Annotated in this window: 95 protein-coding genes and 6 pseudogenes (2 of these 101 cut by a window edge); 49 read left to right on the forward strand and 52 right to left on the reverse strand. The window is 70.8% G+C overall.

Going from position 1 to position 115,343, the window contains the following annotated elements; genetic code table 11:
- The 4 genes in view from ABZ624_RS11775 to ABZ624_RS11790 are tightly spaced (at most 27 nt apart) and all read right to left on the reverse strand, a layout consistent with a single transcriptional unit that may run on beyond the window.
- On the reverse strand, positions 1-724 hold the 5' portion of the coding sequence (locus ABZ624_RS11775) for a glycosyltransferase (RefSeq protein ID WP_360085645.1). The gene continues 32 nt to the left of window position 1, outside the view; the window shows 724 of its 756 coding nt (coding positions 1-724); it begins with the start codon at positions 722-724; its stop codon lies beyond the left edge, outside the window.
- Positions 725-750: 26 nt separating this feature from the next.
- Positions 751-1,557, reverse strand: coding sequence for a glycosyltransferase (locus ABZ624_RS11780; protein ID WP_360085648.1), 807 nt, complete (start codon positions 1,555-1,557; stop codon positions 751-753).
- Positions 1,558-1,584: 27 nt separating this feature from the next.
- Complete coding sequence (locus ABZ624_RS11785; RefSeq protein ID WP_360085651.1) at positions 1,585-2,364, reverse strand: hypothetical protein; 780 nt, start codon at positions 2,362-2,364, stop codon at positions 1,585-1,587.
- A 16-nt stretch (positions 2,365-2,380) separates the two neighbouring features.
- Positions 2,381-3,571, reverse strand: coding sequence for a hypothetical protein (locus ABZ624_RS11790; RefSeq protein ID WP_360085654.1), 1,191 nt, complete (start codon positions 3,569-3,571; stop codon positions 2,381-2,383).
- A gap of 492 nt (positions 3,572-4,063) precedes the next feature.
- Between ABZ624_RS11790 and ABZ624_RS11795 the strand changes: the two genes are divergently transcribed.
- Both ABZ624_RS11795 and ABZ624_RS11800 read left to right on the forward strand, forming a co-directional pair.
- Entirely contained in the window at positions 4,064-4,471 is a 408-nt protein-coding gene (locus ABZ624_RS11795) for a DUF6153 family protein (RefSeq protein WP_360085657.1), read from the forward strand.
- A 97-nt stretch (positions 4,472-4,568) separates the two neighbouring features.
- Positions 4,569-5,201, forward strand: coding sequence for a DUF305 domain-containing protein (locus ABZ624_RS11800; RefSeq protein WP_360085660.1), 633 nt, complete (start codon positions 4,569-4,571; stop codon positions 5,199-5,201).
- A 78-nt stretch (positions 5,202-5,279) separates the two neighbouring features.
- On the opposite strand, the gene ABZ624_RS11805 is transcribed toward ABZ624_RS11800, so the two are convergent.
- The 10 genes from ABZ624_RS11805 to ABZ624_RS11850 all read right to left on the reverse strand — a co-directional run bounded on the left by ABZ624_RS11805 (position 5,280) and on the right by ABZ624_RS11850 (position 16,387).
- On the reverse strand, positions 5,280-6,509 hold the full coding sequence (locus tag ABZ624_RS11805; RefSeq protein WP_360085663.1) for a SpoIIE family protein phosphatase: 1,230 nt from the start codon (positions 6,507-6,509) through the stop codon (positions 5,280-5,282).
- Positions 6,510-6,578: 69 nt separating this feature from the next.
- Positions 6,579-9,029 carry a SpoIIE family protein phosphatase gene (locus ABZ624_RS11810; RefSeq protein WP_360085666.1) on the reverse strand — a complete coding sequence of 817 codons (2,451 nt, stop codon included), beginning with the start codon at positions 9,027-9,029 and terminating at the stop codon, positions 6,579-6,581.
- A gap of 115 nt (positions 9,030-9,144) precedes the next feature.
- Complete coding sequence (gene rocD, locus ABZ624_RS11815) at positions 9,145-10,365, reverse strand: ornithine--oxo-acid transaminase (protein ID WP_360085669.1); 1,221 nt, start codon at positions 10,363-10,365, stop codon at positions 9,145-9,147.
- Positions 10,365-11,174 (reverse strand): dimethylargininase, encoded by an 810-nt coding sequence (gene ddaH, locus ABZ624_RS11820; protein WP_360085672.1) that lies wholly within the window; start codon positions 11,172-11,174, stop codon positions 10,365-10,367. The genes rocD and ddaH overlap by 1 nt, the downstream gene beginning before the upstream one ends.
- Before the next feature lie 153 nt (positions 11,175-11,327).
- Complete coding sequence (locus ABZ624_RS11825; RefSeq protein WP_360085675.1) at positions 11,328-11,813, reverse strand: Lrp/AsnC family transcriptional regulator; 486 nt, start codon at positions 11,811-11,813, stop codon at positions 11,328-11,330.
- Between the two features lie 37 nt (positions 11,814-11,850).
- A complete protein-coding gene (locus ABZ624_RS11830) occupies positions 11,851-12,018 on the reverse strand; it encodes a hypothetical protein (protein WP_107093214.1) in 168 nt (55 codons plus the stop codon).
- Between the two features lie 70 nt (positions 12,019-12,088).
- Complete coding sequence (locus ABZ624_RS11835; protein ID WP_360085678.1) at positions 12,089-13,039, reverse strand: cytochrome c oxidase assembly protein; 951 nt, start codon at positions 13,037-13,039, stop codon at positions 12,089-12,091.
- Between the two features lie 102 nt (positions 13,040-13,141).
- Positions 13,142-14,167, reverse strand: a complete 1,026-nt coding sequence (locus tag ABZ624_RS11840) for a 6-phosphofructokinase (RefSeq protein ID WP_360085681.1) — start codon at positions 14,165-14,167, stop codon at positions 13,142-13,144.
- A 231-nt stretch (positions 14,168-14,398) separates the two neighbouring features.
- On the reverse strand, positions 14,399-15,127 hold the full coding sequence (locus ABZ624_RS11845) for a glutamine amidotransferase (protein ID WP_360085684.1): 729 nt from the start codon (positions 15,125-15,127) through the stop codon (positions 14,399-14,401).
- A 21-nt stretch (positions 15,128-15,148) separates the two neighbouring features.
- Positions 15,149-16,387, reverse strand: a complete 1,239-nt coding sequence (locus tag ABZ624_RS11850; protein ID WP_360085687.1) for a MurT ligase domain-containing protein — start codon at positions 16,385-16,387, stop codon at positions 15,149-15,151.
- Between the two features lie 152 nt (positions 16,388-16,539).
- Here ABZ624_RS11850 and def point away from each other — a divergent pair, with 152 nt between their 5' ends.
- Positions 16,540-17,094 carry a peptide deformylase gene (gene def / locus ABZ624_RS11855; protein WP_360085690.1) on the forward strand — a complete coding sequence of 185 codons (555 nt, stop codon included), beginning with the start codon at positions 16,540-16,542 and terminating at the stop codon, positions 17,092-17,094.
- Between the two features lie 82 nt (positions 17,095-17,176).
- On the opposite strand, the gene ABZ624_RS11860 is transcribed toward def, so the two are convergent.
- The gene (locus tag ABZ624_RS11860; protein WP_360085693.1) at positions 17,177-17,821 is read right to left on the reverse strand and encodes a TetR family transcriptional regulator; all 645 of its coding nucleotides are present in this window, start codon (positions 17,819-17,821) and stop codon (positions 17,177-17,179) included.
- 170 nt (positions 17,822-17,991) lie between these two features.
- On the opposite strand from ABZ624_RS11860, the gene ABZ624_RS11865 reads away from it, so the two are divergent.
- Positions 17,992-19,221 (forward strand): acyl-CoA dehydrogenase family protein, encoded by a 1,230-nt coding sequence (locus ABZ624_RS11865; RefSeq protein WP_360085696.1) that lies wholly within the window; start codon positions 17,992-17,994, stop codon positions 19,219-19,221.
- Here ABZ624_RS11865 and ABZ624_RS11870 read toward each other — a convergent pair.
- From ABZ624_RS11870 to ABZ624_RS11900, 7 genes are all read right to left on the reverse strand, one after another.
- Positions 19,218-19,739 (reverse strand): cupin domain-containing protein, encoded by a 522-nt coding sequence (locus tag ABZ624_RS11870; RefSeq protein ID WP_360085699.1) that lies wholly within the window; start codon positions 19,737-19,739, stop codon positions 19,218-19,220. The two genes, ABZ624_RS11865 and ABZ624_RS11870, sit on opposite strands and share 4 nt — an antisense overlap.
- 7 nt (positions 19,740-19,746) lie before the next feature.
- Positions 19,747-20,964, reverse strand: coding sequence for a cytochrome P450 (locus tag ABZ624_RS11875; RefSeq protein ID WP_360085702.1), 1,218 nt, complete (start codon positions 20,962-20,964; stop codon positions 19,747-19,749).
- Entirely contained in the window at positions 20,961-22,025 is a 1,065-nt protein-coding gene (locus ABZ624_RS11880) for a type III polyketide synthase (protein WP_360085705.1), read from the reverse strand. The genes ABZ624_RS11875 and ABZ624_RS11880 overlap by 4 nt, the downstream gene beginning before the upstream one ends.
- A 231-nt stretch (positions 22,026-22,256) precedes the next feature.
- Entirely contained in the window at positions 22,257-22,490 is a 234-nt protein-coding gene (locus ABZ624_RS11885) for a DUF6213 family protein (RefSeq protein ID WP_351243279.1), read from the reverse strand.
- 25 nt (positions 22,491-22,515) lie between these two features.
- On the reverse strand, positions 22,516-23,901 hold the full coding sequence (locus tag ABZ624_RS11890) for an NADP-dependent succinic semialdehyde dehydrogenase (protein ID WP_360085708.1): 1,386 nt from the start codon (positions 23,899-23,901) through the stop codon (positions 22,516-22,518).
- Positions 23,902-23,977: 76 nt separating this feature from the next.
- Entirely contained in the window at positions 23,978-24,451 is a 474-nt protein-coding gene (locus ABZ624_RS11895; protein WP_360085711.1) for an NUDIX domain-containing protein, read from the reverse strand.
- Positions 24,448-25,986 (reverse strand): ATP-dependent DNA ligase, encoded by a 1,539-nt coding sequence (locus tag ABZ624_RS11900; protein ID WP_360085714.1) that lies wholly within the window; start codon positions 25,984-25,986, stop codon positions 24,448-24,450. Before ABZ624_RS11900 ends, ABZ624_RS11895 begins: the two co-directional genes overlap by 4 nt.
- A gap of 455 nt (positions 25,987-26,441) precedes the next feature.
- Between ABZ624_RS11900 and ABZ624_RS11905 the strand changes: the two genes are divergently transcribed.
- From ABZ624_RS11905 to ABZ624_RS11925, 5 genes are all read left to right on the forward strand, one after another.
- Positions 26,442-27,017, forward strand: a complete 576-nt coding sequence (locus ABZ624_RS11905; RefSeq protein WP_360085717.1) for an XRE family transcriptional regulator — start codon at positions 26,442-26,444, stop codon at positions 27,015-27,017.
- Between the two features lie 107 nt (positions 27,018-27,124).
- Positions 27,125-28,090: an NADPH:quinone oxidoreductase family protein gene (locus tag ABZ624_RS11910; RefSeq protein WP_360085720.1), complete on the forward strand. Its 966-nt coding sequence runs from the start codon at positions 27,125-27,127 to the stop codon at positions 28,088-28,090.
- Positions 28,087-29,268, forward strand: a complete 1,182-nt coding sequence (locus tag ABZ624_RS11915) for an acyl-CoA dehydrogenase family protein (protein WP_360085723.1) — start codon at positions 28,087-28,089, stop codon at positions 29,266-29,268. Before ABZ624_RS11910 ends, ABZ624_RS11915 begins: the two co-directional genes overlap by 4 nt.
- Positions 29,265-30,338, forward strand: coding sequence for an acyl-CoA dehydrogenase family protein (locus ABZ624_RS11920; protein ID WP_360085726.1), 1,074 nt, complete (start codon positions 29,265-29,267; stop codon positions 30,336-30,338). Before ABZ624_RS11915 ends, ABZ624_RS11920 begins: the two co-directional genes overlap by 4 nt.
- Before the next feature lie 140 nt (positions 30,339-30,478).
- A complete protein-coding gene (locus tag ABZ624_RS11925; protein ID WP_360085729.1) occupies positions 30,479-30,673 on the forward strand; it encodes a hypothetical protein in 195 nt (64 codons plus the stop codon).
- 45 nt (positions 30,674-30,718) lie between these two features.
- On the opposite strand, the gene ABZ624_RS11930 is transcribed toward ABZ624_RS11925, so the two are convergent.
- The 4 genes from ABZ624_RS11930 to ABZ624_RS11945 all read right to left on the reverse strand — a co-directional run bounded on the left by ABZ624_RS11930 (position 30,719) and on the right by ABZ624_RS11945 (position 33,954).
- A complete protein-coding gene (locus ABZ624_RS11930) occupies positions 30,719-31,921 on the reverse strand; it encodes a phosphodiester glycosidase family protein (protein WP_360085732.1) in 1,203 nt (400 codons plus the stop codon).
- Between the two features lie 145 nt (positions 31,922-32,066).
- Entirely contained in the window at positions 32,067-32,441 is a 375-nt protein-coding gene (locus ABZ624_RS11935) for a DUF779 domain-containing protein (protein WP_360085735.1), read from the reverse strand.
- Between the two features lie 546 nt (positions 32,442-32,987).
- Positions 32,988-33,614 carry a DedA family protein gene (locus ABZ624_RS11940; RefSeq protein ID WP_360085738.1) on the reverse strand — a complete coding sequence of 209 codons (627 nt, stop codon included), beginning with the start codon at positions 33,612-33,614 and terminating at the stop codon, positions 32,988-32,990.
- A 109-nt stretch (positions 33,615-33,723) separates the two neighbouring features.
- Positions 33,724-33,954: a hypothetical protein gene (locus ABZ624_RS11945; RefSeq protein ID WP_360085741.1), complete on the reverse strand. Its 231-nt coding sequence runs from the start codon at positions 33,952-33,954 to the stop codon at positions 33,724-33,726.
- A gap of 74 nt (positions 33,955-34,028) precedes the next feature.
- Here ABZ624_RS11945 and ABZ624_RS11950 point away from each other — a divergent pair, with 74 nt between their 5' ends.
- Complete coding sequence (locus ABZ624_RS11950; RefSeq protein WP_360085744.1) at positions 34,029-34,802, forward strand: alpha/beta fold hydrolase; 774 nt, start codon at positions 34,029-34,031, stop codon at positions 34,800-34,802.
- A 96-nt stretch (positions 34,803-34,898) separates the two neighbouring features.
- Here the strand turns inward: ABZ624_RS11950 and ABZ624_RS11955 are convergent, their stop codons facing one another.
- On the reverse strand, positions 34,899-35,234 hold the full coding sequence (locus ABZ624_RS11955) for a hypothetical protein (protein WP_360085747.1): 336 nt from the start codon (positions 35,232-35,234) through the stop codon (positions 34,899-34,901).
- 561 nt (positions 35,235-35,795) lie between these two features.
- On the opposite strand from ABZ624_RS11955, the gene ABZ624_RS11960 reads away from it, so the two are divergent.
- The 25 genes and pseudogenes from ABZ624_RS11960 to ABZ624_RS12080 all read left to right on the forward strand — a co-directional run bounded on the left by ABZ624_RS11960 (position 35,796) and on the right by ABZ624_RS12080 (position 69,858).
- On the forward strand, positions 35,796-36,782 hold the full coding sequence (locus tag ABZ624_RS11960) for a L,D-transpeptidase (RefSeq protein WP_360085750.1): 987 nt from the start codon (positions 35,796-35,798) through the stop codon (positions 36,780-36,782).
- 836 nt (positions 36,783-37,618) lie between these two features.
- Positions 37,619-43,456, forward strand: a complete 5,838-nt coding sequence (locus ABZ624_RS11965; protein ID WP_360085753.1) for an amino acid adenylation domain-containing protein — start codon at positions 37,619-37,621, stop codon at positions 43,454-43,456.
- Entirely contained in the window at positions 43,453-43,686 is a 234-nt protein-coding gene (locus tag ABZ624_RS11970; RefSeq protein WP_360085756.1) for an MbtH family protein, read from the forward strand. Before ABZ624_RS11965 ends, ABZ624_RS11970 begins: the two co-directional genes overlap by 4 nt.
- On the forward strand, positions 43,683-44,945 hold the full coding sequence (locus tag ABZ624_RS11975) for an MFS transporter (protein ID WP_360085759.1): 1,263 nt from the start codon (positions 43,683-43,685) through the stop codon (positions 44,943-44,945). Before ABZ624_RS11970 ends, ABZ624_RS11975 begins: the two co-directional genes overlap by 4 nt.
- On the forward strand, positions 44,942-45,742 hold the full coding sequence (locus ABZ624_RS11980) for a thioesterase domain-containing protein (protein ID WP_360085762.1): 801 nt from the start codon (positions 44,942-44,944) through the stop codon (positions 45,740-45,742). Before ABZ624_RS11975 ends, ABZ624_RS11980 begins: the two co-directional genes overlap by 4 nt.
- Positions 45,739-47,523 carry a non-ribosomal peptide synthetase gene (locus ABZ624_RS11985; RefSeq protein WP_360085765.1) on the forward strand — a complete coding sequence of 595 codons (1,785 nt, stop codon included), beginning with the start codon at positions 45,739-45,741 and terminating at the stop codon, positions 47,521-47,523. Before ABZ624_RS11980 ends, ABZ624_RS11985 begins: the two co-directional genes overlap by 4 nt.
- Positions 47,520-48,803: a cytochrome P450 gene (locus ABZ624_RS11990; RefSeq protein ID WP_360085768.1), complete on the forward strand. Its 1,284-nt coding sequence runs from the start codon at positions 47,520-47,522 to the stop codon at positions 48,801-48,803. The genes ABZ624_RS11985 and ABZ624_RS11990 overlap by 4 nt, the downstream gene beginning before the upstream one ends.
- Before the next feature lie 17 nt (positions 48,804-48,820).
- Positions 48,821-50,446: a condensation domain-containing protein gene (locus ABZ624_RS11995; protein ID WP_360085771.1), complete on the forward strand. Its 1,626-nt coding sequence runs from the start codon at positions 48,821-48,823 to the stop codon at positions 50,444-50,446.
- Positions 50,447-50,472: 26 nt separating this feature from the next.
- On the forward strand, positions 50,473-51,741 hold the full coding sequence (locus tag ABZ624_RS12000) for an ATP-grasp domain-containing protein (protein ID WP_360085774.1): 1,269 nt from the start codon (positions 50,473-50,475) through the stop codon (positions 51,739-51,741).
- Between the two features lie 70 nt (positions 51,742-51,811).
- Positions 51,812-52,068, forward strand: a pseudogene (locus tag ABZ624_RS12005) (ISL3 family transposase); the annotation flags it as partial.
- 184 nt (positions 52,069-52,252) lie between these two features.
- Positions 52,253-53,674 carry a DEAD/DEAH box helicase gene (locus tag ABZ624_RS12010; protein WP_360085777.1) on the forward strand — a complete coding sequence of 474 codons (1,422 nt, stop codon included), beginning with the start codon at positions 52,253-52,255 and terminating at the stop codon, positions 53,672-53,674.
- Positions 53,675-53,807: 133 nt separating this feature from the next.
- Positions 53,808-55,199 (forward strand): RodZ domain-containing protein, encoded by a 1,392-nt coding sequence (locus ABZ624_RS12015; protein WP_360085780.1) that lies wholly within the window; start codon positions 53,808-53,810, stop codon positions 55,197-55,199.
- A gap of 339 nt (positions 55,200-55,538) precedes the next feature.
- Positions 55,539-55,800 (forward strand): annotated as a pseudogene (locus tag ABZ624_RS12020) (hypothetical protein); the annotation flags it as partial.
- 16 nt (positions 55,801-55,816) lie between these two features.
- Positions 55,817-56,830, forward strand: coding sequence for a hypothetical protein (locus tag ABZ624_RS12025; RefSeq protein WP_360086080.1), 1,014 nt, complete (start codon positions 55,817-55,819; stop codon positions 56,828-56,830).
- 363 nt (positions 56,831-57,193) lie between these two features.
- Positions 57,194-57,559: an IclR family transcriptional regulator C-terminal domain-containing protein gene (locus tag ABZ624_RS12030; protein ID WP_360085783.1), complete on the forward strand. Its 366-nt coding sequence runs from the start codon at positions 57,194-57,196 to the stop codon at positions 57,557-57,559.
- Positions 57,560-57,658: 99 nt separating this feature from the next.
- Positions 57,659-58,564, forward strand: a complete 906-nt coding sequence (locus ABZ624_RS12035; protein WP_360086055.1) for a LysR family transcriptional regulator — start codon at positions 57,659-57,661, stop codon at positions 58,562-58,564.
- A gap of 155 nt (positions 58,565-58,719) precedes the next feature.
- The gene (locus ABZ624_RS12040; protein WP_360085786.1) at positions 58,720-59,889 is read left to right on the forward strand and encodes a CoA transferase; all 1,170 of its coding nucleotides are present in this window, start codon (positions 58,720-58,722) and stop codon (positions 59,887-59,889) included.
- A 26-nt stretch (positions 59,890-59,915) separates the two neighbouring features.
- Positions 59,916-60,689, forward strand: a complete 774-nt coding sequence (locus tag ABZ624_RS12045; RefSeq protein ID WP_360085789.1) for a crotonase/enoyl-CoA hydratase family protein — start codon at positions 59,916-59,918, stop codon at positions 60,687-60,689.
- Positions 60,690-60,709: 20 nt separating this feature from the next.
- Positions 60,710-61,465 (forward strand): acetoacetate decarboxylase, encoded by a 756-nt coding sequence (locus ABZ624_RS12050; RefSeq protein ID WP_360085792.1) that lies wholly within the window; start codon positions 60,710-60,712, stop codon positions 61,463-61,465.
- Positions 61,462-62,454 (forward strand): 3-hydroxyacyl-CoA dehydrogenase NAD-binding domain-containing protein, encoded by a 993-nt coding sequence (locus ABZ624_RS12055; protein WP_360085795.1) that lies wholly within the window; start codon positions 61,462-61,464, stop codon positions 62,452-62,454. The genes ABZ624_RS12050 and ABZ624_RS12055 overlap by 4 nt, the downstream gene beginning before the upstream one ends.
- Complete coding sequence (locus tag ABZ624_RS12060) at positions 62,451-63,674, forward strand: acyl-CoA dehydrogenase family protein (protein WP_360085798.1); 1,224 nt, start codon at positions 62,451-62,453, stop codon at positions 63,672-63,674. Before ABZ624_RS12055 ends, ABZ624_RS12060 begins: the two co-directional genes overlap by 4 nt.
- Positions 63,675-63,915: 241 nt before the next feature.
- The gene (locus ABZ624_RS12065; protein ID WP_360085801.1) at positions 63,916-65,379 is read left to right on the forward strand and encodes an AMP-binding protein; all 1,464 of its coding nucleotides are present in this window, start codon (positions 63,916-63,918) and stop codon (positions 65,377-65,379) included.
- Positions 65,380-65,400: 21 nt separating this feature from the next.
- On the forward strand, positions 65,401-67,152 hold the full coding sequence (locus ABZ624_RS12070) for a DUF3556 domain-containing protein (protein ID WP_360085804.1): 1,752 nt from the start codon (positions 65,401-65,403) through the stop codon (positions 67,150-67,152).
- Complete coding sequence (locus ABZ624_RS12075) at positions 67,145-68,560, forward strand: NAD(P)/FAD-dependent oxidoreductase (protein ID WP_360085807.1); 1,416 nt, start codon at positions 67,145-67,147, stop codon at positions 68,558-68,560. Before ABZ624_RS12070 ends, ABZ624_RS12075 begins: the two co-directional genes overlap by 8 nt.
- Positions 68,557-69,858: a helix-turn-helix domain-containing protein gene (locus tag ABZ624_RS12080; RefSeq protein WP_360085810.1), complete on the forward strand. Its 1,302-nt coding sequence runs from the start codon at positions 68,557-68,559 to the stop codon at positions 69,856-69,858. The genes ABZ624_RS12075 and ABZ624_RS12080 overlap by 4 nt, the downstream gene beginning before the upstream one ends.
- Before the next feature lie 21 nt (positions 69,859-69,879).
- Here ABZ624_RS12080 and adh read toward each other — a convergent pair whose 3' ends face one another.
- The 7 genes from adh to xylB all read right to left on the reverse strand — a co-directional run bounded on the left by adh (position 69,880) and on the right by xylB (position 79,157).
- Positions 69,880-71,403 carry an aldehyde dehydrogenase gene (gene adh, locus ABZ624_RS12085; protein ID WP_360085813.1) on the reverse strand — a complete coding sequence of 508 codons (1,524 nt, stop codon included), beginning with the start codon at positions 71,401-71,403 and terminating at the stop codon, positions 69,880-69,882.
- Positions 71,404-71,459: 56 nt separating this feature from the next.
- Positions 71,460-72,767, reverse strand: coding sequence for a GAF domain-containing protein (locus ABZ624_RS12090; protein WP_360085816.1), 1,308 nt, complete (start codon positions 72,765-72,767; stop codon positions 71,460-71,462).
- A 69-nt stretch (positions 72,768-72,836) separates the two neighbouring features.
- Entirely contained in the window at positions 72,837-73,481 is a 645-nt protein-coding gene (locus ABZ624_RS12095) for an N-acetylmuramoyl-L-alanine amidase (protein WP_360086058.1), read from the reverse strand.
- A 97-nt stretch (positions 73,482-73,578) separates the two neighbouring features.
- Positions 73,579-74,592, reverse strand: a complete 1,014-nt coding sequence (locus ABZ624_RS12100) for an acetamidase/formamidase family protein (RefSeq protein WP_360085818.1) — start codon at positions 74,590-74,592, stop codon at positions 73,579-73,581.
- A gap of 90 nt (positions 74,593-74,682) precedes the next feature.
- Positions 74,683-76,167, reverse strand: coding sequence for an APC family permease (locus ABZ624_RS12105; RefSeq protein ID WP_360085821.1), 1,485 nt, complete (start codon positions 76,165-76,167; stop codon positions 74,683-74,685).
- Between the two features lie 292 nt (positions 76,168-76,459).
- Positions 76,460-77,668, reverse strand: coding sequence for an ROK family transcriptional regulator (locus ABZ624_RS12110; RefSeq protein ID WP_360085824.1), 1,209 nt, complete (start codon positions 77,666-77,668; stop codon positions 76,460-76,462).
- A 34-nt stretch (positions 77,669-77,702) separates the two neighbouring features.
- Positions 77,703-79,157, reverse strand: a complete 1,455-nt coding sequence (xylB, locus tag ABZ624_RS12115) for a xylulokinase (RefSeq protein WP_360085827.1) — start codon at positions 79,155-79,157, stop codon at positions 77,703-77,705.
- A gap of 154 nt (positions 79,158-79,311) precedes the next feature.
- Between xylB and xylA the strand changes: the two genes are divergently transcribed.
- Entirely contained in the window at positions 79,312-80,478 is a 1,167-nt protein-coding gene (xylA, locus tag ABZ624_RS12120) for a xylose isomerase (protein WP_360085830.1), read from the forward strand.
- An 83-nt stretch (positions 80,479-80,561) separates the two neighbouring features.
- On the opposite strand, the pseudogene ABZ624_RS12125 reads toward xylA, so the two are convergent.
- Positions 80,562-80,768 (reverse strand): annotated as a pseudogene (locus ABZ624_RS12125) (esterase-like activity of phytase family protein); the annotation flags it as partial.
- A 583-nt stretch (positions 80,769-81,351) separates the two neighbouring features.
- On the opposite strand from ABZ624_RS12125, the gene ABZ624_RS12130 reads away from it, so the two are divergent.
- Complete coding sequence (locus tag ABZ624_RS12130) at positions 81,352-81,645, forward strand: DUF1330 domain-containing protein (RefSeq protein ID WP_360085833.1); 294 nt, start codon at positions 81,352-81,354, stop codon at positions 81,643-81,645.
- Between the two features lie 281 nt (positions 81,646-81,926).
- Here the strand turns inward: ABZ624_RS12130 and ABZ624_RS12135 are convergent, their stop codons facing one another.
- Positions 81,927-83,954 (reverse strand): ATP-dependent DNA helicase, encoded by a 2,028-nt coding sequence (locus ABZ624_RS12135; protein ID WP_360085836.1) that lies wholly within the window; start codon positions 83,952-83,954, stop codon positions 81,927-81,929.
- 383 nt (positions 83,955-84,337) lie between these two features.
- A complete protein-coding gene (locus ABZ624_RS12140) occupies positions 84,338-85,942 on the reverse strand; it encodes an SNF2 helicase-associated domain-containing protein (RefSeq protein WP_360085839.1) in 1,605 nt (534 codons plus the stop codon).
- A 249-nt stretch (positions 85,943-86,191) separates the two neighbouring features.
- On the opposite strand from ABZ624_RS12140, the gene ABZ624_RS12145 reads away from it, so the two are divergent.
- Positions 86,192-86,374: a hypothetical protein gene (locus ABZ624_RS12145; protein WP_351243327.1), complete on the forward strand. Its 183-nt coding sequence runs from the start codon at positions 86,192-86,194 to the stop codon at positions 86,372-86,374.
- A 461-nt stretch (positions 86,375-86,835) separates the two neighbouring features.
- Here the strand turns inward: ABZ624_RS12145 and ABZ624_RS12150 are convergent, their stop codons facing one another.
- Together ABZ624_RS12150 and ABZ624_RS12155 are read right to left on the reverse strand one after the other, a co-directional pair.
- Positions 86,836-87,714 carry a hypothetical protein gene (locus tag ABZ624_RS12150; RefSeq protein ID WP_360086061.1) on the reverse strand — a complete coding sequence of 293 codons (879 nt, stop codon included), beginning with the start codon at positions 87,712-87,714 and terminating at the stop codon, positions 86,836-86,838.
- A gap of 136 nt (positions 87,715-87,850) precedes the next feature.
- Positions 87,851-88,147 (reverse strand): hypothetical protein, encoded by a 297-nt coding sequence (locus ABZ624_RS12155; RefSeq protein WP_360085842.1) that lies wholly within the window; start codon positions 88,145-88,147, stop codon positions 87,851-87,853.
- A 211-nt stretch (positions 88,148-88,358) separates the two neighbouring features.
- Between ABZ624_RS12155 and ABZ624_RS12160 the strand changes: the two are divergent.
- Positions 88,359-88,737, forward strand: a pseudogene (locus ABZ624_RS12160) (DUF2236 domain-containing protein); the annotation flags it as partial.
- Here ABZ624_RS12160 and ABZ624_RS12165 read toward each other — a convergent pair.
- Positions 88,714-89,247, reverse strand: coding sequence for a PadR family transcriptional regulator (locus ABZ624_RS12165; protein WP_360086064.1), 534 nt, complete (start codon positions 89,245-89,247; stop codon positions 88,714-88,716). The pseudogene ABZ624_RS12160 and the gene ABZ624_RS12165 overlap by 24 nt on opposite strands.
- 111 nt (positions 89,248-89,358) lie before the next feature.
- Between ABZ624_RS12165 and ABZ624_RS12170 the strand changes: the two genes are divergently transcribed.
- Entirely contained in the window at positions 89,359-90,114 is a 756-nt protein-coding gene (locus ABZ624_RS12170; protein WP_360085845.1) for an alpha/beta hydrolase, read from the forward strand.
- 29 nt (positions 90,115-90,143) lie between these two features.
- Here ABZ624_RS12170 and ABZ624_RS12175 read toward each other — a convergent pair whose 3' ends face one another.
- Entirely contained in the window at positions 90,144-90,743 is a 600-nt protein-coding gene (locus ABZ624_RS12175; protein WP_360085848.1) for a methyltransferase domain-containing protein, read from the reverse strand.
- A 150-nt stretch (positions 90,744-90,893) separates the two neighbouring features.
- Between ABZ624_RS12175 and ABZ624_RS12180 the strand changes: the two genes are divergently transcribed.
- The 5 genes from ABZ624_RS12180 to ABZ624_RS12200 all read left to right on the forward strand — a co-directional run bounded on the left by ABZ624_RS12180 (position 90,894) and on the right by ABZ624_RS12200 (position 96,008).
- On the forward strand, positions 90,894-91,667 hold the full coding sequence (locus ABZ624_RS12180; RefSeq protein WP_360085851.1) for an MHYT domain-containing protein: 774 nt from the start codon (positions 90,894-90,896) through the stop codon (positions 91,665-91,667).
- A gap of 116 nt (positions 91,668-91,783) precedes the next feature.
- Positions 91,784-94,321, forward strand: a complete 2,538-nt coding sequence (locus ABZ624_RS12185) for a nitrate- and nitrite sensing domain-containing protein (RefSeq protein ID WP_360085854.1) — start codon at positions 91,784-91,786, stop codon at positions 94,319-94,321.
- Positions 94,318-94,755 (forward strand): roadblock/LC7 domain-containing protein, encoded by a 438-nt coding sequence (locus ABZ624_RS12190; protein ID WP_360085857.1) that lies wholly within the window; start codon positions 94,318-94,320, stop codon positions 94,753-94,755. The genes ABZ624_RS12185 and ABZ624_RS12190 overlap by 4 nt, the downstream gene beginning before the upstream one ends.
- Before the next feature lie 19 nt (positions 94,756-94,774).
- Complete coding sequence (locus ABZ624_RS12195) at positions 94,775-95,188, forward strand: DUF742 domain-containing protein (protein WP_360085859.1); 414 nt, start codon at positions 94,775-94,777, stop codon at positions 95,186-95,188.
- Positions 95,189-95,405: 217 nt separating this feature from the next.
- Complete coding sequence (locus tag ABZ624_RS12200; RefSeq protein ID WP_360085862.1) at positions 95,406-96,008, forward strand: ATP/GTP-binding protein; 603 nt, start codon at positions 95,406-95,408, stop codon at positions 96,006-96,008.
- A gap of 15 nt (positions 96,009-96,023) precedes the next feature.
- Here ABZ624_RS12200 and ABZ624_RS12205 read toward each other — a convergent pair whose 3' ends face one another.
- The gene (locus ABZ624_RS12205) at positions 96,024-96,452 is read right to left on the reverse strand and encodes a PPOX class F420-dependent oxidoreductase (protein ID WP_360085865.1); all 429 of its coding nucleotides are present in this window, start codon (positions 96,450-96,452) and stop codon (positions 96,024-96,026) included.
- Positions 96,453-96,543: 91 nt separating this feature from the next.
- Between ABZ624_RS12205 and ABZ624_RS12210 the strand changes: the two genes are divergently transcribed.
- Positions 96,544-96,957: a roadblock/LC7 domain-containing protein gene (locus ABZ624_RS12210; RefSeq protein ID WP_360085868.1), complete on the forward strand. Its 414-nt coding sequence runs from the start codon at positions 96,544-96,546 to the stop codon at positions 96,955-96,957.
- Positions 96,958-97,083: 126 nt separating this feature from the next.
- Positions 97,084-97,866, forward strand: a pseudogene (locus tag ABZ624_RS12215) (DUF6397 family protein); the annotation flags it as partial.
- A 417-nt stretch (positions 97,867-98,283) separates the two neighbouring features.
- Here the strand turns inward: ABZ624_RS12215 and ABZ624_RS12220 are convergent.
- The 4 genes and pseudogenes from ABZ624_RS12220 to ABZ624_RS12235 form a co-directional block, all read right to left on the reverse strand.
- Positions 98,284-98,406: pseudogene (locus tag ABZ624_RS12220) on the reverse strand (acyl-CoA thioesterase II); the annotation flags it as partial.
- A gap of 294 nt (positions 98,407-98,700) precedes the next feature.
- The gene (gene uppS / locus ABZ624_RS12225) at positions 98,701-100,611 is read right to left on the reverse strand and encodes a polyprenyl diphosphate synthase (protein ID WP_360085871.1); all 1,911 of its coding nucleotides are present in this window, start codon (positions 100,609-100,611) and stop codon (positions 98,701-98,703) included.
- Positions 100,611-101,012, reverse strand: coding sequence for a DUF6114 domain-containing protein (locus ABZ624_RS12230; RefSeq protein ID WP_360085874.1), 402 nt, complete (start codon positions 101,010-101,012; stop codon positions 100,611-100,613). Before ABZ624_RS12230 ends, uppS begins: the two co-directional genes overlap by 1 nt.
- Positions 101,009-101,572, reverse strand: a complete 564-nt coding sequence (locus ABZ624_RS12235) for a DUF6230 family protein (RefSeq protein ID WP_360085877.1) — start codon at positions 101,570-101,572, stop codon at positions 101,009-101,011. The genes ABZ624_RS12230 and ABZ624_RS12235 overlap by 4 nt, the downstream gene beginning before the upstream one ends.
- Before the next feature lie 219 nt (positions 101,573-101,791).
- On the opposite strand from ABZ624_RS12235, the gene ABZ624_RS12240 reads away from it, so the two are divergent.
- Positions 101,792-102,625: an oxygenase MpaB family protein gene (locus ABZ624_RS12240; protein WP_360085880.1), complete on the forward strand. Its 834-nt coding sequence runs from the start codon at positions 101,792-101,794 to the stop codon at positions 102,623-102,625.
- A gap of 44 nt (positions 102,626-102,669) precedes the next feature.
- Positions 102,670-102,849 (forward strand): hypothetical protein, encoded by a 180-nt coding sequence (locus ABZ624_RS12245; protein ID WP_360085883.1) that lies wholly within the window; start codon positions 102,670-102,672, stop codon positions 102,847-102,849.
- Positions 102,850-102,965: 116 nt separating this feature from the next.
- Here ABZ624_RS12245 and ABZ624_RS12250 read toward each other — a convergent pair whose 3' ends face one another.
- The 6 genes from ABZ624_RS12250 to ABZ624_RS12275 form a co-directional block, all read right to left on the reverse strand.
- Positions 102,966-104,606: a PfaD family polyunsaturated fatty acid/polyketide biosynthesis protein gene (locus tag ABZ624_RS12250; protein WP_360085886.1), complete on the reverse strand. Its 1,641-nt coding sequence runs from the start codon at positions 104,604-104,606 to the stop codon at positions 102,966-102,968.
- A complete protein-coding gene (locus tag ABZ624_RS12255) occupies positions 104,603-106,900 on the reverse strand; it encodes a 3-hydroxyacyl-ACP dehydratase (protein WP_360085889.1) in 2,298 nt (765 codons plus the stop codon). The genes ABZ624_RS12250 and ABZ624_RS12255 overlap by 4 nt, the downstream gene beginning before the upstream one ends.
- Positions 106,901-106,914: 14 nt before the next feature.
- Positions 106,915-113,142 (reverse strand): beta-ketoacyl synthase N-terminal-like domain-containing protein, encoded by a 6,228-nt coding sequence (locus tag ABZ624_RS12260; protein WP_360085892.1) that lies wholly within the window; start codon positions 113,140-113,142, stop codon positions 106,915-106,917.
- 321 nt (positions 113,143-113,463) lie between these two features.
- A complete protein-coding gene (locus ABZ624_RS12265; RefSeq protein WP_360085895.1) occupies positions 113,464-113,631 on the reverse strand; it encodes a hypothetical protein in 168 nt (55 codons plus the stop codon).
- Between the two features lie 215 nt (positions 113,632-113,846).
- Complete coding sequence (locus ABZ624_RS12270; RefSeq protein WP_360085898.1) at positions 113,847-114,716, reverse strand: acyl-CoA thioesterase II; 870 nt, start codon at positions 114,714-114,716, stop codon at positions 113,847-113,849.
- Between the two features lie 40 nt (positions 114,717-114,756).
- Positions 114,757-115,343, reverse strand: partial view of a DUF3516 domain-containing protein gene (locus ABZ624_RS12275; RefSeq protein ID WP_360085901.1) — the final stretch only. 1,927 nt of this gene lie beyond the right edge of the window; the window shows 587 of its 2,514 coding nt (coding positions 1,928-2,514); the start codon falls outside the window, past its right edge; the stop codon is at positions 114,757-114,759.

The raw sequence follows: 115,343 nt of genomic DNA on the forward strand, positions 1-115,343 counted from the left end.
TCCAGCGGTAGCCCACCAGGCTTCTGCGCGAGCCGATCAGCCGCAGGAATCCCCACAGAACGGTCTTCGCGACGAAGAGCGGAGCGGGCTCGACGAGGAATCTCCGTGCGGACACCTCCACTCGCGCCCGGTGGGAATAGCAAACGCCTCCGGCCCGGCGCCCGACCTCCCGGATGAAATACGCGTCCTCCCCGGCGAGGATCGTCTCGTCGAAGCCCCCGACCCGTCGGAAGACGCTGCTGCGTACCGCGATCAGTGTCCCCACTCCCTGGCACGTCCTCAGACGGTCGCATGCCGTGAAGTAGTGGTCCATGACCCGGTAGCACAGATGGATGAAGCGCCTCGACGTAAGGGGGAAGAGCGGGAAGTGGACGAGGTTCACGTGTGCGTCGGCGAAGTGGTCTGTCAGTGCGGACAGCACCTGGACGGTGACGACGGCATCGGCGTCCACGAAGAGCAGCAGTTCCTCGCGAGCCACGGCGGCTCCGGCGTTCCGTCCGGCCGCCGGGCGACCGCCCGGCACGACGCGGCAGCCCGCGGCCAGGGCGATCTCGGGTGTGCCGTCCTCGGAGGCGTGGTCGGCCACGATGATCTCCGATACCCACGGGCTCCCGTGCAGCCGGCTGATGAGTGCCGGCAGCGCCCGGGCCTCGTTCCAGGTGGGGATGATGACGGAGAAGCGCCGCTGGGACGCGGCAGCGGAGTGTGGCTGTGTCTCGCGCATGTGGGCGCCGTCCTCCGGGAGCGCTGCTAATGGGTGCGCCACTGGCGGACCTCCGCCGGATGGCGTCTGCTTGAGCGCCTGCGGTGCTCACCGAAGCCGTAGTCGATCTGGCCGTGGAGATAGCGCCTTCCCCGGGTTCGGCGGGCCAGGTCGATCAGCAGGTACTGCCACAGCAGACGCGCTGCGGCGACGAGAGAGGTGTCGAAGCGGCGGACCGAGAACAGTACCCACGGATCCGGGTGCAGCGTGATGGCGTGTCCCGCGTGTGCCAGCTCGTCGGAGAAGACGAAGTCCTCCGAGATTCCCAGATCGGGTCGGTACCCGCCGACCTCCTCGAACACCTTCCGACGTACCAGGGTGGCGAACCCGGGAAGCGCCGGTCTGCCGAGGCGGAAGGCGAGTCGTAGGTACCAGTAGCACAGGCGGGTCCCAGCCCGCAGTGGCCAGCGGTGCGAGTCGGCGTAGTAGCCGAATGTCATGGCAGCCGCCGGGGCGCCGGCGGTGATGCCCCGCACGGAGGAGACGAACGTGTCGGGTATCAGGACGTCGGAGTCGAGGAAGAGGATCCACGGGCTTGTGCCCGCGGCGGCCCCGGCGTTGCGGGCGTTTGCGACGCCCATGTCGGCCCGCACCACCGATACGTCCGGGATCGAGGTGTGTCCGCCGGCCCAGGGCAGGGGGATGTGCTGCTCGGTCGGGGGGCAGGAGCAGGAAATGATGATCCGTACCCCGGTCAGGTCCTGCCGCTGCAGGCAGTCGAGGAGATCCGGCAGCCACTCCTCCTCCCGGTAGGCCGGAATGACGACGTCGAGGAACGTCTCGCTGTCGGACATCGATGAATCCCTTCGCACGGGCCGAGGTCAGGAACGGCTGTTTGCCGAGGTGTGGGGGAACATCTCGACGACAGCACGGTCGAGGAAGAACTCCCAGTGGAACGTGGCGTAGCTGCTGAGGATGTTGAGCGGCTGCCTCCGCGAGGTGAGCCGCGGGCTGAGGGCGGAGAGTGACTCCGCCATGGGCGCCATGGTCTTCCTGACCGTCTGGACCTCGTAGTTGGTCATCCGGGCGGTGACCTCGTGTTCTGGCGATCCCGCCGCCAGGGCCCGCCAGATGGCCCGCCACCGGACTTCTTTGAAGAGGATCTCGCCGAGCGGAGGCAGGGTCGCACGCGGCAGGAACGGTCGCAGTGTCACGTCCACATGGGGCCGCCGCTCGGCAGCGGCGCTGATCGCTGTTGCGATGTCCGAGTAGGTGGACTCCTTGGAGCAGAAGGCCCTTACTCTGAAAGTCTGGTAGGCCATGACGATGTGCAGGGTGCGGTTCGGGTCACCGCTCGTCCAGACCACCATGGCCGTTTCGGGCGACCGGGTGACCTCGCGCAGCGTGCTGAGGCCGCTGATGTTGAACGGACGGAGTTGCGAGAGGGAGGAACGGGCGCGTTCCCGTTGCTGGTTGTACGATTCCGACAGTTTCCGGTACAGCACGTCCACCACGACGACGTCGTACCGATGGGCATGGAGATGTCCGTGGGCGGCCGTTGGATCGGTGGCCACGGTGACGTCGAAGCCGAATTTGCTCTCCAGCTTCTCCTGGATCAAGTCCGCGTACTGCCGGTGGTCCTCGACCAAGAGCACTTTCAACGGACGGTCCCCTCTCTCATTTCGGTTGGCGTATGGGAAGAGCCAGCCGGAGGCAGGCCGGCTGCGGGCCGGGGACCTTGCGCAGGTCGCCTCCTGCGGCAACAGCGCGGCGCCGCAGGGCATTCAGACTGGTGAGCGGGTTGTCCAGCGTCGATGCGTCGAAGCCGGGGCCGTCATCACAGACCTGCAGGTGCGCGATGTCCTGGTCGTCCACCCAGAACTCGATCTCCACTCGGTGTCCACCGTGGACCAGGCAGTTCTTCAGCAGATCGCCCAAAGCCTGGCTGAGGAGCCTGCCCTTTTCCTGAGGCAGGCTGATGACGTCCACCGACGGCACGGACACGAAGTCCAGCCGGCCCCGCATCCTCCGTACATGCAGTCGGATGACATCCGCCACGGAGATCACGTCCTGGGCGAGGGTCAGCGCCAGTCTCTCGTCGAGAACGGTGTTCTTGAGGTCGTTGAGGGCGCCCAGAACCCGCCGTGGCTCGTCGTCCCGGTAATGCAACTCCACGAGTCTCAGGCTGGTTTCGATGTCGCTGTGCAGATAACCGAACTGGCGGTCGTATTCCCGCCGCAGCGTCTCGGCCTGCGCTGCCGCCGCTCTCCGGCAGATACGACCGATGGCTTCCCCTGCTGCCCAGATGCCGACCACGATGAACGTCTGTGCGATCAGCCCCTGGACGTTGTCCTTGGTGATCCTCCCGTTGAAGAGGAGTTCGATCACCAGTGGCTCGATCGAGGTCAGCGAAATGAGTGCCGCTTTGGGTCCCGCATTGAGATAGTTGAAGTTCTTTCCCACCCATGGGTAGAAGGCCACGATCGCCACCGGAGGCGCCGAGTAGCCGCAAAGCTGCGGACAGGCCGGACTGACGCCGTAATTGCCGGACGGCACCAGGAAGGCCATCAGCAGCGGCGCGGCGAGGATGGCTGCCAGCCATAGGAACGGCCATGAGCCGCCGTGGAAAAACGGGCCGCCGACACGTGCGGTCACACCGGCTGCGCCGATATGCAGCGCGGTAAGGCAGTACATGAGGGTCCGACCCGCACCGCTGAGCTGATCGACGTTGATGGTGCTCAGTATCGCGAAACCCTGTACCACCATGGCCACCGCTTCGACCCTGCCGACCAGGTTCCTGATGGTGACCCGTGTCATTTCCTCGTTGAGTGGCAGCGGGGCACGCGCCGACGAAGTGCTCTGCGCCATCAGGAGCCAAACCCCTCACCCTAGCGAGGATTTGAGGAACAAGTGTTCTCGATACTTCTCCGGCTGCTCGCCAATGATGGACGGCAACAGGGGGCTCTCAGTGGTGAGGGCCTCATACGGGAGAGGGTCGGGCTGTCATGCGCAGATTGGTACGTACCACCTTTCGCGTCGATCGGACGCCGGTGAGGCCGTGGGCCGGTGAGCGGGACGCGAGCACGGCCGGGAAAGGTTCGGGGAGCCGGGTCAGTCTGTCCGTGATCAATGCCGTGCTGCTGGCCACGGGCACGCTCCTCAGCGGGTTGGCAGCCTTTATCTCTGCGCTCAAGTAGGCGCCGCCGAGCAGGCGCACGAGTCGTAATTTAGCGAAGTATCACAACCGGTGTGGTCCGATCCGAAAGGTCGGACCACACCGGTTGCGGGCGCGCCTCCGAACGGCTCCGCCCACACCGAGCTCCGCGTGGGGACTCGGATCGGCACCGTACGATGGTGCCGATGCCCAGGACCGCACCGCGCGCCCCGCACCCGCCGCAGTGGCGGTGGCGTGCGCTGCTCGTGCTCGCGGTGCTCGCGGGGCTGCTGGGGATGCACGCCCTGGCACCCGGCGGAGGCATGGGCCGGTCGGAGCACGCCCCGTCCGCTCGTCTCACCGGTGTCGTCGCGGTCTCCGCGCAGGACGACTGTCCGGGCGATGACGGCCACTGCGGCGGCGGCCATCTGCACCATGCGGACCCCACCTGCGCCTCGGGCGCGGTGAACGGCGGCCCCCAGCTGCCCGCACTCGCCCCCGACCCGGTGACGGCTCCCGCGCCGGCCCCCGGTCCGCGTTCCCGTGCGGCCTCGGCACCGGATGGCGCCCGCGCCCCACCCTCTCTTGCCGAACTCCAACTCCTGCGGATCTAGAGGGCCCTGCCGGCCGCAGCCGCCCGCCTGCCGGCGGAGCGCTCGCCGTCGTGCTCACGCGTGCCCCACATTCCTTGAGAACAACAGGAGTTCCAGCATGACCAGCCGTACTTCGACGAGCCGTGCCGCCCTGGTGGCGGTGGCCGCGGCCGCCGCCCTCGTCCTCACCGCCTGCGGTGGCAGCGGTGGCGGCGACGGCCACGCCGCCCACGGGCCGTCGGCCTCCACGAGCACATCGCCCGGAACCGCTCACAACGCCCAGGACGTCGCCTTCGCGCAGGGCATGATCCCGCACCACCGGCAGGCCCTGGAGATGGCGCAGCTCGCCGCCGGCCGGGCCGCCTCGCCGCGGGTGAAGGACCTCGCCACCCGCATCGAGAAGGCACAGGACCCCGAGATCCGCACCATGACCGGCTGGCTCAGGTCCTGGGGCGAGCAGGTGCCCATGGCCGGCATGGACCACTCGGGGCACTCCGGCATGTCCGGCATGTCCGGCATGTCCGGCATGATGAGCGACGGTGACATGGCCGAGCTGAAGAAGGCCAGGGGCGCGGACTTCGACACGAAGTTCCTCTCCATGATGGTCGAGCACCACCAGGGGGCCGTCGAGATGGCCGGGACGGAGAAGAACAAGGGCGCCTACGGGCCTGCCAAGACCATGGCGGAGGCCATCGTCACCGCGCAGAACGCCGAGATCAAGGAGATGGACAAGCTCCTCGGCACGAGCTGACGTACGGCAAGAGCTGACGTACGGCAGGAGCCGACGGACGACGGGCGGGGGCCCGTGCCCCCGCCCCACCACGTCCGGTCACAGCCGCACGATCACCAGTGCCGTGTCGTCGGTGGCACCCCCGGGAGGCAGCAGTTCCAGCAGGACGGCGTCCGCGAGGCTCTCGGGGTCCTTCTCACGATGGCGGACGAGGGAGCCGGCGAGGCGGGCCAGACCGGTGTCGATGTCCTCGCCGCGGCGCTCGACCAGACCGTCGGTGTAGAGGACGAGGGTCGCCCCCTCGCCGTAGGACGTGCAGGCCTGGGGCCTCGGAATCGGGTCGGGGCGGGCGTCGAGCGGCGGATCGGTGGCCTGGTCGAGGAACTCCACACGGCCCTCGGGGTGGAGGAGGACGGGCGGCAGGTGCCCCGCGCTGCTGTAGCTGATCGTGTGCCGGTCGAAGTCGATGAACGTCGTGACGGCGGTGGCCGATTCGGCGCCGTCGACGACGTGCGCGTACCGCCCGAGGATGTTCAGGGCCTCGGCCGGCCCCGCCGCGACCCGGGAGGCGGCGCTCAGCGCGCTGCGCAGCTGGCCCATGACCCCGGCCGCCTCGAGGCCGTGGCCGACCACGTCGCCCACCGCCACGGCGATGCGATTGCCGCCCACCAGGTCGACGAGGTCGTACCAGTCTCCGCACACGTTCAGCGCGCCGACCGCGGGCCGGTAGCGCACCGCGGCGTTGGGATGGCCGACCTGCCGGCGGGCGGGGAGCATCGCCTCCTGCAGGGCGAGGGCGACCTCGCGCTCGCGGGCGTGGGCCTGGCGCAGCCGTTCGTTCAGCTCCTGCAGCTCACGGGCGCGGGTGTACAGCTCGGCCTCCAGGACGCGGCCCCGGCTGCCGGTGGGCCCGCCACGCGCCCGGATCAGCTCGGTGACCTCCTCGACCCGGTGCACCAGCAGCACCACCTTCCCGTCCGGGCCGGACACCGGCGCGTTGACCGGGCTCCAGTAGCGCTCCTCCCACTCCCCGGGCCGCTCGGCATCCTCCACGTCGTACCGCTGCAGGGCCATGGCGTCACGCTCGCCGGTGGTCAGGACCCGCTGCAGTGAGGCGGCCAGGTTATGCATGCCCGATGCGCCGGATTCATTCGGGTTGGCCGGGAAGACATCGAAGAAATAGCGCCCTACGACCTGCTCGCGGGCGCGTCCGGCCACCCGCAGGAAATCCTTGTTGGCGTCCGCGAAGACCAGGGCGGGCGTCAAGAGCGCGACCGCGCCCGGCAGCGCCTGGAACACCTCCGCGTAGTCGATGGCCGCATCGTTCATGGCTCCCGCCCGTCCGCCGGAATGTCGCCGGTTTCCTACGTCATACGCCGTCTGCGCGCGCCGTGCACGTCAGGCCGGCGGATCCGTCAGGGACTGCTCGGCCCAGATGACCTTCCCCCCGGGCACGAAGCGGGTTCCCCACCCCTGGGTGAACTGGGAGACCAGCAGCAGTCCGCGGCCGCCCTCGTCGGTGGTGCGCGGATGCCGCAGATGGGGCGCGGTGGCGCCGCTGTCGGAGACCTCGCAGATCAGGGCCCGGTCCCTGATCAACCGGAGCCGGATGGGGCCCTCGGCGTGCCGGATGGCGTTGGTGACCAGCTCGCTCACGACCAGCTCGGTGGTGAACGCCAGTTCCTCCAGACCCCACTCGGCCAGCTGCCGGTCGGCCTCCTTGCGGGCGTCGGCGACCACGGCCGGGTCGGCGGGCAGGTCCCAGTCGGCGACCCGGTCGGCGCCCAGCAGCCTGGTGCGGGCCATCAGCAGGGCCACGTCGTCGTACGGCCGGTCCGGGATCAAGGCGTCGACCACGGCCCGGCAGCGCAGGTCGAGCGAGGAGGCGGGCCGTTCCAGGGCACGGCGCAGCCGGTCGCGGTCCGCGCCGACGGCCCCGGCGCCGCCCGCGCGGGCCAGCAGCCCGTCGGTGTGCAGGACCAGCGTGCTGCCCTCGGCCAGCGTCAGCTCGACCGCCTCGAAGGGCGGACCGTCCACCCCGAGCGGCGATCCCTGCGGGACGTCGACGAAGCCGACGGTGCCGTCGGGCAGGACGACGGCGGGTGCGGGATGGCCCGCGGAGGCCATCGTGCACCGCCCGTCGACGGGGTCGTAGACGGCGTAGACGCACCCGGGACCCGCCGTCCGGGTGCCGGCACCCGCCGAGGGCGGCCCGCCTTCCTCCCGGGCCGTCCGCGCCACCAGGTCGTCGAGGTGCGCGAGGACCTCCTCGGGCGGCAGGTCGAGCGCCGCGAGGGTGCGTACGGCGGTCCGCAGGCCGCCCATGGCCGCGGCGGCGTCGATCCCGTGCCCCGGCACCTCGCCCACGACCAGGGCCACGCGCGCCCCGGACAGCAGGATGAGGTCGTACCAGTCGCCGCCCAGGCCGGTCAGCTCGTCGGCCGGCCGGTAGCAGGCCGCCACCTCCACCGCGTCCTGCTCGGGCAGCAGGTGCGGCAGCAGGCTGCGCTGCAGGACCAGGGCCGCGTCCCGCTCGCGGGTGTAGCGGCGGGCGTTGTCCACGCAGACCGCCGCCCGGGACACCAGGTCCTCGGCGAGACTCAGATCGTCCTCGTCGAACGGCTCCTGACGGCGGCGCCGGAAGAAGGTGGTGACGCCCATCGTCACGCCCCGCGCGCGGATCGGCACGATCATCACGCTGTGCAGGCCCAGCTCCAGGAACGTCGCCTCCCGGCCGCCCAGCAGGTCGGTGGCCCACTCCCTGGCCAGCGGGTCGAGCCGCTCCTCGCGCCAGGACCGGCCCGTGGTCAGACAGCGGATGGGGGGCGATCCGGCGAGGTAGGTGGCCACCTCGCCGATCCGGGCGATCGCCTCCGGGACCCCCGGGTTCACCGACTGCTGCCCGGCCCGCCGCAGCGGCACCTGATCCGTGTCACCGAGCGGCTCCGGCTCCGCGCCCCGCAGCACGGACTCCAGCAGGTCCACGCTGACGAAGTCGGCGAAGTCCTGCACGGCCACGTCGGCCAGTTCCTGCGCGGTCCGCACGATGTCCAGGCTGCGGCCGATCTGCTCGCCGGCCCGGTCGAGCAGGGCCAGGCGCTGCCGGGCGCGGTACCGCTCGGTGATGTCGACGACGGTGTAGTACACACCCATCGGACGGCCCCGGTCGTCGTCGAGGCGGGTGAACGACATCACGTGCGCCGTCTCCCGGTACGGCGCGGACCGCACCTGCCCGACATGCTCGTACCCGACCACCGGCCGCCCGGTCTCCAGCACGCGCCGCATCTGCGCCTCGATGCCCGTGGAGTCGATGCCCGGCTGGATCTCCGCCAGCCGGCGCCCCAGCCGCTCCCGCGCCGAGCCGCCGCCGTACCGCTCCAGGGCCGCGTTCGACCACACGCACCGCAGATCGGCGTCCACGATCGCGATGCCGACGGGGGAGTCGGTCACCATCTGCTCCAGCACCGCACGGCTCATGTCCCAGCCACGAGCCCCGGACATGTCGGAGAGCAGAACCAGCCAGTGCGGGGGGCCGCCGGGTTCCACCGCCGGAGTGACCCGCACCATCACCCGGACCGGCTGCCCGTCCTTGCGCCGTGCGGTCAGCAGCCCCGCCCAGCCGCCGTCCCTGCGGCACCGCTCGGCCAGCTCGGGCACCCGCGCGGCGTCCTCGGCGGACAGCAGACCGGTCACCCCGGTGCCCACCACCTCGGCGGCCGGGTACGCCAGCAGCCGCTGGGCGTCCGGCGTCCAGCTGGTCACCACGCCCCGGGCGTCGAGCAGCACGGGCGCGGCGTCGGCCACGTCGAACCGGTGCCGGGCGACGTCCCGCTCCTCGTGAGTGCCCACGGCCGACCTCTCTGTCGCTGAGAGTGGTCTACCACCTCTTGTCCCCATCCTCACCCTTCGGCCATCGGGTGGGGGAGGGGAACGGGGGGCGGCGTACGGCCACCCCCCGCCGAGCTCAGGAACCCAGCACCTTCTCCAGCGCCGCCAGCGCGGAGCGCAGTTCCTCGGCCGTGATCGTCAGCGGGGGCGCCAGCCGGATCGTGGAGCCGTGGGTGTCCTTCACCAGGATCCCTTCCCGCATCAGCCGCTCGCTGACCTCCCGGCCGGTGCCGATCGCCGGGTCGACGTCGACGCCCGCCCACAGACCGCGCGCCCGGAAGCCGAGGACGCCCTTGCCGACCAGCTCGGTCAGCCCGTCCCGCAGGATGACGCCCAGCTCGGCGGCCCGCCGCTGGAACTCGCCGGTCTCCAGCAGCTCCACCACCGCGGTGCCGACCGCGGCGGCGAGCGGGTTGCCGCCGAAGGTCGAGCCGTGCTCGCCCGGGTGCAGCACCCCGAGCACCTCGCGCCGGGCCACCACCGCCGACACCGGCACGATCCCGCCGCCGAGCGCCTTGCCGAGCAGCAGTACGTCCGGGACGACGTCCTCGTGCTCGACGGCGAGGGTACGGCCCGTACGCCCCAGGCCGGACTGGATCTCGTCCGCGATGAACAGGCAGCCCTTGCGGCGGGTCAGCTCGCGGACGCCCGCCAGATAGCCGTCGTCGGGGATGAGCACGCCCGCCTCGCCCTGGATGGGCTCGATCAGCACCGCCGCCGTCGTCTCGTCGACGGCCTCCTCCAGCGCGGCCAGGTCGTTGTACGGCACGATCCGGAAGCCGGGTGTGAACGGGCCGAAGCCCGTGCGGGCCGTCTCGTCGGTGGAGAAGCTGACGATCGTCGTCGTACGGCCGTGGAAGTTGTCGGCCGCGACCACGATCGTCGCCCGGTCGGCCGGGACGCCCTTGACGTCGTACGCCCACTTGCGGGCCACCTTGATGCCGCTCTCCACCGCCTCGGCGCCGGTGTTCATCGGCAGCACCATGTCCAGGCCGGTCAGTTCCGTGAGCCGCTCGGCGAACTCCGCGAGCCGGTCGTTGTGGAAGGCGCGGGAGGTCAGCGTCAGCTGGTCGAGCTGGCGGTGCGCGGCCTCGATCAGCGCCGGGTGCCGGTGGCCGAAGTTGAGCGCCGAGTAGCCGGCGAGCATGTCGAGATAGCGGGTGCCCTCGACGTCCTCCACCCAGGTGCCCTCGGCCCGGGCCACCACCACGGGCAGCGGGTGGTAGTTGTGCGCGAGGACGGGCTCCTCCGCGCGGATCAGGTCGGCGGACGTGCGGGTGCGCGCGGGTGCGGTCATCAGCGGATCTCCTGGGTGCAGCACTTGATGCCGCCGCCTGCCTTGTGGAACTCCGACAGGTCGACGGGGACGGGGACGTAACCGTGGCCGGCCAGACGGTCGGCGAGGGCCTCGGCGCGGGGCGCGATGAAGACGTTGCGGCCGTCGGACACGGAGTTCAGACCGAACGTCATCGCGTCCTCGCGGGTGGCGAGCACCGCCTCCGGGTACAGCCGGCGCAGCACCTCGCGGCTGCCCGCCGAGAACGCCTCCGGGTAGTAACAGATGTTGTCGTCGTCGAGGACGAACAGCGCCGTGTCCAGGTGGTAGAAGTACGGGTCCACCAGGGTCAGGCCGATCACCGGGTGGCCGAGGAACTCCTGCGCCTCCCGGTGTGCCTCGCGCGTGGTGCGGAAACCGGTGCCGGCGAGCACGTACCGGCCCGTCCACACGAGGTCGCCCTCGCCCTCGGTCACCGACTCGGGGCGGTACACGTCGTAGCCCGCCGCCTTGAACCAGGTGTCGTAGTGCACCGACTCCGGACGCCGCTCCGGCGCGTGGAACAGCGAGCCGAAGACCCGGCCGCCGACCACGCACGCCGCGTTGGCCGCGAAGACCATGTCGGGCAGTCCGGGGACCGGCTCGACCGAGTCGACGGTGTGCCCGTGGGCGCGGTAGGCGCGGATCAGCGTCTGCCACTGCTCCTGGGCGAGGTCCACGTCGACGGGCCTGTCGGGCTGCATCCACGGATTGATCGCGTACTGCACGGCGAAATGTCTGGGTTCACAGACGAGAAAGCGCCGAGGGCGCTGTACACGGCTTTCGGACACAGAGGGTTTCCTCCGCTTTGCAGTGTGTCACTTGGGATGTGATCCACGGTAGAAAGGGAGGCAGACGGCCGACAAGGAAAAATACCTGCGCAGATGCGCAGCATCGCTGCGTTGTTCAGCCGGTTCGCGCACTACTCCTGCGCATGGTTCCGGTCATTCCGGCGCCGCATGGGTCGCGCCCGCTTCCGGGCTTTCCGGGAGGAGGTGGGACAGCACCATCACGCTGATCGTCTTCCGGATGAACGGCTCGACGCGGATCCGCTCGAGCACCTCCTCGAAGTGCTCCACATCCCGCGCCCGCACATGCAGCAGCGCGTCGGCGCCGCCGGTGACCGTCATCGCCGCCGCGATCTCCGGATGGTTGCGCACGACCTCCGCCAGCCGCCTCGGCGGGGCCGCGCCCTCGCAGTAGACCTCGACGTACGCCTCGGTGCGCCAGCCGAGCGCCGAGGGCTTCACCGTCGCCGTGAACCCGGTGATCACGCCGGTCTCGCGCAGCCGGTCCACGCGCCGCTTGACCGCGGTCGCGGACAGCCCGATGTCCGCGCCGATCTCGGCGAAGCTGGTGCGGGCGTTCGCCATCAGCGCGGTGGTGATCTTGCGGTCGAGGTCGTCGAACGAGGGCGTCCTGCTGTTCATGCGGGCACTGTAGGCCAGACCCGCACGGCGGCAGGCCTCACGACTGGGTGACGACCATGGCGAGCGTCAGCAGACCCAGCACCACCCAGCCGAACCACAGCCAGCCGTTGCTGCCGAGGGCGACGGTATAGGCGGTCACGACGACGAGCCCGCCGACCGTGAGAGCCCCCATCGCCTTGGTGGAACCGTTCGTGGAACCGGGCATCGCGACACCCTCCTCGTGGTCCGTCCCCGACCATGGTGCCCCCGATCCCGCCCGGAGGGGACGGCTCCGTCTAACCCTCGCGGGCGTTCAGGGAGGCCAGATAGGCGTTGTACGCCTCCAGCTCCTTGTCGCCGTCCCGGTCGGCGGCCCGGTCCTTGCGCTTGGCCTGCCGTTGCTCGGAGCTGTACCACTGGAACAGCAGCGCGATCAGCACCAGCACGGACGGGATCTCGCTGAACGCCCAGGCGATACCGCCGGCCGCGTTCTGGTCGGACAGCGCGTCGATGCCGAGCGAGGCCGACGGGTGCCGGAAGGTGTCCACCATCGGCGTCGACGCCATCATCAGCGCGATGCCGAAGAACGCGTGGAACGGCATGCCGGCGAACAGCTCCAGCATCCGCAGCAGATACCCCGGCCGGTGCGGGCCGGGGTCCACACCGATGATCGGCCAGAAGAAGACGACCCCGACCGCGAGGAAGTGCACCATCATCGCGAGGTGCCCGGCCCTGGACCCCATCAGGAAGTCGAAGATCGGGGTGAAGTACAGCGCGTACAGACTCGCGATGAACAGCGGGATCGTGAACGCCGGGTGGGTGATGATCCGCATGTAGCGGCTGTGCAGCAGCGCCAGCAGCAGCTCGCGCGGGCCCTTGCGGCCCCGGCCGGCGGCCGGCAGCGCACGCAGCGCCAGCGTGACCGGCGCGCCGAGCAGGATCAGGATCGGCGACAGCATGCTGATGATCATGTGCTGCACCATGTGCACGCTAAACATGACCATGCCGTAGTCGTTCAGCTTGGTGCACATCACCAGGCCGACGGTGAGCACACCGACGACGTACGCCACCGTACGGCCGACGGGCCACGCGTCCCCGCGCCGCCGCAGCCGTACGACACCCCAGCCGTACAGACCCAGCCCGAGCAGACAGGCCACGAGGAAGAAGGGGTCCGCCGACCACTGGAGCCCCCGCCCCAGCGTGAACGGCGGCAGATCCATCATCATGCCGTGCCCGCTGTGATCCATCCGGCGGCTCCTGATTCGTGGGGGTTGTGCGAGTTGTCCGCCCCAAGAGTAGAACCGCCCCCGGTCACAGCTGTGACCGGGGGCGGGTTGTTCTCGGGTGAACTACAGCACGCATTCCGCCTCGTCGTACCGCTCCACGGGAACCGTCTTCAGGGTCTCCACGGCCTCCGCCAGCGGCACCATGACGATGTCCGTCCCGCGCAGAGCCGTCATCATCCCGAACTCACCGCGGTGCACGGCCTCCACCGCGTGCCAGCCGAAACGGGTCGCCAGTACCCGGTCATAGGCCGTCGGTGTACCACCCCGCTGCACATGCCCGAGGATCACCGGCCGCGCCTCCTTGCCGAGCCGGTGCTCCAGCTCGACCGACAGCTGCCGGGCGATCCCGGCGAAGCGCTCGTGGCCGTAGATGTCCTTGCCGCCCTCGTCGAAGTCCATCGTGCCGGCCTTCGGCTTGGCCCCCTCCGCCGCGACCACGATCGCGAACCGCTTGCCCGCGTCGAACCGCTCGCCGACCTTGGCCGCCAACTCCTCGATGTCGAAAGGCCGTTCCGGAACGACGATGGCGTGGGCGCCGGCCGCCATGCCGGAGTGCAGTGCGATCCAGCCGGTGTGCCGGCCCATGACCTCCACGACCAGCACGCGCTGGTGGGACTCGGCGGTGGTCTTCAGCCGGTCCAGCGCCTCCGTCGCCACCCCCACGGCCGTGTCGAAGCCGAAGGTGACGTCCGTGACGGCGATGTCGTTGTCGATGGTCTTCGGCACGCCGACGATCGGCAGTCCGCTGTCGTACATCAGCCGGGCCGCCTTCAGCGTGCCCTCGCCGCCGATCGGAATGATCGCGTCCAGGCCGAGCTCCTCGACATGGCCCTTCGCCCGTTCGACACCGTCCCGCAGATGCGAGGGCTGGACCCGGGAGGAGCCGAGGATGGTGCCGCCGCGGGCCAGGATGCCGCCCACGGCGTCGAGGTCGAGCTTGAGGTAGTCGCACTCCAGGAGGCCCTTCCAGCCGTCCCGGAAACCGATGACCTCGTCGCCGTGGTCGGCGACGGCACGGTGCACGACGGACCGGATGACGGCGTTCAGGCCGGGGCAGTCGCCGCCGGACGTGAGGACACCAATGCGCATAGCCCGAAATACCTTCTCAACGTGGGCCGGGTAACCGGACCACGTTGTCCGGCGGATTCCCGGCCACCCTACCGGCGTGAGGGGGTGGCTCCGTAGCGGGCGTCCGCCTGCTGGACGCGCCCGCACATGTGAGCGGACGGCCTGTCAGGCGGGCCCCACCACGAGCCTGCCGGGACCCGCTGAAATCCCGCTGGAGCGGCGCTCACGCGGGCTGCTGCCGGGCCGCTGTGTTCACGCAGGCTGCTGCGCAGCCGCGATGCGCTCGTTGCGGAGCGCCTCGTACCAGCGGTCGTCGACCGGCGGCAGCGCGTTGACATCGAGCGCCAGCTTCAGCAGCAGGTCGGCGATCTGCGGGTTGCGGGCGAGGACCGGGCCGTGCATGTACGTACCGAAGACGGTCCCGTTGTACGCGCCCTCCGTGCCGTCCCCGGTGCCGTTGCCGTTGCCGACCTTCACCTGGGCGAAGGGCCGGGCGGACGGGCCGACGTGGGTCACACCCTGGTGGTTCTCGAAGCCGGTCAGCTGCGGCAGCCCGAGCTGCGGATCGACGTCGGCGAGCACGTCACCGACGCACCGCTCGCCCTCGCCGCGCACCGAGACCACGTCGAGCAGGCCGAGGCCCGGCTCGCGCTGGCCGAGGTCGTTGACGAACTCGTGGCCGAGGATCTGGTAGCCGGCACAGACGGAGAAGACGATCGCGCCGTTCTGCACCGCCCGCTGCAGATGCCCGTCACGGCGCAGCCGCTCGGCCGCGAGCCGCTGCGGACGGTCCTCACCGCCGCCGATCAGATAGATGTCGCCGGAGGTCGGGATCGGCTGGTCGCTGCGCACGTCGAGCCGGGCCACGTCCAGGCCGCGCTGCCGCGCCCGGCGCTCCACGACGAGGGCATTGCCCTGGTCGCCGTAGGTGCTCAGCAGGTCCGGGTAGATCCACACCAGCCGCAGTTGGTTGTCGCTCATGAGGTGATCGCCCTTCGAAGATCAGTTGCCGACGCGGCGGCGCAGGTCCTGGAACGCGGTGTAGTTCGCGATGACCTCGATACGGCCCGGCGGACACATCTGCACGGCCTGGTCGAGGTCCTCGCAGACCTGGAAGTGCTGGTTCGCGACCTCCAGGCGGACGGCGAGGTCCAGCTTCCGGTCACCGATGACGAAGATCGGGTGGCCGGTCAGCCGGGTGTAGTCGACGTCCCACAGCCAGGAGGTGTCGGTGCCGTCGGCTCCGCGCGCGTTCACGGACAGGATCACCGGGGCGGGCGGCGGGTCGATCAGCGAGAACGTCTCCAGCCAGCCGGCCGGGTTCTTGGCCAGCAGCAGCCGCAGATCACGGTTCTGGAACTGCACGACGTCATAGCGTCCGGCCACGGCCTGCACCTGGTACATCCGCTCCAGGGCGACTTGCGGCGGCACCCCGAAGACGGCCGCGACGGCGGCGGAGCTGGCCGCGTTCGCCTTGTTGGCACGGCCCGGCAGCTGCAGATGGATCGGCCAGGCGGACCCGTGCGGATCCAGCACATGGTCACCGGACAGCGCCCAGGTCGGCGTGGGCCGCCGGAACCCGCACTCCCCGCAGAACCAGTCGTCCCCGGGGCGCTGCATCACGCCACCGCAGGACGGGCAGGACCAGGCGTCGTCCTTCCACATCTGCCCGGCCGCGACCCAGACCACGTTCGGGGAGGAGGAAGCGGCCCAGACCACCAGCGGGTCGTCGCAGTTGGCGACGACGACGGCCTTGGAGCCGGCGAGGCCCTCGCGCCAGTTCTCGGCGAGCATCCGGGTCTCGGCGGCGCGGTCCAGCTGGTCGCGGGAGAGGTTGAGCAGGGCGATGCACTTGGGGCCGGTGTCCCTGGCCACACCGGCCAGGTACTTCTCGTCGACCTCGATGACACCGAACTTCGCGTCCGAGCCGCCCGCGAGCGCGGAGGTGATACCGGCCGGCATGTTGGCGCCGAGCGCGTTCGACACGACCGGGCCCGCGGCGCGCAGCGCCTCGGCGATCAGCCGGGTCGTCGTCGTCTTGCCGTTGGTGGCGGACACCAGGACGACGTCCAGGTTCTGGGCGAGCCGTCCGAGCAGATCGGGGTCGAGTTTCAGCGCGACCCGGCCACCGATCACCGACCCGCTGCCGCGCCCTGCGGCACGTGATGCCGCAGCGACCGCCTTGCCCGCGGTCACGGCCAGCTTGGCCCGCGGCGAGAGCGGGTCCGAGTTGCCTGCCATCAGTTCTCGATCCTCCTTGCGTACGCGCCGCGCCTGGGGCCATCCGGCAACGTGGTGTGGACCTGAAGCCTATCGAGATCCGTTCGCACACCCGAATCCCGCCCCACGCCTGTGCGGCGGGCATGAGCTGAAGGAACCGTACCCTTGCCGCTATGCGACACGGCACGATCCCGGGCGCCCACGGGCGAGTCCGGCCTCTTTCCCTGCTCGGAGACGCACCGCTGCGCGAGCAATGCCGGGAAGTCACCGGCTTCGGTCCCGATCTGGCGGCGCTCGTGGAGGACTTGTTCGCCACGATGTACGCGGCGCAGGGGGTGGGTCTGGCGGCGAATCAGGTGGGTGTTCCTTTGCGGGTGTTCGTCTACGACTGCCCGGATGATGACGATGTGCGCCATCTCGGGCATGTGGTGAACCCACGGCTGGTGGAGACGGACGGCGTGGTGATCCGCGGCCCGGAGGGCTGCCTGTCCCTGCCGGGCCTGGAAGCGGGGACCGAGCGCTACGACCATGCGGTGGTCGAGGGCTTCACCGTGAAGGGCGAGCCGATCACCGTGCACGGCACGGGTTTCTTCGCCAGGTGCCTGCAGCACGAGTGGGACCACCTGGAGGGCCGGGTGTACGCGGATCACCTCACGGGGTGGCGGAAGCGGAGGCTGGGCAGGCAGCTGAAGCGGGCTTCATGGCGCCGGGCGAGTGGTCCTGCCTGAAGGGGTGCGGGGCTGTATCGGTATGCGGCTCCGCCGCGTGGGCGCGGCAAGCCCCCACGCACCCGCACGTGAAGGCCGGCCGTCAGAACCCCGGGCCCCCCATTCTGTCCCCCGCAGCCGCAAGACGTCCCCACAGCAAATCCGCAAGAGACCGCACCAACTCGGCGCGGGAGCAAGGCCGTTCCCCCAGCCACCAGTCCCCGGCCGCATGCATCATCCCGACGATCCCGTGCCCCCACACCCGCGCCAGCTGCTGACTCTCCGGTCCCAGATCCACCCGCTCCTCGATGACCTGGGCCAGCTCCTCGCCCATCCGCCGGAGCAGCGGAGCCGAATGCTTGCCGACATCGAAGCCGTGGTCGCTCCCGGCAGTGCCCTCCGCGGGATGCATCAGGAACCGATACACCTGAGGCCGTGCCTCGATCGCGGCGAGATACGTGTCCAGCGTGGACTCCACCCGCTCGCGCCTCTCGGCGGGAGCGTCCAGCGCCGCCCGCAGCGAATCGAGCAGCGCATCCGTGTGCCGCTTGGCCAAAGCCGCGTAGAGGCCGCCCTTGTCGCCGAAGTGGCGATAAAGGATCGGCTTGGTGATTCCCGCTTCCGCCGCGATCGCGTTCATCGACGCCTGTGGGCCGTCGCGCAGCACCACCCGGTCGGCGGCCTCCAGCAGCTCGCGCCGTCGGCGGTCGGCGGACCGCTGCTGATCGGTCCGCTGTGTGGTGTCCATGTGCTCTCCCCACCCGTGCTGATTCGGTGACGCCTGCGCAAACTAACACTGACTGGGCCCCTGACATCGAACGGGATGGCGGGGCGTCATCGGCGGTTGACTTTTCCTACCCGCCGGTAACAGACTCGGGTTACCGCTAGTAACATCGCACTGCCGCCGCTGGAGGGGACATGGCCGAGTTCACCATGGAGCTGAACGACGAACAGAAGGAAGTCCGGGACTGGCTCCATGGCTTCGCCGCCGACGTGATCCGCCCCGCGGCCGCCGAGTGGGACGAGCGCGAGGAGACTCCCTGGCCGGTCATCCAGGAGGCGGCGAAGGTCGGCATCTACTCCCTCGACTTCTACGCCCAGCAGTACTTCGACCCCACCGGCCTCGGTATCCCGATGGCCATGGAGGAGCTGTTCTGGGGCGATGCGGGCATCGCCCTCTCCATTGTGGGCACCGGCCTCGCCGCCGTGGGCGTTCTCGCCAACGGAACCGAGGAACAGATCGGCACCTGGATCCCGCAGATGTACGGCGACCAGAACGACGTCAAGGTCGCCGCGTTCTGCTCCTCCGAGCCCGACGCCGGCTCCGACGTCGCCTCCATGCGTACGCGTGCCGTGTACGACGAGGCCAAGGACGAGTGGGTGATCAACGGCACGAAGACCTGGGCGACCAACGGCGGCATCGCCAACGTCCACGTCGTCGTCGCCTGCGTCGACCCGGAGCTGGGCTCCAAGGGGCACGCCTCCTTCATCGTCCCGCCGGGCACGCCGGGCCTTGCCCAGGGCCAGAAGTTCAAGAAGCACGGCATCCGCGCCTCGCACACCGCGGAGGTCATCCTCGACAACGTCCGGGTCCCCGGTTCCTGCCTGCTCGGCGGAAAGGAGAAGCTGGACGAGCGGCTCGCGCGGGCCCGCGAGAAGGCGAAGGCGGCCGGAGGCGAGCGGGTGAAGAACGCGGCGATGGCCACGTTCGAGGCGTCCCGCCCGGCCGTCGGCGCGATGGCGGTCGGCACGGCGCGGGCCGCGTACGAGGTCGCCCTCGACTACGCCAGGACCCGGGAGCAGTTCGGTCGGCCGATCATCGACAACCAGGGGGTGGCCTTCCAGCTCGCGGACATGCGGACGCAGATCGACGCCGCCCGGCTGCTGGTGTGGCGTGCCTCGTGGATGGCGGTCAACGGGAGGCCGTTCACCGCGGCCGAGGGCTCGATGTCCAAGCTGTTCGCCAGCGAGACGGCCAAGAAGGTCACGGCCCAGGCCATCCAGATCCTCGGCGGCAACGGCTACACCAGGGAGTACCCCGTCGAGCGGATGCACCGGGACTCGGCCATCTACACGATCTTCGAAGGCACGAGTGAGATCCAGCGGCTGGTGATCGCCCGCACCCTCGCGGGCATGCCCATCCGCTAACGATGCCTGAGCGGCGTCAGCTGCTCGATGTCGTACTTGGCCCTCAGCGCCTCGATCGCCTCCTGGTCGGGTGGGCCCCCGCTGCCGAGGATCTCCAGCAGCTCCTCGAAGTAGCGCTCGTGATCCGGCGGCGGGCTCGCCTGGAAGAACATCTTCGCGGAGGTGTCCGTCGGGTTCGCGAACGCGTGCGGGCACCCCGGGGGTACGACGATGACCGTGCCCGGGGTCGCCCGGACCACCCGGCTGCCCGAACTGGACTCCCACTTCTGCCAGTTGTCCGGTGTGCGGATGCGCGGCTCGAAGGCGAGCACGTCCAGTTCGCCTTCGAGGACATAGAACAGCTCCTCGCTGCGCGTGTGCACATGGGCGCCCACGTCGAACCCCGGCGGGACCTCCACCTCGAAGGCGGAAGCCATCCGCGAGTGGGTGCCGGTGACCTTGAACGTCACACGCTGTGCCGGTGTCGCGACGACACGGCCGTGGCCCGGCGGCACGAGCAGTCCCTCGGTCTGCGTCATCGGTGGCTCACCATGTCACCGGCAGGGCCTCGGGCCCCCGGATCAGCGCGCCCTTCTTGAAGGGCACCTGCTCCGGCGGCACGGCCAGCTTCAGGCCCGGAACCCGGTCCAGCAGGGCGTTCACCAGCAGCTCCGACTCCAGCCGGGCGAGCTGGCCGCCGGGGCAGTAGTGCGGGCCGAAACCGAACGACACATGCGGGTTCGGACTGCGCGAGAAGTCGATGGTCTCCGGGTCGGGGAAGACGTCCGGGTCGCGGTTGGCGGCCAGGTAGGAGACATAGACCGGGTCGCCCGCGCGGATGCGGTGGCCCTTGATCTCGACGTCCTCCATGGCGATCCGGGACAGCCCGACCGCGTTGCGGTGCGGGATGTAGCGCAGGAGCTCGTCGATGGCCTGTGGCCGGATCCGCGGCTCGCCGCGCAGCCGTTCGATCAGGTCGGGGCGGGTCAGCAGCAGGTAGAACATCTGCCCGCTGTTGTTGGTGACCGCCTCGCCGCCGATCTGGAGGAGGACGGCGAGACCGACGGCCTCCTCCAGGGTGACCTCCTCCCGGCCCACCGCGGCGCCGAGCAGTGAGGTGACGTCCTCGGCCGCGCTGTTCTCGCGCAACCCGATGAGGTCGGAGAAGTAGGTGCTCATCTCCCGCTTGGCCTTCTCGCTGACCTCCTTGCCGTGCGAGGAGGACAGGATGACCTGGGTCCAGGCGTGCACGGTGTGCCGGTCACCGGGCGGGACGCCCATCAGCTCGCAGATCACCGCGATCGGGAACGGGCTGAGCACCGCACTGGTGAGATCGGCGGGCGGCCCGTCCTGCAGGAGCTCGTCGACCAGCTCGTCGACCATGGCCCGTGCCTTCTCCCGTACCCGCTCCACACCCTTCGCGGTGAACGCGGCGGCCACCGCGCGGCGCAGCCGGGTGTGGTCGGGCGGGTCGAGGAAGCCGACCGCGCCGCGGTCCGGGACGAAGTGCGGGGCGAGCCGCGTGACCGGCTGCTCCATGACCGCCTCACGGCTGAAGCGCGGGTCGTTGGTGACCATGCGCACATCGTCGTGCCGCGTCACCAGCCACGCCCAGCCCTCGCCGTTGGACAGCTGGATGCGGGTGACCGGTCCCTCGCCCATCAGCTCGGTCAGCACCGGGTCGAAGTCCGTCCCGGTCAGGTCGAGCGCCGGCCACTGCCGGATCGGGGGCAGGGTCTCGGTGAGCGTCGTCTCCGCGGTCATCGCGGGCCACCGTCCGCGCTGACCCAGCGGCCGACCGTCATCTCGGCCGTGATGCCGGGACCGAACCCGGCGAGCAGACCGCGCGCCCTGTCCTCGGCGCCGCCCTCGTCGAACAGCCGGCGCAGCGCGTCCAGGACGACGGCGCTGGCTATGTTGCCGTACTCGGTGAGCGTGGCCCGGCTGAACCGGAACGCGTGCGGCTCGACCTCCAGGAACTTGCTGAGGTCGTCGAGTATGCGGGGGCCGCCCGCGTGGATGATGTAGAAGTCCAGGTCGGACGCGTCCCAGCCGTGCATGCCGGCGAGGTCCTTCAGCGCCGGGGCGAGCGGCTCCATGGTGGCGGGCACCCGCTTGTCCAGCAGGAAGTGGAAGCCGGTGGCCCGGACGTCGTACGCGATCCAGTCCTCCGTCTTCGGGATCAGGTAGGAGCCGTTGCGCTCCAGACGGACGCCCGTACCGCCGTTTCCGCGGACCACGGCGGCGGCGATGCCGTCGCCGAACAGGCCGTTGGAGAGCAGCGAGCCGACGCCGAGGTCGGTGGGCTGGTAGCACAGCGAGCAGAACTCGCAGGCCACGATGAGCGCGTTGGCGTTCGGGTAGGCCGAGCAGAAGTCGTGCGCCCGGTTGATGGCCGCCCCGCCGGCCGCGCAGCCCAGCTGGGCTATGGGTAGCTGACGGGTGGTGGAGTCGAAGTCCATCTCGTTGATCAGCCACGCCGTCAGCGAGGGCATCATGAAGCCCGTGCACGACACGTAGATGATCACGTCGATGTCGCCGGTGAGCAGCTCCGCGTCGTCCAGCGCCCGCTGGATCACGGCGGGGACCCGGGCCTTGGCCTCGGCCTCGTAGAGCTTGTTGCGGTCCTCGAAGCCCGGGTGCTTCAGGGTCTCCTCGATGGGCTGCACGATGTGCCGGGTCTTGACGCCCGTGTTCTCGATGAGGCGCAGTGCGAGTGCCAGTTGAGGGTGGTCCGCGTGGCGGGAGCGCGCCAGCTCCAGCGTCTCCTCCATCGTGATCACGTGCTCCGGGACCGACACCGAGGGTCTGCACAAAGTCGCCATGAACCGTCCCTGCTTTCCGCTTTCGGCGGGCCTTCGCCCACCGGCCAGAAGGTGGTTCACCTCTGTGGGTGCTACACCCACCGTCACCCAGGAGGACGACTATCTCGCGTTGGGTTACTCCGAATCGGGGACCCGGGGCCGCGCTCGAAAGGCGAATTCCACCGCCGGACGAGGGGAAATCCGATGACGACTGTTACGGCGGGGAAGCGGTGGGGCAGCCCGCACAGCGGTCTACGGCGCCCCACTGCTGTGCGCGATGCAGGCCACGTCGATGCGATCCGCCAGCTTGGCCAGCTCGATGGTCAGAGCGGCCACCGTATCCTCGTCCAGGCCCGGTTCCCCGCCCTCGACCAGATGCAGCCACCGAGCGCCCACGGTCCGCAGCAACTTACTCACGTCGGCCGCAGCCACCTGCAGGGCCCCACGGTCGTCCACGATCAGAGGCAGAGTCACTTCGCCGTTCACAAACCGGATGCTAGCCGCGCAGCGCTCACGCACCCTGCCAAACCGTGGTGATGTTGCAGAACTCGCGGATTCCGTGCCCGGACAGCTCACGCCCGAACCCGGACCGCTTGACCCCGCCGAACGGGAACGCCGGATGGGAGGCGGTCATCCCGTTGACGAACACGGACCCGGCCTCCAGGTCGCGGGTGAACCGCTCCACCTCGCTCTCGTCCCGCGTCCACACATTGGAACTCAGCCCGAACAGCGAGTCGTTGGCGATGAGCAGTGCCTCGTCCACGTCGCCGGCCCGGTACAGCGTGGCCACCGGTCCGAACGCCTCCTCCCGGTGGATGCGCATCTCCCGGGTGATCCCGGCCAGCACGGTCGGCGGGTAGTACCAGCCCGGCCCGTCCGGGCGCTCGCCGCCGCACAGCACCTCGGCGCCGCTGCGCTTCGCGTCCTCGACCAGTTCCTCCAGGTCGCCGCGCCCCTGCTCGCTGGAGAGCGGCCCGACCTCGGTGTCCTCCTCCAGCGGGTCGCCGACCTTGAGCGCCTTCATGGCGGCGACGAACTTCTCGGCGAAGGTGTCGTAGACGTCGGTGTGCACGATGAACCGCTTGGCGGCGATGCAGGACTGCCCGTTGTTCTGCACGCGCGCGGTCACCGCCACCGCGGCCGCCCGGTCCAGGTCGGCGGAGGGCATGACGACATACGGGTCGCTGCCGCCCAGCTCCAGCACCGTCTTCTTGATCATCTCGCCGGCGGTGGAGGCGACCGCGCGGCCCGCGGGCTCGCTGCCCGTCAGCGTCGCCGCCTTCACGCGTTCGTCGCGCAGGATGTCGTCCACCGCCGCGGACCCGACCAGCAGCGTCTGGAAACAGCCCTCCGTGAAGCCCGCCCGGTGGAACAGGTCCTCCAGGTACAGGGCCGTCTGCGGGACGTTGGAGGCGTGCTTGAGCAGACCCACGTTGCCCGCCATCAGCGCGGGCGCGGCGAACCGGACCACCTGCCACAGCGGGAAGTTCCACGGCATCACCGCGAGGACCGGGCCCAGCGGGCGGTAGCACACCCGCACCCGGGAGGCGCCCGCATCGCGCACGTCCGGCTCGGCGGGCTCCTCGTCGGCAAGCAGCCCCTCGGCGCGCTCGGCGTACCAGCGCATCGCCTTGGCGCACTTCGCGGCCTCCGCCCGTGCCTGCTTGATCGGTTTGCCCATCTCGGTGGTCATGACCCGGGCGATCTCCTGCTGGTCCTCCTCCAGCAGGCCGGCGGCCCTGTTCATCAGCCGGGCGCGGTCGGCGAACGTGGTCGTCCGGTAGGTGCGGAACGTGGCCTCGGCGAGCTGGAGCCGGCGTTCCAGCTCCTCTTCGCCCATCGGCTCGTACGTCTTGAGCGTCTCGCCGTTCGCCGGGTTCACCGTCGCGATGGCCATGGCTGACCTCCCTGGGAGCGGGCTTGCTTCGACCTTCGCGCGCGCCCGGGCGAGCCGCAACGCGAAAGCCCCCTGTTCAGCCCGAGTGCTCCGCCAGCCGGTCGAGAAACGCGGTCTGCGCCGAGATGATCAGCTCACGGGCCCGGTCCAGGCCGAGCCACTCCACCCGGTCCAGCTCCGGGAACTCCCGCACCCGGCCGGACCTCGGCGGCCACTCCATGGCGAAGGTGCCGGGACTGAAGCCCGTCAGGTCCGGGTCCGCCTCGACGGCCCACGCGGTGACGATCTTGCCGTTCCTCTGCACGACCTCGCCCAGCGCTACGGCCTCCCCGTCGGGCGGCGCCAGCCCCAGTTCCTCCTGGAACTCCCGCCGGGCGGCCTCCCAGGCGGGCTCGTCGGGTTCGTACTCGCCCTTGGGCACGGTCCAGGCGCCCGCGTCCTTCTTCGCCCAGAACGGGCCTCCCATATGGCCCAGCAACACCTCGACTCCCTCACCGGTGTGCCGGAACAACAGCAGTCCCGCGCTATGCCTCGTCGCACGCACCGTCACGGCTCGACCTCCGGGTGGGCCGTCAGCAGGGCCTCCACCGTATCGGCCTCCTCGGGGCGCTTGTCCTCGCGGTAACGGACCACGCGGGCGAAGCGGAGGGTGACGCCGGCCGGGTAGCGGGAGGAGCGCTGCAGGCCGTCGTAGGCGATCTCCACGACGAGTTCGGGGCGGACCCGGACCACCCAGCCGGTGTCCTCGACCGCCAGTTCCTGCAGCCGCTCGGTCTGCCAGGCGAGCATCGCGTCGGTCATGCCCTTGAAGGTCTTGCCGAGCATGGTGAAGCCGCCGTCGGGGCTGCGGGCGCCCAGGTGGAGGTTGGAGAGCTTGCCCGTGCGGCGGCCGTGTCCCCACTCGGCGGCCAGCACCACCAGGTCGAGGGTGTGGACGGGCTTGACCTTCAGCCAGGAGGCGCCGCGCCGGCCCGCGCTGTAGGGGGCGTCCAGCGCCTTGACCACCACACCCTCGTGACCGCGGGCCAGCGTCTCGGCGAGGAACCGTTCCGCCTCCGCGATGTCCTCCGGCCCCGAGGCGACCGTCCGGCGCACCCGCATCGGCTCCGGCACCAGCCGGGCCAGCTCCGCGTGCCGCTCGGCGAAGGGCAGGTCCAGCAGATCGGTGCCGTCGACCGACAGGACGTCGAAGAAGACGGGGGAGACCGGGACCTCCTCGGCCGCCTTCGCCACGTCCGTGCGGGAGCCGACCCGGCCCGCCGTCTCCTGGAAGGACCGGGGCCGTCCGGACGCGTCGAAGGAGATCACCTCGCCGTCCAGGATGAACCGATCGCTCCGCAACTCCCGCGCCGCAGCCGTCACTTCGGGCAGCCGGTCGGTGATGTCGTCCAGGGTGCGGGTGTGCACACGGACCGTGTCGCCGTCCCGGTGGATCTGCACCCGAATGCCGTCCAGCTTCTCCTCCACCGCGCAGGCGCCCAGCTTCTCCACCGCCTCGGCGACCGAGGAGGCGCTGTGCGCCAGCATCGGCAGCACGGGCCGGCCGACCGTGAGCCGGAAGCGGTCCAGCGCGCCGGGCCCCTCGGCCAGCAGGGCCTGGGCGACCGTCTGCAGCGACCCGGCGAGCATCACCGCCCGCCGTACGGCGGCCGGGTCGGCGTCGGTCGCCCGGGCGAGGCCCTCCACCGCGACGGCGTCCAGCGCGCCCTGCCGTACCTCGCCGGTGAGCAGACCGAGCAGGAAACGCTGCTCCTCCTCGGTGGCGGCGCCCATCAGCTCGCCGACGAGCCGCGTCCGCTCCGCCTGTGAACCCGGACCGGACACCTTGCCCAGCTCGCCGAGCAGGGCGTCGACCTCCCGGACCGTGAGGGTGGGCTCGGCGGCCGGGGGCACCGGGCGGCCGAGCACCTTCCAGCCGACGCCGAGCCGGCCCTGCGGCAGCCGTCCGGCCAGGTAGGGGATGACGATCGGCACGTCGTCCGCCTCCGCGTCCCGGAACAGCTCGGCGAGCAGGGCCGTCTTGCGGGACCGCGCCGCCGTCGCGGCGACCTCCTGGGACACCTGGGCGAGCCGGGTCAGCAGCATGCGGCCATAGTCCTACGGGGGGCGCCGGAACACACCCGGTTGCGCTCCGCCGGGGTGGGCCGCGGCTCGTCGTCGTTCGTCTGCGGCGCCGTCGTGGCTGGTCGCGCAGTTCCCCGCGCCCCTCCGGGCGCTGCTGTCCACGCTTGTCAGCCCACGTCCCCGCAGCGAGCCGGACCCCGGTGAGCCGGTCGTCGGCGACGACGAGTTCCGCGCCCTCGCCGGGCACGACGGTGAAGCCCGCCTCGTCCCTGCCGGCGTGCACGACCCGGTCGCGGACCAGCCGCACGCCGTACCGGGCGATCTCCTCCCGCCCGACCGCCAGGAACTCGGCCGGCGACATGCCGTCGCGGGACGGACAGCCGTGCATGTGCGCGGACGGCGCGTTGCAGCCCGGCTGCTCCGCGCTCCGGCGCTGCGGTATTGACAAGCCTGTTTGCCGAACCTGCAATACCGGCATGAGTACCGACGACGTTCTCTCCGGGGTGGGCCCGCGGCTGCGGCGCATGCGCAAGGAGCGGGAGGTGACGCTGGCCGCGCTGTCCGAGGTCACCGGCATCTCCGTGAGCACCCTCTCCCGGCTGGAGTCCGGCCTGCGCAAGCCCAGCCTCGAACTGCTGCTGCCGATCGCCCAGGCCCACAAGGTGCCGCTGGACGAACTGGTCGGTGCGCCGCCGGTGGGGGATCCGCGGGTGCGGTCCAAGCCGATCGTGCGGGGCGGGCGCACCCACTGGCCGCTCACCCGCCGGCCCGGCGGCCTCCAGGCCTTCAAGGTGCTGGAACCGCAGCGCGATCAGGAGCCGGATCCACGCACCCATGAGGGGTACGAGTGGCTGTATGTGCTGTCGGGGCGGTTGCGGCTGGTCCTCGGCGAGCAGGAGGTGGTGCTCTCGGCGGGGGAGGCCGCCGAGTTCGACACGCGCGTGCCGCACTGGTTCGGGTCGACGGGCGAGGGACCGGTGGAGTTCCTCAGTCTGTTCGGGCCGCAGGGCGAGCGGATGCACGTACGGGCGCGGCCGGCGTCCAAAAAGTGACCCACGCGACGCGCGCCGGGATCCGGCGAACGGTTCCCTGATCGGCAAGCGACCGCTTAGTATGCGGTCGGACCCGGTCAGACGAAGCAGTCCCGTGGAGGCCCCGCATGCAGGCATGGCAAGTGCACGAGAACGGCGAGCCGAGCGAGGTGATGCGCCTGGGCGAGGTGGAGCCCCCCGCACCCGGTGACGGCCAGGTGTTGCTGCGCGTGCGCGCCGCCAACATCAACTTCCCGGACGCGCTGCTGTGCCGCGGCCAGTACCAGGTGCGCCCGCCGCTGCCCTTCACGCCCGGCGTGGAGATCTGCGGCGAGACCGAGGACGGCCGCCGCGTGATCGCCAACCCCGCGCTGCCGTACGGCGGTTTCGCCGAGTACGCCCTCGCCGACGCCCGTGCCCTGCTGCCCGCGCCCGAGTCGCTGGACGACGCCGAGGCCGCCGCGCTGCACATCGGCTACCAGACGGGCTGGTTCGCCCTGCACCGCCGGGCGCACCTGGAGGCGGGGGAGACCCTGCTCGTGCACGCCGCCGCCGGCGGTGTCGGCAGCGCCGCCGTCCAGCTCGGCAAGGCGGCCGGCGCCACCGTGATCGGTGTCGTGGGTGGTGCGGACAAGGCCGCCGTGGCCCGTGAGCTGGGCTGTGACGTGGTCGTCGACCGCCGCACCGAGGACGTGGTCGCGGCCGTGAAGGAGGCCACCGGCGGCCGGGGCGCCGACGTGATCTACGACCCCGTCGGCGGCGAGGCCTACGCCCAGTCCGCCAAGCTCGTCGCCTTCGAGGGCCGGATCGTCGTCGTCGGCTTCGCCAGCGGCACCATCCCGAGCCCCGCCCTCAACCACGCCCTCGTGAAGAACTACTCGATCCTGGGCCTCCACTGGGGCCTGTACAACACCAAGAACCCGAAGCTGATCCTGCAGTGCCACGAGCAGCTCACCGACCTGGCCGCCCGGGGCGCGATCAAGCCGCTGGTGAGCGAGCGGGTGCCGCTGAGCGAGGCCGCCGTGGCCGTGCAGAAGGTGGCGGACGGCCGCTCCACCGGCCGGATCGCCGTGGTGATGGAGGAGACAGCATGACCGACGCCGAAGAACTGCGCCGCCGCACACGGGAGTTGCTGGCCACACATCCCCCGGCGGACACCGACCCCGTGGACTTCCTGCGCGCCCGCTTCGACGCGGGTCTCGCCTGGGTCCACTACCCGCAGGGCCTCGGCGGTCTGGGCGCCGCGCGCGCCCTGCAGGCTGTCGTGGACGCCGAACTGGAGGCCGCGGGCGCCCCCGACAACGACCCCCGGCGCATCGGCATCGGCCTCGGCATGGCCGCACCGACGATCCTCAAGTACGGCACGGACGAGCAGAAGCAGCGCTTCCTGCGGCCCCTGTGGACCGGGGAGGAGGTCTGGTGCCAGCTGTTCAGCGAGCCCGGCGCCGGCTCCGACCTCGCCGCGCTCCGCACCCGGGCCGTACGCGAAGGGGACACCTGGGTCGTCAACGGTCAGAAGGTGTGGACCTCCAGCGCCCACATCGCCCGCTGGGCCATCCTCATCGCGCGCACCGACCCGGACGTGCCCAAGCACGCCGGCATCACCTACTTCGTCTGCGACATGACCGACCCGGGCGTCGAGGTCCGGCCGCTGCGCCAGATCACCGGCGAGGCCGAGTTCAACGAGGTCTTCCTCACCGACGTCCGCATCCCCGACGCCCGCCGGCTCGGCGCGGTCGGCGACGGCTGGCGGGTCGCCCAGACCACGCTGATGAACGAGCGCGTCTCCATCGGCGGCATGGCCCTGCCCCGTGAGGGCGGCATGATCGGCCCGGTCGCCAAGACCTGGCGCGAACGCCCCGAACTGCGCACCCACGAGCTGCACCAGCGGCTGCTGAAGCTGTGGGTCGAGGCCGAGGTCTCCCGGCTCACCGCCGAACGCCTGCGCCAGCAGCTCGTCGCCGGCCAGCCCGGCTACGAGGGCTCCGGCATGAAGCTCGCCTTCGCCCGCCTCAACCAGGAGATCAGCGGCCTGGAGGTGGAACTGCGCGGTGAAGAGGGCCTGTTGTACGACGACTGGACCATGCGCCGCCCCGAGCTGGTCGACTTCACCGGCCGTGACGCCGGCTACCGCTATCTGCGCTCCAAGGGCAACAGCATCGAGGGCGGGACCAGCGAGGTCCTGCTGAACATCGTTGCCGAACGGGTCCTCGGCCTGCCCGCCGAGCCGCGCACCGACAAGGACGTCGCATGGAAGGACCTGGCCCGATGACCGATCTGCTGTACTCGGAGGAGGAAGAGGCGCTGCGGGCCGCCGTCCGCGACCTGCTCACGGACCACTGTGCACCGGCGGACGTCATCGCCCGCGCCGAGTCGGGCACCCCGCACGACCTCGCTCTGTGGAAGTCCCTCGCCGAGGGCATGGGCCTGGCCGGGCTCCTGGTGCCCGAGGAACAGGGCGGTCAGGGCGCCTCGCCCCGCGAAGTCGCCGTCGTCCTGGAGGAGTTGGGCCGCGCGGTCGCCCCCGTGCCCTATCTCACCAGCGCGGTCGTCGCCACCGAGGCCCTGCTGGCCTGCGGCGACGAGGTACTGCTGGGGCAGCTGGCCTCCGGCCGGACCATCGGCGCCCTCGCGGTCGGGCTGCACACGCCCCCGGGTGCCGTGGTGAAGACCGTACGCCTGGAGAACGCCGTCCTGCACGGCGAGTTGACCGGCGTCGCCGACGCGGCCGTGGCCGACGTCCTGCTCGTCCCGGCCGACGACGGCGGCCTGTACGCCGTCCAGGCCGACGCCGTGACGATCACTTCGCAGACCTCCCTGGACCTGACCCGGCCGCTGGCGACGGTACGCCTGGAGGGCACTCCGGGCCGCCGTGTCGGCGACGCGGAACCCGCCGTACGACGGGCTCTGCGCGCCGCCGCCGGACTGCTCGCCTCCGAGCAGCTGGGCGTGGCCGACTGGGCGTTGACCGAGACGGTCCGCTATCTGAAGGAGCGAAAGCAGTTCAACCGGCCGGTCGGCGGGTTCCAGGCGCTCAAGCACCGGCTCGCCCAGCTGTGGCTGGAGGTCGTCAACCTGCGGGCCGCCGCGCGGGCCTCGGCCGCCGCGTTGGCCTCCGGCGAAGAGGTGGAGGTGTCGGTTGCCGTTGCTCAGGCGTATGCCGCCCCCGTGGCCGTGCATGCCGTGGAGGAGGCGCTGCAGTTGCACGGCGGGATCGGCATGACCTGGGAGCACCCGATCCACCTGTACCTCAAGCGGGCCAAGGCCGACTCGATCGCCTACGGCACAGCGGGGGCCCACCGGGAGGCGCTGGCCGAGTTGGTGGACCTTCAGGGGCCCTGATCGGCCTGGCCGAGCGGGAGCCGTCGACTCGGGAGTGACACCACCCGTTTGGGGGACACGTCAGCCGACCGCACGAACCCTCCGCTACGCCACACTTGCGGCCGAACGCCGCTCAAGGGGCGTGGCGGAGGAGGTTCCCGATGGCCATTTCCATCTCTGTGGTGCTGCTGCTTCTGATCATTGCCGTGATCTTCATGCGCAACGGCGCCCTGAAGGTCTCCCACGCCCTGGTCTGCATGCTGCTCGGGTTCTTCCTGGCCGGTACGAGCATGGCGCCCACCATCAGCAGCGGTCTCACCACGACCGCCGAGCTGGTGAGCAGCCTGCGGCCCTGAATTCCCCTGACCAGGCACTGGATCAGGCATTGATCAGGCCCTGCATCAGTGGGTCGAGAAGATGCCGATCCCATTGGCGACGGGGCGTTCGGCGCCCGTGCTCGGATGGTTGCGGACCGTCACGGCGCGCGCTCCGTCGTCGCGGCTCACCAGCTCCGTCGAACCGCCGCCGTCGAGGTTGAACGCGTCCGACGCGCCCAGCAAACGCATGGTGTCCGCCTCTTCCGCGACCGTCATACCGGTCCGGTAGGCGGCGGCCCCGTCCAGCGCCAGGATCAACAGCTGGTGTCCGCCGCCCCGGAAGCCCACGACCGTGCGCACCGTCGAGGTGACGTCGTCCAGGCCGGACAGCGCCTCGCCGTGCCGCAGGACGGGGAACCCGCCGATCGCGAACGCGTACGGCACCCCGGACGAGGCCGCCACCAGGGTGTGCGTCACGGTCACCGTGTCACCGAGGGACAGCTTGCGCAGCCGCTGCGCGCCCGCCTCGCGGCCCACGAGGACCGTGGTGTCCGCCGGGACCGTCCCGCTGCCCGGTGCCTCGGAGGCGGCGACCACCCGGCCGCCCCGGACGCTGACCTCGTAGGTGTCGGTGCTGCACGGCGCCGACCGCTCGCTGTCGCTGCCGCACACGGCGCGCATCCGGGAGGCGCTGCCCCAGCGCGAGGTGAAGGCACCGACGGAGTTCTCCGCGAGCGCGTACTGGTTGAGTCCCCTCAGCGGGAACGTGCCCTCCGGCGTGGCGACGCGGCCGACGAGGGAGAGGCGGTCCAGCCTGGCCCGCCGGTCGGTGCCGACGCCGAAGACGTCCCGTGTGCCCGTCCCCGGCGGCAGCGTGGGCCCGAACCGCTGTCCGTCCGGCACCGCCGCCTTCAGCACCCGCCCGTCCGCGATCGCCGGTCCGACGCTCGCGCCGGTGGCCGCCACGCCGGGGTGCTGGGTCTCGGTGATGTGGAAGAAGTCACCGTTGACCCCCGCGACCGCCCCGGCCGAGTCCGCCATCGCGGAGACGGTGGCCCGGGCCGCCACCGCGCCCGGCTGCAGCAGGTCCACGCGGACGTGCGGATCTGCCAGGTCGACCGTGAGCAGATGGGCGTGTGCCGTGCCCGCGGCCGCGCGGACGTCGAACTGCCGGTAGGTGACCCCTGGAGCGATCCGCTCGCCGGCCGGAACGGCACCGGCCGGTGCCGCCCCCGCCAGGGCCGCACCGGCCAGCACACCGAACGCCGTGACCACCGTGAGAACCACTCTGCCCGCTGCCGAACACCTGCGACGTCTGATCACCGTGCCCCCTGATGTCTCGTCAACTGCCCTTGCCGTACGGGTTTTGCCGTACGCGTTCCGTACGGGTCCTACGGGGCAGTGGAGCAGAGCGCGGCGACCACCGGGCCGACTAGGCGTCGACTACGCGAGAACGGGTGAGAAAACGCACCCCCTCGGGTGCCTCCAGGGAGAAACCGCTGCCCCGTCCCGGGACGACGTCCACGATCAGCCGGGTATGGCTCCACGCCCGGTACTGACTCCGGGAGATCCAGAAGGTGACGGGCTCGGTCACCCCGTCCACCGCCAGTTCCGCGAGCAGCACGTCCGAGTCGCCGGTACGGAACTCGCCGTCCGGGTAGCACATGGGCGCGCTGCCGTCGCAGCAGCCGCCGGACTGGTGGAACATCAGCGGGCCGTGCTGCGCGTGCAGCCGCCGCACCAGATCCGCGGCCCGGGGGGTGAGTTCGACGCGGGGGACTTCGACGCGGGGGACTGCCTCATCCATGGGTCACCGTCCTGAAGAGCTGGGGCGCGGGGCGTCGGGCCCCGTCCAGTCTCACGGTTCGTCATCTGCCCGTCCAGCACGCGTCGTCGGTCCCGTCGCTCGCGCGCATGCCCTCGTGGACGGCCGGAGCAGTGCGCGCTGTGCGTTTGCGATGATGTGCTCATGTGCCACAGGGTCCGCTGCGCATGATCGCCTATCCCGCGTCCGAGTACCTGGACGAGCACGTTCATGTGGCTCTCTCCACCGGCGAAGCGCATGGCGGTCCCTGATCCCGGCGGAGTCCGCCGCCGAGGCCCTGATGGCCGTCGCCGACGCCGCCCAGGGGACCGTGACGCCGTGCCTGTGGCAGGCGTGGCCCTTGTGCACCGTCCATGACCTCGGCATGCACCCGCGCGAGGTCGACGGACGTGCGTCCTGGTCGTGCGCGGGCGGTTCCCGCCGGGGCGACCCGGCCCACGTCCGCGCGGCGATCGGCGAACTGGACACGCTCGAGAACGCTCAGCGAGCGCCGATACGGTGCCGGACCTCTCCCTTGGGTGGGCACTCTCAGCGGCGCGCGCGGCGGGCTCGGCGTGCCTCGAACAGGAGGGGCAGCATGGACAGGACGACGACCACGGCGACCAGCGGCAGCAGATAGTCGTCGACCTGCGGGACCGAGGCACCGAGGGTGTAACCGGCGAGGACGAGCAGCTGCGACCACAGCACCCCGCCCACGGTCTGCCAGATCGTGAAGGGCCGCACGGGCACGTCGAGCACCCCGGCCACGGGATGCAGCACCGTCCGCAGCAACGGCACGAACCGGCCGATGACCAGCGCCTTCCCGAATCCGTACCGGGCCAGCAGCCGCTCGGCCCGCACCGCCGCCGCCTGTACCCGCCGGCTGGAGGTACGGGCCAGCAGGGCCCGTCCGCCGTGCCGCCCGATCAGATACCCGACCTGCCCGCCGGCCACCGCCCCGACGGCCGCACACAGCAGCACCTGCCACAGCGCCAGCCGAGGCGCCTGCTGCGCGGTGCCGGCGCACAGCACCCCGGCCGGAAACAGCAGGGTGTCACCGGGCAGGAAGAAGCCGACGACCAGCAGACCGGACTCCGCGAAGATCACCACGAGGACGCCGAGCGCGCCGAAGGCAGCCAGCACCGAGGCGCTGTTCAGCGGGTTGACGGCTATCACGTGGCCGAGCCTCCTGCCTTTCTCGCAGGGCTGTCCGCTCACCAGCATCACCCGGCCACCCCGAAAACGCCCGCTCCGCACCGAGGTGGCCGGCGTGCCGTACGACGGGTCACGCCGCCGGCGCCGTACGAGGGGTCACCCCGCCGGCGGCCAGCTCGTCGGTCTCGATGCCGGTGACCTGCGCGGTGCGGCCGATGCCGGTGAACGCCAGGTCGTCGATGGGCGCGACCACCGTGCTGGGCCGGCTGGCGAGCACCCGTCCCCACCGCTGCCGCCCGAGATCCGGGAGGGCGCCCGCCTCCGCTCCGGCCGCAAGGTCGTCACCGGCTATGTCGCCCACGAGGTGGGGCCGGACGCGGCCACGGGCGCCGCGATGTAGCGTCCACGGGGACACCTGAGAAAGGGATCATGGGCATGTCGTACGCCAAGGCCGCGGACGGGACACGCATCGCTTACCAGCTCCGGGGGACCGGTTCCCCGCTGATCCTGCTCGCCGGTCAGGCCAACAACCACCACTGGTGGGACGGCGTCCGCGACGACTTCCACGGCACCCGCAGCACCCTCACCGTCGACTACCGCGGCACCGGCGACAGCGACAAGCCGGACGTGCCGTACAGCACCAGGCTGCTCGCCGACGACGTGGGCGCGGTCCTCGACGAGCTCGGGGTCGAGCGGGCCGACGTGTACGGCACGTCGATGGGGGGCCGCGTCGCGCAGTGGCTGGCCCTCGACCAGCCGCACCGCGTGCGGAGGCTTGTCCTCGGGTGCACCTCTCCCGGAGGGGCGCACGCGGTCGAGCGCGACGACACCGTACGCAGGGCGCTGGCCGCCCCGGCCCCGGCCGCCCGGCGCGAGGCGCTGCTCGACCTGATGTACACCCCCGCCTGGCGTGCCGCCCACCCCGGCCCGTACCGCACCCTCGGCGACCCCGCGATGCCGGCCTTCGCACGCAGGCGGCACCTGGTGGCCAGCGACGGTCACGACACCTGGGACGCCCTGCCCCGGATCTCCTGTCCCACCCTCGTCGTGCACGGCAGCGACGACCTGCTCAACCCCACCGCGAACGCGGCGCTGCTGGCGCGGCGCATCCCCGGGGCGCGGCTCGAACTGCTGGAGGGGGCACGGCACGCGTACTTCGAGGAGTTCCGGGCGGTCGCCGGGCCCCTCGTATCGGACTTCATCGACTGAAGGACTTCACCAAGGAGAACGCCCCTGCCCCTCGCCCGACGGGCTGGTGGACGACATCCTGGCCGGACTCGGTCCCGTGCCGCGCGGCTTGAACCGCTACCGGACCGCGCCCCCGGGACGGGCCCGGCGACGGGTCTCGGCGGCCGGCATCAGGAAGTACAGCGGTCCCGGCACCAGCATGGACACCCACATGATCAGCGCCGAACCGAGCACGTTCGACAGCCGGTCGGCGAACGCGCCCGCCAGCAGGCCGCCGACCGCGGCGCAGGAGAACACCAGGCCGATCACCGTGGACGAGGCGTGCAGCTCCCGCGCCATGAAGGTGACCTGGACGGAAGAGGCCGCGACGGAGAAGAAGTTGGCCACGCTGGTGCACATCAGCAGCCGCTGCAGCACCGCCTCACGCCGTACGAACGCCAGCCCCTCGGCCATCGCCGTACGGAACGGCCCGCGCTGCGCCGGAGCGGCCGGCCCGTCAGCCGCCTGCAGCCTTGCCGAGGAGCCCGACGGGTACGACGAGCCCGACGAGCCCGACGAGCCCGATGGATACGACGAGCCGGATGAGCGTGACGCCGGTGCGGCTGACGCGTCCCGGCCGCGCGGGGAGGCCGCCGAGCCCCACGCCTGTACGCCCCGTCAGCGCCCGCTGCGGCGGCCCCTGTCGTACCGGCTGGGTTCACCCAGGATGTGCGCCCGCCGCTGCGCCGAACGACGAGGCGTGGATTACCAGTTCGTCGTGATCCACGCGAGCACCATACGTGCGCCCAGCGCTGTCGGCAGAGCGCGATCAACCCGCCCGGAGCCGGGCGGCTGACGGCCCGGACACCGCCGACATCCGCCGCCGCGCCGCCGGTCCTGAAAAAGGCCGACCCCGCGGGGTGCCGAGTTTTGAGACATGTTTTACGCGACGCATGCAACTGTGGCCCATGCTCACGCGGTCTGACAGGTGAGTCGGGCCCGTCAGGGCCGAAGAGCGAGAGAGCGGGGCAGGTCGTGGGACGGCGCAAGGGCGGCATAGGGATCGCACTCGTCACCGGTGCGGTGCTGGTGGGCGCGAGTGCCTGTGGCGGGGGTGGCAGCGGCAAGGCTGGCGGGGACGACGCAAAGGCGTCGGGCAAGCCGAGTGCGAGCGCCTCCCCGTCACCGACGAAGCCCGCGGGTCCGCCGATGCTGCTGGACACGATCACCCCGCAGACGGGAACCACGGTCGGCGTGGCCATGCCGATCTCGGTGGTCTTCACGAACCCGGTGGCGGCAAAGGCACGGGCCACGGTGGAGAAGCACCTGAAGGTGAGCGCCTCACAGCCGGTGGTCGGTGCCTGGCACTGGTTCGGCGACAAGCGCGCCGACTGGCGGCCGAAGACGTACTGGCCTTCCGGCACGAAGGTGAAGATCGACGCTGACATGAACGGCGTCAGCAACGGCAACGGACGCTACGGCGTGCGCAACTACACGCACACCTTCACGATCGGCGACGACGTGCGCGCGGATGTCTCGGTGACCGGCCACACCATGAAGGTGTCCCGGAACGGCAAGGTGGTGCGCACCCTGTCGATCAACGCGGGCAGCGCCCAGTATCCGACGTGGAACGGCACGATGGCCGTCATCGACAAGCAGGAGAAGGTCCACATGACCTCCTGCAGCGTCGGCATCAGCTGCGACAAGGGCAGCCCGAACTACTACGACCTGACGCTGCCCTGGGACGTCCACCTGACCCAGTCCGGCACGTACGTGCACTACTCGACCGGCGACCCGAACCCGGGCAGCGGCAGCGCCCGCGGCTCGCACGGCTGCGTTCACCTGTCCATGTCGGACGCCAAGTGGTTCTACGGCCAGATCAAGCAGGGCGACCCCGTCACCATCACCGGTTCGCCCCGTGCCAAGGCCTCGGCCGACAACGGCTACGCCGCCTTCAATCTGGGATGGGACCAGTGGCTGGCGGGCAGCGCGTCCGGGGAGGGGACGACCGCGACGCTGTGAGGGCAGCCCGGGGCCTCCGGCGGCGACGAGACCGAATTCCGCGGAGGTGGACACCACGGTCTGGCCCTGCCCCCCACACCGGGGCCGTGCGCTAGAAACGGGCGAGGCCCGGAGCGAAACCACCGCTCCGGGCCTCGCCGTGTTGTGCTGACCGGTCATCCGCCGGCCTCCCGGTGGCCTTCGAGGGACGCCATCAGGGACGCCATCAGGGACGCCATCAGGGACGAAAGAGGCGGCGGTCGCCCCGGCGGTGTCGGCGGGCCCGCTGTCCGGTCGTCAGCAGACCCAGCGCGAACACCGCGACGCCGCACCCGGTGATGATCCACCATCCCGGACGGCTCGCCTCGGCGAGCCCGGTGCGCACAGCCCCGCTTCGAGCGCGGACATACCGCGCACATTCTCCGGCGCAGGAGCCCTGCCGCTGGCTGGAAAAGAACGCACCGAGCCGGGACGGCCTGAAAATTCCGACGCATCTTCTTCATGGTCGGTTCATCTGCCACCTTTCACGACTCGGCGGTAACCATCGCCGCAGCGTACGCGGGCACGGAATGGGGTGGTATGTCATCCCAATTCGCCCACCAGAAGCACCTGCGGGCCTATATAGCATGGCCACCCGTAAGGCAATCGGAATGACGTCCATGACAGTCGTCGACATCATGAATCAAGCCATTCAAACGTGTGGTGATCTAGATCACATCACCTTGTTCGGGCGAGCTTGCGCTGACTAGTTTGATCCCCGCTCAGGAGGGTGCGCTTACGTCGAACTACCCGACGCGGGGGATCGTTCGAACCGCGACGGCATCATTCAGGGTTCAGCTACGGGGGAAAAATAAATAATGTCGGACAATTCTGTCGTCAACTCTGCATTCGCTACGCTTCTCGAAGCATTTGCATCGTCTGTCAAGCTTTTTCCGCAACGTGTCGCCATAAAATTCGGAGAACAGGTCCTTACCTATGAGGATCTCGACCTCCGATCCGATGAGCTGGCGGCGGACATTCAAGAACGGACCTGCCCCGCGGGCCGGCCGGTCGCCATCCTGCTTGAACGGTCCCCGGAGATGGTGATCGCAGCGATCGCGGTCCTCAAAACCGGTTCCTGCTACGTTCCGCTGGACCCGGAGTCCCCCGGCGCGAGGCTCGAGGTGATACTCGAGGACGCGGCGCCCGCGCTCGTCCTGACCTCGGACGCCCTGCTGGGTGCAGTGCCGGCCGGGCATGCCGTCCTGTCCGTGGACAAAGGCCGGAACGACGACCGGAGCCGCACCGGCAAGCCTTTCCTGCCGCCCGTGGTGGCTCCGTCCGACCGTGCGTACATCATCTTCACTTCCGGAACCACGGGCCGCCCCAAGGGTGTTCAGGTCACGCACGGCAACGTTGTGCGGCTCTTCGCCGTCGCCGACCCGTTGTTCGGTTTCGGGCCGGACGACGTCTGGTCCATGTTCCACTCCTTCGCATTCGACTTTTCTGTGTGGGAAATGTGGGGAGCGCTGCTCCACGGTGGAACTGTGGTGATCGTTCCGAGTGACGTGGCAAAGGATCCGCAGAGATTCCGCACGTTGCTCCGTGACGAGCGGGTGACGATGCTCAGCCAGACGCCCACGGCCTTCGCTCAGTTGATGTCCGAGGAATCCCGGAACGAGGACAAACTTCCTCTCCGTTACGTTGTTTTCGGCGGAGAGGCACTCAAATTCTCCGACCTGGCACCCTGGTTCGGGAAGTACGGAGATTCCACCCCGGAACTCGTCAACATGTACGGCATCACCGAAATCACGGTGCACGCCACTCACCGGCGGGTCACGCAGGCGGATCTCGGCCGGGAAGGCAGCCTCATCGGCGTTCCGCTTCCCGATCTCGACATCCTTCTCCTGGGCGAAGACCTCGCGCCCGTACCTGAGGGGGCGACCGGGGAGATCGTGGTCACCGGCCCCGGCGTGGCTTTGGGATACCTCGCCCGGCCAGAGCTGACCGCGGAGCGCTTCGTCGATGTCAGCGGCCCGGACGGCCGCACGGTGCGCGGCTACCGCTCGGGTGACGTGGCCCGGCGTCTGCCCGACGGCGAACTGGAGTACTGCGGACGGCGCGACGAGCAGGTCAAGCTCCGGGGCTTCCGGATCGAACTCGGTGACATCGAGACCGCCCTGACGTCGCTGCCGGCTGTCGGACAGGCGACGGTGGCCGTCAAGGAGGTGGACGGCGAACGCGAACTCGTGGGGTACGTGGTCCCGGCCCACGGAGAGGCACCGGACGAGCCCACGCTGCGCGGCCGGCTGTCCGGACTGCTGCCCGCCTACATGGTGCCCGTGGCGTTCGTGACGATGAACGCGCTGCCGATGACAGTCAACGGCAAGCTGGACCGGGCGGCGCTGCCGGAACCGGACCAGGCGCTGCCCGAGCACCGGAACCTCCCTGGAAGCGGGCCGGCTGACGGGGTGTCCCCGCGATCGCTGCGCGAAGAGCTGCTCTGCGAGCTGTTCGCACAGGTGCTCAACCGCCCCTCGGTCAACCCCGACGACGACTTCTTCACCTTGGGCGGCCACTCACTGATGGCGATCCGCCTGGTGAACCGCATCCGCGCGGCGGTCGGCCTCGAGGTCGCGGTCAAGGATCTCTTCGAAGCGCGTACCCCAGCGGCGCTCGCGGCCGCGGGCGCCACGGACTCCAGTCGCCCGGTGCTGCGACCACGCCCGCGCCCTCGCGACGGACGGATCCCTCTGTCGTACGCCCAGCAGCGGCTCTGGTTCCTGCAGCAGGTCCACGCCGGCTCGTCCGCGTACCACATTCCGCACGCCCTGCACCTGACGGGCCGTGTGGACAGGGACGCCCTCGGTGCGGCCCTGCGCGATGTCGTCCTGCGGCACGAAGTGCTGCGGACCGTCTACCCGGAGCAGGACGGCACGCCGTACCAGCACATCCTTGCGCCCGGCGCGGTCGGCTCACCGCTGGCCGTCTCGCACACCACCACGGACCGCCTCGACGCCCAGGTGACGGCCACGGCACGAGCGGCGTTCGACCTGGCCACCGATCTTCCGCTGCGCGCGCACCTGTTCGTACTGGAGGAGGAGAAGAGCGTTCTTCTCCTCGTCCTGCACCACATCGCGGGCGACGGCTGGTCGCTCGAGCCCCTCGTCCGTGACCTGGCGCGTGCCTACACGGCGCGGCTGAGCGGCCGGGCGCCGGACTGGGAGCCGCTGCCCGTGCAGTACGCCGACTACGCCGGATGGCAGCAGGAACTGCTCGGCGACGAGGCACCGGACACGCGCCTGTCCCGTCAACTCGCCTTCTGGACCGAGACGTTGCGGGGCTCCACGGAGGAGCTCGACCTCCCCTTCGACAGGCCCCGGCCCACTGCCGCGGACTTCTCGGGCGACCTGGTCGGCATCGACCTGGACAGGGATCTGCACCGAGCAATCGCGCAGCTGGCACGGACCACGGGCACCACCGTCAACATGGTGCTGCAGGCCGCCGTAGCCGGAACGCTCACCCGACTGGGAGCCGGCACGGACCTTCCGATCGGCGTCGCTGTCGCCGGCCGGACCGATGAGATCCTGAGCAACCTGGTCGGCTTCTTCGTCAACAGCCTGGTGCTGCGCGCGGACACCTCCGGTGACCCGAGCTTCGTCGAGCTGCTGCAGCGCGTACGCACCCTGAGCCTGGCCGCCTTCGACAACGAGGACCTGCCGTTCGAGCGGCTGGTGGAGGCCCTCAACCCGACGCGTTCGGCGTCGCGTCACCCGCTGTTCCAGGTCCTGATCGCCTCGCAGAACGACATGCCCGACGACTTCGGTCTGCCGGGGCTCTCGGTGGACGCCCGTCCCGTATCCGGTGGCACGGCCAAGTTCGATCTGTCGTTCAAGTTCAACGAGCGTCGTGACCGCGACGGGAACCTGCTCGGCATCGGTGGGGGCCTGGAGTTCAGCACCGCGCTCTTCGACCGTGCGACGGCCGAGGCGATCGTCGGCCGGCTGCACAGGCTGCTGCGAGCCGTGTGCGCGACGCCCGGCAGCCGGCTCAGCCAGGTCGACATCCTCTCCGGCGCGGAGCGGCGGCTGCTCTCGGAGTGGAACGACACATCACAGGTCCCGGCCGTACTGCCCGACACCGCAGCGGCGATGGTCGAGCGGCAGGCCGCCCGGACCCCCGACGCCGTGGCCCTCATCCAGCGGAACACCCGCTGGACCTACCGTGAACTCGACGAGCGCGCCAACCAGTTCGCCCACCGGCTGAGCGAGCTGGGCGTCAGCGCCGAGAGTCGGGTCGCCCTCAGCATGTCTCGCGGCCCGGAGGCCGTCGCCGCGATCCTCGGCATCTGGAAGGCGCGAGCCGCCTATGTGCCGCTCGACCCCGAACACCCCGCGGAACGCCGTGCCTTCATGTTCACCGACAGCGGTGCCTCGGTCCTGCTGACGGAGACGGGCCTGTCCGGCGACCTCGACCTGCCGGCGACGGCACGTGTGCTGCTCGTGGACAGTGACGAGCGGCTGCGCACGGCAGCGAAGGACCGGCCCGCGTCCGTGGCCAGTGCGTCCGACCTCGCTTACATCATCTACACCTCCGGCTCCACCGGCACGCCCAAGAGTGTGATGATCGAGCACCGTGGTGTGGTGAGCAGGCTGTACGACGTCGTCGACCGGTTCCGGCTCGCTCCCGAGGACACCAGCCTGCAGATCACCGCGTTGGGGTTCGACCCCTCAGTGCGTGAGCTGTTCGCCCCGCTGTCCGCCGGCGCCGCCGTCGCCCTGCTGCCACCGGAAGGCGCGCGTGACCCACGGACCGTCATCGACGAAGTCCGCACAGTACGGCCCTCGGTCATCCTGTTCATCGTGCCGTCGCTCCTTGAGGCGGTGCTCGCCGAGGGGGCGGATCCGGCCGTCTTCTCCTGCCTGCGGCTGGTGGCCACCGGCGGCGAGGCCCTGCGCGCTCCCGAGGCAAGGGCGCTGCTGGAGACCTGGGGCTGCGAGGTCCTGAACCAGTACGGCCCCACGGAGAACACGATGATGTCGTGCGTCCACACCGTACGCCCGGAGGACCTGCGGACCCGTATACCCGTGGGACGGCCCCTGTCGGGAACCCGGGTGTACGTGCTCGACGAGCATCTCAGTCCGGTCCCGCCGGGGGTCACCGGCGAGGTCTATCTCGCGGGTGTCGGCGTCGGTCGCGGGTATCTGGGGCGCGCCGGGCTCACCTCGGCCCACTTTGTGGCCGATCCCTTCGGCGCACCGGGTGAGCGCATGTACCGCAGCGGCGACCTGGCGCGCCGGCTCCGGGACGGTTCGCTCGACTTCGTCGGCCGCGCCGACGGTCAGGTCAAGCTCCGCGGCTTCCGGATCGAACTCGGAGAGATCGAGGAGGTTCTCGCGGAGCATCCGGCGGTGTCGCGCGCGGCGGTGATCGTGCGCGAGGACCAGCCGGGCGACCCGCGCCTCGCGGCCTACGTCGTACCGGCCGGTAACGGCCTCGTGCCCAGCCCCGGTCAGCTCAGGGACCACCTGAGCGGCCGGCTGCCGGACTACATGGTCCCGGCCGCGTACGTGGAGATGGAGACATTGCCGCTGCGCGGCAACGGAAAGCTGAACCGCGGTCTGCTGCCCCGGCCGTCCCTCGCCGGCACCGCCGGCTCACGGACCCCCCGCAACCCGCGCGAGGAAGTGATGTGCGGCCTCTTCGCCGAGGTGCTGGGCGTACCGCATGTGGGCATCGACGACGACTTCTTCCAGCTCGGCGGTCATTCCCTGCTTGCCGCCCGGCTCATTTCCAGGGTGCGGACCATGCTGGGGCTCGAACTCTCCATGCGCAGCTTCTTCGAGGCCCCCACGGTGGCCGGACTCGCCGAGCGGGCGGGCCTGGACAACGGAGCGGATGCGCTGGAGGTCGTACTGCCACTGCGCACCGGAGGGGACCTGCCGCCGCTGTTCTGCATCCATCCTGGTGGGGGTCTGGCCTGGAGCTACGCGAGCTTCATGAAGTACGTCCCGCCGGGCATGCCGTTCTACGGCATCCAGGCCCGGGGACTACTGCACCCGGACGACATGCCGGGCACCGTCGAGGAGATGGCGGCGGCCTACGTCGCCGAGATCCGACGCATCCAGCCGGAGGGCCCGTACCACCTGCTCGGCTGGTCCTTCGGCGGCATCGTCGCCTTCGACATGGCGACCCGGCTCCAGGCGGACGGCGCGGAGATCGGCCTGCTGGCCATGCTGGACTGCTATCCGGGCGTGCCGGACCACTACCGCGTCGACGAACAGAACATGGTCGCCGCGCTGTTGGACCCTTCCCGGCCCGGAGTGGTGCCGCAAGCGGGGTCCAAGGAGATCGCCGACGTGCTGGAGGTCCTCAAACAGGACACAGGTGCCCTGGCGAGTCTCACCGAGGACCAGCTGGTGGCTCTGCTCACCGCCATGTCCCACAACCGGCACATCGTCAAGGACCATGTGCCCGGCCGGTTCGACGGCGACCTGCTGTTCTTCCTGGCCACCGAGGGCCGTATCGAGGGCGCGCCGATGCCTGACGTCTGGGAGCAGTACGTCAGCGGCGCCGTGCGCTGGCACGCCGTCGATTCCACCCACACCGCGATGAACCAACCCGAGTCACTGGCGCAGATGGGGCCGATCCTGGCCGCAGCTCTGGCCGACCTTCACGCTGCCGACCGCAGCCGTACGCAGGGGGACGCACGATGACCAATCCTTTCGACGACCGGGAAGGCCGGTTCCAGGTCCTGCTCAACGGTCAGGGACGCCACTCGCTCTGGCCTGTGTTCGCCGAGGTGCCGGCCGGGTGGACCGTGGTGCACCCGGCCGACACCCGGGAGGCCTGCCTGGCCTATGTGGAGGCCCACTGGACCGACCTGCGGCCGACCGCGACGGCGCCGGCCTCGTTCCCCGCCGGCGAAGGGAACAGCGGCGCATGAGGGGCGATTTCGCGATCCTCGGAGATCGCGCCGTACTGGCACTCTTCAGCGCCCGTTCCGTCTCACTTCTCGGCAACGCCGTCGCACCGATCGCCCTCGCCTTCACGGTGCTGCACCTGCCCGGCGGATCTCCCTCGATGCTGGGTGTGGTGCTGGCCGCGAGGCTGCTCAGCCAGGTCACGTTCGTCCTGCTGGGCGGCGCGTTCGCGGACCGGTGGCCGAAACTGCGCGTCATGGTCTCCGCCGACCTCGGCGCGGGACTCTCCCAGGGTCTCGCGGCCTGTCTGGTCATCACGGGGCATGCGACACCGTGGATGCTCGCCGGGTTCGCCGCGCTGAGCGGTGCGGCAGCGGCCATCTTCGAGCCCGCGTCCCGCTCGGCCATGCCCCAGCTGGTGTCCGGCGACGCGTTGCAGTCGGCCAACTCCCTGCTGAAGCTTTCCATGCGCGGCGGCAGCATTCTCGGCGCCGCCCTGGGAGGTGTGCTGGTCTCCGCCATCGGCGCGGACGAGACCATGCTCGTGCCGGCCGGGACCTTCCTGTTGTCGGCGCTGCTGCTGCTCACCGTGCGGATCGCCGATCCGGTGGCGCCCGCCAAGGGCGGCCCCTCGCTGGTCCGGCAGATCCGCGAGGGCTGGAGGGAGTTCACGGCGCAGCAGTGGGTGTGGGTGATGGTCTCCCAACTCGCTTTCGTGAACGTGCTGCTGGCGGGCAGCTTCTACGTCCTCGGTCCGGTGGTGGCCGACCGGTCCCTCGGCGGAGCCTCCGCATGGAGCACGGTGCTGGTCGCGCAGGCGGCAGGGTTCGTCGTCGGCAGCGTGGCCTCCATGAAGGTCAGGCCGCGCCGCCCCGCGCAGGCGGCAGCGCTGCTGACCATGGGATTCCCCCTCTCGGTCCTGCTGATGGCGGCGGAGGCGCCGCTCGCGGCCATCGCCGCAGCCACGTTCCTCGCCGGTGTGTGCATCGACGTCTACGAGGTGCTCCTGGACACGGCACTGCAGAAGCACGTGCCGCCGGAGGCGCTTTCGCGCGTCATGTCCTACGAGTCACTCGGCTCCTTCGCACTGGTTCCGCTCGGCATGGCGGGAGCAGGACCCGCGGCGGACCTGGTGGGGGTCGACACGGCCCTCTTCGGTGCCGCAGTACTGATCATGCTGGCCGGTCCGGCGGTTCTGCTGCTCCGTTCCGTGCGCGGTGTGACCGACAAGACGGACTCCGGGCAGACCGCCGGCACCGCGACCTCGGAGGTGACGGCATGACTGCTCCCGCCCCCACTCCCGCCAAGTTCCCCCGGTCGCTGCTGCGACGCCCCTCACCGGAGGCGGCGGCCCGTGTCTTCTGCTTCCCGTACTCGGGCGTCGGCGCCTCGATGTTCAACCAGTGGCCCCGGATGATCGGGGACGCGGAGGTCTGCCCCGTTCAGCTGCCCGCGCGGGAGAACCGTATCCGTGACGAACACTTCGGGACCTACGAGGAGCTGGCCGCCGTTCTCGCCGCGGACCTGGCTCCGTACCTCGACCGGCCGTCGGTGTTCTTCGGACACTGCGCCGGGTCGCTGCCCGCGTTCGAGACGGCTCTGCGCCTGGCCGACCAGGGGCTGCCGTCACCGGCCGAGGTCGTCGTATCGGCTCAGGTCGCGCCCCACGACTGCCCCAACGACCGGTTCCTGCACATGACCGACGCGCAACTGGCCGACGAACTGGGACAGTTGGTGGTCGCCCGGGGCGGCACACCGCATCCGATGCTGATCGAGATGACCCTGAGCGTGCTGCACCAGGATCTCGACGCCAACCGCGCCTATCACCGGCCGGAGCCGGTGACCGTTCCGTCGGGCATCACCGTTCTGCACTGGAACGAGGACCCGGAGATCGAGCCGTCCCAGATGCACGGCTGGAGCGCGTACTCCGAGCGCGTCAGGTTCACCGGACTTCCCGGTGCCCACTACGCGTTCTTGTCGGCGCCTCCCGAGCTGCTGCGGACGCTGCACTCGCTGGCCCTCCCCGAGGACCCGCCGCCCGCACCGACGGCCCCGGCCCACGAAGGAAACCCGTCATGACCGACACGATCGATGCCCTCCTCGCCCGCCGGGCCGCCGCACACCCCGACCGCGTCGCCGTGCACGGCGCCGACGGCCGGCTGACGTACGCCGAACTCGACGCGCAGGCCGAGCGGCTGGCCCAACTGCTGGCCGGCAGCGGGGTACGCCCCGGCGACGTCGTGGCACTGTGCTGTGAGCGTTCCGCCCGGAGCATCGTCATGCTGCTCGCCGTCCTCAAGGCGGGGGCCGCCTACCTCGGGCTGGACGCCAGGCAGCCCACGGCGCGCCGCGACCTCATCCTGCGGGACGCGTCCGTGCGGGTCGTGCTCGCGGACGAGGTCTCCACGGGCGGTCTGGACGGCGGCGGCTACACCGTCATCGTGCCCGGCGAGGAACAGGACGCGGCACATGAACGGCCGTCGGCCCGGCCGGCCCCGCACTCGGGCTCCCGCTCCGGCTCCGACCGCACCGCATATGTCGCCTACACCTCGGGGTCGACCGGTACGCCCAAGGGCGTGTGTGTGCCCCACCGCGCCGTGCTGCGGCTCGTCGTCGACACCGACTTCATCGGCGTGGAGAGCACCGACACGTTCCTGCACTACGCTCCCGTCGCGTTCGACGCCTCCACGCTGGAGATCTGGGGCGCGCTGCTCAACGGCGCCACCCTCGCCGTCGCCCCGCCCGGCGACCTCTCCCTGAGTGAACTGCTCCGCTTCGTACGCGAAGAGCGGATCAGCGTCATGTGGCTCACCGCCGGGCTGTTCCACCGGGCCGTGGACGTGGGACTGACGGACCTGCCCCACCTGCGTCATCTGCTCGCGGGCGGTGACACCCTGTCGGTCGCGCACGTCAACCGTGCCGTGGCCGCGCTCCCGCACACGGCGGTGACCAACGGCTACGGGCCGACGGAGAACACCACCTTCACCACGACCCACACCGTGCGGGAGCCGGTGGACGGGGCCACCGTGCCGATCGGCCGACCCATCTCGGGCACGGGTGTGCTCGTGCTCGACGACCGTCTCCGACCGGTCCCGGACGGAGAACCGGGCGAGCTCTACGCCACCGGAGAGGGCCTGGCCCACGGCTACCTCAACAGCCCAGGCACCACCGCGGAGCGCTTCGTCGCCAATCCCTACGCCGACATCCCCGGCGAGCGCATGTACCGCACGGGCGACCTGGTGCGCCGGCAGACCGACGGGAGCCTGGAGTTCATCGGCCGCGGCGACGGCCAGGTGAAGATCCGCGGCTTCCGCATCGAGACCGGTGAGGTGGTGGCCGCGCTGACCGCCCTTCCCGGTGTGAGCCGGGCGGAGGTGGTGGCCCAGCGCCGGGGCTCGGGCGACCGGCGTCTGATCGCCTACGTCGTGGGCGCCGAGGGCGCCAAGCCGTCCGCTCTGGAGATGCGCAGGCGGCTCACGGACATTCTGCCCGGCTATGCCGTGCCCGCCCTGGTGCGGGTGGTCGACGAACTGCCGCTCACCGCGAACGGCAAGGTGGACCGGGCGGCGCTGGAGCGCAGGGACACGGCTGAACGGCCGGAGGTCAATGCCGAGTACCGGGCCCCCGAAGGGCGCCTGGAGACCGCCATCGTCGGGATGTGGTCGGACCATCTCGGGTTCGACGGGATCGGCGCGGACGACGACTTCTTCGAGCTGGGCGGTCACTCACTGATGGCCGTGACCATCATCGCCGAACTGCACCAGGAGTTCGGGGTCGAGATCTCGCCGATCGACTTCTACTTCGACCCCTCTCCCGCGGGTCTGGCCCGGTCCGTCGAGAAGGCGGGTGTCACGCCATGAGGATCCCCGAAGTCACCGCCGAGGGCATGGCGGCCGTCGACCTGTCGGAAGTGAACCTGTTCGATCCGGCTTTCCACGCCGAGCAGGACCCGCACACGGCCTGGGCGTTCATGCGCGAGCACGCCCCGCTCCATCGCCAGGAACTGCCGGACGGCCGCTTCTTCTGGTCGGTGACCCGGTACGACGACGCGTGCCGGGTACTGGGCAACCACCAGGAGTTCACCTCCGAGCGCGGCAGTCTGCTGAACCAGCTCGGCCATGGCGAGGCCGCCGCGGGCAAGATGCTGGTCGCCACCGACCCTCCGCGCCACAATGAACTCCGTCGGCCTCTGAACAAGCTGTTCACCGGCCGTGGGCTGGCGAGGAGCGAGGATCGTATCCGGGAAGCGGTACGGGCCCTGCTCGCACCGTCGCCGGACGGCGGTGAGTGGGATCTCGCGCAGCGGGCCACCATGCTGCCCATGGCCGTGGCCGGGACGCTGATGGACCTGCCGGAGCCGCACTGGGAGGACCTGGTGCGGTGGACGGGCATGGCCGCCGCGCCGGACGACCCGGTCTTCATGATCCGCAACGGGCACGCCACCCTCGCCATCGCCCACCACGAGCTCTTCAAGTACTTCTCCGAGCAGTACGCCGCCCGCAAGGGGGCCGAGGGCGACGACGCCATCGGTGTGCTGATGACGATGCGCGACGGTGAACTCACCCTCGAGGAAGTCGTCGTCAACTGTTACAGCCTGCTGCTCGGGGCGAACGCCACCACCCCGCACACGGTGGCCGGCACGGTGCTCGCCCTGCTGGAACGGCCCGAGCAGTTCCGGGCCGTCCGGGAGAACCCCGCGCTCGTCCCGTCGCTCGTCGAGGAGGGGCTGCGCTGGACCTCACCGGCGAGCAGCTTCCTGCGCCACGCGGTCGACGATGTCGAGCTCAGCGGAGGCGTCGTGCCCCGCGGCGACGCAGTGGCCGTCTGGGTCGGCTCCGCCAACCGCGACGCGGACGTCTTCCCGGACCCGTATCGCTTCGATGTGGCACGGGAGGCAAACCGGCACATCGCGTTCGGATACGGGGCCCACTACTGCCTCGGCGCCACGGTGGCACGCATCACCCTGCGCATCTTCTTCGAGGAACTTCTGCGCACCACCGAGGACATCACCCTGGCCGGCGAACCGCGCCACCTCGCGTCGAACTTCGTCGCCGGTCTCACCAGTCTCGCCGTACGCGTCACACCGCGCCGCCCAGAAACGGCACGCGGCGGTCACACGGAAACGGCACTCAGCGCATGAACGAGAGGACCAGCTCCATGCAGCACACCGACGCCGGCTTCCCGGCGGCAGCTGCGACGACCGACCTGCCCGCGACCCTGACGGCCATCCTCAGCGAACACCTGTCCGGGCAGGACGTCGGACCCGACGACGATTTCTACGCGCTCGGCGGTGATTCGCTCATCGCGCTGCGAGTCGTGGCGTCCGCGCAACAGCACGGCATCGCCATGACCTTGAAAGACCTGCTCTACTACCCCACGGTGCGCGAACTGGCCGCGTATCTGTCTTCGTCGGAGTGCGAGCCGCCGTCCGTCACCGCGCAGCCCTCTCCCGGCTCGGCGAGCGACGGTGGTCTCCTCGCCGCGGGCGATCTGGCCCTCGTGCCCGCAGACGTGGAGACCGCCCTGCCCGCCTCCGCCCTGCAGGTCGGCATCATCTACCTCTGTGAGACCAGCGGCGACCCCGAGCTGTACCACTCGGTGATCGGCTGGGAAACAGTCGCCCCATTCGATGAGGCCGTCTTCCGCTCGGCCCTCGGCCGGCTGTGCGACCGCCACGAGGCGTTGCGCACCTCCTTCGACCTGGGCACCTTCTCCGAGGCCGTGCAACTGCAGTGGAGGCACATCGAACTGCCGCTGTCCGTGGAGCGGTTGCCGGAGTCCGACCAGGCCAAGGCCCGGGATCTGGTCCGCGCGTGGAACGAGCACGGCCTCCAGCTGCCCCTGGACTGGAGCCGCGCCCCGCTGTTCCGCTGTCATGTGGTGGCTCAGCCGGAGTCCTTCCACGTGGCCATCGCCACCCACCACGCCGTTGTCGACGGCTGGAGCTACGGCCGGCTGATCGTCGACCTTCTGGAGCTGTACGCCGCCGGCCTCAAGGGCGAAGAGGCCGGGTTGCCCGAGCTGCCGGCCACGGGAGGCAGCGACTTCATCGTGGCCGAGCGCGAGTTGCTCGCCTCGGCAGAGGCCGCCGACTTCTGGCACCACCGGGCCGACGTCCCCTCGCTCCTCTTCGAACGGGGACAGTTCAGCGGGGCGGCCAACGCCGTGGCGAAGGCCGAATTCCCCCTCAGCGAGGGGATGCTGAGCGGTCTGCGCAGCGCGGCTCGTACGGCCCGTACCTCACTCAAGTCCGTCGCTCTCGCAGCCCATGTCCGAGCGCTGTCGGCATGGACCGGGCGCCAGGAGGACCTGGTGACCGGTGTGGTCGTCAACACCCGGCCGGAGAAGGCGGGGTCGGACCTGATGGTCGGGCTGTACCTCAACACGGTCCCGTTGCGATTCGCGTCCCTCGACGAGTCCTGGGCGGACCTGGCACGACAGGCGTTCGACCTGGAGCGCGAGGCGGGTCCCTACCGCGGCTTCCCGCTGGCCCAGATCGAGAGCCGGCTGGAGCGGGCTCCGTTCGACACCGTGTTCAACTTCATGGACTTCCACGTCTACCAGGAGCTTCCGGCCACGGTCGACGTGGAGACCCGTTCCTGGTGGGTACGGGGGAAGCCCAGCTTCCCCTTCCGTGTCGACTTCGAAGTCGACGGTACCGAGGCGGGCAGCCGCGTGGTCGTCGCCTACGACCCCGCGCTGCTGGAGGCACACGGCGTCGAACAGTACGCACGGCACTTCGAGTCCGCTCTGGCCGACGCCGCCTCGCAGGCGGTGGCATGAGCCGCGGGGGACGGACCCTGGCAGTCGTGTACGACGACGGCGCAGCGTCCGCGGGAGAGATCGGAGTGGGGCTGGGAGAACTGGGCCACGTGGTCTTCCTCGTACCCGACACCCCGCACAACCGCCTGCTGCGCCCGGTCATGGAGAACCTGGGCGACGTCGTCGCGCTGACCGGCTCGCCCCAGGAGGACATCGACCTCGTGCGGAAGGTGGCCCCGGACGCGGTCCTCACCTACAGCGAGCGGATGATCCGCAAGACGGCCGAGCTGGCGCAGGCGCTGGGACTTCCCTCGCACTCCCCTGACGTGGCCCATGCCCTGACGGACAAGGTGCGCCAGCGCCGGATCCTGCGGGCCCGGGGCGTCGACGAGGTCCGCTCCCATCCGTTGCGCTCGCCGCAGGGGTGGCCGGCCGCGCTGTCGGCGGTGTCCCTGCCCGCGATCATCAAGCCCGTCCAGGGCGGCGGCAGCCGTGACACCTATGCCGTGACGACGGACGCCGAGGCGGCGGAGGTGCTGGCGCTGCTCTTCTCCGGGGAGAACGAGACCGGCTCCACCGAGTTCACCGTCGAGGAGCTGTTGGAGGGCAGGCCGAGTCTGCCCTACGGCGACTACGTGTCGGTGGAGAGCGTGTGCACCGAGCAGGGCGTCGTCCACCTGGCCGTCACGGGCAAGTTCCCGCTCATGAAGCCGTTCCGGGAGCCCGGCAGGTTCTGGCCCGCCAACGTTTCCGCGGACGAGGAACGAGCGATCCTGGACCTCACCACCCGTGCGCTCCAGGCCCTCGGTGTGACGTACGGCCTCACCCACACCGAGCTGAAGCTGACGGCGTCCGGCCCCCGCATCATCGAGGTCAACGGCCGGTTGACCGGCCACATGAACCTCACGACGCGGAGTGCGCTGGGGATCGACCTGGTGCGTATCGGCGGGCTGCTGGCGCTGGGTGAGCAGCCCGGCACAGGCCCGCTCGACTTCGGCGGGCAGGTGCATTTCCAGTTCAACACCATGGCTCCGACTCAGGCATGCCGGCTGGAGCGCATCCATGGGGCCACTGAAGTCCGCCGGATACCGGGAGTCGTCGGGTACCGCACCTACGCCAAGCCGGGCACGGCCATTCCCGGGGGCGTCATGACGTATCCGCTCGACGTCGTATGGGGCACCTGTGATGATCACCCGTCCATGATCGAGGTGGTGCGGCAAGCGCTTCAGGTGCTGTCGTACGACTTCGCCTTCTCCGGCGGACTGGTCCGACGCATCACGGCCGAGGAACTCACCGAGGCCACGATCACCGTATGAGCCGGTGCCCGGCCGGGCCCGAACCGGAACGCTCGCTGCCGAGCGCGTGTGCAGGACGAGCAACGGGCGTCGCGCTTGCGGCTGTGAAGGACCGCCGCGCGACACGGTGACCCGGCGGCGGCGTACGAGCCGCTCGGCTGGCGCCCCACCACCTTGGTGGCCACGCTCCGTCGATACCGGGGTACCGGCCGCGGACATGTGCGGCGCCAGAACACCAGCCGGGCGGCCGAGCCGTGCGGGAAGCCCTCGCGGCGCGGGCTGCGTGGGGCACTGGGAGACATCCTCGTGCAGCACCTGACCGTGGCCCGGGTCGCGGAAGGGCTCGGCGCCGGGTCCAGCAGGCCACGCGCGGGCAACGTGGCGGGACCACGGGAGGCCCGGGCGGCGTGTGCCGTGCTAACGTTGTGCGTTTGCAGCGTCGCTCTGTTCGTGCTCCGTTCGGAGTCTCTGGCTGGCGGCCGCGTCCCTGCCGCGCCTTCCTCGGTACGGTCCCTTCGGAGGAAGGCTCTCTGTGAGCGAATCAGCACATGCCGATGCCCGGCAGCAGGACGATGTGTCCGAGGTGTCGGACGCCACTTCGGCAGTGCCCATGGCGGCGTCCTTCGCCCAGCTGGGGTTGCCGGCCGAGGTTCTGCGGGTGCTCGATGAGCACGGTGTGACTGTGCCCTTCCCCATCCAGGCGGCGGCGCTGCCGAACGCGCTCGCGGGACGGGACGTCCTGGGCCGGGGCCGCACAGGATCCGGCAAGACGCTCGCCTTCGGCCTGGGGATGCTCGTCCGGACGGCCGGGCGGCGCGCGCAGCCGAAAGAGCCGCTGGCGCTCGTTCTGGTACCCACCAGGGAGCTGGCGCAGCAGGTCGGTGAGGCGCTCACCCCGTACGCCGAGGCGCTGCGGCTGCGGCTCGCGACCGTGGTGGGCGGAGTGTCCATCGGACGGCAGGCCGCCGTGCTGCGGGATGGCGCCGAGATCGTCATCGCCACGCCCGGTCGGCTGCACGACCTCATCGAGCGCAAGGGCTGCCGACTCGGACGGGTGCGCATCGCGGTCCTGGACGAGGCCGACCAGATGTGTGACATGGGGTTCCTGCCGCAGGTCACCGAAATCCTGGACCAGGTGCGTCCCGACGGGCAGCGGATGCTGTTCTCCGCCACCCTCGACCGCGACGTCGACCAGCTGGTGCAGCGCTACCTGCGCGACCCCGCCGTCCACTCCGTGGACCCCTCGTCCAGCGCGGTCTCCGCGATCGAGCACCATGTCTTCGTCGTGCACGGCCCGGACCGGTACGCCGTGACCACGGAGATCGCCGCTCGGGACGGCCGCGTCCTGCTGTTCCTGGACACCAAGCACGGCGTCGACCAGCTCACGCGGCATCTGCGGGCCAGCGGCGTGGCCGCCGCCGCCCTGCACAGCGGGAAGTCCCAGCCGCAGCGCACCCGGACCCTGGCCCAGTTCAAGAACGGGCAGGTCACCGCGCTGGTAGCGACGAACGTCGCCGCGCGCGGCCTGCACGTCGACGACCTCGACCTCGTGGTCAACGTCGACCCGGCCACCGACCCGAAGGACTATCTGCACCGCGCGGGCCGCACGGCCCGGGCCGGCCGCTCCGGCACCGTCGTGACACTCGTCCTGTCGGGGCAGCGCCGTGAGACGAGCCAGGTCATGGCGGACGCCGACGTCGCCCCCAAGGTCACCAAAGTGCGGTCCGGCGAGGCGGAGCTGAGCCGGATCACCGGCGCCAAGGCCCCCTCCGGAAAGCTTCTCGACGGCGAGCCGGCTGTACCGCGCCCCAAGAACCACAACGCCCCGTTCCGCGGTCTGGGCAGCACCAAGGACGCGAAGGGCGGCTCCGGCGGCAGGTCGTCCCGCAAGAGCAGCGAGGCCCGCCGGCTCGCGGAGGCCCGCAAGGCGGCCCGGGTGCGGCGCGGCGGCTGAGACCGGCTTCCCGGACTGCCGGGCGGTGTCTTCGTCTACGCTGCTGGACGGATACGCGGGGCCGGAGACCGGCCGGGGTGCACCGGACGGCGTCACGGACGGGTGACCGGGCGCAGGGGGAGGCGTGCAGGCGATGGAGAACGGCGCGGACCTGCCACGGCGGATCGGTGTCTACACCGTCGAGCGAGAGCTGGGCGCGGGCGGCATGGGGACGGTCTACCTCGCCCGGTCACGGGGCGGTCGGGCCGTCGCGGTCAAGGTGGCCCGCCCCGAACTGGCGGCCGACCCGCACTTCCGTGAACGGTTCCGCGCAGAGGTCGAGGCCGCCCGCAGAGTGGGCGGTTTCCACACGGCTCCGGTCGTGGACGCCGATCCCGACGCGGAGGCGCCCTGGCTGGCCACCGCGTACATCCCCGGGCCCACGCTCGCCGAGCTGATCGAGCGTCAAGGACCCATGAAAATACATCAGTTGAGGTCTCTCGGGGCAGCGCTGGCCGAGGCGCTCCAAGCCGTCCACGCCTGCGGGCTCGTACACCGGGATCTGAAGCCGGGCAACATCATCATGGCCGACGACGGCCCACGTGTCCTCGACTTCGGCATCGCGCGGGCCGTGGAGTCCACCCGGCTGACCGCCACCGGGGCGGCCTTCGGCACTCCCGGATACCTCGCGCCCGAGCAGGCGCAAGGGCACGAAGTCGGCGGTGCCGCCGATGTGTTCGCGCTCGGGGCCGTACTCGTCGCGGCGGCCGGAGGCAGCGCGTTCGGCACTGGCACGCCCATGGGGCTGATGTACCGGTCGGTGCACGAGCCCGCGGATCTCTCCGCGCTGCCGGTGGAGTTGCGGTCGCTGGTCGCCGCCTGCCTCTCCAAGGATCCGGCCGGCCGTCCCACGCCCGAGGCGCTCCTGAGCTCGCTCGGGCCGGACCCGAACCCGAGCCCGGACCCGAACAACACACTCGCTCTCGCCACCCCTGACCGGCCGCGCGTCGCACCGCCGGTCCCGGTCGACCCTCCCGCCGGTCCCGGCCGCGTCGACGAACCTCTCCGGCGCACCCCGGCCGCACCCTCGCGTACGCCCCGCGTGATCATCCTGCTGATCGTGGCCGCGGCCGTGACGAGCGCGCTCGTGGGCGGCATCGTCGCCCTCACACGGCAAGGGGACGACAACAAGGCCGGCGGCCCCTCCGCCATCGCCTCGCATGCCCGGCGGGCCACGTCGCGAACTTCCGCTCCGCCGTCCACGCCCGCATCGTCCCGGGTGAGCGCAGCCCCCAAGGACCGGGTCACGGTCGTGGTGACCGCCAAGAGCGGGCGGAGCTGGATCTCGGCGAAGGACCACAACGGCCACATTCTGTTCGACGGACTGCTGGACAACGGCGAGACCAAGAACTTCACGGACAAGTTCCAGATCACCCTGGTCCTTGGCGATGCCTCCGACCTCCAGCTTGTCGTCAACGGCAAGGAGGTCCCGAACGACTTCCAGCCCGGCCAGGTCGAACGCCTCACCTACGGCAGAAGCGACTAGATGTACTGACCCGCAGGGTTGTTGACGCGGCTGATGAGCGGGTGCCCGCCGAGCGCGGTGCGGCAGCGGCGGTTGCAGGTGCGGAGGAAGTCCGCCATCCGCTCGTGGCTGACTTCGAGACCGATCGTTCGCGGAGCGTACGAAAGCTCCAGGCACACACGGTTTGGCCGCGGCAGAAGGCGGTCACTGTGCCGGTGGGGCGGCCGTCGGGCGTGTGGACGAGACCGTCGCTGCGGCTACGCTTCCACCGGCGCAGCCGATGATGAGCATGGCAGGGGAGACGGTGAGCCGACCACTACTGTTCCTCGGTGTCGGCGGCCCCCTCGACTCTTACGCGGCCTCGGCCTTCCCGAACTCCCCTTCGTCGACTTCGGTGACGTCTTGCTCCAAGACCGCCCCGACGGAGTTCACTGGAAGACTGCTCCCCTGGTGGACTACGCCAACGGTCGCCCCTTCGCGTGGGCGGACGACGAACAGAGCGACCTGGACCAGGCGTACGTGACCACCCGCCACCGCGCACGTGGCCTTCTGCACCGTCAGCCCGCGGCTCGGACTGCGCGAGGATGACTTCCGGACTCTTGCCGACTTCGCCCGTTCTTTGGGGTGTCGGCCTGCCCATGTCCCCGGTCGGCGCTCTCGGCGCCGTGGCGGACGGGCGGCCCTGCGTCCTCGTCGTGGACCAGCTCGACGCAGTCAGCATGGCGTCACGACGCATCCCGGAAACCTTCGACGCGGTGGCCGACCTGGCGGACGAGGCTACGGCACATCCCGGCATGCGGGTGGTCCTGGCCTGCCGCACGTTCGACGCTGATGCCGACGCCCGCATCCGTAGGCTCACCGCCCTGGACCACTGCACACGCGTCACGGTCGGGTCGCTCTCCGACGCCCAGGTCGACACCGCCCTCACCCGGATGGGCCTGGACACCTCCGTACTGGCCCCGCCGCAGAGGGCGTTGCTGCGCACACCGCTGCATCTCGTCCTCCTGGCCCAGGTCGCGGACCAGGAGGAGGCGCTCCTCCTCCGCACCACCCGGCAGCTTTTCGACGCCTTCTGGGACACCAGACAGGAGGAGTGTGTCCGGCGTCCGTCCGTGCGTTTCCACGACGCGGTCTCGGCCGTTGTCGCCGCCATGAGTGCGCGCCAGCGGCTGTCCGTGCCGTACAGCGTGCTCGACACGGACGACCTCGCTGTCAGCCGGAAGGTACTGGAGTCGGAACACGTCTTTGTGCGCGACGGCCGTCAGTTGTCCTTCTTCCACGAGAGCTTCTTCGACTACGCCTTCGCCCGCGACTGGCTCCGGCGCGAAGAGAGCCTGGTCGCCTTCCTCACTGGCGGGGAGCAGGAGATGTTCCGCCGCGGACAGCTTCAGCAGGTGCTCGAACACCTGCGGGATTCCGACCCGGAACGGTTCGCCGAGGAGGTCGAGGCGCTGCTGATCAGCCCGGACATCCGCTACCACCTCAAGCACCTGACCCTGGCCGTGCTGCGCGGCCTGGACGCTCCCACCGCCACCGAGTGGGGCACCGTCGCCCGTGTGCTGGACACGCACCCGCCCTTCCGTGACCGCCTCGTCGACATGCTCGGCACGCCCGCCTGGTTCCGTCGCGGAGACGACGAAGGAGTCTTCTAGAACTGGCTCGTCAGCGCCGACACCAGAGAACAGGACTGGGCGGCAAGGCTGTTGGGGGCGGTCGCCCATGCCCTGCCCGACCGGGTGGCCCGCCTTCTGGAACCGCACGCCGCTGACCCCAGGTACGGTGCGTGGCTGATCCGGATCGTTTCCCACGCCCGCCTCGCCGGAAGCCGACCGCTCTTCGAACTCCTGCTCGACGGCGTGCGGGCGGGCCTCTTCACCGACGCCGAACACTCCCTCTGGGTTCTTCGGGCTGTAGGAGCAAAATGTTCTTCGTCCGCTGGCGGTACCCGTGGGGCGAAAGCCCTGGCCAGGGGACATGGGCTGTTCAGCCATGGGTGCGGTCGACTCGGACCGTGCATGGCCCGGACGCCGGACCCGCCGTCCTCGGTCTGGCATGCGCAGCTTGTCCTCCGTGACGTGCACGGCGTCGTGCGGTCGGCGTGGGGAAGCGCACACCTCTTCCATCTCGAGCGGGTCCACGCCTCCGGCGTGGCCGTCGAGGTGGGGGAGTTCCAAGGCGGCCTCTCCTGCCTGGCCGCCCCCGTTTTCGACGCGGGCGGGAGGGTCGCGGGTGCCGTGGCCACCTCCGTCCCCGTGGAGCTGTTCGAACAGCGGCAGTCGCAGCTCCAGAACGCCGTGCGCGTCGGTGCCGCCCGCGTCTCACGTCTGATCGCCGCCACTGTGTCATCCCAGGCCGGCGGGTGCCCGACTCGCCCGTCATGACCCGAGGCTGGACGTCCTCCTCTGCGTCCGTGCGTCCGGAACCGGAACTGTTCGTCCAGCCCTGCCGGAACATGCCCGGGTAGGGTGACGGCTGTGGACATGCTGCACCTGCGTTACTTCGTCGCCGTGGCTGAGGAGCTCAACTTCTCGCAGGCGGCGCGCAGACTGCACATGGCGGCCTCTCCGCTGAGCCAGCGGGTCAAGGACCTCGAACGCGAACTCGGCCACGAGCTCTTCGAGCGCACCACCCACCGGGTCGATCTGACCCCGGCGGGCGCCGCCCTGCTGCCGATGGCGCGCGACATCCTGGAGCGGGTCAACTCGATCCCGTGGCGGCTGAGCGAGGCGGTGCGCCCGCGGCTGGAGAGGCTGTTCATCGGGATGCCCGCCGGAGTGCATCCGCTGCTGCGGGAGCGGGTCCGGCTGCTGGAGGACGACTGCCGGGGGGTGTGCGAACTCAAGCGCTGGCCCGGGACGTCCGCGGACCTGGCGGACGCGGTGCACGACGGCAGGCTGGCGATGGCGCTGGCCCGGCTGCCGGTCTCCGATCCGGCGTTGGAGATCATCGAGGTGATGCACGAGGTGCTGGGTGCAGCGGTCCCGGCCGACCGGTTCTCGGGGCGGGCGTCCGTCACCCTGCAGGAGCTGGCCGACCTGTCGTATGTCGCGACATCGAACGACGCCACCCCGGCCTATTTCGAGGAAATCGACGCCCGGCTGAATTCGGCCGGCGTGAAGAAAAGAATTCGCGTAAAAATGGCGGACTATTCCGGAAGTTCGGAACTGATTTCGTCCGGTATCGCGTTTTCGATGACCATGCTCTCACCGGAGAGCCCCATGCATCTGTACCGGCTGGACAATGTGGCCGTGCTGCCCGTCGAGGACTTCCAACCCACCCTGGCCACGGGCCTGTTGTTCCGCAGTGACCGGGCGGGCGCCGACGGTGACCTGAGCGGCGTCGCCGCCCGGGCCCGGCAGATCTTCGACGAGGTCATCACCGTCTGACCGATTTCCAGCAACCCCTTCCGTGGCATGCTGGAGTGGGTGTGACCGCTCCGGTCATACCGTTGTTCGCCAGTTGATCATTCCCTTTCAGGCTGCTCACGCATAACGTCGCCGGTGGAAACATTCACCATGCAATTACTGCGTGAACAGGAGTGATGATGGACATCACGGCCACCGGTATCACAGGTCCGCTGGACGGCGTGCGGGTCATCGACCTGTCAACGGTGGTGATGGGGCCCTACGCGGCGCAGATCCTGGGCGACCTCGGCGCCGACGTCATAAAGATCGAGTCCCCGTCCGACACGGTACGGGTGGGCCCCTATCGCACCACACCCGGCATGACCCCGCTCAACCTCAACGTCAACCGCAACAAGCGCAGCGTGGGGCTGAACCTCAAGGACGACACCGACCGCGCACAGGCCCTCGAACTGATCGACAGCGCCGACGTGCTGGTCACCAACATGCGCCCGGGCGCGCTCGCCCGCCTCGGCCTCGGCCACGCCGACATCGCCGCCCGCAACCCCGGCCTCGTCTACGCCCACGCCCAGGGGTTCCGCAGCGACTCCGACCGGGCCGGCAACGCGGCCTACGACGAGACCGTGCAGGCCGCCTCCGGCCTGGTGGACGTCACCAACCGGGCGCTGGGCACCCCGGCGTACCTGCCGACGATCATCGGCGACAAGGTCTGCGCGCTGACCATCGTCTACTCGGTGCTCGCCGCGCTGGTCCACCGCGAACGCACCGGCGCCGGTCAGCACATCGAGATCCCGATGACCGACACACTCATCGCCTTCAACCTCGTCGAGCACCTGGCGGGGCACGTTTTCGAGCCGCCGGAGGGCCCCACCGGCTTCCCGCTGTCGATGAAGAAGGGGCACCGCGCGGTACCCACCAAGGACGGCCTCGCCTGCGTCATGCCGTACAACCCGCAGAACTTCCGCGACTTCTTCCTCGCCGCCGACCGTGCCGACCTGGCCGCGGACCCCCGCGTCAACGGCGACTCCATCGCCGACGACGACGTCGACGCGCTGATGGAGCTGGTGGGGGAGTGCTCGCCGAGCCTGAGCACCGAGGAGTGGACGCGGGTCTGCGCCAAGCACAGCATCCCGATGGCACCCGTGCTCGAACTCGAGCGGGCCGCCGAGGACCCGTACGTGCGCAGCGGCCGGCTGCTCGACGTGGTGAACCACCCCAGCGAGGGTGCCATCCGCTCGGTCGGCATCCCGGTGCGGTTCTCCGGCACCCCGGCATCGGTCCGCAGGCTCGCCCCGCTGCCCGGCCAGCACACCGAAGAGGTCCTCCAGGAACTCGCCGCAAACCGCTGACCGACCGCAGAGCAAGGACTCACACCATGCACAGCACCACAAGCGAGGTACGGACCGGGACCATCGGTTCATCCCTGCTCATCACCATCGACCGGCCGAAGGCGCGCAACGCGGTCAACGCGGCCGTCGCCGCCGGACTGTCCGCGGCCCTCGACCAGCTGGAGGCGGACCCGGGCCTGCGGGTCGGCGTGCTCACCGGCGCCGGCGGCACGTTCAGCGCCGGGATGGACCTCAAGGCCGCACTGGCCGGTGAGTCGCCCGAGACCCCGGGACGCGGCTTCGGCGGACTCACCCGGGCCCGGACGACCAAGCCGCTGATCGCCGCCGTGGAGGGCTGGGCCATGGGAGGCGGCTTCGAACTGGCCCTGGGCTGCGACCTCGTCATCGCCGCGGGCGACGCCCGGTTCGGCCTCCCCGAGGTCGGCCGCGGGCTGATCGCGGCGGGCGGCGGGGTGATCCGGCTGCCCAAGCGCATCCCCTACCACCTGGCGATGGAACTGCTGCTGACCGGCGAACCGGTCACCGGCGAGCGGGCCGGCCGGCTCGGCATCGCCAACCGTGTCGTGCCGTCCGGTCGGACCGTCGAGACCGCACTGCAACTGGCCGAGCGGATCGCGCAGAACGCCCCGCTGGCCCTGGCCGCCGTCAAGGAACTCGTCCGCGCCGCCGACGGCACGCCGGAGGAGGAGGCATTCGCTGTGCAGGGGCGGCAGATGGCCCTCCTCGCGGCCTCCGCCGACGTGCGCGAGGGCATGACCGCCTTCACCGAGCGCCGCTCCCCGGTCTGGCAGGGCCGGTAGGACCCGAGGGAGAACACCTCATGCATCAGCACGACGTACCCCGGCACATCGCGACGCCGCTCGCCAACCCGGCCTACCCGCCGGTCGTGCCGCGCTTCACCCACCGCGAGTACCTCAACATCGTCTACCGCACCGACCACGAGGCCCTGCGCGCCGTCGTGCCCGAACCGCTGGAGATCGACGAGCCCCTGGTGCGCTTCGAGATCATGCGCATGGGCGACGTCAGCGGCTACGGGCCGTACACCGAGTCCGGCCAGGCGATCGAGGTCCGCTACGAGGGCGAGCGGGGCGAATACCTGCACGCGATGTACCTGGACAACCTCCCGGCCATCGCATCCGGCCGCGAGGCCGGCGCCTACCCCAAGACCGCCGGATCACCCGCCCTCTACATCGACCACGGAGCGCTCGTCGGCGTCCTCGACGTCGGCACGCTGCGGGTGGCGACCGCGACGATGGGCTACAAGCACTACGAACTGTCCGTCGAGGAGGCCGTGGCTCAGGTCGGCGTGCCGACCTACATGCTGAAGCTGGTCCCCGGCTTCGACGGGGCGCCGCAGGTCGCGCAGTTGGTACGCACCGAGATCAGCGACATCACGGTGAAGGGCGCCTGGACCGGCCCCGCCCGGCTGCAGCTCTTCGAGCACGTGCTGGCACCGCTGGCCGATCTGCCCGTGCGCGAGATCGTCTCCGCCAGCCACATCCTGACCGACCTGACCCTGGCCCCGGTCAAGCCCGTCCACGACTACCTGGCCCACCCCGCCCGCCCCGTGCGGTGAACGCGGCCACGGACGCAGAAGGAACACATGTGATGACCAAGCCATTCACCACCGCCGCCGTGGTCGGCGCCGGAACGATCGGACTGTCCTGGGCCGCACTCTTCGCCGGCCACGGCATGCGGGTACGCGTCACCGACCCGCGGCCGGACCTGGCCGAGGCGGTCGCCGAGGCGCTCGACCGGGCGGCCGGCCAGCTGACCGCGCAGGGCCTGGACGTGCACGGCCTCGCCCAACGGGTGCTGATCGCCGACGACCTCGCCGACGCGGTGCGCGACGCCGACGTCGTGCAGGAGAACGGGCCGGAGAACGTCGGCTTCAAGCGCGAGTTGTTCACCACCCTGGTCGGCGCCGCTCCCGCACACGCGCTGCTGCTCAGCTCCTCCTCGGCGATCCCTGCCACCGCGTTCACCGACACCATCGAGGACGCCGGCCGGATCCTGATCGGCCACCCCTTCAACCCACCGCACCTCGTGCCCCTGGTGGAGGTGGTGCCCGGGGAGCGCACCTCGGAGGAGAGCGTGGCGCGGGCCGTGGAGTTCTACCGCTTCGTCGGCCGGGTCCCGGTCGTGGAACGCAAGGAGATCCCCGGCTTCGTCGGCAACCGCCTGCAGAACGCCCTCAGCCGGGAGGCGATCCACCTGGTCGAGCAGGGCGTCGTCAGCCCGGCGGAGCTGGACACCGTGGTGGTGAACTCGCTCGGCCTGCGCTGGGCGACAGTGGGACCGTTCCTCGGTGCACACCTGGGCGGCGGCCCCGGTGGCTATCGGCACATGGCCGAGCACATCGGCGTGTCGATGCAGGAGATGTGGGACTCGCTCGGCCGCCCGGAGCAGAGCCCCGAACAGACCGAACGGCTCGTCACGGCCGTTGAGGACGCCTACGGCTCCCGCTCCTACGCCGACCTGGCCCAGGAACGCGACGTCAAGCAGATCGCCGTGCTGTCCGCCCTGGACAGCGCCACCAGCCCGGAGAAGGAGACCCGGTCATGACCGCCCTGCTGCCCGAAAAGGCATCCGCCAAGGCTTCCGTCGACGAGCGGTTGGCCGCGGACTTCTACGACGTCGAGTCGCTGCTGCCCCCGCACGAGCGCGAACTACTGCTGCGAGCACGGGCTTTCATGCGCACCGAGGTCAAGCCGCTGGTCAACGAGTACTGGGCCAAAGGGGAGTTCCCCCGCGAGCTCATCGACAGGTTCCGCGAGCTGGGACTCGCAGGCGTCCCCTACGAGGGGTACGGCGATCCCCTGCCGGCCGGAAGCAACCTGCTGGTCGGCATGCTGTCGATGGAGTACACCCGCACCGACGCCTCCAGCGCCACCTTCTTCGGCGTGCACAGCGGCCTGGCGATGTACAGCATCTACCGGGGCGGCGACCAGGAGCAACGGGACCGCTGGCTGCCCTCCATGGCCGCGCTGGACACCATCGGCGCCTTCGCCATGACCGAACCGCTCGGCGGCTCCGACGTGGCCGGAGGCATGCGCACCACCGCCCGCTGGGACGGTGAGAACTGGGTGCTCAACGGCGCCAAGCGGTGGATCGGCAACGCCACCTTCGCCGACCTGGTGGTGGTCTGGGCCCGCGACGAGGCGGACGGCAAGGTCAAGGGCTTCGTGGTCGAGAAGGGCACGCCGGGTTTCTCGCCGGTGAAGATCGAGAACAAGATCGCGTTTCGGATCGTCGAGAACGCCGAGATCACCCTGACCGACGTCAAGGTGCCCGAGTCCCACCGACTGCAGCGGATCAACTCCTTCCGCGATGTGGCGGAGATCCTCCGTGCCACCCGCAGCGGCGTCGCCTGGCAGGCCCTGGGCGTGATGATCGGCGCGTACGAGCTGGCGCTGGACTACGCCAAGGAACGCAGGCAGTTCGGCCGCCCGATCGCACGGTTCCAGATGGTGCAGGACCTGCTGGTCAAGAGCCTCGGCAACATCACCGCCTGCTGGGGCATGCTGGTCCAGCTCGCGCGGCTGCAGGACGCCGGCGTCTTCCGTGACGAGCACTCCTCGCTGGCGAAGGCGTTCGTCACCTCGCGGATGCGCGAGGTGGTGGCGTGGTGCCGGGAGATCTTCGGCGGCAACGGCATCGTGCTCGACTACGACATCGCCCGGTTCTTCGCGGACGCCGAGGCCATCTACTCGTTCGAAGGCACCCGCGAGATGAACACGCTCATCGTCGGCAAGGCGGTCACCGGCGAGAGCGCCTTCGTCTGACCGCGCTCCCCACAACCCCGCGCCGGCCCCGAGTGAACCGCACCTCGGCGCCGGCGCGGACCAGTGCGGACGCCCGGACCCTGCCGCACCCTTGTGCGCACCGCACAAGGGTCGCCTCGAGCGTCGTCGCCCGCGCCCATGGGCCGAGAGCACCGCCGATTCGTACCGTCTCTCCTCACGTACCGGACATCCGTGTCTCGTCGGGACGCCCACTCCGCCCGACGTACTTCGAGGAGCCGACATGCACATCGCGGAACTGCCGGATCTGCGGGCCCAACAGGCCCCGGACGGCCCCTGTATAGCTGACGAGGCGTCAGTCATGAACAACGTGGCGTTCGCGCGCCGGGTCCGCCGGGCCGCGACGGCACTGCGGGACCGAGGCGTCGGGCGCGGCGACGTGGTGGCCCTGCTGCTGCCCAACACGGCCGATTTCGTCGTCGCGCTGTTCGCCGCCTGGCGGCTCGGCGCGGCGGTGACGCCGGTCAATCCGGCGCTCACCGAGGCAGAGGTGCGCTACCAGCTGGGCGACGCCGATGCCACGGTGGTCGTCACCGCCGACCCGTCGCCGCTCGCCCGGACGCTGACCGTGGCCGAGCTGGCCGCAGGGCCCCAGGACTCGTCTGCACCGGAGTCGGACGCGGACGCGCTCGCCTTGCTGATCTACACCAGCGGCAGCACCGGGCGCCCCAAGGGCGTGATGCTCGACCACGCCAACGTCGCCGCCATGGCAGGCATGATGATCGACGCCGCCCGGTTGTCCGAGGCCGACCACAGCCTGCTGATCCTGCCCCTCTTCCACGTCAATGGGATCGTGGTCGGCACGCTGTCCCCCCTCCTGGCCGGCGGGCGGGTCACGGTGGCCGGGAGGTTCCGGGCCGAGAGCTTCTTCGACCTGGTCGCCGCGGTCCGCCCGACCTGTTTCTCCGCGGTCCCGGCGATCTACTCGATGCTCGCCGAACTACCGGACGGAGTAGGGCCCGACACCTCGTCGCTGCGGTTCGCCGCCTGCGGAGCGGCCCCGATGCCGCCCGCGCTCATCGAGCGGTTCGAGCACCGCTACGGCATCCCGATCCTGGAGGGCTACGGGCTGTCCGAGGGCACCTGCGCCTCCACCACCAACCCGCTGGACGGCCCGCGCAAGCCCGGCACGGTCGGACTGCCGCTCCCGGGCCAGCAGGTCGCCGTGATGGACCCGCAGGGCAGGATCGTCCCGGCGGGGAAGACCGGTGAGGTGGTCGTCCGGGGGCCCAACGTGATGCGCGGCTATCTGGGCCGTCCGGAGGAGACCGCCCGCACCGTGGTCGACGGCTGGCTGCACACCGGCGACGTCGGCCGCTTCGACGAGGACGGCTATCTGGGCCTGGTCGACCGCATCAAGGACATGATCATCCGGGGCGGCGAGAACATCTACCCCAAGGAGGTCGAAACCGTGCTAGGCGACCACCCCGATGTCCTCGAGACAGCCGTGGTGGGCGCCGCCGACCAGCGGCTCGGTGAAGTGCCGGTCGCCTTCGTGGCGCTGCGCCCGGGCGCGGCGGCCGACGCCGACGATCTGCTCGACCACTGCCGGGCCCGGCTGGCCACGTTCAAGGTGCCCACCGGGATCCACTTCGTCGACCGACTGCCCAGGAATCCCGTCGGCAAGACGGACAAGCCCGCGCTGCGGGCCAGGACGACCGCCGTCACCGTCCCCACCGCCGGCTGACCGCAGAACGGAAGGGCAGTCATGGGATTCCTCGCACCGAACACGGCGAACGTCGACATACAGCAGTGGCGCACCCGCCCCTACCAGCAACGCATCAGGCCGCTGGCCGAGCACTGGGCCACGCACGGCTTCGGCACCCCCGGCATCGTGCACCTGCTGTACCTGACGAAGATCACCGCGTACGCACTCGGCGGCATCGCGGTCGTCTTCGCGACTCCCGGCGTCGGCGGCATCGCGGACTTCGGTTCCTGGTGGGCGGAACCGATCGTCTACCAGAAACTCGTCGTCTGGACGCTCCTGTGGGAGGTGCTGGGCCTGGGCTGCGGCTCGGGCCCGCTCAGCTCGCACTTCCTGCCCCCGGTCGGCGCCTTCCTGCATTGGCTGCGCCCGGGCACCGTACGGCTGCCGCCGTGGCCGGGGAGAGTTCCGTTCACCTCGGGGACGCGGCGGACGGCTGCCGATGCGACGCTGTACCTGGCGCTGCTGGGCGCGGCGGTGTGGCTGCTGTGCTCACCGGCCGAGGCGGGCAATCCGGGCGCGGCCGGCGTGCTGGCTCCCTGGCGCGTCGCCGTGGTCGCGGCGCTGCTCGCGCTGCTCGGGCTGCGTGACAAGACCGTCTTCCTCGCAGCCCGCGCGGAGCACTACGGACTGACGCTGCTGGTCTTCCTCTTCCCGGTGAGCGACATGACCGCCGCACTGAAACTGGTCATGCTCGCCCTGTGGTGGGGCGCCGCATCCTCCAAGCTCAACCGCCACTTCCCGTTCGTGGTGGCGGTGATGATCAGCAACAGCCCGCTGCGCCCGGCCTGGTTCAAGCGCCGGCTGTACCGGCACCACCCCGACGATCTCAGGCCGTCCGCTCTCGCCGCCGCGGCCGCGCACGGCGGCACGGTCATCGAGTACGTGGTGCCCCTGGTCCTGGTGCTTAGCCAGGGCGGTACCGTCACCACGATCGCTCTGGCCGTGATGGTCGCCTTCCATCTGCACATCATGTCGACCTTCCCGATGGGGGTCCCGCTGGAGTGGAACGTCTTCTTCATCTACTCGGCGCTCGTCCTCTTCGGCCACGACGCGGCGGTCGGCGCCTTCACCCTGCACTCCGCGCTGCTGGTCGCGGTGCTGGTGCTGAGCCTGGTGGTGGTCCCGGTGATGGGCCATGTCCGCCCCGATCTGGTGTCGTTCCTCCCCTCGATGCGCTACTACGCCGGCAACTGGGCCACCAGCCTGTGGTGCTTCCGCAGGGGCACCGAGCAGCGGCTCAACGAGCACATCGTCAAGGCGTCCGGTCTGCCCGTCGACCAGCTCACCCGCCTGTACGGTGCCGAGGCCGCCGAACTGGTGCTGCACCAGGGGCTGGCCTGGCGGGCGATGCACACCCACGGCCGCGCGCTGTCCGGGCTGTTGCCGCGGGCCGTGGACGACGTGGAGGCCTACGATGTGCGGGAGGGCGAGACGGTGGCGGGAGCGGTCCTCGGATGGAACTTCGGCGACGGCCATCTGCACAACGAGGAGCTGGTGGCCGCCGTACAGCAGCGGTGCGGCTTCGCGCCGGGTGACCTGCGCGTCGTCGTGCTGGAGTCCCAGCCGACCCACCGGCAGCGCCAGCACTACCGCATAGTCGACGCGGCGAGCGGCCTGATCGAGGAGGGCCATGTGAAAGTAGGGGAGATGGTGACCCGGCAGCCCTGGCTCGACGACGAGGCGCCCGCGATCCCCGTCGAGCCCGTCGCGCCCCCGCGACCGGCGACCGAGGTGGCGGCGGCACATGAGTGACGCGATCGTGGTGGGGGCCGGCCCGAACGGGCTGGCCGCCGCCGTCGCCCTGGCCCAGCGGGGGCTGAAGGTGACCGTCCTGGAGGCCGCCGACGAGATCGGTGGCGGCACCCGGAGCGGCGAACTGACCCTTCCGGGTCTGCTCCACGACCACTGCTCCGCGGTACATCCGCTGGGCGTCGGCTCGCCGTTCCTGCGGACCCTCGACCTGGAGCGGTACGGCGTCGCATGGGCGTGGCCCGAGGTCGATCTGGCCCACCCACTGGACGGCGGGCGGGCCGGAGTGCTCTTCCGCTCCGTGGAGCGGACCGTGCACGGTCTGGGCGCGGACGGCCCGGCCTGGGAGCGACTGTTCGCCCCGCTGGCCGGTGACTTCGACGCGCTCACCGAGGACGTGCTGCGCCCGGTGCCCCGTCTGCCCGCCCATCCGGTGACGCTGGCCCGGTTCGGACTCCGTGCGCTCCAGCCGGCCACGGCGGTGGCCCGGCGCTGGCGCACCGACGAAGCCAGGGCGCTGTTCGCGGGGGCCGCGGCGCATCTGATGTATCCCCTGACCGGGCCGGCCAGTTCCGCGGTCGGGCTGATGCTCATCGGCTCCGCCCACCGCTTCGGCTGGCCGGTCGCCCGCGGCGGGTCGCGGACCATCACCGACGCCCTGGCCGCACTGCTCGCCGAGCTCGGCGGAACCATTGAGACGGGGGTGCGGGTGGACACCCTCGCCGAACTCGGCCCCGCCCGGATCGTGATGCTGGACACCACGCCCGGCGCCGCGGCGCGCATCTGCGGCGACCGGCTGCCCGGCCGGGTACGCCGGGCCTACCTCGGCTGGCAGCACGGCCCGGCGGCGTTCAAGGTGGACCTCGCCGTCCAGGGCGGCATTCCCTGGACTCACGAGGCGTGCCGCCGGGCGGGCACCGTGCACCTGGGCGGCACCCTGGAGGAGGTCGTCCGTACGGAGGCGCAGACCGCCGCCGGGCGGATGCCCGAGCGCCCGTTCGTCCTGGTCGGCCAGCAGTACCTCGCCGACCCCGGCCGCTCACGCGGCGACGTCCACCCGGTCTGGGCCTACGCGCACGTCCCGCACGGCTACCCCGGTGACGCGACCGAGGCGGTACTGCGCCAGATCGAGCGGTTCGCACCGGGCGTCCGGCAGCGGATCGTGGCGATCTCGGTGCGCTCCACCGCCGAACTGGCCCGCTACAACGCGAACTTCGTCGGCGGCGACATCGTCGGCGGCGCCAACACCGCACGGCAGGTCGCCCTGCGCCCCCGGACGGCCCTGGACCCCTACAGCACCGGCATCCCCGGCGTCTACCTGTGCTCGGCGGCCACCCCGCCCGGCGCCGGGGTACACGGCATGTGCGGGGCGAACGCAGCCCGTTCCGCGCTGCGGTACCTGGGCCGATGACCGGCTCCCCCGTGGAACCCCCGAGGGACGGGGCACAGGATCCGGTCGTCCTCGCGGCCCAGGTGATGCAGGCGCGCCGGGACGACTTCATCGCCCAGCTGGTGGCCACCACCGAGGCGGAGATCTCCCAGCTGGAACACGACGCGGCGCTGCGCGGGCTCCTGGAAGCGAGCATCACCGAGAACATCGTCACAGCCGTACACGTCATCATCAACGGCATCGACCCGCAGACCGTGGACGCCCCCGCCTCGGCCGTGTCCTACGCCCGCCGTCTCGCCCAGCGGGACGTTCCGCTCTCGGCCCTTCTGCGCGCTTACCGCCTCGGCCATGCGCAGAGCCTGGACCTCGTTCTCGGCGAGGCCGTCCGGCTGGAGCTGCCGGACCCGGCCGGCACCGTCATCAAACTGGTCAGCCTCACCTCGGCCTTTCTGGACCGGATCTGCGACCAGATCGGCCGTGTGTACGAGCAGGAGCGCGAACGCTGGGTGGGCAGTCGCCGCGTGCTGCGCCAGTACTGGGTCAACCAGCTCCTCGACAATCCCCGGATCGATCTGCGGCAGGCCGAGGCCGCTCTCGACTACCGGCTGTCCGGCACCCATGTGGCCGTCGAGGGCTGGTGCTGCGACACCGCGGATATCACCGACCCCGCCGCCGTCTTCGACCGGCTGACCTCGCTGCTGTACACCGTCCTGCACGCCCAGGGGCGCCCCCTGCTGGTCCAGACCGACGAGGCGGACGCCCGTATCTGGCTCGCCGTCAGGCCCGGCTGCCCCGTCGACCCCGACACGGTTGCCACCGAACTGGCCGACGCCGCGCTACCGGTGCGGGTCGCCCTCGGCGTCGTCCGCCAGGGACTCGACGGCTTCCGCCGCAGCACCCGTGCCGCCGCCCGCGCAAAGGCACTCGCCCTGTCCGCCGGACCGAGCGCTCCCCGCGTGGTCGCCTTCGCCCGCGTCGCCCCTGTCGCCCTCCTGGCAGACGAGCCCGGCCAACTGGCCGACTTCGTCTCCGACACTCTCGGCGACCTTGCCGTCGATGATCCCCGCCGCGAACTCCTTCGCGAGACGCTCCGCGTCTTCCTCTCCACCAATCGCAGCTACGCCGCCACCGCGGACCAGCTGTTGGTCCACCGCAACACCGTCCACTACCGCGTCCAGCGTGCCGTCGACCACTACCACCTCGACCTCGACGCCAACGCCTTCGACCTCCACTTCGCCCTCGACGTCTGCCGCTGGCACGGGGCGAAGGTCCTGCGACGCGGTGCGAACGGAAGGACGCCAGACGGGCATCTGCCCTGATCAGGCGCCCTTTTCTCGTGTCTAGAAGAAGCCGAGCTTCTTCGGCGAGTACGAGACGAGAAGGTTCTTGGTCTGCTGGTAGTGCTCCAGCATCATCTTGTGTGTCTCACGGCCGATCCCGGACTGCTTGTAGCCGCCGAACGCCGCGTGCGCCGGGTAGGCGTGGTAGCAGTTGGTCCACACGCGGCCCGCCTGGATCGCACGGCCGGCGCGGTAGGCGGTGGTGGCGTCCCGGGTCCAGACGCCCGCGCCGAGACCGTACAGCGTGTCGTTGGCCATCTTTATGGCGTCGTCGAAGTCGTCGAAGGAGGTCACCGAGACGACCGGGCCGAAGATCTCCTCCTGGAAGATCCGCATGCGGTTGTCACCCTCGAAGATGGTCGGCTGGACGTAGTAGCCGCCCTTCAGCTCGCCGTCGTACTCGACGCGTTCGCCGCCGGTGAGCACCTTCGCGCCCTCCTGCCGGCCGATGTCCAGATAGGAGAGGATCTTCTCCAGCTGGTCGTTGGAGGCCTGGGCGCCGATCATCGTGTCGGTGTCGAGCGGGTGCCCCGGCTTGATCTGCCGCGTCCGTTCGACCGCGGCCTGCAGGAACTCGGCGTAGTGGCCGCGCTGGATCAGTGCCCGGGACGGGCAGGTGCAGACCTCGCCCTGGTTGAGCGCGAACATGGTGAAGCCCTCGAGGGCCTTGTCGCGGAAGTCGTCGTCGTGCGCCCACACGTCGTCGAAGAAGATGTTCGGCGACTTGCCCCCGAGTTCCAGGGTGACCGGCTTGATGTTCTCGGAGGCGTACTGCATGATCAGCCGCCCGGTCGTGGTCTCCCCGGTGAACGCGACCTTCGCCACGCGCGGGCTGGACGCCAGCGGCTTGCCCGCCTCCACGCCGAAGCCGTTGACGATGTTCAGCACACCCGGCGGCAGCAGATCCGCGATCAGGCCGACCCAGTAGTGGATGGAGGCCGGGGTCTGCTCGGCGGGCTTGAGGACGACCGCGTTGCCCGCGGCGAGCGCCGGCGCGAGCTTCCACGCCGCCATCAGGATCGGGAAGTTCCACGGGATGATCTGTGCGACGACCCCGAGCGGCTCGTGGAAGTGGTACGCCACCGTGTCGTCGTCGATCTCGCCGAGCGAGCCCTCCTGTGCCCGGATCGCCCCCGCGAAGTAGCGGAAGTGGTCGATCGCCAGCGGGATGTCGGCCGCCAGCGTCTCCCGCACCGGCTTGCCGTTCTCCCAGCTCTCGGCGACTGCGAGGGATTCGAGGTTGGCCTGCATACGGTCGGCGATCTTCAGCAGGATGTCGCTGCGGTCCGCGACCGACGTACGGCCCCACCCCGGCGCGGCCTCGTGTGCCGCGTCCAGCGCCCGTTCGACGTCCTCCGCCGTGCCGCGCGCGATCTCGGTGAACGGCTGTCCGTTGACCGGCGACGGGTTCTCGAAGTACTGCCCGCGTATCGGCGGCACGTACGCGCCGCCGATGAAGTGGTCGTAGCGCGCCTGGTAGGAGACGATCGCGCCTTCGGCGCCCGGCGCCGCGTAACGAGTCATGCTGGTCTGCCTCCCGGTGCAGCGCTGCCCGCCGTTGGGCAGCTCCCGGCGCGAGGCTAGGCGGGCGGACGTTGCAAGTACGTTGCACCGCGGGACCGTCCGGGTGCCCGGCCGGCCGGTGCCGTCAGCTCGGCTTCCAGCGCGGCGAGCCGGGCCCGCACCGGCGGCGTGGGCCGCACCGCGGCGAGCGCCTGCCACACCTCGAGGTCGTCCTCGCCCCAGCAGGCGTGCGCCCAGTCCGCCAGCAGGTCCGGGTCGCCGTGCGCGATCAGCGCCGTCCGCAGCCCGTCGGCAAGACGGTCCCGCAGCCGTACGATCGCCGGGGCCTGTGAAGCGGGCAGCAGCGGACCGGTGTACGCCTCCGCCGCCGCCGTGACCGCGCCCGCCTCCAGCCACCGCTCCACCGTGATGACGTCCGAGTCGACCGCGTCCGTGAGCCGGTACGGCCGCGAGGCGAGCAGACCGGGTCCCAACAGCCTGCGCAGCCGCGCGAGTTCGGCCCGCAGGGTCACCGGGATCACCGACTCGCCCGCGTACAGCGCGCACAGCAGCTCGTCACCGGTCAGCCCCGAGGGGTGCCGGGCGAGCAGCACCAGGATCTCGCTGTGCCGCCGACTGAGCCGGATCCGCCGACCGTCCAGGACGAGTTCGGCCTCGTCCCGGCCCAGCGCGCCGAGCAGCGGCGTGTCCGCGCTGCTCGGCGGCGGTGCGAGCAGCGCGAGCTGCGCCTCCGCGGCCCGCGCCACCGCCTGCACGAAGCCCAGGCTGTGCGGATGCGCCAGCCCGTCCCCGCCGGTGATGTCCACGGCGCCCAGGACCCGGCCGGTGCGCGGATCGTGCACCGGGGCCGCCGCGCACGTCCACGGCTGGACCCGCCGTATGAAGTGTTCCGCGGCGAACACCTGCACCGGCCGGTCCACGGCGACCGCGGTCCCCGGCGCGTTGGTGCCGACCGCGCTCTCCGACCAGCGCGCACCCGGCACGAAGTTCATCGCGTCCGCCCGGCGCCGGGTCGCCCGGTGACCCTCGACCCACAGCAGCCTGCCCTGCGCGTCGCACACCGCCAGCAGATGCTCTCCGTCGGCGGCGAACGTACCCATCAGCTCCCGGAACAGCGGCATCACCCTGGCCAGCGGGTGCTCCGCCCGGTACGCGCCGAGGTCGGCGTCGGTCAGTTCCACGCCGGCGGTGCCGTCCGGTGCGACACCGGCCCGCGAGCTGCGCCGCCACGATTCCGCCACGACTGATCGCACCGGGCGCGGCACCGTGCCCACCGTGGTGAACGTCTCGTGCGCCCTGCGCAGCACACGGACCCGCTCAGCGGGGTCGGCCCCCGGCTCCAGGGCCACCCACGGATCGGTCAACTCTGCCTCCGGCACGCTGAATCGGTGATGTCGTTCCTGATGTCGCTCCTCTCGTCCATCGTCTTCCGGCTAGGCGAAGTTGACCAGTCTCAGGTACCGGACCCAGTCCCAGCCGGGGCCCGGGTCGGTGTGGTCGGTGCCGGGCACCTGGTAGTGGCCGATGATGTGCTCCCTGTCCTTCGGGATGCCGTACTTGGTGCAGATCGCCGCCGTGAGCTTCGCCGACTGCTCGTACAGGGCGTTGGTGAAGTAGGCCGGCTGGTCCACCCACCCTTCGTGTTCGATGCCGATGCTGCGGGTGTTGTAGTCCCAGTCTCCCGCGTGCCAGGCGATGTCGGCCTCGTGCACGCACTGGGCGATGTGCCCGTCTGCCGAGCGGACCAGATAGTGCGCGGACACCTTCTTCTGCGGGTTGCCGAAGATGGTCAGCGTGTTGGTGTACGTCTCCTGTGTGACGTGGATGATCACACGGTCGATGGCGTAGTCGCCGGGGCGGTCGGACGCGGTGTAGTTGGAGGTGCTCGCCGGCCGCCACTCGGCGGGCGGGTAGTCGACTGCGGCGGGCTGCGCACCGGCGCGGGGGTCGGGGAGCAGCGCGTAAGGCACGGCTGCGAGTGCCGCACCCTTCAGAAGCCGCCGTCTGCTCAGGCGTGGCTGTGCCTGTCTCGCTGGTGGTTCCGGGTGTCTCGGCTGTGCGGGGACGGCCGGGTCCATGTCCATCGGCGGTGCCTTTCGAGGTGTGGGGGGAGTCAGGAGTCGTGGGTCGTCAGGATTCACCGAGGGAGGCGCGCCTACGGGGACGTCGTCGGTGTCAACCGCGCAGTGCTCGGGCGGTCTCCCGCAGGCGGGTGTGCACGCCCCGGTACGTCTCGCGCGCCGGCAGCCATTCCTTGCGGAGCTTGGCCACGCAGGTGTAGTTCGTGTCGCACACGTTGGCCAACGGCGATTCGACGGTCTGAGTGGCGAATTGGTACGCGTCCGGCTCACTGAACCCGTAGTCGCGCACCAGCCACTGCACCAGGTCCAGCTGCGATATCCGGAAGGCGTCCTCCAGCGGTCGCGCCGAGCCGGTCGAGATGATGTGGGTGTCCGACTCCAGCCGGGGCCACGGGGTGGCGACGTCCTTGAGGAGCTCCACGACCACCACCGTGTTCATCGCGCACTCCACGGCCACGCCGCAGGTCTCGCCCTCGCCCTGCCGGGCGTGCCCGTCGCCGAGGCTGAGCAGGGCGCCCTCGACGTTGACGCCCAGGTAGCAGGTGACGCCGGCCCGCATTTCGGGGGTGTCCATGTTCCCGCCGTGGGCGTCAGGGACCAGGGCGGAGCGTACCTCCAGATTGGCCGGCGCCACGCCCACCGTGCCGTGCATGGGGTCCAGCGGCAGTTCGACCTCGATGTCGCTGTCCTGCGCCTGGAACAGGGCGGTGCGCCGCGTGCGGTCCAGCTGCCAGATCCAGACGCGCTCCGGCAGCGGGGGCTGCAGCGTGGCCGTGGTGTGGGTGGAGGTGAGTGCGCCGAAGAGCGGGACCGTCGTCGACGCCGCCCAGTCGCGGGCCGGTTCGATCGACACGAAGTGCACGGCCACGGTGTCGCCGGGTTCGGCGCCCTCGATGTGGAAGGGGCCGGTCTGCGGATTGAGGAACGGAAACTCGCAGACCTCGGAGACGAGGTCCTTCTCCGAGCGTACCCGCCCGGCGAAGCAGTCCTCCGTGTACAGGTCGAGAACCGTGCCGGGCGCGATTCTGGCCACGGGCGGCGCTCCGCCGAACGTCCAGGCGTAGGCGTCCGGTTCGGGACGCACGGTGAGGATCCGGGGGTCGGTCATCGTGGAGGTGGTCCCTTCTGACGGGGGGGGTGGTCGTGGGACGGGGTGCGCGCCGGTGTGCGTGGGCGTGGTACGGGGCGTGACGGCAAGTCAGCGGGACAGGGTCCCGTCCTGCCGGCGGTCGGCCGGGTCGTACGCGTCGAGGTGGACCCGCGCGGTCTCGGCTATGCGTTCCGGGCGGCGCCGCATCAGCAGGAGCAGCACCACCAGGCCCGCCGCCATCCAGACGCCGACGACCGGGCCGGCGTAGGACACCGGGGCGGTCAGTTCGGTGACGAAGTCGAAGACCGGGAGGCCGGCGGCCGTCAGCAGGGCGGGTATGAAGGCCGCGATGCCGAGCACGGGGAACAGCAGGTGCCGTACCGGCTTCAGGACCGTCCGGCCGGCGCGCAGGAAGTAGCCGGCGCAGGCGAGGTTCACGACGATGTAGACACCGACGACGACCGTGACGATCACCGTGGCGAGCAGCAGGAACCCGGTCACGGGGTCGTAGCCGAAACCGAGCCCCAGAACCGCCCCGACCGCCACGAGCGTCTGCAGCGCTATACCGGCCACGGGGGAGCGGTGCCGGGGGTGGAGCGTGGCGAGCAGGCGGGGCAGGACCCGGACCCGGGCCAGGGCGAAGGCCGTACGGGTCGAGACGTTGGCGCACGCGTTGGCATTGGCGATCGTGGAGTTGATCACCGCCAGGAACACCAGGACCCAGAAGAGCCCGAAGGAGGCCCGGGCGACGCCGTCCCAGGAGGCTTCACCCGAGGCGCCGAACTTCGCGAAGCGGTCCGGGCCGAAGTAGACGGTCATCGCATAGGTCGTGATCACGTAGAACAGACCGATTCCGAGGGCCGCCCCGAGGACCGCGCGGTGCATCGTCCGCCGGGGGTCGCGTGTCTCCTCGGCGAGCGCCGCCGCCGCCTCGAACCCCGCGAACGCCAGCACCGTGTACACGGATCCGGCGAACACACCGCCGAGCCCGGCGTACCCGTCGGCGGTGTGCGAAGTGCCGAACACCGACAGGGTGTTGGCGCTGCCCGCCTTGCCGATGAGCAGGGCCGCGAACACCAGGAAGACCAGGATCTCGAAGACGCCGAGAACGGTGCCGAAGCGGGCCGAGGCGCGGACGCCGAGGTAACCGGCGACGGCGATCACGCCGGCTCCCGCCAGGGACCACGGCCACCACAGATCCGCCGGATACGAGGCCCACTCCTCGTGCAGCGTGCCCGCCGCCGTGAAGCCCAGTTGCAGCAGGAGCAGCGGGGGGACCAGCATCTCCACGAAGACGTAGCCCCAGCCGACCAGAAACCCGACGGCCGGGTGCAGCCCCCGCGCTGCATACGTGGCCACCGAGCCGGCCGCGGGCAGCTCCCGGGCCAGCTCGGCCACGCAGGACGCGGTGAACAGACAGGCCACCAGGGCGATCAGCACCGCCAGCGGCAGGCTGCCGCCCGCGAAGGCGGCACCGGCAGGAATCGACGCGGCCACCGCGGCGGCCGGCGCCATCGCCGTGACGCTCTGGAACAGCACCTCGCGCAACCCGACGGCGTCGCGCCGCAGCGCCCCGGTCGTCTCCTCGTGCATGTGTGTCCCCCGATGCTGTCAGCTCACTGCCACCCGATGTGTATGAAGTGCCGTCAGTCGCTCGGTATTCGCAGCCCTTGACGGTCCGTCGGCCGGGAGCTGCTGCTGCCTCGCGTGAATCACGGTACGGCGCAGGTGGGTTGGGCAGAAGAGTGCGCGCCGGTTCCGTGGAGAAGCCTCCACTTGTGGAAAACCGAGCCACCCGATCGGGTGAACAGCGGTGGTCACCGGGCCGGTTTGTCCCCAGCCCGATGCACAACCCCGGGGTCCGCACAGGACCCAGCGAGGGACCTCAGGGCCGTTCCGCCACCACCGCGGGATCGTCCAGCACGGCCCGGACGACCGAGTGCGCCGCGCCCAGCAGGGGGCCCGCCGGGCCCAGCCGCGACACCGTCACCGGGCAGGGCGGGCCCGCCGTGCGGCCCGTCAGCTCTGTTTCCAGGGACGGCAGCAGCCAGGGGGAGAGGCCGGCCAGAGCGCCGCCGAGAACCACCGTCTCGGGGTCGAGCAGATTCACCGCCCCGGTCAGCGCGATGCCGAGCGCCGTGCCGGCGTCCCGCAGGGCGGCCCGTACGTTCTCGTCGCCCTGCTCGGCGCGCCCGGCGAGCAGGCCCACGAGATCCTCGCCCGGCTCCAGTCCCGCCGCACGCAGCACGGCCTCCTCGCCCGCGTACTGCTCCAGGCAGCCACGCCCGCCGCACGGACAGGGCGGCCCGTCCGGCCGTACGGGTACGTGGCCCAGCTCACCCGCGAAGCCGCGGGTGCCGCGCAGCAGTCCGCCGTCCACGACGACCGCGGCACCGATGCCGATCTCGGCCGACACGTGCAGGAAGTCGCGCGGAGTGCCGTCAGCGAGCCACAACTCCGCGAGCGCACCGAAGTTCGCCTCGTTGTCCACGGTCAGCGGCCACTCGCCGGGCAGCAGGGCGCCGAGGTCGGTGTCGTGCCAGTCGAGGTTCGGGGCGCGTACGACCGTACGGCCGTCCCGTGCCACCAGTCCGGGCACGGCAACCGCCAGTCCGGCGGGCCACAGTGCCTCCCGCTCCGCCTCCGCGACGACCCGGCGCACCAGCCCGGTCAGCTCCTCGACCACCGGTTCTGGCGCGCGGCCCCGGTTCGCTCCGTGCCGCACGGCCCTGGCACGCACCGTGCCACGCAGGTCGACCGCGCACACCGCGAGGTGGTCGACGCCGATCTCGGCCCCGATCCCGGCGGGACCACGGCCGCTCACCGCGAGCGCCGACCCGGGCCGGCCCACCCGGCTCGGCCGCTCCGGGCCCAGCTCCTCCAGCAGCCGCCAGCGGATCAGCTCGTCCACCAGTGTCGACACGGCCGCCCGCGTCAGCCCGATGCGCGAGGCGACCGCGGCCCGCGACAGCGAACCCTCGGCGCTGACGGCGTGCATCACGCGGGCCAGGTTGCGCCGGCGCATGCCCTGCTGGGTGTCCGGCAGGGCGCGCCCGGTGCCCGGCGGGCGGGACTCGTGCAGCGGTGCGGTCATGCCTGAAGTCAGTCCCCGGTGTCTGCCGCCCGGCTCATCCATGCGGCGTGGTGTCGGTCCCCCGCTCCAGCAGCGGGGCCGCGTCGGAGAGTACCCCGGTGATCCGTTCCAGGGTCTCCTGGTCCCGCTCCACGGCGTCCAGCACCGGGCCCGCGGCGGTGTTCCAGCGGCGGGCCACCGCGGCCGGGTCCTCGCCGGTGAGGAGGCCGGCGGCCTGTGCCGCGGCGCCGAGGGCGACCAGTTCCCTGGCCTCAGGGACCTGGACCGGCCGGCCCGACAGCCGCCGCACCGTCTGCTGCCACGCCGTTCCCCGTGCCCCGCCGCCGATCAGCAGCAGCGGGCTGCTGCGGTCCGCGTCCTCGTCCAGGACCAGGTCGAGCGCGCCGAGCAGGGCGTGCACGGCGCCGTCGTACGCGGCCTGCAGCAGTTGCCCGGCGGTCGTGTCATGGCGCAGGCCGTGCAGTAGACCGGAGGCGTTCGGGAGGTTCGGGGTGCGCTCGCCGTCCAGGTACGGCAGCAGGGTCACCGAGCCGCCGGGCTCCACCGCCTCACGGTCCAGGCCCAGCAGCGCCGCGACGCGGTCCACCGCGAGCGTGCAGTTCAGGGTGCAGGCCAGGGGCAGCCAGTCCCCGTGGGCGTCGGCGAACCCCGCCACCGTGCCGGTCGGATCGGCCGGGCGGTGTCTGGAGACGGCGTACACCGTGCCGGACGTGCCGAGGCTGAGCACCGGGGTGCCGGGCCGCAGGCCGAGGCCCAGCGCCGCAGCCGCGTTGTCGCCGGTGCCGGGGGCGACCAGCGTGCCCTTGGAGAACGGCAGGTCGTGGCTGTCGCGCACGGTGCCGGCCACTTCTCCGGGCCGCACCACACGGGGCAGCAGCGCCGGGTCGAGACCGATGTGCGCGAGCGTCTCCGCGTCGTACGTCTCCGTCCCGGACGCCCACCAGCCGGTGCCGGACGCGTCACCGCGGTCGGTGGTGCCCTGCCCGGTCAGGCGCTCGGTGAGGTAGTCGTGGGGGAGCCGTACCGCCCTGGTGGCGCGGACCGACTCCGGCTCGTGCTCGGCCAGCCAGGCCCACTTGGCGACCGTGAACGACGCGCCGGGCACGCTGCCGGTGCGCTCCGCCCAGGCCTTCGGCCCGCCGAGTTCCTCCACCAGCCGGCGGGCCTGCGGCGCCGAGCGGACGTCGTTCCACAGCAGCGCCGCACGCACCGGCTCGCCGCGCTCGTCCAGCGTGACCAGGCCGTGCTGCTGGCCACCGACCGACACGGCGGCCGCCTCGTGCGCCGCGTCTCCGCACTGGCGCAATGCCTCGCACAGAGCGTCCCACCACTGACGCGGATCGCTCTCGCGGCCCGCGCCGGAGGACACGGTGTGCGGCGCCTGGCCGCTGGCCACCACCTGGCCGGTGGCCACGTCCACGACCAGTGCCTTCGTGGACTGTGTTGATGTGTCCACGCCGACGACGAGCGGACCCTCGGCTGCTGACATCGGGCTCTCCCTTTTCCGCGACTTTGCGCGACTTCCGCGACTTTCCGCGACTCTGCGGGACAAAGACATCTTGCTCTCTTCCCAGAGGTGCGAGCGCATACTAATTTGTAAATGGCCATGACGAAATAGCCGCAACGCAGCAAGGAGCCGCGCCATGAGCTACCAGCCCACCCCCGAGGACAGGTTCACCTTCGGACTGTGGACCGTCGGCTGGCAGGGGAGGGACCCGTTCGGCGACGCCACCCGCCGCGCCCTCGACCCGGTCGAGACGGTGCGGCGCCTGGCCGAGCTCGGTGCCTACGGGGTGACCTTCCACGACGACGACCTGATTCCCTTCGGATCCTCCGACACCGAGCGCGAGTCACACGTCAAGCGGTTCCGCCAGGCCCTGGACGCGACCGGCATGACCGTCCCGATGGCCACCACGAACCTCTTCACCCACCCCGTCTTCAAGGACGGCGCGTTCACCGCCAACGACCGCGACGTACGCCGTTACGCCCTGCGCAAGACGATCCGCAACATCGACCTCGCGGTCGAGCTGGGCGCGAAGACGTACGTCGCCTGGGGCGGCCGTGAGGGTGCCGAGTCCGGTGCCGCCAAGGACGTACGCGCCGCCCTGGACCGCATGAAGGAGGCCTTCGACCTCCTCGGCGAGTACGTCACCTCCCAGGGCTACGACCTGAAGTTCGCGATCGAACCCAAGCCGAACGAGCCGCGCGGCGACATCCTGCTGCCCACCGTCGGTCACGCGCTGGCCTTCATCGAACGCCTGGAGCGCCCCGAGCTGTACGGCGTCAACCCCGAGGTCGGGCACGAGCAGATGGCCGGCCTGAACTTCCCGCACGGCATCGCCCAGGCCCTGTGGGCGGGCAAGCTGTTCCACATCGACCTCAACGGCCAGTCGGGCATCAAGTACGACCAGGACCTGCGGTTCGGCGCCGGTGACCTGCGGGCGGCGTTCTGGCTGGTCGACCTGCTGGAAAGCGCCGGCTACGAAGGCCCGCGGCACTTCGACTTCAAGCCGCCGCGGACCGAGGACCTCGACGGAGTGTGGGCGTCGGCAGCGGGCTGCATGCGCAACTACCTCATCCTCAAGGAGCGTGCCGCCGCCTTCCGTGCCGACCCCGAGGTGCAGGAGGCGCTGCACGCCTCGCGCCTGGACCAGCTGGCCCAGCCGACCGCGTCAGACGGCCTGCGGGCCCTGCTCGGCGACCGTGCGGCCTTCGAGGACTTCGACCTCGACGCGGCCGCCGCCCGCGGCATGGCCTTCGAACGCCTCGACCAGCTCGCTATGGACCACCTGCTCGGGGCGCGGGGCTGAACGCGAGGACGGCCGGGCTGCGGCACGCGCCGCCGCCCCGGCCCTCCGTCAGTCCATTTTCCGGACTGAACAGTTCAGGGACGTCACAGCCCCTCGGTCAGCCGGACGTACGTCACGGTCGTCCTGACGCCGCTGTCGACAAGCCGGCCGTGCGCGTCGGAGGCGCCCGCGCCGTCGGTCATGCCGAAGTCGTTGTCGTTGACCAGGGCGAGCGTGTCGTGGTCCACGCGCGCGATGCCCTCGATCTTCCGCTGCACCCCGTCGACCTTGTTGAGATCCACCACGAGCCTCGCCCAGCAGGCCGGACTGAGCCAGTAACGGCTCCAGGCCACCACCGACATCGACGTCGCAGCCGACACCGCGTGGCCGCCTCGTCATGCGGCACTGCTCAACGCCGTCGACGAACTGCACGGCACAGCGCAACTCTCACAACCCGCCTGGGATTCCCTGGGCATCCACTACGAAGACGCCCAACTCCTGGAGTTCCCCGTGCTGGCCGGCTGGTACCGAACCATCAGCTACCTGGCCAACGGACTCCTCCCGGAGGAAGAGCCCTGGGGCGCCCCGTTCCCGGCGCAGTGAGCCCTTTCCAACTTCACGCTGAGCTGGCCAGATGTAGAGCGAGGACGGCTTGGGCGGGACATCGTTCACGACTTCATCCGGACAGGGATGCCTGGTGAACTGAGCGATTGGTACGAGTTGTAGGCAGGGCTCCATCGCCAACTGATACATCGTCTTATCTCAACAGCACACCACAATCAGCCAGTCCCTTGCGAGCAGCCCTCGGAAATGCCCGGTGATCCGTCGCCGGGGTCGATCAATCTGAGCGTCGACTCGAAGCCTGGCACGCTTGTCCGAACACAGGAGGTTTCCATGGCCAAGGGCTACTGGGTCAGCGTCTACCGCACCATTTCCGACCCCGAGAAGCTAGCCGCCTACAACAAGCTGGCCGGTCCGGCCGTCCAGGCCGGGGGCGGGCGGACGCTCGCCCGCGGCGGTCGGGTCGTCGCCCACGACGCCGGAATCGCCGAGCGCACCGTCCTGGTCGAGTTCGACACCTTTGAACAGGCGGTCGCGGCACACGAGAGCGCCGCATACAAGGAGGCGCTGGTCGTCCTTTCCGACGCCGTCGAGCGCGACTTCCGCATCATCGAAGGCGTCGACTGACCGGCGCACTGACGTCCAGGCCGGCCTGGCGGCCCCCCGGCCTCGTCGGCAGAACTCACGCCTGACCCGTCCGAGGCGAACCCCTCGGACGGGGCAGGACAGGTCGCAGACTCTGTCGGTCTCAGTCTGCAGGGACCCGGTAGCCGGCTCTCTCGTTGGACGACGCACGCCGGAAGGCAGGACATCAGGCTGAGCAGGGAGGCCAGGGCTATACCAGTGCGCACGCTGACGGCGCGTTGGGGCACTTGTGCGCCCGCGGCGACCACGCGGGCGCCGCGCCATCATGCGGGCTGGGTGGTGATGGTGCACAGGCGCTTGGTGGCCCGGGTCAGGGCCACGTACAGGTCCCTCTCCCCGCCGGGGCGGGCCGTGATGATCTCCTCGGGGTTCAGGACGACGACCCCGTCGAACTCGAGGCCACGTGCTTCGGACGCGGGCACGATGCGTGCGTGGTCGGCGATGCCGTGAGCCGTCAACTGGCTCACCCGGGTGTCCGCGCAGATCACGCCCAGGAGTTCGTCCGGCTGCGCGGTGCTCTGGGCGCGCAGTTCCTCCACGACGGCGGTGACCAACCCGTCCCCATGTGTGGTCACGGTGCGCGGGCTCTCACCGCTGCGCAGCGACCGTGTGAGCCGCTGGTCCGGAGCGATCCGCGCGAGCAGGTCCCGGACGTTCTCCAGAATCTCCCGCGTGGTGCGGTAACTGACCGTCAGGTCGTGCAGTCTGAACCGCGTCCCGACATGCGGGCTCAGGGCTTCCTTCCAGTCGCGTGCCGTCGTGCCCGGGCCCGACTGGGCGAAGTCACCCACCAGCGTCATCGCCCTCGCCGGGCAGCGGCGGACGATCATCCGCCACTGCATAGCGGTCAGTTCCTGCGCCTCGTCGACGACGACGTGCCCGTACGTCCGCTCGGGCGGGCCGTCGACCAGGCTCGCCGCCTCGTCCAGCAACGGCACGTCCGCATCGGTCCACGGGGCGTCCGGAGCGCGCAGGAGAAGGGACCGCTCCTGCGGGGTCAGCGTCGGCAGGCGCTCGGCCAGGGCGTCGGCATCCGTCAGCAGTGCCTTCACGAGGTCGCCGGGTACCAGCCTCGGCCACAGCGCCTCGACCGCCCGGTCGACACCGGCGTCGTCGAGGAGATCGGCCCCGATGGCGTCCAGGTCCAGCTCGTGGACCGGACCCGGGTCGGCGGCGCCCTCGGCACGGCGCTGGGCGACCCCCGTGAACCGGTCGAAGTCCAGGCCCGTCATCTGCTCGGCATCGGCGTCGATCTGCTCCAGGAGGTCGCCCATGTCCCGTTGCATCGCGTCGGTGACGGCGTCGACCAGGAGCTCCTTGAACGCCTGGCGCGCGGGGTTGTGGCCGGATGCGGCCGCCAGGGCGGCGGCGCGTGCAGTGGCGACCTCCTTCTCGGACAGGTGGACCAGTTCCTGCCCGACCCGGACGGTGAAGTCACCGGCGGGGGCCTGGTGGTCTCGCAGCAGGCCGGCCAGGGCGTCGGCGAGGTCCAGGCCGCCCTTGAGGCGCGCCGTGTCGAACGGGTCCACCGCGTCCGGGGACACTCCGGCCAGTTCCTGACAGGTCGCCAGATCGACGTCGTTCTCTCCGAGCGAGGGAAGGACCTGGGAGATGTAGTCGAGGAAACGGGCGTTGGGGCCCACCACGAGGACGCCTTCCTCCGCGGCGCGCGGGAACGCGTACAGGACGTAGGCCGCCCGGTGCAGGGCGACCACCGTCTTGCCGGTGCCGGGCCCGCCCTGCACCACGGTCACCCCGCGGTGGGCGGAGCGGACGATCTCGTCCTGCTCGGCCTGCAGCGTCGCGACGGCCGCGGGCATCCTGCCCGTACGCCGTGCCGACAGAGCCTCGGTCAACGGGCCGTCCGCCACGACGTCTTCGTCGGTCGGGGCGGTCCCGTCGAGCAGTTCGTCGCTCACCGAGACGACCGTGCGCTCCTCGAGGCGCAGGTGCCGGCGCCGCCGCAGATCCATCGGGTGGACCGGTGTCGCCTCGTAGAAGGGCCGCGCCGCGTTCGCGCGCCAGTCCACGAGCAGCGGCAGTTCGTCCTCCTCCGTGTGCAGTCCGATCCGCCCGATGTGCAGGGCCGTGCCGTCCGTCCAGTCGATGCGCCCGAAGACCAGCCCCTTCTCGGCGCCTTCCAGCCGGCCGATCTCCTTGGTCAGACGGTCTGCGGCGATCTCTCTCTCGTACGCCTCGCCGGCGCCGTCCGCCGGGGCCTTCAGCACACTCGCCCGGTTCGCTCGCGCCTCGGCAAGCCGCTCGGTGAGCAGCTCATACAATGAGGACACGTAACCTTGCTCCGATTCAACCGCACGCACGGCAGAATCATTTATGTTTGACAACAAGGGACTCCTTCGATTCGAGCCGCACCATACGGCCAAAGTTCCCTAAAGGTAAGTCTTGACTTACTTGTTGCGTCTATGTCCTTACGGCTGACAGCACTTCGTGTCATGCATTCCGTCGTTTCCCTTGAATGCCGGTGATGTTTTGCCGTGCACGGGAAATGCAGTGAATCCACGGGAAAGCTTCGTGGTCGCGTCACAGGCCGGGACGGGGCTGGCCTGCATTCCAAATGCGGACACCGGCGGCCGCCGTGATCCGGTTGTGTGACGCGGCGAGTTGGGTGATGTTCCCGCCGCCGTGTGCGGCCCGGATGCCGGACCTCAACGACTCAACATGCCGACTTGACAGGGAAGATCAGCGTGACCGTCTTGCCGAGGCCCATGTCGTCGGCCAGGCAGCCGCCCAGGCCGAGGGCCGTCATCCGGGCCAGCCAGTCGAGCCCGCGGAGCTGATAGTCGCGCAGGGTGGCGGCCGGCCCCGGAGGCTGCTCGACAGCGGGTGCCGTCCGGGTGTCCGTGAGCCGCTCCCTGAGCCCTTCCAGCCACCCCGACGAGCGCACGTCGACCTGCCGGCCGTCGACCTGCGCCACGCCGGTCAGCGCGGTGGCCAGCGCCTCCACGGGAGTGAGGGCGTGGTTCCGGCGGGTCCGGGCGCGGTGTGCCTGCCGCGGATCCACCAGTGCCCACCTGTCATGCAGCCGCACCAGGGGACGCTTGGCCCCCGCGAGCCGGTCCAGCTCCTGCCGGGACAACTCCCGCCCGTCCAGCGCGAACCCCCAGCGGAACGCGACCGTGGCGTCCGACGAGAGCAATGACGAGGGCGCCGCGGCATCCCGCCGAGCGGCCGTGCCGTCGTCCGGCGGCCCGGCGGTCGCGTGCGTAGTGAGCTCACGCGACACTTCCTTCGGCCAGTGCACGTCGACCCCCGCCGCAGCCAGAGTCCGCATGCCCTCACCGAGCAGTTCGGCGACCTCGTCGTCGGCGAGGGCGACGGCGTCGGGTACGGCGGCGGAGAGCAGCGGTGTCAACGGCGGCCAGGCGTGGGCGGCGCGGCGCAGGGCCAGCAACGCCTCGGCACGCGTGCGTGGACCGACCGTTTCGTGCACGGCTCCCGCGCCGGCCCACAGGGCGGCGGCATCGACGACGTCCGTGGCCCCGCTCACGCCGTGCACCTGCAGCACCGCGCGGAACGCGACCGTAGCGTCGTCCCGCTGTACCGCGTCGTCGAGCCCGGATACCTCCACGCGCAGCGACAGCCGCACGCCCCCGTCCTGGCCGGCGGCGATGCTGTCGGCCCACGCCCGCAGGGCGGGCAACCGCTGCGGCTCGGGAGCCGCGTATGCGGGGCCGCCGGTCACCGACGGGGCGGCGGGGGAGCGGGGGAGCACGTCGGCGATCGCGTCCAGGAAAGCGCGCAGCAGCCGCTGCGGGTCGGGCAGCCGGGGCGGCCCCTCGGCCGACAGTGGTACCGCATGGGCCTCCGGGGGCATGGCGGCGGCGACTTCGCGGACCAGCTCCGCGTCCCGGGCGGACAGTGGCCCCATCCGCCAGGCGTCGTGACCGCCGGGGGACAGACCCGGCAGAAGGAGACCACGCGCCACGAACGACAGGGCCAGTTGGCAGACGGCGCTCCAGAAGCCGGCCGAGCGATGCCCCTGCCGCAGTGCACGCGCGCGCGTGAGCAACGGCAGGGCCTCGTGTACGGGCAGCAGGAGCGCGGGCGTACGGACCGGCTCGACACCGCCGTCCGCCGTGGGCATCACGATGTCCAGCTCCGCAGGGGAGCCGTCGGCAACGAGGGGGAGGGCCTCGCCGCCGTCCTGTCGCCAGAAGGCGAGCCGGCCCGAGCGAGGCGGGTCTGCCGGCAGGAACACCGTGCAGGAGCGGGACAGTTCGGAGAGTTCGGAGGGTGGTGCCGTGGGGATGGTCTGCACAGCTCTGCCGCACTCCTCAAATTTGACTACTGGATCGGGTCGCCGAGGGTACAGCACGTCGAGAGTCGCCGCGGCATACTGGCGTCGTGATCCGGACCACTTCACAATCTGTTCGAGAGAGGGGAGGGGGCCTCGGCCAGTAGGGGGACGGTTCTCAGGGTTGTCTCAGGGACGGGTTCCGGAACCGCGCGGAGCGGGGGGGCGTTCACAGAGCAGAGAGCGGCATCGGCCGCGAAGGAGGCGACGCTCATGTCCAAGAACGCGAAGATCGCCGTCGGGGGTGTGGCGGTCGGGCTGCTCCTGCTGATCTGGCTGCCCTGGTGGGTGGCGTTCCTGATCGTGGTCGGGGTACCGGTGGCCGCGTATCTGGCGCTGGACCCCTCACAGCGGCGCAGGCTCCGCAGGGTCACCCGCAAGGAACTCGGCCGCTGAGACGACGGGTGGATGCCCAGGGGGTGCGCGCCGGGCGCCTGCGGGGGCCGGACCGGCCCCCCGGCGCCCGCGCTGATGCGGACCGCCAGGCCTCGGCAGCTTTGCGCCTGGCCTCCGGGGACGGCCTGCCCCCTCAAAGCCGTTCGCCCGGCCTCCGCGTCCGGAACCGCCCGGCCCCTCGGGGGCGCGTCCGGCTTGGAGGGGCGGCATCCACCTCGGCGGCCTCACCACCTTGGAGTAACCACCACACACGCGGTTCCCGGGACTCACCCGGACCGCGTCGGGTCTCGGATCGCGGCAGTACGGTCACCGGCCTCGCGCAGCAGGCCGTGCGGTGACCGGCGTCGGCTGCCGATGTGCGGGCGTGAGGCCGGCGCGCCGACCGTGCCGTCGTCCGGCCTCGGGCGGCGAGTCACAGCGGCGCGGGGCCTTGACGTGTGCCGGCCTTGGTGTCGTGTGGCTCAGAAGGGGCGTACGGCCATCTTGTCGAGTGCCTCGAGCAGGCCCGGCAGTTCGGGGCCCCGGCCCACCGGCAGGACCTCTCCGGGCTCCTCGTCGAGCAGGACGAAGGCGATGTCGTCGGTGCGGGCCACGATTGACCAGCCGGGGCCGTCGGCGCGCAGCGTACGCGCGTCACCCGGAGCGAACGACGAGCGCACCCGGCCGAGCGGCGGCGACGCGTCGACATAGGCGCGGGCCTCCGCCAGCACCCGCCTGACTCCCGGGTGGCCGCTCCGCGGCACGCCCTTCTCACCCTCCGACGACGACTCCTCGGCCTTCTCCTGCCCCTCGGCCTCCTCCTGCCCCTCCGCCTTCTGCTCCCCCTCGGGCGCGGAGAATGCCGCGTCGTTGATCTGCTCCCGCCACGTCGCCCACTGCAGCGCTATCTCGTCGGCGCCCAGGCGGCGCTGGGCCGGCCCCCAGGAGCTGGTGTCCGGCGGGCTCAGCGCCGGCCGGTCCGCCACCTCCGGAGCGGGGTCGTGTGGCGCGGGGACGCCCGGAGCCGCGACGGCGACCGCCAGAGGCCAGCCCGGCAGGGCGGTCACGACGGCGCGCTCGTCCGGAGACAGCTCGTACTCCATGCCGCAGTCCCAGGAGGCGATCGCCACGGCGACCAGCGAGACGTCGTCGATGACGACCGTCCAGCGGGCACCCTCGCCGTCCTGGCCCAGCACCAGACCGTACCCGTCGGCGAGGGGCGCGAGTCCCAGCGCCGCGCACGCCTCCGGATAGTCGTCGCCCAGAACGCTCGGGAACTGCGCCGGCGTCAGCAGCACCGCCGTCAGCACGTACAGCGCATCCTCCGCGGCGGCGACGGCCTCATCGTCGGTCCCGGCCATCCCTGCCTCCAGTGGTTCGTCCATCGGCGCGCACCCTAGTGCGAGGGGAAGCCGCTTGTCACGACTCCTCACACCACGCGGACCTGCAGGTTTCCGCCTGGACAGGGGCGAAACGACCACATGGAAGGGGACTTCATCAGCCCGTGGGCAGCCCGAGGAGATGACGGGCCACCGCCGCCGGAGACTCGTCGCGTTCCCGGGCCAACGCGACGACCGCCCGGCAGGCGAGTTCGCTCACCCCGAACGACAGCGCCTCCGGCGACACCCAGGACGCCGCCTCCTCGATCCGGTCCTGATCGTCCTCCGCGCGGGCGACGACATAGGTGGCCGCCGCTTCGAACAAGTTGTGCGCACGCCTCTCCCGGGTGCCCGCCGGCTGCGTCTGTGTGGAGTCGCGGAGTCTGGCGGCGATCTTGTGTATCCGGCTGAACATGCGGACCACCCTCTCCCCCGGAACGGGGTTGTCGTCGATCGCTCATCTGCTGTCATTCAACGTAGAGTTGGACCTTCGGCAGCAGAAGAGGGACGGCACGGTGCCGAGCACCGGACGGCTGCCCGCGCAGACCGCAGAACTGACCGAGCGTCGCAGAAGCGGTACGACGACACCATCCGCCTCCTGGACGTCATCGTGAGCACGGCTTCGCCACTTCGGCCGGGACGAGCAGGCCCGGCGGGTCTTCGGCGCCACGCTCGGCCTGATGTCGTCCTGGTATCCGTGCCTCCTCGCGTCACTGCTGCGTACGGCGACGCCCGCTCTGCTCGACGAGCCGCTGCTGCGCGGGTTCCGTTACGCCCCGCCGGCGCGGCCACTTCCGCGCTGGTGCGCCGCGCCGTACGCGTGCGTGGCCGGCGCGTCCGGCTGCTGCCGCCGCGCCGCTCCCCGCATCTCGCGCCCAGAACCCGGGGATCACGAGCTGCCCGGACGGCTACCGGATCGCCGACCTGTTCACCCGCCCGGTTCCCGGGCTGCGTGGCTGCCGGGTGCGGCACCGCGACATCTCAGCGGCCGGCAGCATCGAGTGACGCCAGGGTGTCGCGCAGCCAGGCCAGCTCCGCCCGGGTCGTGGCGCGCGCGATGGTGAGCACACCGCGCCGGAACGGGTCGTCCAACTCCTCGGCGGCCAGTGGCCGGTCGCCGTCGTAGAAGAAGCTCGCCGGTTCCTCCAGAAAGGCCAGCCGGCGGCGCAGTACGGCCGCCTGGGCGGCCGGGTCCTCCAGGTGCCGCAGAAACGCGAGCAGCGTGAACCAGTGGTTCTCATCGGTGATCTCGCGCTGTGCGGGCTCGGCCAGCCGGCGCTTCAGCTCGCGCCCGCCCTGCTCGGTGAGCCGCAGTACGTGGCGCGGCGCCGCCACCGCACCGGGCTCGCTGGCACGAACCAGCAGGCCCGCCTTCTCCAGCCGCTTGATCGCCGGGTAGAGCGTGCTCTCGGCGACGGGCCGCACATGGCCGGTGAGGGCCGCGATGTGCCGGCGCAGGACGTATCCGTGCAGCGGGGCGTCGTAGAGGAAACCGAGGATGGCGAGTTCGAGCACGGCCGCATTCTCGCGCACGGTGCTGTACCTCGTCATCTTGATACTCCCTTGCGGCGATACATCGGCCCCGATGTATAGTCTGGGTATCGGAGGACGTCAGGAGGGGGCACCGTGCAGCAGGTCGTGTTCGACGGCGAGGGAAGCCGGATCCGCTGGACCGAGGCGCCGGGGGCGGAGCCCGCGCGCGTGTATCTGCACGGGCTCGGCTCGATGTCCGCCGTCTATCACGCGCACATCGCGGCCCGGCCCGAACTCGCGGGCCGGCGAAGTCTGTTCCTGGATCTGCCGGGACACGGCCTCAGTGACCGGCCGAGCGCGTTCGGATACACGCTGGAGGAGCACGCCGACGCGGTGGCGGTCGCACTGGACGAAGCCGGAGTCCGCGGAGCCGAGTTGATCGCGCACAGCATGGGTGGCGCCGTGGCCATCGTGCTCGCCCATCGGCGGCCCGACCTCGCCTCCCGGCTCGTCCTCACGGAGGCCAATCTGGACGCCTTCCCGGGGCCCACGGCCGGCAGCAGCGGAATCGCCACCTACGAAGAGGACGATTTCGTGGAGCGGCAGCACGCGCGCGTGCTGGAGGCCGTCGGTCCGCTGTGGGCGGCCACCATGCGGTTGGCCGACCCGCGCGCCCTGCACCGCAGCGCCGTCGGCCTGCGCCGCGGCTCGGACCCTGTGATGCGCACGATCCTGGAGAAGTTGCCCGTCGAGCGCGTCTACCTGCAGGGCGAGGACAGTGGCGAACTGCGGGGCCGGGAGGGCCTGGAAGCCGCCGGGGTGCGCGTCGTGACCGTGCCGGGCGCCGGGCACAACGTCATGTTCGACAATCCCGACGCCTTCGCAGCGGCCGTCGCAGGAAGGCACTGATCCGCCCCGGGCCTTCAGCGATGCGGCGCTCAGCCCTCGCGCACCGCGAGCGCGAGGAAACGGGCGTCCTCGTCGGCGTACGACGTCATTCTCCATCCCGAACGGGACAGCAGAGGACCTAGGTTCGTCTCGGCGCGCAGGTCGTCGGGCGTGATCTGCCGCCCCTGCCGCGCCGCCAGGGCCGCGCGCCCGAGGGGATGGAACAGCGCGAGCTTTCCGCCGGGCCGCACCACACGGGCCAGCTCCCGCAGGTTCTCCTCGGGCTGCGGCAGATGTGCGATCAGACCGGCCGCGAACACCGTGTCCAGGGATCCGGACCGCAGCGGCAGCGCGGCGACGTCCGCGAGCAGCAGCCGACCGTGCCCGTCCCGGCCCGCCCGTACGGCCGCAGCGAGCATCGCCGGGGTCAGGTCGGCGCCCAGTACCACCCCGGACGGGCCCACGGCGGCTCGCAGCGGCGGCAGGGCACGCCCCGTGCCGCAGCCCGCGTCCAGCACGCGGTCGCCCGGCCGCAGCCCGAGATCGCCGACGGCTGTCGCGTACGCGGGACCGTCGTCGGGGAACTTGCTGTCCCAGCCGGCCGCCCGGGCGGTGAAGAAGTCCTGGACATGTGTGTGGTCGTCGCTCATGTTCCGCATGATTCCTCACCAACCCGGGGGACGTGTAGGCGCACATGTTCGGGCCGGACCCGATCGTTCCGTCGCATCTGTGTGTCATATTCCAACAGCTTTCGAAATGCGCCCCCTTCGTGCGCCTGCGCCCCCTAGCGTCCCGTGGCCATGGGACACCTGGACCACGCCGCCTTCGGCTGGCTGACCCCCGTACTGTCGTACGTCATGGCCTGCACCGGCGCCGCGCTCGGACTGCGCTGCACCGTCCGCGCGCTCGCCACCACCGGTCGCTCGCGCCGCAACTGGCTCGTCACCGCGGCCTCCGCCATCGGGACGGGCATCTGGACCATGCACTTCGTGGCCATGCTCGGCTTCCGCGTCAGCGGCACCGACATCCGCTACGACGTGCCGCTGACCATCCTCAGTCTCCTCGTCGCCATGGTCGTCGTCTGCGCCGGCGTCTTCGCCGTCGGCTACAGCCGCGACCGCACCCGGGCGCTCCTCCTCGGCGGTCTCACCACCGGGCTGGGCGTCGCCAGCATGCACTACCTGGGGATGGCGGCGGTCCGGCTGCACGGCGACATCAGGTACGACCCCGTTCTCGTCGGAGTGTCGGTGCTGATCGCCGTCGTGGCGGCGACCGCCGCCCTGTGGGCCGGCCTCAACATCAAGTCTCCCCGTGCGGTCACCGTCGCCTCCCTCGTCATGGGAGCGGCCGTCAGCAGCATGCACTACACCGGGATGTTCGCGGTGAGCGTGCGCGTGGACCCCTCCGGCGCACCGCTGCCCGGGGCCACGGCGATGCAGTTCATCTTCCCCCTCGCCGTCGGCCTCGGGTCCTACCTGTTCATCACCTCGGCCTTCGTCGCCCTCTCACCCACGGCCGGCGAGCGAGAGGCATCCGTCTCCGCCCAGCGGCCCGTCGAGAGCATCGCCCGCTAACTGGGCCCTGTCGTCAGATTCCCGCCTGCCCTGCGGGCGGACGACGGGAATCTGACGACAGGGCCCAGCGGGAGCCCGCCCCGAGCGCCCCGACCCACGTCCCGAGCGAGGAGGCCATGCGCCCACCCCGTACCGCCCCGAAAGCCGGTGCCTCGGCGCACCCGCCACGAGGCCGCCGCGCCCATGCCGGACCGCCCGCCGACGAGGGCCCCGACCGCCCGCTCGGCACCACACCGGCCCCGGCACGCGCGCGTGGAAACCGCCGGCACCTGCGCCCCCGCACCGTGCGCGCCAAGGTGGTCAGCCTGCTGATGGTGCCCGTGGTCTCCCTGCTCGCCCTGTGGGCGTACGCCACCGTCACCACCGCTCAGGACGTCGCCCGGCTACGGCAGTCCCAGCGGGTCGACACCGAACTGCGCACCCCGGTGGCTGCGGCCGTCGCCGCCCTCCAGGCCGAGCGCACCGCGGCCGTGCGCTACGCCGGCGCGCCGGGTGCGGCCGACGGCAGCGACCTGCGCAACCTGGCCGCCCGCACCGACCGTGCCGTCGCCGCGCTGCGGCTCGGCCGCGACAACACCGTCGCCGACAGCGAGGAGTTGCCCGCCGCTGTCTCCGGGCGCCTCGGTGCGTTCGTCACCGCCGCCGGGCACCTGCGCGCACTGCGTACCGTCGTACTCGACCACAAGGCCCACTGGGACACGGTGTACACGCAGTACACGAAGACCATTGGCACGGCCTTCGCCGTGGACGGCGCCCTCACCGGCATCCAGCAGGCCGACGTCGGCTCCGACGCGCGCGTGCTGCTCGAATTCAGCCGGGCCGCCGAGGCACTGGCCCAGGAGGACACCGTCCTCGCCAGTGCCCGGACCGCCGGGCAGCTGCAGGGCGAGCGGCTACGGCTGTTCGGCGCCGCCGTCGCCGCGCGCCGTACCTTCACCGAAACGGCCGTCGCCGACCTGCCCGCCGCCCAGCGGGCCGTCTGGCAGGCACTGTCCGACAGCGACTCCTACACCGCTCTCGGCGTCGCCGAGGACAGGATCCTCGCCGCGGGACCGGGTGCCAAACCGGCCGACGCGCCACCGCAGGCTGCCTGGAGCGCCGCCCACGCGCGCGTGCGGGACGGCATGCAGAGCATCGCGACGGACACGGGCCGGGCCGTCGCGGGCCGAGCCGATCCGGTCACGCACGGTCTGCTCAGCCCCGCGGGCGCCGCCGTGGTCCTGGGCCTCGCCGCCGTCGGCGCCTCGCTCGTCATCTCCGTCCGCATCGGACGCGCTCTCGTCGTGGAACTCGTGAGCCTGCGCAACGACGCCCTGGAGATCGCCCGCCGCAAACTCCCCGAAGCGATGCGCAGACTGCGCGCGGGCGAGGACATCGACATCCAGGCGGAGGCGCCTGCCGGACCACCCGCCGAGGACGAGACCGGGCAGGTCTCGGAAGCCCTGACCACCGTCCACCGCGCCGCCCTGCGCGCCGCCGTGGAGCGCGCCGAACTCGCCAGCGGCATCTCCGGCGTCTTCGTCAACCTGGCCCGTCGCAGTCAGGTACTGGTCCACCGCCAGCTCAGCCTCCTGGACAGCATGGAGCGCCGCTCGGACGACCCCGACGAACTGAGCGACCTGTTCCGCCTGGACCACCTCACGACGCGTATGCGGAGGCACGCCGAGAGCCTGATCATCCTCTCCGGCGCCGCTCCCGGCCGGGCCTGGCGCATGCCGGTGTCCCTGACCAACGTCGTACGGGCCGCCGTGGCGGAAATCGAGGACTACGCGCGCGTGGAGGTACGGCAGCTCCCCGAAGCCCGTGTCATCGGAGCCGCCGTCGCCGACCTCACCCACCTGCTCGCCGAACTCGTCGAGAACGCCGCCCAGTTCTCGCCGCCCCACACGCGCGTGCGCGTCACCGGCGAACCTGTCGGCAACGGCTACGCGCTGGAGATCGAGGACCGGGGGCTCGGCATGGGCGCCGAGACCCTCGCGGAGGCCAATCGCCGCATCGAACAGTCCGAGGCCCTCGACTTGTTCGACAGCGACCGGCTCGGCCTCTTCGTGGTGAGCCGGCTCGCCTCCCGGCACGCCGTCAAGGTGCACCTGCGGACCTCCCCTTACGGAGGCACGACAGCCGTCGTCCTGGTGCCCACCGCCCTGCTCCACAGCGGCGCGCCGGAACGCGCCTCCCACCAGGACGAGCGGGCCCGTCCCCGGCAGGAACGCGAGTACGCGCGCGTACCCGGCGCCACCTCGCACCACGAGGCCGTCGCCGCACGGTCGGACCGGCCCGCCCTCGCGGCCACCGCTCCCGAACCCCGCGGCGCCGCCGACGAGCCGGACCCGTACGGAACCGTCGACGAAACCCCGCCCCCCGGAGTCACCGCCTTGAGGCTGCACCGACCACCCGACCACTCCGAGACCGAGGACGACCTCCCACGCCGTGTGCGCCAGGCGAGCCTCGCCCCCCAGCTCCGGCAACGCCCCGAAGCACAGGCACCGGAAACCGCACGGCACGGCGACGAACGGCGCACGCCCGAGCTGGTAAGGGACCGCATGGCGGCCTACCGCGACGGCTGGGCTCGCGGCGGCGGCAGAAAGCCCGGTCGCGGCGTCGCCCCGAAACCCCCGACGGGCAGTGACAGCAGCGAAGGAGACCCGGCATGATCCAGGACCCGAACACGAGGGCCGGCCAGCGCTCCGGCGAACTGGACTGGTTGCTCGACGACCTGGTGATGCGCGTGAGCGAGGTACGGCACGCCGTCGTGCTCTCCAACGACGGGCTGGCCGTCGGCGCCTCCACCGGCCTCGCACGAGAGGACGCCGAGCACCTCGCCGCCGTCGCCTCCGGCTTCAACAGCCTCGCCAAGGGCGCGGGACGGCACTTCGGGGCGGGCGGCGTGCGGCAGACCATGGTCGAGATGGATGACGCGTTCCTGTTCGTCGCCGCTGCGGGCGACGGTTCCTGCCTTGCCGTCCTGACCGCCGTCACCGCTGACATCGGACTGGTCGCCTACGAGATGGCGCGCCTGGTCAAGCGGGCCGGCGAGCATCTGTACACCCCGCTGCGTGTCGCCGCGCGGCCGCCCGCAGCCGGATGACCCCACGAAGGCGGCACCGATGACCGAGAACCGGACCGGCGGCCCGTGGGAGCCGGGCAGCCAGTGGTACGACGGCGAGGCCGGACCGCTGGTCCGCCCGTACGCGATGACGGGCGGGCGCACCCAGCCGGGGCCCACCGGGGTGCGCTTCGACCTGATCGCCCTCGTCACTCTCGCCCCCGCGGCACCGGCACTCGACGACGACACCGCGCTCGGCCCCGAACACCGGACCCTGACAGCGCTGTGCCGTACGGAGACACAGTCCGTCGCCGAACTCGCGGCGGACGCGGACCTCCCCGTCGGCGTGGTGCGGGTGCTCCTCGGTGACCTCCTGGAACTCGGCTGTGTGGTCATCAGCCGTCCCGTGCCCCCGGCGCACTTGCCCGATGAACGGATTCTGCGCGAGGTCCTCGCGGGACTGCGAGCGCTGTAGATGAACGTTCCGAACGCGCCGTGCGCCGCGCCTCACCCCGGTCCGCACCTGCCGCACCCGATCCGCACGCGTTGTGTCTCCGACCGGGCGGGAGTCGGTCATGTCCGGTGCGTTTCGGTCCAACTGCCCCGAGGGGCGGTGTCGTTGCCATGATGCTGACTTCACCGCCACAACAGACGGACGCCGACCACAGCCGGTCCTCCCGAGAGAAGTGATCATGGTCACCGAGCACTCCGACGCCGTCGGCGACACCTCCGCCCTGGCCCTGAAAATACTGGTCGCCGGCGGGTTCGGCGTCGGCAAGACGACCCTGGTCGGGGCCGTCAGCGAGATCCGGCCGCTGCGCACCGAGGAACTGCTCAGTGAGGCGGGGCAGTCGGTGGACGACACCGACGGCGTGGACCAGAAGACCACCACCACCGTCGCCATGGACTTCGGGCGCATCACCATCCGCTCCGGCCTGTCGCTCTACCTTTTCGGTACACCGGGACAGGACCGGTTCTGGTTCCTCTGGGACGAGCTGTCCCAGGGCGCCCTCGGTGCCGTCGTCCTCGCGGACACCCGGCGCCTGGAGGACTGCTTTCCCGCGGTCGACTACTTCGAGCACCGGCGCATCCCGTTCGTGGTGGCCGTCAACTGCTTCGCGGGAGCCCGCACCTACGGTGTCCACGACGTTTCCAGGGCCCTCGACCTCGATCGCGGCACACCCGTGGTGCTGTGCGACGCGCGGGAGCGCGACTCCGGCAAGGAGGTCCTGATCCGGCTCGTCGAGTATGCCGGGCGGATGCACACCGCCCGGCTGCTGGACTCGGTCGGCTGAGGCCGCCCTTGCCGCTCAGGCTGCCAGATCCCTCACGGCCACCACCTGGTCGATGCCGACCCGGACCAGCAGTTCACCCGGAACGCCGTTGCGGGCGCCGTACTCCTCGGCGCGGTCCTCGCCCATGTACCGGGCGGCGATCCGGGTGGCCCAGTGACGCACCTCGTCCAGCTCTTCCGACAGCCGTGCGCGGCCGTTCAGCACCACGAAGTGGAACGGCGGCCGATCGTCGTCCACACACAGCGCGACCCGCCCGTCACGGGCCAGATTGCGCCCTTTCACCGTGTCCTTACCGGTATTGAAGACGAGTTCGTCGCCGTCCAGCAGGAACCAGATCGGGGCCACATGAGGGCTCCCATCGGCGCGAACGGTGGACAGCTTGCCGGTCCGGGTGCCGTCCGAGACGAACGCCCGCCATTCCTCGTCGGTCATCTTCTGTGCCATGCGCCCATCCTGCTTGCCCGGACGCCGGTGGTGGGGAAGGCTGGCGGGGAGTTCCTCCAGCCAGGGGGAGACATCACACGGGGAGACGGAGATGGCGCAGAACCAGGGACTCGGCTGGCTCCTGGACGATCTGACCGAGCGGGTGGACCACGTGCGGCACGCGCTGGTCCTGTCCAACGACGGACTGGTCACGGGCGCGAGTACGGGCCTACGCCGTGAGGACGCCGAGCATCTGGCCGCCGTGGCGTCCGGACTGCACAGCCTGGCCAAGGGATCGGGACGCCACTTCGGCGCGGGCCGGGTACGCCAGACCATGATCGAGTACGACGACGCCGTGCTGTTCGTGACCGCGGCAGGCACCGGCAGCTGCCTGTGCGTGATCAGCGGCGCGGAGGCCGACATCGGCCAGATCGCCTACGAGATGACCCTGCTCGTCAATCGCGTCGGCGAACACCTCGGCGTCGACGCCAGGCAGCCGGAGCGAACCCCCACCGCAGACGCCTGACCTGCGGTTTCTCCCTCACCGGTGGAGTTATCCACAGGCTCAGCGCCAACCGGGCCGGATTGGCTACGGTGTGTGCACGGCGAACGCACAGGGCGTGAGCCAACGACTCCACGGGGGAGTACGACCATGTCGGCAAGCACCTTCAGCCCGACCCAGCCCGCCACCTGCACGCCGAGCCATGCCGCTCGGGAACTGGGGCTCAAGCGAGGCGAGTTCGACCTCGCTGTACACCTCGGCCACATCCGGACCGTGCCCGACGAGGGCGGAGGAGGCCGGAGGGTGGAGCGCGCGGAGATCGACCGCCTCCGCGCGCAGGAGGGCTATCCGGACAGCCTGCTCGACCGTGTGCGGGTGGTGGGCACGACGGAGGGCGCCGCGCTCATGGAGATCCCGGCCGCGCGGTTCACCCGCCTCGCCCGGCTGGGTCTGCTCGTGCCGGTGAAGTGGTACCTCAACCGCTACCGGGCCGTCGTCTGGCTGTATCTCGCGGACGACCTGCGGAGCTTCATGTCGGACACCAAGAACGCGACCCTGCTCAAGGGGCGTACACCCGAGACCTTGCGCGGCCAGCTGGCCGCCGGGGTGGACCTGCGCGCCCGCAACTGGCGGGGACGCCATCTCGGCTTCCTGCTGCGCCAGGCCGAGCAGCCGTGGGCCCGGGCCGGAGCCGTGGCGGCGCTCCTCTCGCCCGTCGAGATCGCCGCCGTCGTCAAGGATCCGTACGCGCGTTCCTACCTGAACCGGTTCCGGCCGACGCCACCTGGTCAGGGCACCCCGGGATCGCCTGCCGCGCACCTGGCCGAGCGGATCGCGATTGCGCAGGACACGGACGAGATCGAGTGGCTGCGCAGCGAGCTGTCCCACGTGCTGGAGGAGGCCTGCACCCTCTTCCCGGCCCCGCGCCCGGCCCCCCGCCGCGCCGCGCCGACCCGGCGAGTGGCCGCACACCCCATTCCGCCGATGGCCCCCACGGTCACGCGACTTACGGAACCGACGCCACGGGCGTCGTCGGCGCCCGGTGAAGATCCGGCCGCGGCACGGATGCCTGATCCGCAGAGTGGGACGGCGGCGGAAGCGTACGAGCCGAAGCGCGGATCGCTTCTGGGACCGGCCGAGCTGACGGACGAGCCAGTGACACGAGCGTGCGAGGGGCAGGATGTGTCGGCGGTGCGGTCGGTCGCGTCGTCCTCGGCCCGCCGCCGGCACCGCCGGGCCGAGCAGGCCCCGACGCAACCCGGTCGCGGCCTGCGTGCCTGGCTGCGACGGAGAAACCACCGGCCGGCGCGGGCCTGAACCACCTGGCCGTGGACTCCGGCCACCCGCTGACTACAGGGGCCTGAACAGGCCCTGCTGGACGACCGAGACAAGCAGACGCCCCTGCAGGTCGTAGATGCGCCCACGGGCCAGACCACGCCCGCCGGTGATGATGGGTGACTCCTGGTCGTCGACGCTGTTGGTGATAGGCGTGTGAGAGGTGACCAACCCCAGTCGGGTGGTGCCGACCGACGGGGGTTCTGCGTGTGGCGACGGGTCGCACCATGCGCTGCTCCATGACAAGACGCAGCCCCGTCATGCCTGGTGGGGGTTCATGGGCGTGGCCCGCTGTGCCGCCGTCTTCAAGGTGCCCTTTCGCGCACGTGATCCGCGCACGAGCGAGGGCCGTGGCCGCGCGGTCCGCACCGGCGGGGCGACGCGGCGACGATGACCGCGAAACTGCTACTCGACGCAGCCAGCCGGGAAAAGTCACTGGTGTTCGTGTGAACCACACGCAACCGTCGAGCCAGGGGAGGTGAAGGCTGGGGGCGTGGCGCTGGGGTGGGGCTGGCGGGGGACGGAGCCGTAGCGGCGATTCCTGCTTGCGTACTGTTCGATGGCTTTCCACAGGTCGCGGCGGTCGAAGTCGGGCCAACGGGTGTCGAGAACCATGAGTTCGGCGTAGGCAGCCTGCCAGGGCAGGAAGTTGGAGGTGCGCATGTCGCCGCCGGTGCGCACCAGCAGGTCGACATCTGGCAGTTCGGGTACGTGCAGGTAACGGCTGAAGGTGTGCTCGGACAGGGCGCCTGGGCTGACACTTCCGGTGGCTGCTTCCTGGAGAAGCCTCGCCGCGGCCGCGGTGATCTCGGCGCGCCCACCGTAGTTGACGCAGACCGTCAGGGTCATGCCCGAGTGGTTGCGGGTCACCTGCTCGGCCTCGATGAGGGTTTCGGTGACATCGGTCGGCAGGCCGCCGGGCAGTCCCGCCCACCGCACGCGCACGTCCAGTGGTCGGCTGGCCTCATACAGGCGGCGCAGACAGGCCGGGATTTCATGCATCAGCACGAGGACCTCGTCGGCGGGGCGTTTCCAGTTCTCGGTGGAGAACGCATACACGGTCAGGTGGCTCAGACCGATTTCGAGTGCGCCGTGGACGACGTCAATCACCGCCTCGGCGCCTGCTCGGTGGCCTTCGGAGCGTGGCAGGTCGCGTTCGGCGGCCCAGCGGCCGTTGCCGTCCATGATGACCGCGACATGGCGGGGCATGGCCTCGGCGGGCAGCTGTGGGGGGCGGACGCCGGACGGGTGGGGGTCCGGTGCGGCGACGGGCCGTCCCTGTGCGCCGATCTTGCGCACCGCCTCGGGCAGGCTCTCGGCTCGGTTGGTGGCGGAGGGCCCGGTGATGGCAGATGGCGGTGCCGGCCGCAGGGGGAAGGGGAACAGGGTCCACGCGAGGGCGGCCTTCGCCCGGGCGGGCACGACCAGCCGACGGTGCTTGTGCCAGGGCAGGGCAGGCCGGCGGTGCAGCAGGGCTCCCGGGTTCTTGGCTGCCGTGGACAGCCGCAGTCGGTACAGGTCGCGGTAGGTGGTGAGTGCGATGCCGATCGCCGGATGCAGTACCGGCGGCAGGACTGCCTGGTCGAACCACTGCCGGGCCCGGTCGGTCAGGTGCTGCACCATCTGCTCGAAGGCGGGGGTGGGTTGGCGGGCGAGCAGGTCTTCGCGGCGTACCCCGGCGTCGTCCAACGCCTCGGCCGGGAGCGGCACATGGTCGCGGGTGAGGTCGTCGGCCAGGTCGACGAGGGCGTCGGTGAGGTAGACGGCGTCCACCACCGTCTGCCACGCCACCGCCATGTCGGGCGCGCCGGCGGCGAGGGTTTCCGGTTCGAGGGGCAGACCGGCGGCCCTGATGAGCAGAGAAGCGGTGCGCAGCACGAGTGGGGTGTTGATCAGGCTGGAGTAGCGCCGCCACTCCAGCCAGGTGGCGAACTCGCGTCCGTGGACGTCCTGGCGCAGCTCCTCGAAGAGGGTGTAGAGGAAGGCGGTCGACAGGTTCCAGGTCTGTGTGGTGTGGACGAGTGCGTGGCGTACGGGGTCGGCGCTGTGGCCGTCGCGCATGTCCGCGTCGAACGCCGAGATCCACTCCTCCAGCAGCCTGGCGCGGTCCGTGACACTGGCGCCGGGCGTGTCGGGGAGGTCGTCGACTGCACGGACCGCGCCGTACAGCGCCCATGTGGCGATGCGCAGCGGTGGCGGCAGCAGCAACGAGGTGGCGTACTCGATCTCGCCCGTGGCCCGGGTGGCGCGGCGGCAGACCTCGAAGCCATGGCGCAGCAGTGGGTCTTGGAGGCCGCAGGGCCGGTAGACATTGCCGACGAGGGAGCGGATAAAATCCGGCATCAGTTCATCTCCCCATCGCCAGGAACGTCTGTCGCCGCGGGCGGCGATACCCAGGCGAGAGCCAGGGCGCTGCCGACGGCGGTGAGCACGAAGCTGACCAGCAGGCCGCCGAAGTTGGCGGCGACCAGGCTGACCAGAGACAGGACACCGGCCAGAACGCCGGCGAAGTGGCGCAGTGACGGGTTCCACCAAGTGGTCGCCCCGGCCGCGACCAGCAGGGCGCCCAGAATCCAGGAGGAGGCACCCGCGATACCGGTGAACCGCAGGAATCCCAGGCCGGCCCAGGAGACACAGATCAGTTCCAGCCCGCCAAGCCCCATCAGCAGACCGGCCAGAAAGGGGCGATGACCGCACCACAACCGCCAACGGCCCGCACCACGATTGCCGGCGACAGTCGTCACGACGTCCCCTTTTCCTTGCCGCGGGTGTGGCAGTCGCCGCTCCCGCGGCTGACGGCGATGTCGATGCCGTGGGCAGTGATCGTCCCCGCCGTGAAGGCGTGCGGTTGCGTCATCACCTGGCGGCCGTCCACCTTCTGCGCACCCACCGAGAACAACCCGGTCGGCTCCTGCAGCGATGTCTGCGGGGTGTTCAGCCGGGCACCGGTCAGCGTCACGGACTCGGCCGTGGCCATATCCGTCTCTACCGACAGGCCCGCGGCCGACGCCCGGCGGATGCGCACCGTAACCGTGACCGGCCCGACGATGGGCAGCTGCGCAGTGGACGTGGCGCAGGCGTCTTTGACCTCGCCCTTCTCCAGCCGGGTGACCAGGGCCGGCAGGACCCCGCCCCGGCCGGACACGCCGGGGACGGCCGTCACGTTCGAGCCGGACACCCGTTCCGCGTGCACGGTGAGCGGAACCTGCCCGGCGAAGGCCACCGAAACCATCCCCGCGGCGCTCCCGGCCAGCAGTACGGAGGCGCCGACCAGCATGGGTGTCAGGGCGACGACGAAGCGCACCTTGCTGGTTCGCCCCGCATGCGGACGCCTGCCTGCCCGACCGCGTCGTCGCGGCTTGTCGCGGCAGAGATGCGGTAGTTCAGGGTCACCGAAGAAGATCACGAGTGGCCCAACGAGCCCTGTCACGAAGAGTGTCGGCCATCACACTATCTGCTGAACATGCCCCCTCGGCGCCCCGAGGTCCCGTGACACCGCAGCGCCGGGGTCGTTCACCGTGCGATGAGGAGCCAACCGACCGAGCCGCTCACCGAGACGGGACCGGACTCCCTGCTGGCACGCTCCCTCAGCCAGTGGGCGTTCCTGCTCGTCTACCCGCGCGCCATCCTGCTGCAGGTCGCACACCCGGCGGTGGGCGCCGGCGTGGCACAGCACTCCGCCTACCGCACCGACCCCTGGCAGCGCGGCTACCGCACACTGGCCCACCTGCAGCATCTGGCCCAGGCGGATCCGACCGACGGCGAACGGTTCGGCCGGGAACTGCGGAGATGGCATCGCGACATCCACGGCACCGACACCCACGGGCGCCCCTACCACGCCTTGCGGCCAGAGCTGTTCCTATGGGTGCACGCCACCTACCTCGACAGCATTCTCACCCTCTGGGAACTGTGCGGCAGGCCGTTGGAGGCCGACGAAAAAGGCGGGTTGTATCGCCAGTGGCTCCGCGCAGGCCAGTGCCTGGGCCTTCGCGAAGACGAGCTCCCGCCCGATCTTGACGCCTTCACCGCCTACTTCCACGCGACTCTGGCTACCCTCGAACGCACCACGACCGTGCAGCACCTCCTCGGCCCCGCCACCCTCACTCCGCCACGGCCAGTCGCCGGCCTGCCGCTTGCTGCCGCATGCTTCCGGGCCTTCGGACGGATGCTGTTCCCCCACCTGACCGGTATGACCGTGGCCCTGCTGCCGCCCGAAGCCGTCACCGCGATCGGCCTGCCCCCAGCCCGCCGCGCGTATTCAAGCCTGGCCCGTGGCCTCGCCCACACCCTCACCACTCTCCCCCGGCAGCTGCGCGCCATGCCGTGCCTGCCCCTTCCTGCGCGCACAGGACGCTGAGAGGCGACTCACGCGTGTGACCGCCAGACGCGAGGGATCAGTCAATGGCGACGCCGGCGCCGGTCGGCGTGGTGACAGGTGTGGCTCGGGGCATCGGCCGTGAAATCGCCAAGGTGCTGGCCGTGGCCGGCGGCATCGCCTCCGAGACCTACGTGGCTCATCTCGCCGAGCACGCGCAGGAGTGTTTCGGCCGGGTCAAGGAGCGTTCACCGGCTCAGACGTGACGCAGGCCGGCAAGGAGCCTTTCGGCGCCTCTCCGGAGGACGGCGAGCCCGTGGCTGGTGCCTTGAAAGAGGTACCGGGCCACGGGACGCATGATGACGATGAGCGCAGGTTCACCTCACCGGGGCACTTCCACCGCCCGCCTCGGCCTGCCTTCCACCGCATCATCTGCGAGGCGGGTGGGCGCTGAGCTGGCCAGAGGCAGACGGTAATGGGTGCAGGAGGCCGGCAGGCGTACCCCCGCCAGGCGTAGCTGGGTGATGCGGCCGTGAAAGGCCGCGCCGCGCAGGAGGTGGTCGGCGATGGCGGTGACGTGCCGCTGGGCGGGATCGGCGAGGGCGCTGCCATTTGTCCAGGTGTTGAAGGCGCCCATGGCAGGGCCGCACCAGATCTGCCAGTCGCTGCGCCGGTCGTGCTTGCCGGTGGCTGCCCAGCGGGAGGCCATGGCCAGGTACCAGCGGAAGACCATCGCCATACGGTGTTTGGGGTCCTTCTCGGCGCGCTGGAGCCAATCCGGGTGGTGGTGGAGAAGGTGCTCGGCGGTCTCTTTCCAGACCGACTCCAGCGGCCGGCGCAGGATCCGGCTCTCCAGCATCCGGCGATCCTCGGACGGCAGAGCCTCCAGGCTGCTGTGGTCGCGGTAGAGGCGGTACAGACGGGAGGCGTGTCCGGCAAAGAGGGAGCCGCGGCCCAGCACCTGGACGGTGACGCCCTGCTCGAACAGATCCGCCGCCGGGGCCATGGTGCAGTCGGCCAGCCCCGCTTCGGCCAGCAACTGCTTGACACCGGAGGAGGTCCCGGCCTCCAGAGCAGCCTGGTTGATCGAGCCGGTGACGACGTATGAGGCGCCGAGTGCGAGCGCGGCGATGACGGCCTCGGGGGTGCCGATGCCGCCGGCGGCTCCGATGCGTACCGGCATGGGGTGCGCCGACTCCCTGGCGAGCCGGTCCCGCAGGTTGATCACGGCGGGCAACAGCACGGTCAGCGGTCGACGGTCGGTGTGCCCGCCGGAGTCCGCCTCCAGCGTGATGTCATCGGCCATCGGCACCGTGCGGGCCAGCTCGCCCTGTTCGGCGGTGACCAGGCCCCGGGCCACGAGGTCGGCCACGAGGGTTCGGGGGGCCGGACGCAGGAAGAGCTCGGCGGTCTCCGTACGGGAGACCTTGGCGATGACTCGGTTTTCGATCCGGGGCGCGGCACCTTCCGGGCCGGGGCCGGGGCGCAGTCCGGCCAAGCGGTAGCGCACCAGCTCAGGGGTGAGCTGGACGAAGGCGGACGCCTCCACGCAGCGCACCTTGTGGCGCAGGCACGCCTCCACGCATTCCCGTTCCTGAGCGGGGGCCATCGGACTGTGGATGAGGTTGCATGCGTAAGGCACGCCGGTAGCGCCCAGCGTACGCTGCAGCTCGCTCAACGCCTGGTCGATGCGGGCGGGCGGAAGCCCCGCGGCGCCGAAGGAGGCCAGATATCCGGCCCTGGCCAGTGCGGTTACCAGGTTCGTTGACGAAATGCCGCCGGCCATCGCCCCGGCCATGTAGGCGTACCGAACGCCGTGGTGGTGGCGGAACGCCGCGCAGCCGAGCCTGCCTGGGGGCTGCGGCGCGGCGGCCGCGAGGAGAGTGAGACCGCTTCCCGAAGCGGGGGCGTGGTGGGTTGCGCCCACCCGGCCGCGACTGCTGACGATGTAACAGGGCCGGTCCAGATCGGCCAACACCTCGTACACGCCGTCAGGGTCGTGCCGCACCCCCGCTGTGGTCATCGGTCCTCCGTCCGGACGAACGACGGCTGGGCGGGCCGTAGGCGAGGTTGCTGCGCGGCCCGGACATCGATCGCGATGTTGTCCACCTGGTAGATGCGCAGGTCATCACGCCAGACGCTGCCGTCGGCGAGGATCCGCACGCTTTCCCCGTCCTGCCTGACCTCACGGATGTGTACCTCCCCGCGCACCCGACGGTGTTCGCGCAGGACCTGCCCGCGGTACGACCAGCGCAGCTCCTCACCCACGGCGATGGAGAAGCTGGGATCCGGCACGTGATCCAGCAGCCCGGTGTGCAGGGCGTAGGCGCTTGCGGCCTGGTAGAGCATCTGCACCCCCGCTGACCCCGGCATCACGGGGTCGTGGAGGAAGTGGTGGTCGAAGAACCAGTCGGCACTGCGTACCGGTTTGCTGCACAACAGATACCCGGCGCGGTGCTCGCCGCCGGCGGGGACGATCGCCACCTCCCCCAGCAAGGCCAGACGCCCGCTGCCCAGCCGGGTGTCCCCGCTCAGGTCGAGTCGGCGTACCTCGGACGGTGTCGGGTGCCGGCGGTCCAGCCAGGGTGGGATGCACTTGCCGGCGTCGAGGCCCTGCTGCTGGGCCATCAGTTCCGGAGTGAAGAAGCCGTGCACGGCCTCGCCCGTATAGAACGGGCTGCCGCCGAGGTGCAGTTCGAGGCCGTATCGGTGCAGAATCCCGCCGGGCAGGGGAGTGTGCGAGCGCAGCACGACGTGCTGTTCGACGGTGTCGCCAGGGAGTTCCACCTGACGTAGCAGGCGGAACCGCCCTTCCAGGTTACGGCAGTTCAGGTCTTGGTCGCGATACTCGCTGGCCACGCCCGCCAACCCACTGAAGAGCCCGGCTGGCTGCAACGCCATTTCCATCAGCGCGAGTTGTGGCACCGTGCCCCTGTTCTCACGGAGGAACCACGGGTCTTCGGGCACGTCGTACTCTCCGACCCCACCGCTCCCCAGCCGGTACTCACCTGGAGTGACGTCGCCTCGTGCCACACGGTCCATCATGCGCAGGTCTCCCCGCGGTAGTCGTGGGCGGACCTGAGCGGTGGACTCCCTGTCAATGACCCGGTCGGCGCTCAAGGGCGGCCCTTCGGAGGCCACCGCCGCGTCCAGTTCGTCGGCCAGCGCTCGTTCCCCGGAGGCGCACACGCGGATGCGTTGCCGGGGGACGGTGGTCTGCGGGGTCTGCTTGAGAGCGATGCCGAGGTCACGAAGCTGAGCCACGGGCTGACCCTTCGCCGTGACCAGGCAGTCGGCGACCAGATACGGCTGCGGGAACAAGCCCGCTTCGTACACGCTCATGTCCAGCTCCAGGGGGGTGTCGCCCCGTGTGGAAGCATGGAGCACTTCCACGAGGGCTGGGTGGCCGGGCAACGGTACGGTGCGTGCGCCAGGAACGCAGAGGTGGAATCCCTGGTGGAAGGCGTAAACGCGGAGGGCGTACAGCGCCGCTGCGACGAGCCCCGGCCACGCCTGCTCGCCGCCTTCCGCGGCGGGGGAGCGCGGAACGGACAGCTGCGTCGTCCCACACAGCCGTCCTCGCGCGTACCGGCCGCCACGCGGATCGATGACGGTGACTTCGTCCAGCAGCCCGGCAGGCCAGCGGGCAGGCAGTGCCGACGAGGGGAGACCGTGCTGTCGGAAGCCGGAACCGAAGACTGCGGCGAAGCCGCCTTTACCCAGGACCTCCAGGTCGGTGGCGGTGAGCGCGTGCACGCTGGTGCGGGCCAGCGGGCGGGGATCAGGCGGGAAGCGGTGTACCGCATGCTGCGGCCACGCCTCGGGGTACCCGGCCTGGTGGAGGGTCAGCTCGGCAAGGATCCGGTCCCCGTCGCTCACCCGCCACGTAGCGCCGCATCTGTCGGTGCGCAGCGAGCCGGACGCATCCGGCGCTTCGCCGTGCCACGTCATCGTGATCGCGGTGTGGTCCTCCGGGGTCGCGTCCGCTGCGCGCATCGCGGCGGCTGCGCTGCGCAGGACCGCGACGGCTCTGTCGGCGGGCGGGCACTCGGACATCGGTGCGGCCGCGCCGGACGCGACCCCCCGCGGAGCCATCCGCGGGGAACGGGGCCTTGAGGTGTGCGCGAGCTGCCAGGCCGTGATCGCCTGGTGGGCATCGAGCACTGCCGAGTGTGCCTGCTGGATGCGCTCGGCCAGCCTCGTCCGCACTGCCGCGGCGTCGGACGCAGCAGCCGGCAGGGGCCTTGGTACGGGTACGGGTACGGGTTCGGCCGGCGACACCGCGAGGGGTACGCCTTCGAAGGCGAGTTCCTCCATGATCCTCTCCTCGCTCATCCCTGGCCGACGACGTTGGCCTGGCCGGCGATCCCGTTGGCTAGAGCGGCGGGGCTGACCCACAGCATGTGCACGCCGGACCAACGCTGGTGGATACGTCCATCGGGTGCGGAGGCGGTGAGCGTGCACCGGGAGAAGAACGGCGTGGTGACGTAGTCGTCCTGGACCTCGACGGTGACGACGAATGCGCCGTCGTCGGGCAGCGGAGAAAACAGCTCCAGGCGTTCGACGCTCACAGGAAGGGGGATGTCCCGGCTCTCGGTCTTCTTCAACAGAGCCAGCAAGGCGGTCTGCAGGAGCAGGTCTGCCAGGGCCGGGCTGTACAGATGTCCCGCGTAGGCGCCGTTGGCCAGACCGGGATCGGGCATGCGCGCGGCGACGACCAGCCGGTTGTCCTCCTCCTTCAGGACATTCCGCAGGCCGGCCAGGGACGGCCCGTGGAACAGTCTGCCGTCGGTGTAGCCGGGATGCAGCGTCTCGTCGAGTGTGTGGGGTGGTACGTCCGCCCGTGGCGCTTCGGGGGCCCGTTCCGCCTGCCGGAAGCGGCCCTCGAAACGCTGCTTCTGCCGCTGACCGGCGTCGTGGACGGTTGCCCGCACCCATCCGGAGCCGGCCGTACCACCCATGGGGGGCTCAGGAACCAGCCGGACGCGGAAGCGCTGCTCGTGCCCGCCGGGGAACGTGATGCCGTGGCTGATGCGGAAGTCACGGACCTCGACCACGGGTTGGTGCCCCCCATGCGCACGTTCGATGGTGCCCAGGGCCCAGCCGACGGCCGCCGTCATCGGCAGGGTCGGGGCGTGCTGGAAGAAGCAGTGGTCCCGGAGGACCGGCTCGTCCTCCAGCCCGGTCAGCATGCGGTGCACGGTGAGTCCTTGCTCCGGCAGTCGTTCGACGCGGTGGTACAGCGGCGCGGTCGGGCCGATGACGGCAACGGCCGACCCGCCGCCCCCGTCTCGGTCGGCCATCGCTGTGAGGAGGTGGGCGCAGCCTTCCTCGCGGGAGAGCACGGGTACGCCGGCGTCCATGAACACTTGCTGCACCGCTGCGGCCATGCCGCCGCTCCAGGGGCCCCAGGCGATGGGCAGAACACGGCAGTCGGGGTGTGCTGCCTGGAAGGCGCAGCCGAAGCGGTTCAGGCTCTCGTTGGCCAGGGCGTAGTCGCTCTGCCGCACATTGCCCCAGATGCCCGCCACGGAGGAGAAGAGCACCAGGTGGCGGATTCGGTCGGTGTGCAGCGCGTTGAGCACGTTGCACAGCCCGGCCAGCTTGGTGTCCACCACGGCGGCGATCGATTCCGGTGTCGCCTCGTTCAGCGAGCGGTCCCGCAGGATGCCCGCGCCGTGCAGGACGCCGGTGATGCGGTCGGCGTGCGGTGCCAGGGCGGTGGCCACCGCCGCCGCGTCCCGCACGTCGGCCGTCAGATATTCGGACCGGGCGCCATGGGCGCGCAGCGCCTCCAGAGTGGAGCGGATGCCGCGCTGCTGGATCAGCTGCCTGCTGCGCTTTTCGATGCGCGAGCGCGCCGGCTCCGCAGAGGGGTCCTCGCCTGCCTCTCCAGCTTGGTTCTCCAGGGCCTGGCGCAGGGCTTCGTCGCCGTCCAGGTCGGCGGCCCAGGAGGGTTCCTCCTCCAGTGGAGTACGGCCGAGCAGAAGGTAGCGGCACGGATATGCGCGTGCGAGCTCTTCCACGCACCAGGCGGTGATGCCTGCGGCGCCTCCGGTGACCAGTACCACGTCGTCCTCGCGGAGCATTGCGGGCTGCCGGGAGGCGGGCAGCAGGGGAGAGGATGTCTCGCAGAGGTGGGGAGTGCGGCGAACGGTGCCGTTCAGCGCGACTTCGCGTACATCGGTGGCGATGTCAGCGATCTCCGCGGTGAAGGCGTCGGCGATCTGCTGGCCGGTCAGTTCGGGAGCGAAGTCGAGGGCCCGGCAGAACAAGGTGGTGGCTTCCAGGGCAACGCTCTTGACCAGACCGCCCAGTCCGCCGGCGAGCGCCGCGGTGGTGTCGCCGCCTGTGCCGGCGTAGCCCAAGGCCCCGTCGAGCTGGGTGACTGTCACCAGTCCTGCCCGTGTGCCGGCTTGGGCTGCGTCCTCCAGGGCGGGGCGGACAAGCTTGGCCATCAGTACGGCGTGCCGCAGCCGCTCGATGGTCCGGCTCGCGTCGTCCGTTGTGGAGCGACTGTCGTCCGTTGTGGAGCGACTGATGGGAAGGACGCACAGGTCGATACGTGGACTGTTGGCCTGGATGCCGCGCAGGCATGCGTCGAGCGTCTTCTCCTCCCAGTCTTCGAGGCGCCACAGGACCGGTTCCTCCTCGCCCTGATGAACGGCACTCTGGTCAGCCTGATCGCCGGGGGCAGCTCCCGGCAGGAGGATGCGGCAGGTTTGCCAGCCCTGGGAGGCCAGAGAGTCAGACAGTACGGTCGCCAGGTCGCCCCCGTCGTCGAGGACCAGAGCGTGTGGCTGTTCGCCGTAGACCGCGGTGCACACATCGACGGTGGGGAGTTCCCGCAGCGCGACATAGGCGCGGCCGGCGTGCGGGTCCTGGCGGCCGGGCAGCAGCTGGGGCCGGGTGGGGCCGGTGATGACTTCCTCGAGCAGCCTTGTCAGCTCGCGGACCGTTTTGGCCTCGCTGAATCGGTACATCTCGCTGCGGCTGATCACGGGGTAGCGGCGCCACATCTCCGCACCGATCTCCACCTGCTTCAGTGAGTCGATGCCCAGGTCCTCCTGGATGTACATGTCGGGCTCGATCATGTCGATGTCGTAGCCCGTCTTCTCGGCGACCACGGCACGGAAGACCCGTTCCAGTTCCTCGGGGTCCACTGCACTGGCATCCATCGCGGCCTGCGGTCCTGCCGGGCCGCCCGTGGCCCACAGCTCCGCCAGCGCCGATGTGCCGGCAGGCGGGAGTGACTGGTCGCTGTTCTCAGCGGGAGCCTCGGCCGACGCGATGCCGGCTTGGTGCGGAATCACGGACCGCCGGCCGTCCTGGTCGACCGGCGGGTCGCTGTCGAGCGTGCCGGAGGCATCGTAGGGGAGGGGCGGCTGTCCCTCACTGGGCAGTCGGAGCAGATCGGTGACGACTTGGCCGGCTTTGGTGTGTGCCTCCCCGAGGGCCAGGCTGTGTTCGGTGACGGCGTTGACCGCCGCGGCCAGCGATTCCTCCACCCGGCCCCTTGATGTGCCCTCGCGCAGAAGGTCGGTGAGCTTCTCGGCCGTACGGAGCTGCCCGTCCAGGTACCTCGTGTGTGCGGCCAGGTGCTCGGCGGCGGCGCGGGTGAGTGGGTCCGTCTCCTGGTCACGGACCGCGGCGGCAGACGCGGGCAGCAGGTCCGGCTGGGGCGATGGGGACTGCTCGTGCCGGGATTCGGCAGCGGCGGCGTCGGCGAGGAGTTTCTCGTAGGTCGGGCGGAGCTTCTCCGTCGCGAAGAGTGGTCCCTCCAAGGTCCGTGCGACGGTGGACGGCGCGGGGTGCTGACCGCGGGGTGGCGCGTCGTAGCGGTCGATGCCGACGAGGGGCAGGCCCAGCACGGCCAGGCGTACCGCCGCGTCCTTCAGTGCCGCGCAGCTGTCCTTCCCCGGTCCTGCATCGCAGGAGACGACCTCCACATCACGGTCCCGCAGGATCCGCGCCACCAGGTTGGTCAGGGTGCGCCGGGGACCGAACTCGACGAAGACCCGGGTGCCGTCCGCGTACATCGCCTCCACACCGGCCGCGAAGTCCACAGGGTGCTGCAACTGCTGTACCAGCGTGCGACGGTTTTGCACCGCATCCTGGCCGTAGGCCGCACCGGTGGTGTTGGCGTGCACCGGAAGCTGCGGGGGTGCGAAGTTCACTTCTGCACAGGCCGCACCGAATGCCTCGGCCGCGTGCGCCACCCGCGCGGTATGGAACGCGGCGGCGACCGGAAGTTCCCGCGCTGCCAGATTGCGGTCCGCACACCACTCCAGGAACCGCCGCACCGCGGCGGTGGGTCCGCCGACCGCGTGGTCGTCCGGGGCATTACGGCTGCACAGCACCAGGTCCGGGTGCTTGCGCAGCGCTTCGGTCAGGGCGTCGGCCGGTCCGCGCACTGCGGCCATCGCCCCGGGATCGGTGCCCTCTCCGGGCGGCTGTTCCATGGCCTGACCCCGGGCGCGGGCCAGAGCGGTGAAGGATTCGTCGTCCAACACACCGGCCGCCCACAGCGCGGTCAACTCACCGAAACTGTGGCCCAGCAGCCCGTGCGGGGTGAATCCCAGCTCCCGGAGATAGCGGTACTGCCCCATGGACAGCGCACCGATCGCCGACTGGGCGTAGGAGGTGCGGCGGAGCCGGTCGGAGTGTGTCTGCGGGGCGCCCGTACCCGGTGGCGGGAAGACGGCCCGCGCAAGGCTGTCCGTGGAAGGGAAGAGCACGTTGGCTGTGTCGAAGGCGGCACGGACTGGGGGCAGACCCATGGCGGCGTGCAGCCCCATCTCCACGTACTGGCTGCCCTGCCCGGCGAACAACGCACCCACCTTGGTGCCGGTCGGCAGACCAGCCCTGCGGTAGTGGAGGCCGCGAGGGTGGCTCCAGCTCTCCTTCCCCGGATCGCTGCGGAGCCGTTCGACAGCCAGATCGAGCAGCTCCTCGTACTGCTGCGGGTCGGTGGCCACGAACCCCATACGCGCGGACGCCTCAGGCGCCGGTTCCGTGCTGGGGGAGTCACGCCGTTCCAGCATCTGCCGCAGCTCTTGGGCGTCCTCCGCATGCCACAGACAGGCTCGGGGGGTGCGGTGCAGCGCGTATTCCTGCTGTTCTGCGCCGGTGGGGAACTCCTCCAGGACAGCGTGGTAGTTGACGCCGCCGAAGCCGAAGGCGGAGACCCCTGCTCGGCGTACCGGCCGGGAGGCGTCGCGCACCCACGGGCGAGCCGCCGTGTTCACATAGAGGGCACTGTTCTCGCGCAGCGATTCGGGGCTGGGGTTGTCGACGTTGATGGTGGGCGGGAGCACCTTGTGGTGAAGCGCCAGCGTCGCCTTGATCAGTCCGGCCACCCCGGCGGCCGCCTTCGTATGGCCGATCTGCGATTTCACACTTCCGACCGCCGCGTAATGGTGCTCGTCCGGCGTTGCGAGAAGCGTGTTGAGGGATGAGAGCTCGACCTGGTCCCCCGTCGGGGTACCCGTCCCGTGTGCTTCGATCAGCTCGACCGACTGCGGCGCACAGTCGGCGTCCTCGTAGGCGCGCCGCAAGGCCGTCAGCTGCCCGTTCCCGCAGGGTGCGTAGATGCTCTGGGCTCGTCCGTCACTGGAGCTGCCCAACCCCCGGAGCACGGCATAGATGCGGTCGCCGTGCTGCGCCGCATCCTCCAGACGCTTCAGAGCCAGCATCCCGATGCCCTCACCCACCAGCGTGCCGTCGGCCTCCGCATCGAAGGGGCGGACCTGGCTGGTGAAGGACAACGCCGGGGTCTTGCTGAAGCACATGAACGACACGATCGAGTTGTCCGCGTCGCATCCGCCGGTCAGCATCAGGTCCGCGCGACGGCTGAGAAGCTCATCGGCTGCAGAGCGCAGCGCGGCCAGCGAACTGGCGCAGGCCGCGTCCACGGTGTGGTTCGCCGCACCCAGATTCAACCGGTTGGCGACCCGCCCGGAGACCACGTTGCCGAGAATGCCGGGGAAGGAATCCTCCGTCCATCCGGGCAGAGACGCCAGACGCGTCCGCAGGACCTGCCGCGCCTTTGCCTCCGGCACGCCGAGAGCAACCATGGTCTCCGCGATCTGTGGCACAAGAAGGCGGGCCGCCAGCGGGATCAGGGTGGAGTTGGTCCCGCACACCCCCAGCACCACACCGGTGCGCGCCGGCTCATACCAGTCCTCCCGACCACATCCGGCATCCCGCAGAGCTTCCTTGGCCACGACCAAGCTCAGCAGTTGTACGAGCCCCGTGGAGTCCACGGTGTTCGGCGGCATGCCGAACTCCCGCGGATCGAAGATCTCCGGTGTGAGGAAACCGCCGCGCCGGCAGTAGGTCTTGTCCTCGGCGAAGGGGTTGGGATCATAGTGGTGGTCGGTGCTCCACCAGCTCTCGGGCACGACATCCGAACAGTCCCGGGCCGCCACGATGTTGTCCCAGAACTCGTGGACGTCGCCCGCCTTGGGAAACTTGCCGGCCAGACCCACGATCGCGAGGGGGTCACGGGCCAGGCGGCGGTCGATCTCGGAAGGCCGGGGACCGGGGCGTGTCTGCACCGCGCACCTCTTTCATCAGTCAGGGGCAAGAGGGCACTGGCCGGAACGGTGAGGGTGACGGTGCCCTGGCCCGGCTTAACGCGGGTGCCCGGCATGCGGTCACGACGCGTAGTAGATGATTTTTCAAAGCTATTGACCCCATTGATGACTTATCGCTGAGTAGTTCTTCGGTCGCTGTGATGTCCTGGCTCGGCCCTGCTCTGGGTAGGGGGAGACCCGCCACCAACCCGCGTACTACGGCACCGATGTGTGTACGTCGTTTGAGGAACTGAGCGCGATGCCCTGTCCGGCGAGTCGGCCGGACAGGGCTGTGGGCTCAACTCACTTGCACTGGCCGCTGTGCGGCCCGTTCACGGTGTTGCCCGACTGCTGCAGGGTGGGTGAGTTGCCCGCGCAGTTGTCGTTGATCTTCACCGGTGCCGACATCGTGTTGGACGAAACCTCAAGGCCCCCGGTGTTGCCGTCGAGGGTCGCAGCCCGTGCCCTCACCGTCGCCCAGCAGGACGAAGCCACTGGTGCCGTCAACGACGTCCGCAGCGGTGGCTGCCGCCGACAGCAGGCCGAGCGTGTCGACCGCGACGAGACGCGGTGGGGTGCGCCTCGGACCACGACCCCTGCTTCGTCGGCAAGAACGTCGTAACGACCGGCCCGCAGAGCGTCGCACGAGGCGACGCGGGCCGGTCGGCGATCGGTGAAACCGCAGGTCAGCCCAGCTTGCGGAACAGCCCCTCCTGCACCACGGACACGATCAGCTGGCCCTGCAGGTTGTAGATGCGGCCCCGAGCCAGACCCCGGCCACCCACCGCGATCGGCGACTCCTGGTCGTACAGGAACCACTCGTCCGCGCGGAACGGCCGGTGGAACCACATCGCGTGGTCCAGCGACGCCATGTCGAAGTTCCGCGGACCCCACAGCGGTTCGACCGGGATGCGGACCGCGTCCAGGAGGGTCATGTCACTGGCGTAGGTCAGCGCGCACGTGTGGACCAGCGGGTCGTCACCCAGCGGTCCGACCGCGCGCATCCACACGGCGCTGCGTGGCTCGGCCCCCTCGATGTCCTCGGCGTTCCAGCGCAGCCGGTCGACATAGCGGATGTCGAAGGGCTGGCGCCGCGCCATCCGCTCCAACTGTTCCGGAAGCGCGCCCAGATGCTTGCGTATTTCGTCGGTGACCGTGGGCAGCGACTCCGGGTCCGGCACCTCGCGGGCCGGCGGCAGCTGGTGCTCGAACGGTCCTTCCTCCGGCTTGTGAAAGGAGGCGGTCAGATTGAAGATCGTGCGGCCCCGCTGCACGGCCGTGACCCGGCGGGTGGTGAACGACCGGCCGTCGCGGACCCGCTCCACCTGGTACACGATCGGCACGCCCGGGTGGCCCGGGCGCAGGAAGTACGCGTGCAGCGAGTGCACCGGGCGGTCGCCGTCCGTGGTGCGGCCGGCGGCGACCAGCGCCTGGCCCGCCACCTGGCCGCCGAAGACCCGCTGCAGCGACTCCTGCGGGCTTCGGCCGCGGAAGATGTTGACCTCGATCTGCTCCAGGTCGAGCAGGTCGACCAGTCTCTCGGCCGGGTTGGTCATCGTGTGGATTCTCCTTGGCTCACAACCGGCTGTCAGCAGCTCAGAGTTGGCCGACATCGGTGACGCGGACGACGGCACGGCCCTCGGCGTCCGAGGCCGCGAGGTCGATCTCCGCGCTGATACCCCAATCGTGGTCGCTGTTCGGGTCGTCGAAGATCTGGCGGACGCGCCAGAGACCGTGCTCCGGCTCCTCCTTGATGACCAGCAGCTTGGGGCCGCGGGCGTCGGGACCGGTGCCGAGGTCGTCGTACTCGTCCCAGTACTTGTCCATCGCCTCGCCCCAGGCGTCGGCGTCCCAGCCCGACTCGGCGTCCATCTCGCCCAGCTCCTCGACCTGGTCGAGGGCGGCCAGTTCCACCCGGCGGAACATCGCGTTGCGGACCAGGACCCGGAAGGCCCGCGCGTTGGCGGTGACCGGCTTGACCTCGTCGGCCTTCTCCTGGGCCTCTTCGGCGGTCATCTCCTCCGGGTTCGCGAGCTGCTCCCACTCGTCCAGCAGGCTGGAGTCCACCTGGCGCACCATCTCGCCGAGCCACTCGATGAGGTCCTGCAGGTCCTCGGACTTCAGGTCGTCCGGGATGGTGTGGTCGAGGGTCTTGTAGGCGCCGGCCAGGTAGCGCAGGACGA

The organism is Streptomyces sp. NPDC007205 (assembly GCF_040634095.1).
Classification (GTDB): domain Bacteria; phylum Actinomycetota; class Actinomycetes; order Streptomycetales; family Streptomycetaceae; genus Streptomyces.

Excerpts from the sequence above, each read along its gene's own strand:
- xylA (WP_360085830.1), top strand. The coding sequence starts at position 79,312 with ATGAGCTACCAGCCCACCCCCGAGGACAGGTTCACCTTCGGACTGTGG.
- ABZ624_RS11850 (WP_360085687.1), bottom strand. The coding sequence starts at position 16,387 with ATGGCAGGCAACTCGGACCCGCTCTCGCCGCGGGCCAAGCTGGCCGTG.
- ABZ624_RS11800 (WP_360085660.1), top strand. The coding sequence starts at position 4,569 with ATGACCAGCCGTACTTCGACGAGCCGTGCCGCCCTGGTGGCGGTGGCC.
- ABZ624_RS11920 (WP_360085726.1), top strand. The coding sequence starts at position 29,265 with ATGACCGATCTGCTGTACTCGGAGGAGGAAGAGGCGCTGCGGGCCGCC.
- ABZ624_RS12015 (WP_360085780.1), top strand. The coding sequence starts at position 53,808 with ATGGAGAACGGCGCGGACCTGCCACGGCGGATCGGTGTCTACACCGTC.
- def (WP_360085690.1), top strand. The coding sequence starts at position 16,540 with ATGCGACACGGCACGATCCCGGGCGCCCACGGGCGAGTCCGGCCTCTT.
- ABZ624_RS12180 (WP_360085851.1), top strand. The coding sequence starts at position 90,894 with ATGGGACACCTGGACCACGCCGCCTTCGGCTGGCTGACCCCCGTACTG.
- ABZ624_RS12185 (WP_360085854.1), top strand. The coding sequence starts at position 91,784 with ATGCGCCCACCCCGTACCGCCCCGAAAGCCGGTGCCTCGGCGCACCCG.
- ABZ624_RS12065 (WP_360085801.1), top strand. The coding sequence starts at position 63,916 with ATGCACATCGCGGAACTGCCGGATCTGCGGGCCCAACAGGCCCCGGAC.
- ABZ624_RS11805 (WP_360085663.1), bottom strand. The coding sequence starts at position 6,509 with ATGAACGATGCGGCCATCGACTACGCGGAGGTGTTCCAGGCGCTGCCG.
- ABZ624_RS12100 (WP_360085818.1), bottom strand. The coding sequence starts at position 74,592 with ATGACCGACCCCCGGATCCTCACCGTGCGTCCCGAACCGGACGCCTAC.
- ABZ624_RS12045 (WP_360085789.1), top strand. The coding sequence starts at position 59,916 with ATGCACAGCACCACAAGCGAGGTACGGACCGGGACCATCGGTTCATCC.
- ABZ624_RS11990 (WP_360085768.1), top strand. The coding sequence starts at position 47,520 with ATGAGGATCCCCGAAGTCACCGCCGAGGGCATGGCGGCCGTCGACCTG.
- ABZ624_RS12195 (WP_360085859.1), top strand. The coding sequence starts at position 94,775 with ATGACCGAGAACCGGACCGGCGGCCCGTGGGAGCCGGGCAGCCAGTGG.
- ABZ624_RS11835 (WP_360085678.1), bottom strand. The coding sequence starts at position 13,039 with ATGGATCACAGCGGGCACGGCATGATGATGGATCTGCCGCCGTTCACG.
- ABZ624_RS11980 (WP_360085762.1), top strand. The coding sequence starts at position 44,942 with ATGACTGCTCCCGCCCCCACTCCCGCCAAGTTCCCCCGGTCGCTGCTG.
- adh (WP_360085813.1), bottom strand. The coding sequence starts at position 71,403 with ATGACTCGTTACGCGGCGCCGGGCGCCGAAGGCGCGATCGTCTCCTAC.
- ABZ624_RS11905 (WP_360085717.1), top strand. The coding sequence starts at position 26,442 with ATGAGTACCGACGACGTTCTCTCCGGGGTGGGCCCGCGGCTGCGGCGC.
- ABZ624_RS12150 (WP_360086061.1), bottom strand. The coding sequence starts at position 87,714 with ATGGCCGGGACCGACGATGAGGCCGTCGCCGCCGCGGAGGATGCGCTG.
- ABZ624_RS12130 (WP_360085833.1), top strand. The coding sequence starts at position 81,352 with ATGGCCAAGGGCTACTGGGTCAGCGTCTACCGCACCATTTCCGACCCC.
- ABZ624_RS12025 (WP_360086080.1), top strand. The coding sequence starts at position 55,817 with ATGTCCCCGGTCGGCGCTCTCGGCGCCGTGGCGGACGGGCGGCCCTGC.
- ABZ624_RS11880 (WP_360085705.1), bottom strand. The coding sequence starts at position 22,025 with ATGGCGACTTTGTGCAGACCCTCGGTGTCGGTCCCGGAGCACGTGATC.
- ABZ624_RS12105 (WP_360085821.1), bottom strand. The coding sequence starts at position 76,167 with ATGCACGAGGAGACGACCGGGGCGCTGCGGCGCGACGCCGTCGGGTTG.
- ABZ624_RS11975 (WP_360085759.1), top strand. The coding sequence starts at position 43,683 with ATGAGGGGCGATTTCGCGATCCTCGGAGATCGCGCCGTACTGGCACTC.
- ABZ624_RS11950 (WP_360085744.1), top strand. The coding sequence starts at position 34,029 with ATGTCGTACGCCAAGGCCGCGGACGGGACACGCATCGCTTACCAGCTC.
- ABZ624_RS12030 (WP_360085783.1), top strand. The coding sequence starts at position 57,194 with ATGGCCCGGACGCCGGACCCGCCGTCCTCGGTCTGGCATGCGCAGCTT.
- ABZ624_RS12240 (WP_360085880.1), top strand. The coding sequence starts at position 101,792 with ATGAGGAGCCAACCGACCGAGCCGCTCACCGAGACGGGACCGGACTCC.
- ABZ624_RS12155 (WP_360085842.1), bottom strand. The coding sequence starts at position 88,147 with ATGTTCAGCCGGATACACAAGATCGCCGCCAGACTCCGCGACTCCACA.
- rocD (WP_360085669.1), bottom strand. The coding sequence starts at position 10,365 with ATGACCGCACCCGCGCGCACCCGCACGTCCGCCGACCTGATCCGCGCG.
- ABZ624_RS12110 (WP_360085824.1), bottom strand. The coding sequence starts at position 77,668 with ATGACCGCACCGCTGCACGAGTCCCGCCCGCCGGGCACCGGGCGCGCC.
- ABZ624_RS12075 (WP_360085807.1), top strand. The coding sequence starts at position 67,145 with ATGAGTGACGCGATCGTGGTGGGGGCCGGCCCGAACGGGCTGGCCGCC.
- ABZ624_RS12060 (WP_360085798.1), top strand. The coding sequence starts at position 62,451 with ATGACCGCCCTGCTGCCCGAAAAGGCATCCGCCAAGGCTTCCGTCGAC.
- ABZ624_RS11935 (WP_360085735.1), bottom strand. The coding sequence starts at position 32,441 with ATGGATGAGGCAGTCCCCCGCGTCGAAGTCCCCCGCGTCGAACTCACC.
- ABZ624_RS11790 (WP_360085654.1), bottom strand. The coding sequence starts at position 3,571 with ATGGCGCAGAGCACTTCGTCGGCGCGTGCCCCGCTGCCACTCAACGAG.
- ABZ624_RS12070 (WP_360085804.1), top strand. The coding sequence starts at position 65,401 with ATGGGATTCCTCGCACCGAACACGGCGAACGTCGACATACAGCAGTGG.
- ABZ624_RS11795 (WP_360085657.1), top strand. The coding sequence starts at position 4,064 with ATGCCCAGGACCGCACCGCGCGCCCCGCACCCGCCGCAGTGGCGGTGG.
- ABZ624_RS11890 (WP_360085708.1), bottom strand. The coding sequence starts at position 23,901 with ATGGCCATCGCGACGGTGAACCCGGCGAACGGCGAGACGCTCAAGACG.
- ABZ624_RS12050 (WP_360085792.1), top strand. The coding sequence starts at position 60,710 with ATGCATCAGCACGACGTACCCCGGCACATCGCGACGCCGCTCGCCAAC.
- ABZ624_RS12200 (WP_360085862.1), top strand. The coding sequence starts at position 95,406 with ATGGTCACCGAGCACTCCGACGCCGTCGGCGACACCTCCGCCCTGGCC.
- ABZ624_RS12035 (WP_360086055.1), top strand. The coding sequence starts at position 57,659 with ATGCTGCACCTGCGTTACTTCGTCGCCGTGGCTGAGGAGCTCAACTTC.
- ABZ624_RS11825 (WP_360085675.1), bottom strand. The coding sequence starts at position 11,813 with ATGAACAGCAGGACGCCCTCGTTCGACGACCTCGACCGCAAGATCACC.
- xylB (WP_360085827.1), bottom strand. The coding sequence starts at position 79,157 with ATGTCAGCAGCCGAGGGTCCGCTCGTCGTCGGCGTGGACACATCAACA.
- ABZ624_RS11840 (WP_360085681.1), bottom strand. The coding sequence starts at position 14,167 with ATGCGCATTGGTGTCCTCACGTCCGGCGGCGACTGCCCCGGCCTGAAC.
- ABZ624_RS12255 (WP_360085889.1), bottom strand. The coding sequence starts at position 106,900 with ATGGAGGAACTCGCCTTCGAAGGCGTACCCCTCGCGGTGTCGCCGGCC.
- ABZ624_RS12095 (WP_360086058.1), bottom strand. The coding sequence starts at position 73,481 with ATGGACCCGGCCGTCCCCGCACAGCCGAGACACCCGGAACCACCAGCG.
- ABZ624_RS12175 (WP_360085848.1), bottom strand. The coding sequence starts at position 90,743 with ATGAGCGACGACCACACACATGTCCAGGACTTCTTCACCGCCCGGGCG.
- ABZ624_RS11910 (WP_360085720.1), top strand. The coding sequence starts at position 27,125 with ATGCAGGCATGGCAAGTGCACGAGAACGGCGAGCCGAGCGAGGTGATG.
- ABZ624_RS12040 (WP_360085786.1), top strand. The coding sequence starts at position 58,720 with ATGATGGACATCACGGCCACCGGTATCACAGGTCCGCTGGACGGCGTG.
- uppS (WP_360085871.1), bottom strand. The coding sequence starts at position 100,611 with ATGCCGGATTTTATCCGCTCCCTCGTCGGCAATGTCTACCGGCCCTGC.
- ABZ624_RS11900 (WP_360085714.1), bottom strand. The coding sequence starts at position 25,986 with ATGCTGCTGACCCGGCTCGCCCAGGTGTCCCAGGAGGTCGCCGCGACG.
- ABZ624_RS12250 (WP_360085886.1), bottom strand. The coding sequence starts at position 104,606 with ATGACCACAGCGGGGGTGCGGCACGACCCTGACGGCGTGTACGAGGTG.
- ABZ624_RS11915 (WP_360085723.1), top strand. The coding sequence starts at position 28,087 with ATGACCGACGCCGAAGAACTGCGCCGCCGCACACGGGAGTTGCTGGCC.
- ABZ624_RS11870 (WP_360085699.1), bottom strand. The coding sequence starts at position 19,739 with ATGACGCAGACCGAGGGACTGCTCGTGCCGCCGGGCCACGGCCGTGTC.
- ABZ624_RS11845 (WP_360085684.1), bottom strand. The coding sequence starts at position 15,127 with ATGAGCGACAACCAACTGCGGCTGGTGTGGATCTACCCGGACCTGCTG.
- ABZ624_RS11925 (WP_360085729.1), top strand. The coding sequence starts at position 30,479 with ATGGCCATTTCCATCTCTGTGGTGCTGCTGCTTCTGATCATTGCCGTG.
- ABZ624_RS12270 (WP_360085898.1), bottom strand. The coding sequence starts at position 114,716 with ATGACCAACCCGGCCGAGAGACTGGTCGACCTGCTCGACCTGGAGCAG.
- ABZ624_RS11875 (WP_360085702.1), bottom strand. The coding sequence starts at position 20,964 with ATGACCGCGGAGACGACGCTCACCGAGACCCTGCCCCCGATCCGGCAG.
- ABZ624_RS11860 (WP_360085693.1), bottom strand. The coding sequence starts at position 17,821 with ATGGACACCACACAGCGGACCGATCAGCAGCGGTCCGCCGACCGCCGA.
- ABZ624_RS11970 (WP_360085756.1), top strand. The coding sequence starts at position 43,453 with ATGACCAATCCTTTCGACGACCGGGAAGGCCGGTTCCAGGTCCTGCTC.
- ABZ624_RS11985 (WP_360085765.1), top strand. The coding sequence starts at position 45,739 with ATGACCGACACGATCGATGCCCTCCTCGCCCGCCGGGCCGCCGCACAC.
- ABZ624_RS12080 (WP_360085810.1), top strand. The coding sequence starts at position 68,557 with ATGACCGGCTCCCCCGTGGAACCCCCGAGGGACGGGGCACAGGATCCG.
- ABZ624_RS11965 (WP_360085753.1), top strand. The coding sequence starts at position 37,619 with ATGTCGGACAATTCTGTCGTCAACTCTGCATTCGCTACGCTTCTCGAA.
- ABZ624_RS12205 (WP_360085865.1), bottom strand. The coding sequence starts at position 96,452 with ATGGCACAGAAGATGACCGACGAGGAATGGCGGGCGTTCGTCTCGGAC.
- ABZ624_RS11865 (WP_360085696.1), top strand. The coding sequence starts at position 17,992 with ATGGCCGAGTTCACCATGGAGCTGAACGACGAACAGAAGGAAGTCCGG.
- ABZ624_RS11780 (WP_360085648.1), bottom strand. The coding sequence starts at position 1,557 with ATGTCCGACAGCGAGACGTTCCTCGACGTCGTCATTCCGGCCTACCGG.
- ABZ624_RS11995 (WP_360085771.1), top strand. The coding sequence starts at position 48,821 with ATGCAGCACACCGACGCCGGCTTCCCGGCGGCAGCTGCGACGACCGAC.
- ABZ624_RS11955 (WP_360085747.1), bottom strand. The coding sequence starts at position 35,234 with ATGGCCGAGGGGCTGGCGTTCGTACGGCGTGAGGCGGTGCTGCAGCGG.
- ABZ624_RS12210 (WP_360085868.1), top strand. The coding sequence starts at position 96,544 with ATGGCGCAGAACCAGGGACTCGGCTGGCTCCTGGACGATCTGACCGAG.
- ABZ624_RS12145 (WP_351243327.1), top strand. The coding sequence starts at position 86,192 with ATGTCCAAGAACGCGAAGATCGCCGTCGGGGGTGTGGCGGTCGGGCTG.
- ABZ624_RS11830 (WP_107093214.1), bottom strand. The coding sequence starts at position 12,018 with ATGCCCGGTTCCACGAACGGTTCCACCAAGGCGATGGGGGCTCTCACG.
- ABZ624_RS12245 (WP_360085883.1), top strand. The coding sequence starts at position 102,670 with ATGGCGACGCCGGCGCCGGTCGGCGTGGTGACAGGTGTGGCTCGGGGC.
- ABZ624_RS12190 (WP_360085857.1), top strand. The coding sequence starts at position 94,318 with ATGATCCAGGACCCGAACACGAGGGCCGGCCAGCGCTCCGGCGAACTG.